This window comes from Grimontia sedimenti, from assembly GCF_011045095.1.
Lineage (GTDB): Bacteria > Pseudomonadota > Gammaproteobacteria > Enterobacterales > Vibrionaceae > Enterovibrio > Enterovibrio sedimenti.
This window is the reverse complement of record NZ_JAALDL010000004.1, coordinates 1-115,343: the sequence shown is the minus strand read 5'-3', so window position 1 is coordinate 115,343 and position 115,343 is coordinate 1. Positions and strand designations below refer to the sequence as shown.

At 49.6% G+C, this 115,343-nt stretch carries 94 protein-coding genes and 3 pseudogenes (1 of these 97 running past the window's edge); 49 read left to right on the top strand and 48 right to left on the bottom strand.

The genetic code is table 11. The features are described 5' to 3' along the window. From G5S52_RS07535 to G5S52_RS07515, 5 genes are all read left to right on the top strand, one after another. Window positions 1-898, top strand: partial view of a D-alanine--D-alanine ligase gene (locus G5S52_RS07535; RefSeq protein WP_205743830.1) — the 3' portion only. 179 nt of this gene lie to the left of the window's left edge; 898 of the gene's 1,077 nt are visible here — the last part of the coding sequence; its start codon lies off the left edge, out of view; the stop codon is at window positions 896-898. Between the two features lie 42 nt (window positions 899-940). Further along, complete coding sequence (locus G5S52_RS07530) at window positions 941-1,480, top strand: DinB family protein (protein ID WP_165012506.1); 540 nt, start codon at window positions 941-943, stop codon at window positions 1,478-1,480. Next, window positions 1,481-2,236, top strand: a complete 756-nt coding sequence (locus G5S52_RS07525; protein WP_165012505.1) for an NRDE family protein — start codon at window positions 1,481-1,483, stop codon at window positions 2,234-2,236. A 66-nt stretch (window positions 2,237-2,302) separates the two neighbouring features. Beyond that, on the top strand, window positions 2,303-2,728 hold the full coding sequence (locus tag G5S52_RS07520) for a YHS domain-containing (seleno)protein (protein ID WP_165012504.1): 426 nt from the start codon (window positions 2,303-2,305) through the stop codon (window positions 2,726-2,728). A 34-nt stretch (window positions 2,729-2,762) separates the two neighbouring features. Next, a complete protein-coding gene (locus G5S52_RS07515; protein WP_165012503.1) occupies window positions 2,763-4,505 on the top strand; it encodes a bifunctional lysophospholipid acyltransferase family protein/GNAT family N-acetyltransferase in 1,743 nt (580 codons plus the stop codon). A 72-nt stretch (window positions 4,506-4,577) separates the two neighbouring features. Here the strand turns inward: G5S52_RS07515 and G5S52_RS07510 are convergent, their stop codons facing one another. Then, window positions 4,578-5,093 carry an outer membrane beta-barrel protein gene (locus G5S52_RS07510; protein WP_165012502.1) on the bottom strand — a complete coding sequence of 172 codons (516 nt, stop codon included), beginning with the start codon at window positions 5,091-5,093 and terminating at the stop codon, window positions 4,578-4,580. A 214-nt stretch (window positions 5,094-5,307) separates the two neighbouring features. After that, the gene (locus tag G5S52_RS07505; RefSeq protein ID WP_165012501.1) at window positions 5,308-6,015 is read right to left on the bottom strand and encodes a DUF445 domain-containing protein; all 708 of its coding nucleotides are present in this window, start codon (window positions 6,013-6,015) and stop codon (window positions 5,308-5,310) included. A gap of 182 nt (window positions 6,016-6,197) precedes the next feature. Between G5S52_RS07505 and G5S52_RS07500 the strand changes: the two genes are divergently transcribed. Continuing rightward, window positions 6,198-6,887, top strand: a complete 690-nt coding sequence (locus G5S52_RS07500; RefSeq protein WP_165012500.1) for a hypothetical protein — start codon at window positions 6,198-6,200, stop codon at window positions 6,885-6,887. 909 nt (window positions 6,888-7,796) lie between these two features. On the opposite strand, the gene G5S52_RS07495 is transcribed toward G5S52_RS07500, so the two are convergent. The 7 genes from G5S52_RS07495 to G5S52_RS07465 form a co-directional block, all read right to left on the bottom strand. Next, the gene (locus tag G5S52_RS07495; protein ID WP_165012499.1) at window positions 7,797-9,422 is read right to left on the bottom strand and encodes a PAS domain-containing protein; all 1,626 of its coding nucleotides are present in this window, start codon (window positions 9,420-9,422) and stop codon (window positions 7,797-7,799) included. Further along, complete coding sequence (locus tag G5S52_RS07490; protein ID WP_306418256.1) at window positions 9,415-9,741, bottom strand: DUF6614 family protein; 327 nt, start codon at window positions 9,739-9,741, stop codon at window positions 9,415-9,417. Before G5S52_RS07490 ends, G5S52_RS07495 begins: the two co-directional genes overlap by 8 nt. A 22-nt stretch (window positions 9,742-9,763) precedes the next feature. Next, a complete protein-coding gene (locus tag G5S52_RS07485) occupies window positions 9,764-10,939 on the bottom strand; it encodes an EAL domain-containing response regulator (protein ID WP_165012497.1) in 1,176 nt (391 codons plus the stop codon). Window positions 10,940-11,403: 464 nt separating this feature from the next. Next, the gene (locus tag G5S52_RS07480) at window positions 11,404-11,856 is read right to left on the bottom strand and encodes a DUF1353 domain-containing protein (RefSeq protein WP_165012496.1); all 453 of its coding nucleotides are present in this window, start codon (window positions 11,854-11,856) and stop codon (window positions 11,404-11,406) included. A gap of 310 nt (window positions 11,857-12,166) precedes the next feature. After that, window positions 12,167-12,619, bottom strand: coding sequence for a hypothetical protein (locus G5S52_RS07475; protein ID WP_165012495.1), 453 nt, complete (start codon window positions 12,617-12,619; stop codon window positions 12,167-12,169). 455 nt (window positions 12,620-13,074) lie between these two features. Next, window positions 13,075-15,141, bottom strand: coding sequence for a putative bifunctional diguanylate cyclase/phosphodiesterase (locus tag G5S52_RS07470; RefSeq protein WP_165012494.1), 2,067 nt, complete (start codon window positions 15,139-15,141; stop codon window positions 13,075-13,077). Then, window positions 15,138-15,980 carry a substrate-binding periplasmic protein gene (locus tag G5S52_RS07465; RefSeq protein ID WP_165012493.1) on the bottom strand — a complete coding sequence of 281 codons (843 nt, stop codon included), beginning with the start codon at window positions 15,978-15,980 and terminating at the stop codon, window positions 15,138-15,140. The genes G5S52_RS07470 and G5S52_RS07465 overlap by 4 nt, the downstream gene beginning before the upstream one ends. 291 nt (window positions 15,981-16,271) lie before the next feature. Here G5S52_RS07465 and G5S52_RS07460 point away from each other — a divergent pair, with 291 nt between their 5' ends. From G5S52_RS07460 to G5S52_RS07445, 4 genes are all read left to right on the top strand, one after another. After that, window positions 16,272-16,913 carry a DUF3047 domain-containing protein gene (locus tag G5S52_RS07460; RefSeq protein WP_165012492.1) on the top strand — a complete coding sequence of 214 codons (642 nt, stop codon included), beginning with the start codon at window positions 16,272-16,274 and terminating at the stop codon, window positions 16,911-16,913. Between the two features lie 205 nt (window positions 16,914-17,118). Continuing rightward, window positions 17,119-18,048 (top strand): TonB-dependent receptor, encoded by a 930-nt coding sequence (locus G5S52_RS07455; protein ID WP_165012491.1) that lies wholly within the window; start codon window positions 17,119-17,121, stop codon window positions 18,046-18,048. 8 nt (window positions 18,049-18,056) lie between these two features. Continuing rightward, complete coding sequence (locus G5S52_RS07450; RefSeq protein WP_165012490.1) at window positions 18,057-19,181, top strand: BamA/TamA family outer membrane protein; 1,125 nt, start codon at window positions 18,057-18,059, stop codon at window positions 19,179-19,181. A gap of 24 nt (window positions 19,182-19,205) precedes the next feature. Next, the gene (locus G5S52_RS07445; RefSeq protein ID WP_165012489.1) at window positions 19,206-20,267 is read left to right on the top strand and encodes a DUF4056 domain-containing protein; all 1,062 of its coding nucleotides are present in this window, start codon (window positions 19,206-19,208) and stop codon (window positions 20,265-20,267) included. A gap of 88 nt (window positions 20,268-20,355) precedes the next feature. On the opposite strand, the gene G5S52_RS07440 is transcribed toward G5S52_RS07445, so the two are convergent. Continuing rightward, window positions 20,356-20,715 carry a diacylglycerol kinase gene (locus G5S52_RS07440; RefSeq protein WP_165012488.1) on the bottom strand — a complete coding sequence of 120 codons (360 nt, stop codon included), beginning with the start codon at window positions 20,713-20,715 and terminating at the stop codon, window positions 20,356-20,358. Window positions 20,716-20,951: 236 nt separating this feature from the next. Here G5S52_RS07440 and G5S52_RS07435 point away from each other — a divergent pair, with 236 nt between their 5' ends. Next, window positions 20,952-21,812, top strand: a complete 861-nt coding sequence (locus G5S52_RS07435) for a DUF2059 domain-containing protein (RefSeq protein ID WP_165012487.1) — start codon at window positions 20,952-20,954, stop codon at window positions 21,810-21,812. Between the two features lie 232 nt (window positions 21,813-22,044). Here the strand turns inward: G5S52_RS07435 and G5S52_RS07430 are convergent, their stop codons facing one another. The 6 genes from G5S52_RS07430 to G5S52_RS07405 all read right to left on the bottom strand — a co-directional run bounded on the left by G5S52_RS07430 (window position 22,045) and on the right by G5S52_RS07405 (window position 30,688). Beyond that, a complete protein-coding gene (locus G5S52_RS07430; RefSeq protein ID WP_165012486.1) occupies window positions 22,045-22,308 on the bottom strand; it encodes a glutathione S-transferase N-terminal domain-containing protein in 264 nt (87 codons plus the stop codon). Between the two features lie 89 nt (window positions 22,309-22,397). After that, window positions 22,398-23,099 carry an SDR family oxidoreductase gene (locus tag G5S52_RS07425; RefSeq protein ID WP_205743819.1) on the bottom strand — a complete coding sequence of 234 codons (702 nt, stop codon included), beginning with the start codon at window positions 23,097-23,099 and terminating at the stop codon, window positions 22,398-22,400. 71 nt (window positions 23,100-23,170) lie between these two features. After that, window positions 23,171-26,263: a beta-galactosidase gene (locus G5S52_RS07420; RefSeq protein ID WP_165012484.1), complete on the bottom strand. Its 3,093-nt coding sequence runs from the start codon at window positions 26,261-26,263 to the stop codon at window positions 23,171-23,173. A gap of 46 nt (window positions 26,264-26,309) precedes the next feature. Continuing rightward, on the bottom strand, window positions 26,310-28,457 hold the full coding sequence (locus tag G5S52_RS07415; protein ID WP_165012483.1) for an alpha-galactosidase: 2,148 nt from the start codon (window positions 28,455-28,457) through the stop codon (window positions 26,310-26,312). Window positions 28,458-28,501: 44 nt separating this feature from the next. Further along, window positions 28,502-29,512 (bottom strand): substrate-binding domain-containing protein, encoded by a 1,011-nt coding sequence (locus G5S52_RS07410; RefSeq protein ID WP_165012482.1) that lies wholly within the window; start codon window positions 29,510-29,512, stop codon window positions 28,502-28,504. A 42-nt stretch (window positions 29,513-29,554) separates the two neighbouring features. Beyond that, a complete protein-coding gene (locus G5S52_RS07405; protein WP_165012481.1) occupies window positions 29,555-30,688 on the bottom strand; it encodes an ABC transporter ATP-binding protein in 1,134 nt (377 codons plus the stop codon). A gap of 285 nt (window positions 30,689-30,973) precedes the next feature. Here G5S52_RS07405 and G5S52_RS07400 point away from each other — a divergent pair, with 285 nt between their 5' ends. The 4 genes from G5S52_RS07400 to G5S52_RS07385 all read left to right on the top strand — a co-directional run bounded on the left by G5S52_RS07400 (window position 30,974) and on the right by G5S52_RS07385 (window position 34,471). Beyond that, on the top strand, window positions 30,974-31,816 hold the full coding sequence (locus tag G5S52_RS07400) for a carbohydrate ABC transporter permease (protein WP_369700095.1): 843 nt from the start codon (window positions 30,974-30,976) through the stop codon (window positions 31,814-31,816). 1 nt (window position 31,817) lies between these two features. Then, on the top strand, window positions 31,818-32,669 hold the full coding sequence (locus G5S52_RS07395) for a carbohydrate ABC transporter permease (RefSeq protein ID WP_165012480.1): 852 nt from the start codon (window positions 31,818-31,820) through the stop codon (window positions 32,667-32,669). 55 nt (window positions 32,670-32,724) lie between these two features. Further along, window positions 32,725-33,936, top strand: a complete 1,212-nt coding sequence (locus G5S52_RS07390; RefSeq protein ID WP_438590714.1) for an ABC transporter substrate-binding protein — start codon at window positions 32,725-32,727, stop codon at window positions 33,934-33,936. 172 nt (window positions 33,937-34,108) lie between these two features. Further along, window positions 34,109-34,471 (top strand): hypothetical protein, encoded by a 363-nt coding sequence (locus G5S52_RS07385; protein ID WP_062707266.1) that lies wholly within the window; start codon window positions 34,109-34,111, stop codon window positions 34,469-34,471. Window positions 34,472-34,641: 170 nt separating this feature from the next. Here G5S52_RS07385 and G5S52_RS07380 read toward each other — a convergent pair whose 3' ends face one another. The 3 genes from G5S52_RS07380 to G5S52_RS07370 form a co-directional block, all read right to left on the bottom strand. Further along, window positions 34,642-35,256, bottom strand: a complete 615-nt coding sequence (locus tag G5S52_RS07380) for a carbon-nitrogen hydrolase family protein (protein WP_165012478.1) — start codon at window positions 35,254-35,256, stop codon at window positions 34,642-34,644. A gap of 187 nt (window positions 35,257-35,443) precedes the next feature. Next, complete coding sequence (locus G5S52_RS07375; protein ID WP_165012477.1) at window positions 35,444-35,809, bottom strand: cupin domain-containing protein; 366 nt, start codon at window positions 35,807-35,809, stop codon at window positions 35,444-35,446. Window positions 35,810-36,061: 252 nt separating this feature from the next. Beyond that, window positions 36,062-36,961 (bottom strand): DMT family transporter, encoded by a 900-nt coding sequence (locus tag G5S52_RS07370; protein ID WP_165012476.1) that lies wholly within the window; start codon window positions 36,959-36,961, stop codon window positions 36,062-36,064. A gap of 180 nt (window positions 36,962-37,141) precedes the next feature. Here G5S52_RS07370 and G5S52_RS07365 point away from each other — a divergent pair, with 180 nt between their 5' ends. From G5S52_RS07365 to hppD, 3 genes are all read left to right on the top strand, one after another. Further along, window positions 37,142-38,041 carry an AraC family transcriptional regulator gene (locus G5S52_RS07365; RefSeq protein WP_165012475.1) on the top strand — a complete coding sequence of 300 codons (900 nt, stop codon included), beginning with the start codon at window positions 37,142-37,144 and terminating at the stop codon, window positions 38,039-38,041. 135 nt (window positions 38,042-38,176) lie between these two features. Further along, on the top strand, window positions 38,177-38,524 hold the full coding sequence (locus G5S52_RS07360; protein ID WP_165012474.1) for a DUF2750 domain-containing protein: 348 nt from the start codon (window positions 38,177-38,179) through the stop codon (window positions 38,522-38,524). Between the two features lie 189 nt (window positions 38,525-38,713). After that, the gene (gene hppD, locus G5S52_RS07355; RefSeq protein ID WP_165012473.1) at window positions 38,714-39,787 is read left to right on the top strand and encodes a 4-hydroxyphenylpyruvate dioxygenase; all 1,074 of its coding nucleotides are present in this window, start codon (window positions 38,714-38,716) and stop codon (window positions 39,785-39,787) included. A 43-nt stretch (window positions 39,788-39,830) separates the two neighbouring features. Here the strand turns inward: hppD and G5S52_RS07350 are convergent, their stop codons facing one another. Next, on the bottom strand, window positions 39,831-40,511 hold the full coding sequence (locus G5S52_RS07350; RefSeq protein ID WP_165012472.1) for a flagellar brake protein: 681 nt from the start codon (window positions 40,509-40,511) through the stop codon (window positions 39,831-39,833). A 24-nt stretch (window positions 40,512-40,535) separates the two neighbouring features. Next, window positions 40,536-41,318 carry a substrate-binding periplasmic protein gene (locus G5S52_RS07345; RefSeq protein WP_165012471.1) on the bottom strand — a complete coding sequence of 261 codons (783 nt, stop codon included), beginning with the start codon at window positions 41,316-41,318 and terminating at the stop codon, window positions 40,536-40,538. An 82-nt stretch (window positions 41,319-41,400) separates the two neighbouring features. On the opposite strand from G5S52_RS07345, the gene G5S52_RS07340 reads away from it, so the two are divergent. After that, window positions 41,401-43,722, top strand: coding sequence for a response regulator (locus G5S52_RS07340; protein ID WP_165012470.1), 2,322 nt, complete (start codon window positions 41,401-41,403; stop codon window positions 43,720-43,722). Between the two features lie 114 nt (window positions 43,723-43,836). Here G5S52_RS07340 and G5S52_RS07335 read toward each other — a convergent pair whose 3' ends face one another. The 6 genes and pseudogenes from G5S52_RS07335 to G5S52_RS07310 form a co-directional block, all read right to left on the bottom strand. Beyond that, window positions 43,837-45,570, bottom strand: coding sequence for an ABC transporter substrate-binding protein (locus tag G5S52_RS07335; RefSeq protein WP_046303822.1), 1,734 nt, complete (start codon window positions 45,568-45,570; stop codon window positions 43,837-43,839). Window positions 45,571-45,595: 25 nt separating this feature from the next. After that, the gene (locus tag G5S52_RS07330) at window positions 45,596-45,868 is read right to left on the bottom strand and encodes a DUF2160 domain-containing protein (RefSeq protein ID WP_002536746.1); all 273 of its coding nucleotides are present in this window, start codon (window positions 45,866-45,868) and stop codon (window positions 45,596-45,598) included. A gap of 11 nt (window positions 45,869-45,879) precedes the next feature. After that, window positions 45,880-46,677, bottom strand: a complete 798-nt coding sequence (locus G5S52_RS07325) for a carbohydrate ABC transporter permease (RefSeq protein WP_002536748.1) — start codon at window positions 46,675-46,677, stop codon at window positions 45,880-45,882. 3 nt (window positions 46,678-46,680) lie between these two features. Further along, a complete protein-coding gene (locus tag G5S52_RS07320; RefSeq protein WP_165012469.1) occupies window positions 46,681-47,550 on the bottom strand; it encodes a carbohydrate ABC transporter permease in 870 nt (289 codons plus the stop codon). Continuing rightward, window positions 47,540-48,676 carry an ABC transporter ATP-binding protein gene (locus tag G5S52_RS07315; RefSeq protein WP_165012468.1) on the bottom strand — a complete coding sequence of 379 codons (1,137 nt, stop codon included), beginning with the start codon at window positions 48,674-48,676 and terminating at the stop codon, window positions 47,540-47,542. The genes G5S52_RS07320 and G5S52_RS07315 overlap by 11 nt, the downstream gene beginning before the upstream one ends. Before the next feature lie 4 nt (window positions 48,677-48,680). Continuing rightward, a pseudogene (locus G5S52_RS07310) lies at window positions 48,681-49,783 on the bottom strand (ABC transporter ATP-binding protein). Between the two features lie 266 nt (window positions 49,784-50,049). Here G5S52_RS07310 and G5S52_RS07305 point away from each other — a divergent pair. From G5S52_RS07305 to G5S52_RS07280, 6 genes are all read left to right on the top strand, one after another. Beyond that, the gene (locus G5S52_RS07305) at window positions 50,050-51,933 is read left to right on the top strand and encodes a sigma-54-dependent Fis family transcriptional regulator (protein WP_165012467.1); all 1,884 of its coding nucleotides are present in this window, start codon (window positions 50,050-50,052) and stop codon (window positions 51,931-51,933) included. A gap of 478 nt (window positions 51,934-52,411) precedes the next feature. Then, window positions 52,412-53,476 carry a porin gene (locus tag G5S52_RS07300; RefSeq protein WP_165012466.1) on the top strand — a complete coding sequence of 355 codons (1,065 nt, stop codon included), beginning with the start codon at window positions 52,412-52,414 and terminating at the stop codon, window positions 53,474-53,476. A gap of 186 nt (window positions 53,477-53,662) precedes the next feature. Continuing rightward, entirely contained in the window at window positions 53,663-54,553 is an 891-nt protein-coding gene (locus tag G5S52_RS07295; RefSeq protein ID WP_165012465.1) for a LysR family transcriptional regulator, read from the top strand. A gap of 289 nt (window positions 54,554-54,842) precedes the next feature. Next, window positions 54,843-56,048 carry an acetyl-CoA C-acetyltransferase gene (locus tag G5S52_RS07290; protein WP_165012464.1) on the top strand — a complete coding sequence of 402 codons (1,206 nt, stop codon included), beginning with the start codon at window positions 54,843-54,845 and terminating at the stop codon, window positions 56,046-56,048. A gap of 13 nt (window positions 56,049-56,061) precedes the next feature. Further along, complete coding sequence (locus G5S52_RS07285) at window positions 56,062-56,748, top strand: CoA transferase subunit A (RefSeq protein WP_165012463.1); 687 nt, start codon at window positions 56,062-56,064, stop codon at window positions 56,746-56,748. Then, window positions 56,745-57,425, top strand: coding sequence for a 3-oxoacid CoA-transferase subunit B (locus tag G5S52_RS07280; protein WP_165012462.1), 681 nt, complete (start codon window positions 56,745-56,747; stop codon window positions 57,423-57,425). Before G5S52_RS07285 ends, G5S52_RS07280 begins: the two co-directional genes overlap by 4 nt. A 66-nt stretch (window positions 57,426-57,491) precedes the next feature. Here G5S52_RS07280 and G5S52_RS07275 read toward each other — a convergent pair whose 3' ends face one another. Beyond that, the gene (locus G5S52_RS07275) at window positions 57,492-58,247 is read right to left on the bottom strand and encodes an IclR family transcriptional regulator (RefSeq protein ID WP_165012461.1); all 756 of its coding nucleotides are present in this window, start codon (window positions 58,245-58,247) and stop codon (window positions 57,492-57,494) included. 141 nt (window positions 58,248-58,388) lie between these two features. Here G5S52_RS07275 and purU point away from each other — a divergent pair, with 141 nt between their 5' ends. The 7 genes from purU to G5S52_RS07240 all read left to right on the top strand — a co-directional run bounded on the left by purU (window position 58,389) and on the right by G5S52_RS07240 (window position 66,418). Then, entirely contained in the window at window positions 58,389-59,249 is an 861-nt protein-coding gene (gene purU / locus G5S52_RS07270) for a formyltetrahydrofolate deformylase (protein WP_165012460.1), read from the top strand. Window positions 59,250-59,264: 15 nt separating this feature from the next. Next, complete coding sequence (gene folD / locus G5S52_RS07265; protein ID WP_165012459.1) at window positions 59,265-60,152, top strand: bifunctional methylenetetrahydrofolate dehydrogenase/methenyltetrahydrofolate cyclohydrolase FolD; 888 nt, start codon at window positions 59,265-59,267, stop codon at window positions 60,150-60,152. Window positions 60,153-60,166: 14 nt separating this feature from the next. Next, the gene (locus G5S52_RS07260) at window positions 60,167-61,414 is read left to right on the top strand and encodes an FAD-dependent oxidoreductase (protein WP_165012458.1); all 1,248 of its coding nucleotides are present in this window, start codon (window positions 60,167-60,169) and stop codon (window positions 61,412-61,414) included. A gap of 25 nt (window positions 61,415-61,439) precedes the next feature. Next, entirely contained in the window at window positions 61,440-61,751 is a 312-nt protein-coding gene (locus G5S52_RS07255) for a sarcosine oxidase subunit delta (protein WP_165012457.1), read from the top strand. Then, on the top strand, window positions 61,748-64,672 hold the full coding sequence (locus tag G5S52_RS07250; RefSeq protein WP_165012456.1) for an FAD-dependent oxidoreductase: 2,925 nt from the start codon (window positions 61,748-61,750) through the stop codon (window positions 64,670-64,672). Before G5S52_RS07255 ends, G5S52_RS07250 begins: the two co-directional genes overlap by 4 nt. A gap of 1 nt (window position 64,673) precedes the next feature. Further along, entirely contained in the window at window positions 64,674-65,282 is a 609-nt protein-coding gene (locus G5S52_RS07245; RefSeq protein ID WP_165012455.1) for an aminomethyltransferase family protein, read from the top strand. 149 nt (window positions 65,283-65,431) lie between these two features. Beyond that, window positions 65,432-66,418, top strand: a complete 987-nt coding sequence (locus G5S52_RS07240; RefSeq protein WP_165012454.1) for an Ldh family oxidoreductase — start codon at window positions 65,432-65,434, stop codon at window positions 66,416-66,418. 160 nt (window positions 66,419-66,578) lie between these two features. Here G5S52_RS07240 and G5S52_RS07235 read toward each other — a convergent pair whose 3' ends face one another. Continuing rightward, window positions 66,579-66,887, bottom strand: coding sequence for a DUF496 family protein (locus G5S52_RS07235; protein ID WP_002536784.1), 309 nt, complete (start codon window positions 66,885-66,887; stop codon window positions 66,579-66,581). 257 nt (window positions 66,888-67,144) lie between these two features. After that, window positions 67,145-68,068: a chemotaxis protein gene (locus G5S52_RS07230; protein WP_165012453.1), complete on the bottom strand. Its 924-nt coding sequence runs from the start codon at window positions 68,066-68,068 to the stop codon at window positions 67,145-67,147. Between the two features lie 395 nt (window positions 68,069-68,463). Here G5S52_RS07230 and G5S52_RS07225 point away from each other — a divergent pair, with 395 nt between their 5' ends. From G5S52_RS07225 to G5S52_RS07215, 3 genes and pseudogenes are all read left to right on the top strand, one after another. Beyond that, window positions 68,464-69,405 (top strand): chemotaxis protein CheV, encoded by a 942-nt coding sequence (locus G5S52_RS07225; protein ID WP_165012452.1) that lies wholly within the window; start codon window positions 68,464-68,466, stop codon window positions 69,403-69,405. Window positions 69,406-69,411: 6 nt separating this feature from the next. Next, on the top strand, window positions 69,412-69,903 hold the full coding sequence (locus G5S52_RS07220) for a SixA phosphatase family protein (RefSeq protein WP_165012451.1): 492 nt from the start codon (window positions 69,412-69,414) through the stop codon (window positions 69,901-69,903). Window positions 69,904-70,197: 294 nt separating this feature from the next. Beyond that, window positions 70,198-71,555: pseudogene (locus tag G5S52_RS07215) on the top strand (hypothetical protein). 15 nt (window positions 71,556-71,570) lie between these two features. Here G5S52_RS07215 and G5S52_RS07210 read toward each other — a convergent pair. From G5S52_RS07210 to imuA, 3 genes and pseudogenes are all read right to left on the bottom strand, one after another. After that, a pseudogene (locus G5S52_RS07210) lies at window positions 71,571-74,682 on the bottom strand (error-prone DNA polymerase). Window positions 74,683-74,705: 23 nt separating this feature from the next. Continuing rightward, window positions 74,706-76,112, bottom strand: coding sequence for a Y-family DNA polymerase (locus G5S52_RS07205; RefSeq protein ID WP_165012450.1), 1,407 nt, complete (start codon window positions 76,110-76,112; stop codon window positions 74,706-74,708). Further along, on the bottom strand, window positions 76,109-76,816 hold the full coding sequence (imuA, locus tag G5S52_RS07200; RefSeq protein WP_165012449.1) for a translesion DNA synthesis-associated protein ImuA: 708 nt from the start codon (window positions 76,814-76,816) through the stop codon (window positions 76,109-76,111). Before imuA ends, G5S52_RS07205 begins: the two co-directional genes overlap by 4 nt. A gap of 170 nt (window positions 76,817-76,986) precedes the next feature. On the opposite strand from imuA, the gene G5S52_RS07195 reads away from it, so the two are divergent. Continuing rightward, window positions 76,987-77,310, top strand: a complete 324-nt coding sequence (locus tag G5S52_RS07195) for a DUF4156 domain-containing protein (RefSeq protein WP_165012448.1) — start codon at window positions 76,987-76,989, stop codon at window positions 77,308-77,310. Here the strand turns inward: G5S52_RS07195 and G5S52_RS23885 are convergent. The 10 genes from G5S52_RS23885 to cspE form a co-directional block, all read right to left on the bottom strand. Then, window positions 77,301-78,173 (bottom strand): glycosyltransferase, encoded by an 873-nt coding sequence (locus G5S52_RS23885; RefSeq protein WP_235956139.1) that lies wholly within the window; start codon window positions 78,171-78,173, stop codon window positions 77,301-77,303. The genes G5S52_RS07195 and G5S52_RS23885 overlap by 10 nt on opposite strands. After that, window positions 78,173-78,808, bottom strand: a complete 636-nt coding sequence (locus G5S52_RS23880) for a hypothetical protein (protein WP_235956138.1) — start codon at window positions 78,806-78,808, stop codon at window positions 78,173-78,175. The genes G5S52_RS23885 and G5S52_RS23880 overlap by 1 nt, the downstream gene beginning before the upstream one ends. Further along, window positions 78,805-80,391, bottom strand: coding sequence for an HlyD family efflux transporter periplasmic adaptor subunit (locus G5S52_RS07185; RefSeq protein ID WP_165012447.1), 1,587 nt, complete (start codon window positions 80,389-80,391; stop codon window positions 78,805-78,807). Before G5S52_RS07185 ends, G5S52_RS23880 begins: the two co-directional genes overlap by 4 nt. Before the next feature lie 374 nt (window positions 80,392-80,765). Further along, window positions 80,766-81,107: a hypothetical protein gene (locus tag G5S52_RS07180; RefSeq protein ID WP_165012446.1), complete on the bottom strand. Its 342-nt coding sequence runs from the start codon at window positions 81,105-81,107 to the stop codon at window positions 80,766-80,768. Between the two features lie 223 nt (window positions 81,108-81,330). Further along, window positions 81,331-85,236, bottom strand: a complete 3,906-nt coding sequence (locus G5S52_RS07175) for a hybrid sensor histidine kinase/response regulator (RefSeq protein ID WP_165012445.1) — start codon at window positions 85,234-85,236, stop codon at window positions 81,331-81,333. Window positions 85,237-85,246: 10 nt separating this feature from the next. Then, window positions 85,247-86,248, bottom strand: a complete 1,002-nt coding sequence (locus tag G5S52_RS07170) for a response regulator (protein WP_046306672.1) — start codon at window positions 86,246-86,248, stop codon at window positions 85,247-85,249. 117 nt (window positions 86,249-86,365) lie between these two features. Continuing rightward, the gene (locus G5S52_RS07165; RefSeq protein WP_165012444.1) at window positions 86,366-86,671 is read right to left on the bottom strand and encodes an AzlD domain-containing protein; all 306 of its coding nucleotides are present in this window, start codon (window positions 86,669-86,671) and stop codon (window positions 86,366-86,368) included. After that, a complete protein-coding gene (locus tag G5S52_RS07160; RefSeq protein WP_235956137.1) occupies window positions 86,668-87,408 on the bottom strand; it encodes an AzlC family ABC transporter permease in 741 nt (246 codons plus the stop codon). Before G5S52_RS07160 ends, G5S52_RS07165 begins: the two co-directional genes overlap by 4 nt. Continuing rightward, complete coding sequence (locus G5S52_RS07155; RefSeq protein WP_165012443.1) at window positions 87,371-88,291, bottom strand: AraC family transcriptional regulator; 921 nt, start codon at window positions 88,289-88,291, stop codon at window positions 87,371-87,373. The genes G5S52_RS07160 and G5S52_RS07155 overlap by 38 nt, the downstream gene beginning before the upstream one ends. Before the next feature lie 193 nt (window positions 88,292-88,484). Beyond that, the gene (gene cspE, locus G5S52_RS07150) at window positions 88,485-88,691 is read right to left on the bottom strand and encodes a transcription antiterminator/RNA stability regulator CspE (RefSeq protein WP_002536803.1); all 207 of its coding nucleotides are present in this window, start codon (window positions 88,689-88,691) and stop codon (window positions 88,485-88,487) included. Window positions 88,692-89,245: 554 nt separating this feature from the next. Here cspE and mak point away from each other — a divergent pair. From mak to cscK, 12 genes are all read left to right on the top strand, one after another. Next, the gene (gene mak / locus G5S52_RS07145) at window positions 89,246-90,145 is read left to right on the top strand and encodes a fructokinase (RefSeq protein WP_165012442.1); all 900 of its coding nucleotides are present in this window, start codon (window positions 89,246-89,248) and stop codon (window positions 90,143-90,145) included. 142 nt (window positions 90,146-90,287) lie between these two features. Next, complete coding sequence (locus tag G5S52_RS07140; protein WP_165012441.1) at window positions 90,288-90,842, top strand: response regulator transcription factor; 555 nt, start codon at window positions 90,288-90,290, stop codon at window positions 90,840-90,842. A 256-nt stretch (window positions 90,843-91,098) separates the two neighbouring features. After that, entirely contained in the window at window positions 91,099-91,680 is a 582-nt protein-coding gene (locus tag G5S52_RS07135; RefSeq protein ID WP_235956136.1) for a chemotaxis protein CheW, read from the top strand. A gap of 15 nt (window positions 91,681-91,695) precedes the next feature. Further along, entirely contained in the window at window positions 91,696-93,570 is a 1,875-nt protein-coding gene (locus G5S52_RS07130; protein ID WP_235956135.1) for a CHASE3 domain-containing protein, read from the top strand. Then, window positions 93,567-93,794 carry a hypothetical protein gene (locus G5S52_RS23875; RefSeq protein ID WP_235956134.1) on the top strand — a complete coding sequence of 76 codons (228 nt, stop codon included), beginning with the start codon at window positions 93,567-93,569 and terminating at the stop codon, window positions 93,792-93,794. Before G5S52_RS07130 ends, G5S52_RS23875 begins: the two co-directional genes overlap by 4 nt. A gap of 15 nt (window positions 93,795-93,809) precedes the next feature. Then, the gene (locus tag G5S52_RS07125; RefSeq protein WP_165012440.1) at window positions 93,810-94,721 is read left to right on the top strand and encodes a CheR family methyltransferase; all 912 of its coding nucleotides are present in this window, start codon (window positions 93,810-93,812) and stop codon (window positions 94,719-94,721) included. After that, window positions 94,714-96,270 carry a chemotaxis protein CheB gene (locus G5S52_RS07120; RefSeq protein WP_165012439.1) on the top strand — a complete coding sequence of 519 codons (1,557 nt, stop codon included), beginning with the start codon at window positions 94,714-94,716 and terminating at the stop codon, window positions 96,268-96,270. The genes G5S52_RS07125 and G5S52_RS07120 overlap by 8 nt, the downstream gene beginning before the upstream one ends. Further along, complete coding sequence (locus G5S52_RS07115) at window positions 96,267-98,030, top strand: chemotaxis protein CheA (RefSeq protein WP_165012438.1); 1,764 nt, start codon at window positions 96,267-96,269, stop codon at window positions 98,028-98,030. Before G5S52_RS07120 ends, G5S52_RS07115 begins: the two co-directional genes overlap by 4 nt. A gap of 78 nt (window positions 98,031-98,108) precedes the next feature. Then, window positions 98,109-99,062 (top strand): hypothetical protein, encoded by a 954-nt coding sequence (locus tag G5S52_RS07110; protein WP_165012437.1) that lies wholly within the window; start codon window positions 98,109-98,111, stop codon window positions 99,060-99,062. 108 nt (window positions 99,063-99,170) lie between these two features. After that, window positions 99,171-100,115 carry an SPFH domain-containing protein gene (locus tag G5S52_RS07105; RefSeq protein ID WP_062663446.1) on the top strand — a complete coding sequence of 315 codons (945 nt, stop codon included), beginning with the start codon at window positions 99,171-99,173 and terminating at the stop codon, window positions 100,113-100,115. A 3-nt stretch (window positions 100,116-100,118) separates the two neighbouring features. Then, window positions 100,119-100,619: an NfeD family protein gene (locus tag G5S52_RS07100; protein WP_165012436.1), complete on the top strand. Its 501-nt coding sequence runs from the start codon at window positions 100,119-100,121 to the stop codon at window positions 100,617-100,619. Window positions 100,620-100,843: 224 nt separating this feature from the next. Continuing rightward, window positions 100,844-101,773 (top strand): fructokinase, encoded by a 930-nt coding sequence (gene cscK / locus G5S52_RS07095; protein ID WP_165012435.1) that lies wholly within the window; start codon window positions 100,844-100,846, stop codon window positions 101,771-101,773. On the opposite strand, the gene G5S52_RS07090 is transcribed toward cscK, so the two are convergent. Both G5S52_RS07090 and G5S52_RS07085 read right to left on the bottom strand, forming a co-directional pair. Then, window positions 101,774-104,404 (bottom strand): hybrid sensor histidine kinase/response regulator, encoded by a 2,631-nt coding sequence (locus G5S52_RS07090; RefSeq protein ID WP_165012434.1) that lies wholly within the window; start codon window positions 104,402-104,404, stop codon window positions 101,774-101,776. A gap of 21 nt (window positions 104,405-104,425) precedes the next feature. Beyond that, window positions 104,426-105,301, bottom strand: coding sequence for a phosphate/phosphite/phosphonate ABC transporter substrate-binding protein (locus G5S52_RS07085; RefSeq protein WP_165012433.1), 876 nt, complete (start codon window positions 105,299-105,301; stop codon window positions 104,426-104,428). 248 nt (window positions 105,302-105,549) lie between these two features. Here G5S52_RS07085 and metC point away from each other — a divergent pair, with 248 nt between their 5' ends. Then, on the top strand, window positions 105,550-106,737 hold the full coding sequence (gene metC, locus G5S52_RS07080; protein ID WP_165012432.1) for a cystathionine beta-lyase: 1,188 nt from the start codon (window positions 105,550-105,552) through the stop codon (window positions 106,735-106,737). A 32-nt stretch (window positions 106,738-106,769) separates the two neighbouring features. On the opposite strand, the gene G5S52_RS07075 is transcribed toward metC, so the two are convergent. The 3 genes from G5S52_RS07075 to G5S52_RS07065 all read right to left on the bottom strand — a co-directional run. Then, on the bottom strand, window positions 106,770-107,084 hold the full coding sequence (locus G5S52_RS07075) for an antibiotic biosynthesis monooxygenase family protein (protein ID WP_165012431.1): 315 nt from the start codon (window positions 107,082-107,084) through the stop codon (window positions 106,770-106,772). 28 nt (window positions 107,085-107,112) lie between these two features. Then, window positions 107,113-107,730 carry a thioredoxin domain-containing protein gene (locus tag G5S52_RS07070; protein ID WP_165012430.1) on the bottom strand — a complete coding sequence of 206 codons (618 nt, stop codon included), beginning with the start codon at window positions 107,728-107,730 and terminating at the stop codon, window positions 107,113-107,115. A 146-nt stretch (window positions 107,731-107,876) separates the two neighbouring features. Beyond that, on the bottom strand, window positions 107,877-115,343 hold a 7,467-nt coding region (locus tag G5S52_RS07065), incomplete at its 5' end, for a beta strand repeat-containing protein (RefSeq protein ID WP_165012429.1).

Sequence of the window (115,343 nt, the reverse complement as noted above, 5' to 3'; positions counted from 1 at the left end):
GGACGCTATTTTGTCGTTGGCAGGTGAAACCGCCAAACCATGGATCCTGCCTTACATCATGTGGGAGAAGACGGCAATGCCGCCTGAAACACAAGCGCACCAAGCCTTGACGGCATTGCACCAGGCTGGGTTGGGTTTTCCTGTTGTTGCCAAGCCGGACTTGGGATGTCGTGGTGCGGGTGTGCGTTTGGTGGAAAACAAAGGTGAGCTGGAAGAATACCTTCGCTTGTTTCCTGACGGTGCCCGTTTAATGCTGCAGGAAAAAGCCCCTTATAACGCCGAAGCTGGCGTGTTTTACGTCCGCTATCCAGGTCAGGATAAAGGACAGATTTTCTCCATGACCCTCAAATACAACCCGTTTGTGGTCGGTGACGGCGAAAGTAACCTCGCACAGTTGATTGACGAAGATTCACGCGCCGGAAAGCTCTCCCACCTTTATCGCTCGCGCCATGAAGACAAGCTGGATTTGGTGCTCGCCAAAGGGGAAACCTTCCGCCTTGCGTTTGCCGGTAGTCATTCTCGCGGAGCGATTTTCCGAGATGGACGTGACTATATCAGTGAAGCGTTAGTCGAGCGCTTGGATGAAATTTTTGATGATTTCCCCGGTTATTACTACGGGCGGATTGATTTGAAGTTCCGTGACATCGCGAGCCTGATGCGCGGCGAGGATTTTGTGCTTTTAGAAGTTAATGGTGCCAGCAGTGAAGCTGCCCATATCTGGGATCGTGGCGCGACCATCAAAAGTGCTTTCAGTACCTTGCTGGCACAGTACCGCATGTTGTTTGAGATAGGCAACCTGCAACGAAAAGCGGGGCATAAAGTGCCTTCGTTGATGGACTTGTATCGAGCATGGCGCAAGGAAAAAGCGCTGGTGCGTGATTATCCGTCGACTGATTAAAACAAGAAACAATCGAATGAAGCATCGATTTGAGGGGATTCCATGTTAGCAAGAGACTCCAAACCATCACTGAATGCACCTTATGCCGTCGAGTTAGAAGGGGGGCTGGATGTGGCGGCACAGGCGCTTGAGCTTCTTCACCAACTGTCTGATGACCAATACCAGTTTGTTGCTACACCCTATTTGCAAAGCTCTATTGGTCAGCATATGCGCCACATTCTGGATGTCTTTCACGCGGCTTCTGCACAGGACATCGACTACGACGTTCGCCGCCGTGCACATCCTGTCGAAACGGATCGGAAAATAGCGATGTCGGAATGGCGACAGCTTTGCGAGTGGCTCGAAAGTCTTTCAGAAGCTGATATGGACTCAGCCATCAATGTGCGACATGAAGTGAGCCTGAACCGTCAGGCAGCGGCCACATCAGCGTCGACGCTGGGTCGCGAGCTGGCGTTTGTTTCCAGTCATGCGGTGCATCATTTTGCGCTTATCCGCGTGAGTTTGAGCGCGCAGAAGATCAGTGTGGCAGAAACCTTTGGTCTTGCGCCTGCCACTCTCAGTCATTTTCGTGGAGAACAGTAGATGTGTACTGTCAGTTGGCTGCTGCACGATAACGGTTACGACGTTTTCTTCAACCGAGATGAGCAAAAGGGTCGTGCCATTGCGCGACCACCGGAGCGATTTCGTGAACAAGGCACCGAATTTCTCATGCCTGTAGACCCGGATGGTGGCGGTACCTGGATCGCCACTAACCAACATGGTCTCTCACTTTGTCTGCTGAATTACTATCAGGGTGATATTCCCGAATTGCCGCTCATCAGTCGTGGCTTGCTGGTGAAAATGCTGGCGCCTTCGTCGTCAGTGGCAGATGTTGTCAGCACACTCAATAACCTTCACATGGGCTCTTATGCGCCCTTCACCCTGCTGGTTTTCGCACCGGATTTGAATGCGCACCACGGTCACGTGATTGCTTTCCAGTGGGATGGTCATGTTCTCACGCAGCGACCCAGCGTTGAGCCGATGATTTCCTCTTCCGTGGCATTTCAGCAAGTGATGATTGCAAGGCGAGAAGCTTTTAAAAGCATCATGACTGAACCGCAAACCGTCGAGAAAGCTTGGGCATTTCACCGCAGCCATGTGCCGGAAGCAGGCTACAAATCTGTGTGTATGCACCGGGACGATGCCAACACAGTGAGCTTTACGCACCTCAGCGCCACACCGGGGGCAATGGAAATGGTGTATGTCGATGGATCACCGTGTGAAAACGTTCCAACGGCGACAGAAACCTTGATTCGAAAAGTACCAAACATGCGCTTGGTTGCCAGCGAAAAAAGGTGAAATTTTTACTTCGATAGCAGGTTCTTATTTAGCAAGCGAATCTGAAAATCTAGAAAGGAGTGAAAGATGTCTCGCGTACTGTTACTGCTAACTTTGTTGTTCTCACCTCTGACTTTCGCCGCCGATGTTTACACTGGCTTTTTCAGCAGCAAAGCGGTGAGCGGTTATGACACTGTGTCTTTCTTTGACGGCACACCAGTCAAAGGCAAATCAGATTTCAAAACCGAATATCAGGGTGCTGACTGGTTATTCTCCAGTCAGGAAAACCTCGACAAATTCCTCGCCGACCCAGAGAAATATGCGCCGCAATACGGTGGCTACTGTGCATGGGCAATCGCCGAGAAAGATGACCTGGCGCCAGGTGACCCAGAGTTCTGGACCATCGTCGATAACAAGTTGTACCTGAACTATGACGATTCTGTTCAGAAGGCATGGGAAAAAGACATCCCGGGCTTTATCGACCTTGGTGACAAGAATTGGTCTAAGCGTTAAGCCAATCTGTTTAACTGGAAATGGAGAGTCATGAATGATCAGTCCCTTTCAGATCCCTAGAAAAACGCCGTTTGGTGTGATTGAAAAAGCGTTGGAGTCCGTGACAGGTCTCCGGGCTTTGGATAAGCACTACCGCCGTCGTCCAGAAGGGATAGATACCGATCATTTTCTCTCCTATACCCTGGATGTGCTCGGCATTGACTACACCGTCTCTGCCGAGGACATGAAGAATATCCCTGCCACTGGCAGTACTGTGGTGGTGGCCAATCACCCGCTAGGCGGCGTGGAAGGCGTGATCCTCGCCAAACTACTACGTCAGGTGCGCCCTGATGTGAAAGTGCTGGCAAACTATTACCTCAAACGTATTCCCGAACTCAGTGACATCTTTATCGGCGTCGATGTGTTTGAAGGGGAGAGTGCGCGTAAGGCGAATTTGAGAGCGTTACGCGAAGCACACCAACATGTCAGCAATGGTGGTTTGTTGCTGATTTTCCCAGCCGGTGAAGTTTCGACCTTCGACGAAGATGGACAGCTCAAAGACAAGGCGTGGAGTCGTTCAGTCGCTGCCTTGGTGAAAAAGCACAAAGCGACGGCGTTACCGATTTACATTGGCGGTCAGAACAGCAACAAATTCTATCGGGCTGGGCGTATCCATCCGCTGCTCCGCACCGCAATGCTGGCGCGTGAATTGCTCAATAAACGCGGTGATTCCATCCCACTTTCCATTGGTGAACCTATCGCGTGGAAAGAGTGTCGTGCATTTGAAAATGACGATGCTCTCGTGAATTACCTGAGGCTCAATACTTACCTGCTTAACCGCGAGCAAGCGGTGACGGCCGTTGAGTTGGAACAGACAGGCGAACCCATCATTGCGTCGCAGCCTGTCGATGCGATAGAACAGGAACTGACAACATTACCAGCGGAAGCAAAACTTCTGTCGTCCAATGAGTTTGATGTTTATTGCACGGAAAGTACGCATATTCCGGTGATCCTTCAGGAAATCGGCAGAATGCGAGAAGTGAACTTTCGTGCTGTCGGTGAAGGCACCGGCATGGCTTGTGATATCGACGAATACGACGATTACTACCTGCATCTGTTTATCTGGGATCGGGATGCGCGGCAAATGGTCGGCGCATATCGCTTGGGTAAAGTGCAGGAAATTGTGGCTGAGAAAGGGCTGAATGGACTCTATTCCCGCAGCTTGTTCCAATACGACGACCGCTTTGTTGAAAGCATGGGCAACTCGCTGGAAATGGGCCGTTCGGTGATTGATGAAAAATATCAGCGAAGCTTGTCAGCATTACTGCTGCTTTGGAAAGGGATTGCAGCTTACGTGAGCAAACATCCTGATATTACCACCCTGTTTGGCCCGGTCAGCATCAGTAATGATTATCCGCTGACTGCACGTCGTTTGCTGGCAGAGAGCCTGAGCGTGCACCACTACGACGAGGACATTGCGCAGCTGGTGGCACCGACCACACCGCTGGAAACTTCTGCACCTGTGCCTTGGCATACCTCCATGCTGGCTGGGCTTGGCGATTTGCAATTGTTGTCGCGAGTGATCAGTCGTATGAGTCAGGGTTTGGGCGTGCCAGTATTGCTCAGGCAGTACCTCGGTCTGAATGGCAAGCTGGTGTGCTTTAACGTGGATCCAGCATTCAACAATGCGTTGGATGGCCTGATTATGGTGGATTTACGCAATGTGCCTGTGAAAACGCTCGGCAGATATATGGGCAAAGAGCAGGCGCAAATTTATCTCGACTATCATCAGCAATAAAATTGACTTCAAGCCAACAAAAAAGCGCCGGTCTCTGGCGCTTTTTTACTTTCTGTAAAGGTCACACAGGGCTTAGAAGCTAAGGCTGGCGCCCACACCAATCGAACTGGTTTCTGCGCTGCCTGCGTCACGGTAAGTCAATTCTACCGCTAAGCCTGGACCAATGCCCGGAGACAGGTTGATACCCACTCCGCCCAGTAGACCCCATCCGTCTTCTTTCTCTAGGGCATAGGTATTTTCGTAGTAGTTACCGCCACCACGCACATACACGTCACCCAATACAATAGGAATGTTGACCTGCAGTGCCAGAGGAATCGATGTAGAGGTGAAGTCCTGATCGACGCCATTTTCATCAGGAATATCGGCAGTGGTTTCGCCGTAACCCGTATAAATACTGGTGAAATCATTCAGGTGCAGTTTACCGTTGATCGCCCAGAAGTAGCCGGTGGCGCTGCGGCCTTTGTATTTCACATCAGTGATCCCAGCGTCTGCCCCCACCGAGAGTGGGAGAACCAGCGCGGAGGCTGAAGTGGCAAAAAGCGCTGAGCTCAATGCGGCCAGCGTTATCAGTTTCTTAGATTTAGCCATGTGGTAACCCCGTTTAGAAAAGCGCTCACCAGTAGCAAGCTTGCGACAATACATATGGAATTCAGTTTAGGAGTGAATCGGCGGGATAGCGGGGGAACTGAACAGCTTTTGGCAACAAGATCAGATATTTGTGAGCTGTACCCAAACAATCTGCTGTTAAAGTGACAAAAACGGCACCCGAAGGTGCCGTAAACATGCGTCAGTGGAGGCTTTATCAGGCCGCAACGAGCGCTGAAATCACGCCAATGACGCCACCGAACACACCACCCCAGACGACCAGCCAGCCAAGGTGCTCGCGGATCATCTTCTGAACGATTTCTTTGACCATTTCCGGTGTCAATTCATCCAGACGCTGTTCAATGACGGACTCGATGTTAGCCGTGATGTCGCCCATCATTTCCGGTTGTTCAATTTGGCCTTTCAGCGCTTCACGGAAGTTATCCTGCTGAGTAATGTCGACCACTGAGGTTTTCATTTTCTCTACGAATGGCTGACGCAGTGGTGCCAGTACTTCCGAACCGCCCATCATGGCAAGCATGCCACCAAATGGACTGTTGTTAATCACTTCCACCAAGCCATCAAACGTTGGATTGAAGTCGATTTGTTCAATCACAGGTTCAAGGTTCAAAGCTGCACCGCCAGACATTTCTTTATTTAGGAAACGATCAATATTTTCCTGGGTGAAGAACTGATCCATCATCAATGATTTGATGCCAAGCTTGAATGCCTCAAAACGCGCCTGAATAACACCAGAACCGTAAAGCCCCGGTACCTTTTCAAACAGCATGTGTACAGCCAACAAGTTGGTCAGCGAACCTGACAGCGCAAATAAACCACCATAAAGTGCCAGTGGCTCTTCAAAGTAGTAACCCGCAGCGAATACGGCTGCTGCGATAAGATTGGTCAAAAAGCTTTTGTTCATTGTTTTTGCTCAATTTGTGTGCTTGGAAATGGCGATGATTTTAGTCAAAGCGAGAGTAGTGAACAATAGGTAACTTTCACTGCACAGTTAGAGACATGGCTCAGAGTTGAAGCACGAACATTTACCGGATGGAGAGGCCGCATCTACACTCATTGCGTTGACTGAATAGATAAAGAACCGACATGCTGCTTCGAACAGGGATTGCCTTTTTACTGGCGCTCGCGTTGACGGCCTGCAGTGCGGGTAACCGTCCCTTTGAATTTAAAAATCTTGCCAAATCAGACATGGATTTGATTACGGATATTCACATACTGGAAATTCGCGATGCGATACGTGAGCTCACCGTAAAACTCTACAAACGTAACCCGAGAGAACTGGCTAAAGTGCCAGAGATGACAGTTTCTGCGCGTCTGGATTCTTTTATGACGGTTCAACGACCGGAAGGCGGCTATGCAGAGCTGGGTGGATTGGATGGGGTAGATGCGCTTTATCTGGCCTTTTCCGATGAGTATGAAGGTGATCGGGTATTTGCTTTGATGGTTGGCATCACCGGCATGATCAGCGCCAGTTACAACAATCAGTTGGAGTTTTATCTCCTCGACGATATCGATCAGCAAAAGCTCTATAACAGCGCCCGTAATCTGGAAACGGTGGCTTGGTTGCTCAATACACGAAAAGATATCAATGGTGATTTGATGCTACTGAGCAACGGTATCGCGTTGGATGGCACCCCAAACTACAGCTACGAGCGCGTGTTGGCGAAAATGATCGTGATTCAGGACATGATGGCCAAAATGGTCGCTGACAGTACCAACCGTCATATTAATCAGGTTGTCCACGGTGTGGCATCAATGACATTCTTCCCTATCTGAATTGCCTTCTTTTTGATACAAATATCCTGCAAGAAAATGATTGGTCTCACTCGTTTATAACTGTGAACTGACAGTCAGCTTTAACCTTCCCAAACATAAATTGCCCAAAAAGAACCAGTAAAGGTGTAGGCCTTTTACTGCCTCTTTTTAGTGAACGTTTAATATTCTCAATGGTGGCAGCTTGTGATTGGGAGGATGCGCTGCCAGGAAATGGTCGTATTGTTTTTCAGTAGAGGCGTTTCTCTGCCCTTATGTTTTCATTTATCCCCCTTGTTCGTTTACTTCTGGTTCAGGATTGTTCAGTAATCTAACTGCTTATAACCAATTGAATAAGGGAAGAGTAATGATCAATTCATTGAGTGCAGTTGCAGCAGGAGCAGTGTTATTTGCGGGGGGAGCGAGTGAGTGGGTTCACTCCGAAAGTACATCCTCGCTTTCATCTGTAGTGTCATATCAGGCGGTGTCACCGAGCGTTTATCCTTCCAGTCAGGTCAACTTTCAACGAGATATCGAAAGCTGGGTGGGGGTGACTTGTAGGGGTAATGATCCTCGTGTTTTTTTGGTCTAACCAAAATGCCCACTCTCGTGATGCATGATGATCCTTTAATTGCCAAAGTGAGATTTGACGATGAAGTTAGACAAATTGTTGTCAGGCAACCAACAAGTGCCCATTACCTGAATCCAGTTGCGAGTGAGCAGGATTACCTTGTTACCAAAATGGCCACGGCCAAGAATGTGTCTTTGGAACTTCAATGGTCAAATGTAGGAAGTGTGGAATATAACTACGTCATGGAAGGCGCTGAGACTTCTATATCAAAGACGATGTCGAACTGTATGGCATGAAGCCACACTACTTAAAAGGACTGGAATGAAGACAAATAGCCCCTAAGGCCTGTTACTCACGCAGTTTCATTTCCCTCTGGCACTCAATATAGAGCGAATGTGTACGATCAGTTCATTAACCCGCAAAGGTTTTAACAAAAAGCCCTGAAGCTGTTGGCTTTCACCAATCTGGTCGGCAAAGTCGTTCAATCCGGTGTAAAGCACCACGGGCAGTTCAGGGCTGTGCTTGCGCGCTTCATTGATAAGCTGTAACCCGGTGAGTTGTGGCATGGCCTGGTCGGTGACCAGAATCTGGTATTTATCAGGCGTTTTCCCTATTTCCCATAGCGCTTCGCTTGGGTCGCTGAAGGTATCAACCTGCAGGCCGAAAATCGGCAGCGTGGCTTTCACCACTTCAAGCATGATTTCTTCATCATCGACGAAGATGACCTTGGGCTGTTGAAGATCAGCATCCAGCGGAATGCCAGACGAAACCAGATTGTCGGTGTGTATAGCGTGGTTTTCTGGGCGTTTGCTGTAGAGCGGCAGGTAGACGGTGAACTCTGTACCTTCGTTCAACTTGGTTTTAACGCTAATTCCACCTTGATATCGGCTGATAATGCCATGAACAATGGCCAAGCCCATGCCTGTACCTTCACCGTGCGCCCGGGTGGTGAAAAACGGCTCGTAGATATGTTCCAGCACTTTATCGACGATTCCTACCCCGTTATCAGTGATAGTGATTTTGGCAAACATGCCCGGTTGTGCCAGCCATTCAGATTCAATGTTTTCTTGAGTCAGTTCAACGGCAGAAACATCAAAGAGAATTTTGCCTTCACGACCTTGGCAGGCGTGATTTGCGTTGATAAGAAGATTGGTGAGTAACTGATGAATATGGGTGCTGTCGGCATGGATGATCAAGATATCATCCGGCAAGGTGAGCGCGAGATTTGAGGAGAAAGTTTTGCTCATTTCCAGCGCGTAGGTGACATCCTGACAAAGTCGGTTCAGGTCGAGTTCAGTGCGGTCTTCATCCTGTTTTCGACTGAATGTGAGGATCTGTTTTACCAGCAGGCGCCCACGATCCAACACATCTTCCAGCTTCTCTAAATGCTCGCCAACACGCTCGTAAGTCGGTGTGCTTTCCAGTTTAAGGGTGATTAAATCCGCCAGTCCGAAAGCAATCCCCAGCAGGTTATTAAACTCATGGGCAATCCCCCCCGCAAACGCGCCCAGTGCCTCCATTTTTTTGGCTTGCATTAACTGAGCGGCGAGCTGGTGGTTAAGCTCATCACTCTGCTTTTGTCGTGTGATGTCTTTATCAATCCCCACCATGCGCAGTGCCACGCCGTTTTCATCCCTCTCAACCACTTTGCCGCGATCGAGATTCCAGCGGTATTGGCCGTTTTTCATCCGCAGCCTGTTTTCATGCTCGTGAAGGTCGACTTCGCCGTTGATGTGCGCGCGCAGGGCTTTCCATGTCGGCTCAATATCGTCCGGGTGCAGCATGGATTGCCACTGCTCTATGGTGGGGGAGACTTCCTGATTATCGTAGCCGAGAGACTCATACCAACTGCCTGTCAGATACAGCTTGTTCTCTGTAATTTGCCAATCATAGATACCATCAGATGCTATATCGATGGCGTGTTTGAGTCGTTCGTTCTCGGCTTCAAGTTGAGCGATACGTTTTCGCAGCTCATCGTTTTCAGACATTGTGCGTGTTCACATCACTATAGAAAAAGCTGATGTTGGTGACCTTTTGGTTAACGCCCTGGTGAAGGGATGCAATGGGCTCGTCGTCGGTTGCTACCACATCCCAGCAACGGTTAGCCTGCTCGTCGTCTTCAAAGTACATGGCAACCAATCCGTGTTGCTCAGGAGGCATAAGGTTGTAGCCTGGGTGCGGACGGCGTGAAAAGGACTGCCAGCCAATGTTGAGTCCCATCTCGTTGAGTTGTTTGGCATAAGCAGTGAACGCCTGTTCAAATTCGCTCTGATCCTGATCGGGTTTGAGCTCATACAATCCGTGCATTGAGATCAAAATAATGTCCTTATTAGTTGTAAATGTGGTGATTGAAATTTGCATTCCAGCTCATCAGGGTTTTCAACGGCATAGGCTTAGCAATGTAGTAGCCCTGTGCCGAATCACACCATTCGTGCTGCAAATGTTCATAGATATCGTGGGATTCCACGCCTTCAGCAATGACTTTGAGTTCCATGCGTTTAGCCAAATCAATGCAGGAGCGGACGATGTTAAGAGACTGAGCGTTACTCAGCATGGTTTTGGTGAAGGACTTGTCGACCTTCAACTCGGAAAATGGCAGCGTGTGGAATAGAGACAGGGAGGAATACCCCGTACCGAAATCGTCGAGAGACAGCCCCACGCCTTTAATTCTGAGATTGACCAAAATATCCAGTACATCCTGACGGCCTTCAAGAAACTCACGCTCAATCAGTTCCAGCGTGATTTGGTGGGGTTTTAACTGGGTGCCGGCGATCAGTGAGTTAAACCGGAACTGATATTCCGGCGTCACCAACGACGAGGCACTCACATTGATGGAAATAGATTTGAAATGCGGCAACTCGACCAGTGCTTCTGCATCAGAAGCAACGCGGTTGAGTACCCACAGCGACAGTTTCAGCTTGATTCTGTCCGGCAAATCCGTGTGCAGAAACTGGTCTGCACTTAACAGTCCAAGCTCTGGATGATGCCAGCGCAGCAAGCATTCGTAAGAGGTAACTACGCCATCCCTCAGGTTGATCTGCGGCTGATAGAAAACGTCCAACTGGTCATCATCCATGGCTTCTTCAACATCAACCGGATTGACCTTGGCCACTTCCATTTTCTTTTTGTCGGCTTTGCCCTGTTTGGCAAACTCCAGCATGTTCAGCAGCACTCGACGGGTGAAGGGCTTGGAAAGTGAACCGATCACGTTGAAGTCAAGCGATTGGGCAAAGGTAGACGCCGAATTCAGAATGGACTTGTCGTACCCGCTCAGCAGGATCACGCAGGGTTTGATGCTGAAACTGCTGAGCTCTTTGAGCAAGGCGATGCCGTTTTTATCCGGCATGTGTACATCGAGCAACAGCACATCATTGGAGGATGGCGCGGCGAAACGCAGCAAATCCATGCCCCGGTTATAACCTTTAGTGGGATAGCCTGTCTCACACAGCATTTGTGTGATGACATCGGTAAACTCGGTATTATCGTCGACTACATAAACGTTCAAAATCCCATTCCTTGACCCGGGTGTATGGTATCCATCAGTCCAGCAAGCGCTTTCTGTCTGCCTACTGAAAACATAACTTTGGATTTATACCCAAACAACCTGAAGATGCAGGATTCAGCGAGTTTGACTGGCGTTGTGATCGCGGCGTTTCTTTGCAGGTGTAGCCATCTCCATCAAAAAGGAACAACAAAGAGCACGGCGTCAGTCAACTCGCCCGGAGGGAGGCCCTCAATGCGCCCACTTCTTTGTTAAATACCACGGAAATAGAATGACTATTCCTCGTGGTATTTGCCTCGAATTGAACGCATTGATGGCCTCTGAATGCGAGCATCTTCAGGTTGTTTGGGTATCGCACCAAATATAGAAAAAATCGGCGGTGCAAACTGGAAAAGATGGGCTGGAATGCAATGAAATTGAATGCATTCCACCAATAAATACACAGTCTTCGATGTGAGTCGGTGATCTTAGGCAGTGTTTACAATTTCCCGAGGGAACTGGTACCTATTGATATTTGGTCTGTTTTTGACAAGACGATAGAGCTTCCTGAGGAATTCTTTGTCTTCCTCATCGTTGTCCCAGAAGAAGTGCCCACCAGCTCTTACCGCCCCCCAAATCATGTTGGCGCGCAGGTTATCCACCCCATTTTGGCGCAGCAGTTGGTAGAGGAAATCATCCGCCTGCTCGCGATCCACCTGATGATTGTAGAACAGCCAGTCATGCACCAATGCCGGCATCATGATATCCGGGTGGAAGGGTGTAAACGTGATCTGCCAAGCGACAGCAGGAATGCTGGCACCGTCGTAACGGAAGTACTTTGGAACAACAATATCGACACCGTCTACCTGAATGTCAAAATCCCAGGTTAGCTCGTATTTGTTCGTCAAAGCGCTGGGTTGCAGTTTGGGTTGTTTTAGCATGAGAGGCCTCCAAATCGCTTCTGGAGGGAATAGGCTAACTAATACACTATTGTGATGACGTTTAAAGATTAGGAAAAACAGAAAAGAAAAAGGACAGGCAATATGGAGTCAGCTCAAATGAGCATTGCCTGTCCAAAATGCAAATATTTGCATTAAAATAATTTACACCAACTACAAGGAACTTCCATGTCATTTTACTGAGTTACCATCAACGCTGCCTGATGATGTCAGTAAAGTTGAGGCGGTAATGTATTGGGTGTATCAATGTATTACCAACCAAAGGGCTCGCTACCATAGCCAAAAACGAAATTTAAAACTGTTCAATCATTTCACTGTCGTCATGAATAAATCTCTTTGATATTCCGTTTTCCCTAACGAGTAATCCGGATCTATTTACATGATATTTGTGATCAACTTTTTTCCCATTGATCAGTGCGCCGATGACTAAAAAGCAAAAGTGTGCACCAACCTGACAATCTATTTGATAATTCCCTTTACCTCTATGTTTCAACGCTTTGGTGACAGTGCCATCTCTGTTACTGACCACCGTGACCCTTGATACTGAGGCAATCCTCGCCTCTGTGTCTTCAAAGGTGACTTTTTCGCGTGTCCGTTCTCTTTCTATTCCAAAGTGGGAGTAATAATATCCACCTTGTCGTAATGACGAATTTAAATCCGTCTCTCGAAGATCATTACTATTAACGATACAGGCTGTTAATAATAAACTCGAAAAAGTTACCGCTAAGCATTTTACTTTTTTCATGGGAAGTCTCCCATTTTGTTAGTGAGTGTAAACACCCTGCTTAATCACGTTTTATTATTTTTTGGCTCTATAAAAGGAGCCATTCCCCTGATGTTTAATAACCTGCTTGTTGTGCTTATTACAGGTGCAAGTTCAATCTCAGTATTCGTCGAAGACGTGTTTTTGTTTTTCTGATTTAAGCTTTATTCAAGATGCAAAATTTTAAAAGTAAAAATTCACGGAAGGTTGAATGGATGTTAAATAAGTGAAACATGACTGTCGGATTGTTTAATAACTTTTGGTCGGGATTCAGTGTTGTCACGCTTTCAGTACGGCGGCCGCCTGAGTTTAACCTTATGAATAATAAGATTAAATGTTGTTTTTTGGGTTGTCAGGCATTATGCAAGTGGCTAAGAAGGAAAATCGAAGAAAAACGGATTTTTTTGCCCAGTATTTTCTTTGTGAAGGCAGTGTTTTTAGACAGAAGAGCTGTACTTGGCCTGACGACAAGCGACAAACTGGATGAAATCATCAATGACGAGTGGCTTAGCGTAGAAATAGCCTTGCGCATATTCAAACCCCTGATTGAGCAAATAGGTCTCCTGATCCAGCGTTTCAACGCCTTCAGCGATGACATCCATGTTCAGCTTATCTGCAAGGTATTTGACCACATTGAAGATGGCTTTGGCATCGTCATCCCCAGGCAACACCTGGGTAAACTGACGGTCAATCTTGATTTGGTCGAAGCCATAGGTGAGCAGGTATTCAAGCGAGGCAAAACCAGTGCCGAAATCGTCCAGTGAAACCGTCACCCCGGCATTTTTCAGCCAGTTTCGTACCTTGTTGGTAGAATCGGTATTGATCATCTGGGAAGACTCAGTGATTTCGATATCCAGGCTTTGCAGGGGCACATCATTGTCTTCTGAGCAGGAAAGCAGCTCAGCAATAAACCCGTCAGAGGTTAGTTGCTGGGGGGAAACATTGACGCTGAAGCGGAAGTTATCCGGCAGGTGATCAAGGATCTGGCTGATATCGTAGAAGGCACGTCGCATGATCTCCCGTCCCAGCGCCACGATCAGACCAGTGCGCTCGGCTTCTTCCACAATATCGACATGGGCGACGTTTTGTTGTCTCTCGTTGTGATTCAAACGCAGCAACGCCTCGCAACCAATGACCAATCCCGTTTTCATGCTCACTTTGGGTTGGTAATGCAGCGTGAATTCTTTGGTTTCGATAATGCGCTGCAGCGCTTTACGCACGGCTTCACGGTTAGTTCGGGCTATATCGGCATCTTTATCGTAAAAACGCACACAGCGTCGTCCCGCTTCTTTAGCAATATAAAGGGCGATGTCGGTAGCATGCAGAAGCTGCCTCGGCGTGTGGCCATTTTCAGGGAAAAAGGCGACACCGATAGACGAGGAAATCCACTGGGTGCTGGTGATGTCTTCACGCACAGGTGTATTGAGTAGCGGTGTCAGCAAATCTTCCACGCTCTGCTGGTGACTCTGGGAGGGGATGATACAAACAAATTCATCTCCACCGGTGCGGCTGATGGACGCGTGCGGCAGTTGTTCTCTCAGCGCACGGGCAAATCTTACCAGCAACACATCCCCTTCCTGGTGCCCGTTGGCATCGTTATATCCGCCAAAGTCATCAAGGTCGAACGACACCAATGCAAAAGGATGCTCGTGGTTACACAGAGTGTTGAGTTCTGAAAGCAGAGCCCGGCGGTTGGAAACATTCGTGAGTGGGTCGATTTCAGAAAGGGCTTTGAGTTCGGCTTTGGCACTTTCCAGCTCTCGCATGTAGCTGACTGCCTGCTGCACGGAATTGTTGTAGGCGTGAACCAGTAAGCCAAACTCATCGTTTTCATGGCCGTCTATTTTCAACAGTCTGGCGTTTTTTTGTCGCTCAAGCTTGGCATTCTTATCAATAGAATCAATGATTTTGGAGAGTGGTCGGCCAATCTGATTGTGGAAGAGAATAGTCAGGATGATGGCAATTAATAACACTTCAGCCATGGTAGAAAGGCAAATGGTCCACACCAAATCGTAAAACTCGGCCTCGGAAGTGTGGAAGTGCACTGTGCCGACCAGATTCCCTACATGTTGGTCGATGAATTGACTATCGCGATAGATTTTGAACGTGAGCGGATACGAGAGAACAACCGTTTCATCAACAGGGATGACCACGCTCAACCACTCAGGAATCAAATCCAGTTGATGAGGTTGCTCGATGGATGCCACAGCGTCGTCATAGTTGTCGAAAATGGTGACCGCCTGAAACAATTGGTCGCCTTCGAAGCCTTTTAGAAGCGATAGCCCTTGGGCAGAGTCGAGGTTAAATGCCGCGTAGGCGGCGCTGTCGAGAATGTTTTCCAACTGCAGTCTGGCAGCTTGCTCTTTTTCAGTGTTGAGATGATTGAGCTGAACCGACGCGATAACAACACTGATCACCACACCGCCAATCATGCTCAATAGCATCACTGAAGCGACAAATCGCCTTAGCAGGGGCGCTTTGGTGCCGAACAGCTTTGAGGTCATAAATCCCCGTTATTCTCCGGCGGCTCGACAGCAGCACAAGACAGTGTGAAGGTATGTTCAGGGTCGTCCTTGGAGCAGATTTTATAGAGAGTGCCATCGTTAAGAAGCGTATGGTAAGCCTTATTGATTCGGTCAATCACGGCCTGATCTGATCCTAAGCTGAGTGCGAGGTTTAAAATCAGTGGCTTATCTGGGTCCCCAAGGTAGAAATACGCTTTCAAATCATCATTATTGTTTTCGCTGTAGGCATAAACAGACCAAAGCCCTGTGGCGTAATCGCATTTACGGTTTTGCAGCAAAGAAAGGTGCTTGGCTGGGCGGGCAATGCCGCCGTTGTCGGTTGGGATGGCCGACAGCGTACCGCGTAAGGTGAACAGGTTTTCGTCGGGCTTAAAGCCCTTATTCACCAGATATTGATAGGAATATGTTTCCAGCTCTGAGCAAACACGGAAATTTTTGGCATGCTCCAATGAATCCCCTTGCAGTTCGGGGCGGCTTTTTAAGCCGATCAACGAAGAGCGTTCAAGTGCGTATAAACCGCCAACCCAGTGGAAGAGATCTTTGCGCTTTTCAGAAAAAGCCATGGAGAAGATGGCGACGTTTTTTTCTTTTTGCGCGGTTTTGTAAGCTCGTGCCCATGGCATGACATCAATGGGAGAGCCAAACCCAGCCTCGTCCAAAATAGCTTGAACCATGTCTACCGCACGACCGCCAAATTGCCCTTCTTCATCAATAACCTGAAAAGGCGGCAGTGTTTCTGAAACTACCCGAAGTGGCTGTTCCGTAAAGGCTACGGCTGCCTGACTGAACAAGCCAAGGGAAACGTAAATTCGTCGCATAATATCCTGTAAATCAATCCATTGGCCGCGAACTAAAATCGCCCCTAACGACCTTTTCAATTTGTATCAGTGCATCTGGCACACTCGTCTTTACGTGTATATTAAGTAACCTCAAGATGGCTGAGTGTCTTATTTTTAGTACTCGCCGGGACTTTTTTTACGACTCGTTTTAAGTGCGTGTTGCATATGCCTTGTACGCAAGCCATCCCATGCTGAAATCTGGGAAAGAAATGAAATCTATACTGGGGATACCCGTTCTTATTTAGACAACCTTTGATAGGAAGAAATTGATTGGATAAGTGGACTTATCAATTGCTTTTCTGCTGTTTGGTTTTCCAGCCTTCTGTCCTGGCAGATGAGACCATCGGCTTTTCCGATCTGTCCGAATGGCAGGTGAAAGCGTTTAAGAGCGAAACCCGATACCGTTTGATTGACGATGTATCGGTTGGTGGCGCTGTGCTACATGGGGAAAGTCAGGATGCTGCTTCAGGCTTAATCATGGAAAAGGAAATCGACCTGATGGCAACGCCTTGGATGAGTTGGCAATGGAAAGTGGATACCTTTCCCACCACGGATAATGAGAAATTGAAAACGCAGGATGACTTCGCCTGGCGGATTTCGGTGACTGTGGTGCCGGGCATGACGATGATGAGCAGCAGAACCATTGTTTATGTCTGGACACCAAACCAACCGGAAAACAGTTTCTGGCCGAACCCATTTGCGCCAAAACGGTTCAAAATGTTGGCAGCGACCTCGGGTGACAGGAAAAACGAATGGGTCGCGGTTAGCCGGAATGTGCGGGAAGACTTCCAGCGCCTTTTCGGGAAAGACTATCAAACCCTCTCAGTGGTCGCTGTCACATCTGATAGTGACAATTCTCAATCTGAAACCTCCGCCTATATTACGCCGCTGACTTTCTCTGAAGTCCCTTAACAAACAGCGTATTACAAGTGCTGCTTGGCACTCGGGAAATCTCTACTTTTACATGTACACTTTCTAGTTTACTTTTTAAGTTTGCTGAGTATGATATGCGCCTCTTTAGGCTGCTGCGAAAGTCTTCCGCGCTCTTCTTCGCCCCTTCCGCAATTGCGCCTCCCATTTTTATCGCTCCTATCCGGGAGCGTCTGGAAGCAGAAGTATGTTCTCGTTAAAACGTGTGCTTGCTGGCAGTTTGCTGTTGTGTTCAACCGCGAGCTGGGCTGACTCATTTTCTCTCCCTGTCTGGAAAGAAGAGGCCGAAGCATTAGGTTATGTCTTACCGAAGCCGTTCGGGTTTAACGTGAGCTATATGAGCCTGGAACAGGGCATAGCGGTGGATTCAATTGGGTTTGAAGGGTTGGTGGCGAAGGTGCCGGAAATGACTATTCCAACACTGCCTTTTCTTCCTGACATCGTGATTCCGGGTTTTGATGTCCCCATCCCACGCGACATGATCGATATTCAGGCTGCACCGGGAAGACAAAAAAGCGAAGTGCTCTCTGTTCGTGGTGACGTCTGGCTTTTCCCTTTCTTAAATGTATATGGTCTGGTGGGTAAGCTCGAAGGTTATTCAGAAACCAGCGTGACCGTTGGCGTGAAAGGTTTTGATAAACGCAGCGATCCCATCGCATTCAGACTCGATTTGGATGGTGATTTGTATGGCGGCGGCATTGTGCTGGCCGGTGGTTATGGGAACTGGTTTGGTCTTGTCGATGCAAGCTACACCAAAACCAACTTGACCGTGATTGATGGTGCTATTGATGCCTATGTGGTGTCACCGCGCGTTGGCTACGACTTCCACTCAAAAGGCGTTCCTATGCGTCTTTGGGCTGGAGCCATGTATCAGGACGTTGAGCAGTCACTGTCAGGCAATCTTTCAAGCCTTGACTTGCCTTCAGGCCTTTCCGGTTTGTTAGGAGCAGTAAATCAAGATGACGAAGGGCGTTTCCATGTCGAACAGCGATTGACGACCCCCTGGAATCCGATCATCGGTATGCAATACCAAATCTCACCTCACCTGTATCTTCTGGGTGAAGCGGGACTTGGCGATCGCACCAGTGTGTTCTTCTCGATTGATATGCGTTATTGAGGGGAAACATGAAAGCGATGACATCTCTGGCGCTGCTGACGCTGGCATTGCCAACCTTGGCACTGGCTTCCGAGGCTGACCAACAGGATTGGATAGATAAGCTTCTGACAGAGCTGGGCTCAAGCGAGAGCATCAATGTCGAAGAGGGCATTGATTGGGGTGTGCTGCCAGGGCCATTTGTGAACCCAGAGCAAGGCTTTGGTTTCGGTGTGGCCGCTGTGGGTCTGTATGCGCCTTCAGACTGGGTTGAGACTACGCCTTATTCCACTGTGGCGGTAAAATCTTATGTCTCGACCTCAGGCTCCTATGGTCTCGGCGTGGAAAACCGTACTTATTTGAAAGGCGATACCCTTCGTTTGTTGGCAGATGGATGGATCAGTCATGCACCAGGCTATTACTGGGGTATTGGCCGCGATGCGGCGGAAAACAGTGATAACAAAACCGAGCAGCAGGCGCAGATCCTGAAACTGTCTCCGAAGGTGTCTTATCAATTCCTGCCAGAGTCTTACGTCACCGTCGGCTGGGACTTTCAGCGCCTGACTCATCAGGAGTCTGATGGGCCGATTTTGTCAGGCTCAGCGCTGGATGACGCCATCAGCAGTGGTGCCGTGATGGCACTGGAGTACGACAGCCGGGATTTCGAACCCAACCCAGAGCGTGGTCGATTGGTCAGCGCCGAGTGGGTGTCTTACCGAGATGCGTTTGGCTCTGATTTCAACTACGACAGATTCACGCTGAACTACCGCGAGTACCAGCGCATGTCGAAAGACAGCATTCTGGCGTGGGATGTATATAGCCAGGGCGTGACAGGTGATGTGCCTTGGTATGCCTATTCCGAGCTTGGCAGCGACAAACGTATGCGCGGCTATTACATCGGTCAGTACCGCGACCGCTATCAGCTTTCCGCGCAGATGGAGTGGCGACACCAATTCAATGCCCGACACGGCATGGTGACTTGGGTGGGTGCGGGCAACATCGCGCCGGACGCAGATGCATTGTTTGATAACAGTTGGTTACCAACAGTCGGTATTGGCTACCGCTTTGCTTTTAAACCGCGGATTAACGTGCGTTTCGATTTTGGCATCGGTAAAGACAGCAGTGGGTTCTATTTCCATATTAACGAAGCGTTCTAAACAACAATCATGATGGTGAGCTGAGTGAAACCTTTTGGTCGCCGCCTGTTAATTGGTGGTCTTTTTCTGAGTGTCAGCAGTGTGGCATTGGCCAACGCACCGGTGGGTGTTCGCCCTTGCTGCGCCTTTGGTAAAGATTTAAAAGCACAGGTTGGCGGTGTGCCCGTTCCCTTTTTTTCGGTGGGCAACGTGCTGGAGGCAAAAGGTGTCGGCAACCACCAATACAATGATGGTTCGCAACGGGTTTCCAGTAGTCTGCTGGGGATTGGCGAAGAGCATAATGGGCTTATCTTCACCCAAAAAGGCGGTTTTATTGATACTGCCCATGTGCGTGACACGGCAGATTTTACCTATTACCTGTTCAATGAAATCCGCTATCGCGTAGGGACAGACGCAGAGATTTTGCTACCCGCAGAACTTCGTGACCGCGTCATTGTGTTGAAGCGCAACACCACCCCGCTAAAGACGCAGGAAAAGCATGAAATCGCGGTGGATGTTGCTGGTGTCATGGCATTCCGCCTCGCCCAGTGGCATGAGATTGCGCAGTGGTTCGGCTTGGTTTCAGTGGCGGGTTTCAAAGAGCTCGCATCGGCTTACTCGCCAGAAGATCTGTACTCCAATATGCTGGGCGCCAAGCTTGCAATGTCCATCTTGCGAGAAACACCCGATTTGACGCTGGTGGAATTTGGCAAAGCCATGGATGTCGCTTTTGCAGAAAAGCTGTCTGCGTTGGAAGCTGCGCCAGAACATGAAACTTCTATGCGTATTGAAGCGCTGGACGGGAAATGGTGGGACAGTACTAAGCGGTTGCCAGACAAATGGGTGCTGCTGCATCGTGACTATCATCTTGCCTTGTCTTTAACACCCAATGGTGTGGAAAACGGAGAGTTGCAATCACTGCCTGTTGAGTTGGTGAATGGTGAGTTGCTTTCAAACTGGGCGCAATTTGAAGCAAGGGCGGCGAGAAAAGAAAAAGCATTTAGTGTGTTGCGGGATAGCCTGAAATCAAAAACAGTGTGGACAGAATCTGATTTTCAATCGTTGGCGAATTTCGCAAAAGCGGTGGATGAAACAACCCGTCCCTAAGGTCAACTAAACCTAGTAATTTCAGGTTCTCTAAAAATACAAAAAGGCGACATTATGTCGCCTTTTTGCTTTTCTGCTGCTGAAACTATCAAAACAGCAGAAATGATCCCCAGGTGATCACGACCAAAAGCAGCGCGATAAACACCGCAGCAGACCCAATATCTTTGGCTCTCCCGCTCAGCTCATGATGCTCTGGGCCGATGCGATCAACGACCGCTTCGATGGCAGAGTTGATCAGCTCTACAATCACCACGATAAATAGCGATGCCACCATCAAAAGTTGTTCAACCTGAGTCACAGGCAGAAAGAACGAAAGGGTGGTCATCAGGATCAACAGAACCAATTCCTGCCGAAATGCCGCTTCATTGTTCCATGCAGCGCGAAGTCCCTGAAAGGAGTACCCGGTGGCATGCAAGATGCGCTTCAGGCCAGTCACATGGGGTTTCATCTATGGAAATCTCGGGTTCACGAACAAAGCGTTATTTTGCGCGTGAATAAGAGAAATATCCATGCTTTTAGCTGATTAACTTTGTGCTGCTTTTTACCGAAATAAGTACCAAATCAACGCGAACTGAACTGCTGCAGTGTGTTTTTTGTCCACTATCACTGATGATTAAGTCTGGCTTCGAAGAAGCCAGTGAAAAGGACAATTTCTCTAAGCACCCACAGGTCAATGGAGCCTGAATGTCGGGTGCTGCATTAAAAACCTCACTTAAGGACAAAACCATGTTCCAACAAGCAGTAAAATGGACGCTCTATTTCTTCATGATCTGTGTGGTTGGCTTTGCACAGGCCGCCTCAGACAAATCTCTCAATGCCTTACTTAACGCCGCTGGTGTGGATGAGATGGTGAACCAGTTCCCGGCAACGGTGAAACTGGGCATTCTTGAAGCCCAGCAACAACAGGGTGCGTTATCAGAAAAAGAAGTCAACGCCATGTTGCAGGCTGCAGATGAAACCATCGTGCCGGCTAACATCCTTTCCGGCATTCACCAGTCCCTTTCTGGTGCTCTGGATGATGAACAAATCGCGACGCTGATGCGCTGGTATGAATCCCCGCTGGGTAAGGCGTTTACAGAGGCTGAGGCCAAAAGCGGAACGGAAGAGGCGTTCGCCGCTATGTCTGCTGAAGCGCCGGCTTTAATGAAAAACAAGCAGCTTATAGCTCAGGTGCAGAAAATCGATCAACTGCTCAATGCGACCAATATTACCGTTAACTTTTATGAGCAAGTTCAGTTGGCGATTTTTGCGGGTTTGATGTCAGCACTTCAACCTGATGTCCCCTTGGATATGGACAACATGAAACAAGAGCTGAGTGCGATTCGTCAGCAATCCACTGCTAACGTGCAGCAGATGGTTACGGTTTCTCTGGCTTATGCTTACAAAGACTTCACGGCGGAGGAGTTGGATCAATATATCGCGTTTCTTTCTACGCCTGATGCAAACCGTTTCAACCAAATTGCAGTGAAAAGCATGATCAATGAGCTGGAAGCGAGCTTTATGGCCTGGGCGAAAAGAGTGGGCGCAATAACGAAGGAAAAATAATACCAATCACAGTAGATAGGTGATCAGAAATAGCGCAGGAAAAACGCTCGAGAACAAGGCGAAAAATTTCGATAAGTATTTATTCTACAATCAAATTTTTCAACGCAGTTATCGAGCATTTTAACAAGCTAGGATGAGCAGATATTTACTACGATTGGTATAACCGGTCAACAGATCCTAAAAACAAAAAACGCCGCGATGAGCGGCGTTTTCTTTTGGTTGAAATCAGCGGTTACTTAGCGAAGTTCTCTTCGAAGTACTCGATGATGTCGTCTGACTCATACATCCACTCGACCGTGCCATTGTCATGCTCGATGCGAAGGCAAGGTACCATTCCGCGGCCACCTTCAGTGACCAACTCCTGGTAAGCTTCTCTGTCCGCACCTACATCAACCAGTGCCACATCAAGATTCATCATCTTCAATGCCGCACGGACTTTGAGGCAGAAAGGGCAGTAGTTTTTGTGGTAAAGGTTGTGAGCATTTAAATCAGGCATACTTCTTCCTTTTTTATTGTGAATGGTCTTGCTCGGCATAAGACCCGTGTTTTTGAATATTTTATTCATTGCTAAAGTAATAAGTTTCATCACCACGGAATCTCTTCACCTTGGTAATTTAAGAACCGTCCACTGTCTTTGATTTCAAGACTTTCCAACACCGAATAAAGCCCATTTGCTGATTCTTCTGCTGAAATGAGCGCATTTGGCCCGCCCATCTCGGTTTGCACCCAGCCAGGATGCAAGGCAATGGCGATAATGCCCTGTGGTGATAAATCGTTTGATAAGCTTTTTACCACGGAATTGAGCGCCGCTTTGGACGACCGATAGATATAGCCACCCCCTGAGGTGTTTTCTGCCATGCTACCCACTTTGGAAGAAATTGCAGCGAAGGTACCTTTGGCTGCTAAAAGGTGGTGATAAAAGGCTTCTGCAATTTTGAGTGGCGAAATCGTGTTGATTTCCAGCACCTTACGCCATTCATCCATGTCGGTATGGCCAAACCCATAGCCTTTGGGACCATAGTATCCGGCATTGTTGAGGATAAGGTTGTACTGCTTATCCGAGAGCGACTGGGCCAGCGCGTCAACCGCGGCGTGGTCTGTGACATCCAGCGCGTGGATACTCAGCGAATCATATTTCGTTGCGAGTGAGTTGAGCTCTGTGGCTTCGAATGGCTGACGGCAGCAGGCATCGACGTGCCAGCCAGCGTCGAGATAACGTTGAGTGAGTGCGAGCCCAATACCGCGGTTGGCACCCGTGATGAGCATGTGTTTGGAAACATTGGCCATCGTCATTCCCTAAGCTTGGGTATCAAAGTGATGGCCATGGTAGCAAATTCTCAGCAAAACAGACTTTGCTATCAGTCCCTTTTCATCGACAGCGTCAGCGCGTAGCGGTAATGCGCGGCATCGAGCAAGAACTCCGGATGCACACTTGGACTCCAGGAGTCATCGCCCCCAACACCCATGTGATAGCCATCAATGCGCAGATAGATATGATCGTCTGGCACCAACGCTTCCTGATGTTTGGCCTCAGTCAGACTTTCCTGACTGTAGCGGCTGACCGAGAAATGGAACATGCCTTCAATCCGAAGATTGTCGATATCCAACTGGCGAACATCACAACGCAGCCCGTTTTCTGAAGGAAAAATGTAAGGCGTGTGCATGTCGTCGATGCTGGCGAGATAACGGCTCACCATGGCACCGGCTTTACGGTCTGGGTAGTTCTCGAAAGGCCCGCGACCAAACCAAGCCACAGAGTTAGTGAGCGGTAAAGCAAGCTCCAGACCGACACGAGGCAGTGATGGCATATCCTGCGCCACGTTGACATCAACGGTCAGCGCGATAGTGCCGGAAAGGTCGACTTCGTAGCGCCAGAGCGTGCTGATCACCATGGCCCCACCGATGAAATAACCATGGTGGGAGCGGATTTGCACCGTATCAGACAGCACATCGACGGTGTTGAACAGATTCTCATGGCGCAAATCAAACAGGCCGGATTGCTGCCACTTTCCAAGCCAGGCATTAGGGTCAGGGCGGTCTGCTTCGCTAGCGCCGATATCATTGTCGATAGGCGGGCGGATGAAGTTGTCTTTTGGCGCATCAAGAAGCTGTTCTTCACCTTCAATCAACCAGCGCACCAAATGGCCGCTTTGCTTGTCGAAGTCGAGTTCGAAGTGATCGCCTTTGACCGTCCAGTGGTCTGGCTCATCAATCACGTCAGGCAATCTGTCCGGTGCCAACTCAGGCGATTGCAACGCGCGGTAAACCGGCAGCACCAATTGCCCCCAACCGATAACGGTACCTTGCGGCGCCCAAGGCTCATCCGCCGAAAGAACAACCTCCAGATTCAGGAAGTATTCCTGATTGTGTTTAGGGTACGGCAGGGATTTAGCCAGTTCCACTTGTGCCGCTTTTCCTGCCAGCAAATGCAGAGCTTGCTCGCCACTGGTGATTTGCTTTCCATTGCCTTGAATAGACCAGCGCAGTGTCAGATTCTCCGGCGCATGGAATTGGTATTCATTGGCAAGCGAGACTACCAGAGGATACGTCCCTTCCAGCTTGTAACTGAAACGCTGCTGGTGGAATTTGGCTTCGAAAGCGGTGGGGTGTGGTGTTCTGTCAGGGAACATTAAGCCGTTGATGCAGAACTGGCGATCGTTCGGCGTGTCACCAAAATCACCGCCATAGCACCATTGACTACCTTGATCATCTTTCCGTACCAGTCCCTGATCGACCCAATCCCAGATAAAGCCACCCTGAAGGCGGGGATAGCGCCGGAAAGCCTCCCAGTACTTATCGAAACTGCCAAGACTGTTGCCCATGGCGTGGGCATATTCGCAAAGGATCAGCGGGCGGTTTTCATTCGGTAGGCCAATCCACTTGGACAGCGCCCATTTAGGTAGGCCAAGGTCGGTCTGATCTTGCTCCACGCGTGCATACATGGGGCAAATGATATCAGTGGCTGCGGTGTCAGCGCCGCCGGCTTCGTACTGCACTGGGCGGCTTGGATCGCGCTGCTTCACCCACTGGTACATGGCGTGGTGGTTATTCCCAATGCCGGATTCATTACCGAGAGACCAAATGATGATGCAAGGATGGTTTTTATCGCGCTCCACCATACGGGTGACACGTTCAGTGTACGCACTCAGCCATTCCGCGTTGTCAGAGAGCTGGCACATCGGCACCATGCCGTGGGTTTCGATATTGGCTTCATCAACCACATACAGCCCAAGTTTGTCGCATAGGTTGTAGAACGCAGGATGATTAGGGTAGTGCGAGGTGCGCACGGCATTGAAGTTGAATTGTTTGATGAGCTTGAGATCTTCTTCAATGTCTTCGACGGTTTGCACATACCCCTTTTCGGGGTGGAATTCATGGCGGTTCACGCCGCGGATCAGGGCAGGAAGATCGTTGATTTGCAGCAGGCCGTCGCTGATACCCACTTGCCTGAATCCCACATTGCAGGCTTCGATATCAACAGGTTCATCGTTCTCGTCCAGCAGCATGACTACCAAACGGTAGAGGTGCGGGTCTTCATCGCTCCAAAGCCTTGGGCACGAAACGATGAGTGAATGTTCGCAGCGATCTCCCCATGCGCCACGTTCGTCAATGACGCGTTGACCGGATTCAGCAATGACGAGTCCACTGAGGTCCGTGCCTTCATCAAAAAGCTGAATAGCCACTTTGTTGTACTTGCCTTCAAGCTTGGTGGTGACATTCAATGTGCCGACATGGTGGGTCGGGTCAAGCACGGTGTGTACTGTAAAATCGGCGATGTGATGTTTGGGCTTTTTACGCAGAGTGACATCACGGAAGATCCCGCTTAGCCACCACATATCCTGATCTTCTAAGTAGCTGCCATCACACCAGCGTAACACCACTGCAGTGATCTGATTCTCGCCCAGTGAGACGAAAGGGCTGAGGTCGAATTCGGCAGGCAGTCGACTGTCCTGACTGTAGCCGACAAAGTGGCCATTGCAGAACAGGTAAAACGCCGAGCTGACCCCTTCAAAACAAATCAGGGTTTGCGCATCCAGCCAACCATCATGCAACTGGAAGGTGGTGCGGTAAACGCCGGTTGGATTTTGGTCTGGCACCTTGGGAGGATCGACCTCAAAGGGATACTGCACATTGGTGTAGATCGGAATGTCGGAGGTGTCCTCCAATTGCCAGTTTGAAGGCACGGGAATTGTACGCCAACTTGCGTCATCAAACTCTCGGTTTGTGACCTCTGAAGGGACAAGTTCTGGCGAATCAAAAAGAGAAAATTGCCAGTCACCGTTCAGGGAAATGCGATGTCGGGAGACGGGAATTGCGTTGTATTGATCATCCAGCGCTGCTTCCACGCTCGGATAAGACGCCATGGGGCAATGTGCCGGAAGGCGGTTAAGCTGCGTGACAGCGGGATTTTCCCATTGGCGACGACGGATCAATTCTGCAAATCGGGTCATGTTGTGGTTCTCAAACTCGTCAATTCAATGCGGGGCCATGAAACGATTACGGTTCAACGGTAAAGGACAACAACATGGCACTTTCTGGGTCCATTACTGGCAAGCTTAGTCCAATTTGGCTTAGCTGATCGCCGTTAACGACCAGCATTTTTTCAATCCAGACAGGAAGATGCTTCATCGTCTTGCTAAAAGCTGCGGGGGCATCGACCACCTCGACACGGTAGCGTTTTTCCTTGCAAAGAACGGGTAATCGCAGTCGTTGTCCAAGCGCATGCTCCGGCATGGAGAGTTGCACGATGGCCAACAGCACCACGCTGTCATCCATCACACCGTAGATATGTGTACCGGGGTCAACCGATGGCAGCACAAAACTGGTGCCGTTGTGCAGTAGTGGACGATATTGCTTGTGGAGTGCGATGTATTTGGAAAATGCCCGGAGCTCGCAATCCTCGAGCCCATGGGGATCAAGCTCTGCGCCCATGTGGCCAAACAGGGCGGTAATACCCCGAAGTGACATGTCATGGCTGCGTCTGGTGGTGTGGCTGAGTTTGGGCCCAATGTGGCTGCCCATCACTTCCGGTGGGAAAAACAGCTGCATGCCGCGTTGGATAGTTTGGCGTTCTAACGCATCGTTGCAGTCGGAAGTCCAGAACCTATGGGTACGTTTCAGCACTTCATAATCCACACGCCCACCGCCGGATGCGCAGGATTCAATCTCTACATAAGGGTGTTTATCACGAAGTGTATCAATCAGACGGTAATACGCCAGCGTCTGGCCGTGATACGCCGCGCAGCCATTATGTGCGGCTTGTACAAGCTCGCGGTTCATGTCCCACTTGAGGTAGCCGATATGATGCTCGGTGAGCAGGCTGTCGAGTGATGACAACAGATAACCAAAAGCGTCGGGGTTCTGTAAATCGAGCACAAACTGATAACGTCCAGCCGGTTGTTGGTAACCGAGCTCATCCATACCCAGCATCCAGTCTGGATGGGCGTGGAAAAGCATAGAGTTTTTGCTGACCATTTCAGGTTCCACCCAAAGGCCAAACTCCATCCCTAGTTGGTTAATGTGTTCGATAACCGGCTTCAACCCTTCAGGGTACTTGCGCTTGTCTACCTGCCAGTCACCCAAGGCACGGGTATCGTCATCTCGGTTGGTGAACCATCCATCATCGAGAATAAAGCGCTCAACACCGAGCCTGGCGACTGCCGTGGCCATTTCCATGATGCGTTGTGGCTCGTGGTCGAAGTAGATCCCTTCCCAGGTATTGAAGTGCACAGGGCGCAGTTTTGATTGTGGAAAGCTCAGGATTTGATGGCGTACAAATTGGTGGAAGCGCTGCATCATGCCATTAAGACCTTCTGCGCTGAAGACGGCATACAAGTCGGGGGTGGCGAAGCTTTCTCCGGGGGCAAGGCTGATTTCACCCGCTGCCAATAATGCCTCGGCTTGCAGGTAGCGCCTGCCATCACTTTTTACCTGTGCCTGAATTCGGTGGTTACCGCTCCAGCCCAAGTGCATGCCAATGAGATTGCCACTCAGTTCGTGGGTCTCTTTTTGCAAAGCGACTAATCCCGGGAAAGACTCATGGGAGGTGCGGCCTCGGCGGTTTTCCTGAACAAAGCCTCCGTGTTTGAACGAGAGACGTTGCTGCTGGAACTCGTGAGACCAACGGCCATGGAAACTGATCAGATCGAGAAAATCGTCATCGACTGGCAATGTCAACGCGAGCCGTTGAAGGGCGTAATTCGTCGTTCCTGTATTCGTCAGTGTGTGGCTGAGTGTCAGCACGTCGCTGTCTTCATCCAAAACAAGCTTGGTGCATACCTTAAGCCCAGCTCTGGGATCGCTTAGGTGAAGCTGTGCGCTGCCCGGAGAGGCGGTAACAGACATCAATTCAAAGACCGGTGCCCAGTGTTTTCCATCACGGTGCCCTTCAATACCCGGGCTGCCAAAATCACCGCGGCCTTGCTCTGGGAGTAAGGCTAGTGGCATGGCTTCATCGAGCCTTGCCTGTCCAACTGGAAGGTCAAAAAGCGAATCATTGAGTGACGCATCGGCATCGATTTTCTTGCCCCAATAAGCCATGGAGGGGGCAGGCTTCAACATCAGAATCAGGCTGGTATGTGCTGATTGCAAATGGATGAAGTGTTCAGGCGACGCTTCGCTTCCTTTCGTGGACATATTGGCCATGAATCCATTCCCTTTTTTGGCGTCTTCGCGCCTGATAAACGGCACTATTCGCTATGCTTGGCGACAGAGTTTCTTGTAATCAGTATGGGTGTGTAGCTGCCTTTTTCTTCTGGAACCGGTTGTTGGATAGACAATGCGATAGCCTGCTCTGCAGCGAGGGCGGCCATTTGTTCAATCGGATAGCGCACCGATGTGAGTTTCGGGTGGAGGTAACGTGCGATGAGGCTGTCATCAAAACCCACGACCGAAACATCCTCCGGTACACGATAACCGCGGTCGGTCAGTGCGGTGATGGCACCGGCTGCCATGACATCGTTGTAGCAAAATACCGCGCTGAGGTGTTCGTTTTCCGTCATCAGCTTTGCCATGGCGCGCTCGCCACCGGTTTCTTCCGGCGTGTCAAAGGCCATCATGACGGGATGAGTTTCATCGGTGACGCGATAGGTATTCAGTGCATCTTCATAGCCTTTCTGGCGCTGCGCCGTATCTTCGATGGGGTGACTGGAACCGATGTACGCCACATAGCGGTGACCCTTTTCGATGAGATGTTCGGTGGCCAGATAGGCACCGCGATAGTTGTCGAGGTAGATGCAACGATCTTCCAAACCCGAGATCAAGCGGTTGATAAAGACGATTGAACCATGCTCTTCCGAAAAGGCGCGGAGCGTGTCGTCGTCCAGCGCTTTGCTGTGCACGATGAGTGAGGCGACCTGATTCTGAATCAGTGATTCAATGGCCTGCTTTTCCCTTGCGGCGTCATGGTAGCCGTTGCCAATCAAAAGGTGATGGCCTTGCCTATGGGCAATGGTATCAACATGTTTGACCAAGGAGCCAAAGAAAGGGTCAGACACGTCCGCCACAACGACACCAATCGCCCGGCTTCGCTTGCTGACCAAGGTGCGTGCTGCGGCATTCGGACGGTAGCCCAGCTCGCGCATGGTGCGTTTTACCAAATCGGCGGTATCGGATTTGGTGAGCGGCGAGCCGTTGATCACACGGGAGACCGTGGCAACTGACACGCCTGCCTTGCGCGCGACGTCTTTAATGGTTGCCATGAAGAAGATCTCCTATCAAATAGCCTGAAAGCGGCATTGTCATTACTCCTGCGCGTTGGCAGTGAGTGGTGCAGGGTCTTCCTCGCCTTCCGGACGATGGGTTATTGCCTGCTCGTTGCTGTCGAACAGGTGAATGTCGTCCGGAGAACAGTGCAGGGAGACAGTCTGAAAGGCTTTCACGGCGTTGTCGCCGGGAATGTGCACCTTGAATCCGTCTTCACCGCAATATTGGCCGAACAGGTAAGTACTGTTGCCAAGGCGTTCCACCACTTCACTATGAAACTGGAAATTAAAGCCCGGGCCTTCGCCAATCTGAATGTGTTCAGGTCGGATGCCGACGGTCACAGCCTCGCCTTCGCTGACCTCTCGGGCAACGCTGACAGTCACGGTTTGGCCGTCAGGCATAGCGACAGCGACCTCATTGCCGTTGATGGCAGAAATGCGGCCGGGGACAAAATTCATTTTCGGTGAACCGATGAAACCTGCCACGAACAGATTGGCGGGATTGTGATATAGCGCCAAAGGTGAGCCAACTTGCTCTACATTTCCGGCTCGCAGCACCACGATTTTGTCGGCAAGCGTCATGGCTTCGACCTGATCGTGGGTCACGTAAATCATGGTGTTACCCAGTTCCTGATGAAGCTTGGCAATCTGCAGACGCATTTCAACGCGAAGCTCAGCATCCAGATTAGACAGCGGTTCATCGAACAGGAAGACTTTTGGATCCCGCACAATAGCGCGACCAATCGCCACACGCTGGCGTTGACCACCAGACAATGCTTTGGGTTTTCTGTCCAGCAGTGCTTCAAGTTGCAGGGTTTTCGCTGCCCGGTCGACGTGCTTGTCGATCTCTGCTTTGTCCACCCCATTCATTTTCAGACCAAATCCCATGTTTTCCCTGACCGTCATGTGCGGGTATAGCGCATAGGATTGGAACACCATGGCGACCCCACGGTCTGCTGGGTCAACGTCGTTCACCTCTGTGCCGTCGATGGAGATGGTGCCATCAGAAATGGTTTCAAGACCCGCAATCAGGCGCAGCAACGTAGACTTGCCACAACCGGAAGGGCCAACAAACACCACGAACTCTCCCCCGCTGATATCCAGGTCGATACCGTGAATCGTTTCGATTTTACCGAAGCGCTTAATAACTTTTCTCAATGTGATGTCGGCCATACCGCGGTCCCTATGCAATCAGTTTCTTTTTGGTGATTCGAATTTCGTCGTTTCGGTCACCCTTTTCTAAAAATAGGCGGTTTTTCGACGAATGGAAACGTTTACATTGCCGATTTTGTGAACTAGTTTTAAACAATGAACTCGCGTTGGTTACATTTCAGTAACAAAAAAGCGTCGGATATCGTGCGTTGTTGGTTCATCAACGTTAGAAAAACAGGACGTAATATGACTGTGCATTCCTCATCAGCATCCAAGCCTTCCGCTGTTCAGCGAAGTCAGTTGGCAATGGCGCCTTGGTTCTTCCTTGCCCCCGCTATTGTCGTTTTCGCGATATATGTGCTTTATCCCATTGGTCAAAGTGTCTGGCTCAGCTTCTTTGAGTGGGACGGTCTGGGAGAAAAAACCTGGGTTGGCTGGGAAAACTACATTGAGCTTTTCGATTCAGACGCGTTTTACACCTCTTTGGTGAACAACTTCCTCTGGATGATCCTTTTCATGCTTGCCCCCCCGATTGGCCTTCTGATTGCACTCTTTCTCAATCAACAAGTGGCAGGTATCCGTCTTATTAAGGCGCTGTTCTTCTTCCCCTTCGTGATCTCGCAAGTGGTAGTGGGCTTGGTCTTTGCCTGGTTCTATGACCCGTCATTTGGTCTGCTGACGCAATTTATCGTCGCGCTGGGATTTGATCCTATTTCGATTCTGGCTGATGAAGATCTGGTGACATACGGCATCATCGCGGCCGGGCTTTGGCCTCAGGTGGCCTATTGCATGATTCTCTACCTGACGGGTCTCAACAACCTCGACCCCGAACAGCTTGAAGCGGCGCGTCTTGATGGCGCAAAAGGCTGGCGAATGATGTGGTACGTGGTGGTACCGCAGCTCAAACCCGCCACTTTCATCGCTGTAGTTGTGACGGTGATTGGTGCGCTGAGGTCATTTGACTTAGTGGCGACCATGACGGCAGGTGGTCCGTGGGGCAGCTCAACGGTATTGGCGTACCTGATGTATGAAGAGTCTATTTTCAATTACCGCATGGGTTATGGTGCGGCGGTCGCCGTGGTGCTCTTCCTGATTATGGATATTTATATCGCCTGGTTCCTGTGGCGAATGCTGAAAGGAGAGCGTTGATATGTTTCCAAGACCGATTGAACAACGCGGCAAAGTTGCCAACGCTACTTATCGCATCTCGCTGTACATTGCTGTGTGTCTTTGGCTGATCCCTCTCGCGGCTGTATTGATGACATCCGTGCGTTCCATCGCTGATATCAATGCCGGTAATTACTGGGGCATGCCCGATGAACTGCAGTTTGTTGAAAACTATACCCAGGTGTTCACCGCAACCCCGATGGCGCGCTACCTGCTCAACAGCTTGCTGATTTGTATTCCAGCGGTGGCGGGGGCGGTGGTGCTTTCGACCCTTGCAGGGTATGCACTGGCCAAATATAAGTTCCGCGCCAATATCTGGCTGTTTGCTCTGTTTATCGGCGGTAATTTTGTTCCGTTTCAGATTTTGATGATCCCGGTTCGCGACCTCACCATCAGCTTCGGTCTATATGACACCCACTGGGCGCTGATTTTCTTCCATGTCGCCTTCCAGGCCGGTTTCTGCACCTTATTTATGCGTAACTTTATGGTCGGTATTCCCGATGCTCTGATTGAAGCAGCGCGTGTGGAAGGGGTCAGTGAGTGGCGCATTTTCTGGTATGTGGTTCTCCCTTTAGTGAGGCCCGCACTGGCAGCATTGTCTGTTTTGGTCTTTACCTTTATTTGGAATGACTTTTTCTGGGCACTGGTGCTGGTTCAAAGCGATGAAGTTCGTCCTGTCACGGCAGGCCTGAACGCATTGCAAGGTCAATGGCTTGCATCCTGGCAGTACATGTCGGCAGGCGCGGTAATCGCTGCACTTCCGCCTGTGGCACTGTTTTTCACGATGCAACGCCACTTTATTGCTGGATTAACCTTGGGTGCAACCAAAGGCTGATCCCGGTTTAACGAAAGTAAGGATGAAGGATATGAGAACGCTTGCTAAGAAAAGCATGGGCATGATCAGCGCTCTGATGCTGGCGCTCAGTGGTTCAGTAACCGCAGGGACGCTGGTGATTAACTCTGATGCCTCAGACCCAGCACCAAAGAAAGCCTGGGCAGAGGTGATTGAAAAGTTTGAACAGGCGAACCCGGATATCACGGTAAAATACAACCTGTATGACCACGAAGCTTACAAGACCACGATTCGTAACTGGCTGGTGACTTCTCCGCCGGATGTGGTGTTCTGGTATGCGGGTAACCGAATGAAAACCTTCGTCGACCGTGGTTTGTTTGAAGACGTGAGCGATGTGTGGCAAGCCAATGGTATGGACAAAGATTTTGCCAGTGCTATGCCTGCGATGAGCGTCAACGGCAAGCAATACGGGGTGCCTTATACCTATTACCAATGGGGTATCTACTACCGCAAAGACCTGTTCGATAAATACGGCATTGCGGTGCCTAAAACGTGGGATGACTTGGTTGCTGCCTCTAAAACACTCAAAGACAACGGCGTGACGCCATTTACGATCGGTACTAAGTATCTTTGGACGGCAGCGGGTTGGTTCGATTATCTGAACATGCGTGTTAATGGTCTCGATTTCCACATCGATCTGATGGATGGCAAAGTGCCTTACACCGATCCACGCGTGAAAGCCGTATTCGAAAAATGGAATGATCTGGTTGAGCCGGGCTACTATCTCGACAACCACGCTTCTTACTCTTGGCAGGAAGCCCAGCCTTTCCTTTACAACGGCGAAGCAGCGATGTATCTGATGGGGAATTTCCTCGCGGCAAACTTTACCGAAGAAGTGCGTCCAAACATGGGCTTTTTCCAGTTCCCCGTGATTGATGCCAGTGTGCCAATGGCAGAAGATGCGCCAATGGATACCCTGCATATTCCTTCCAAAGCGAAGAACAAAGAAGATGCGCGTAAATTCCTGGCGTTTGTGGCGCAGCCTGAAATCCAGACCATGATTAACGAAGCGTTGCTGCAAATTCCAACCAACAATAAAGCGACACCGAAGGATGATGAGTTCCTGAATGCAGGTGTTGTGATGCTGGGTGAAGCGGCGGGTACTGCGCAGTTCTACGACCGTGATACCGATCCTGCGATGGCGAAAGAAGGCATGAAGGGCTTCCAACAATATATGGTCCACCCAGACCGAATCGACAAAATTCTTGAGAAGCTGGAAAAAACGCGCAAGCGTACTTTCAAGCAATAACCGATATATCAAACCTTTAGAATCAGAAGCAAGCGTTATTGGCATAACGCTTGCTTCTTTTTTGTACAGGTGGTTTAGGCATGTAAAAGAGGAAAATATATGCCGTACTCTAACACCCTGTACTAAATTTAAGATCCCGATGTGTAAAATGAATTGCTGACAGGAAAGGGCAATGCCAAATCTGATCAACGCCAGTTACTCGAACAACATGTACCTCAGCGCGCGTCAGCGTGAGAAAGATGAGGCGCAGTATGGCGCGCGTAATGAAGGCGTGAAAACTGATCAGTCGTTGACTCCCGCAGAACGAGCGGAAATGCTCCGAAAAGAGCGCGAAGAGAAAATGCAGGCGGATAAAGCACAGGAAGATTCGCCACAGCGTGGAGATTACCGTGGCTTGATAGACCGCGTGGCGGAGCAGGAAGCCAAAATGGCAAAATTCTCCGCTTACACCCAAGGTCAGCAGCAACTCTTAAAACAGGTCGAAAAAACCATCACGCCTAACGAAGGCGAGACGAGTTACAACTTCAAGGTTTAGTTTCCGCAACTCTTTCATTGACTGGCGATACCAATCAAATATCTATCACTTCCAAGTCGTGCCTTAGCGTGTCATATATCCCAACACAAGCTTTGTTGCTGGTAGGTAAAGAGGCTCGTAACCAGGTTTGATTATCTGACTACCACCCAAAGGTTTACCATCAGTAAAATTCAATGCATGTGGCCAATTGCATTGGATGAGTGTTGCGTTTGTTGCTTCCGATAACGCCTTAGGTGCTTTTGCATCCGCGGCTTGATCGTACTCGCTGTTGGAGAGCGAGGTGTTGCCTCCATGTACCCCGGCCACACGATGATATCTGGCATATTGGGAGAGATTTCAGTCAGAAACCAGTTGAGGTCATCAATTTCTCTGCAAATCACCACCCCAATGTCTAAGCCGTTGAGAGAGTAATTATTTCGACCTGACCCCTCTGAGAATATGCGTCTTTCACTTTGTGTTAAGCCGACTTTGTGCCACTGAGACTTCAAAGTTCCACAGCGGCCAAGTAAAAGGTAGCTATTGTAAATCGCACCATCGAAGTAGGTAGGCGTCCCGACCATGATGTTTACCCTTGCTTGGTATGCCGAACTAGCAAGAAAATCAATAGCTCGTCGCGTGGTCTCTTCATTAGAATGACTGAGCACTTCTCGATGGAAACCGGTTGTAGCAAGCTCGGGAAAAATAAGCAGATCTAGGCGATTGAAGCGGGCGCATAGCCGTGATATTTCGGCGACGTTTTCATCTAAGCTCCACGCCATAGGCATTTGGATAATCCCGACGTTCAAAATACCTCCTCTGATGTTCCCCAATGCTTGGTAGCAATCTCTTTGTGGGAAGCTAATCTGCCACAAAGTAGTATTGGAAAAATCAGTGGTAAAGACATACGTGAGGTATGTCGTGAGAATCACTGAAATGCATGTTCAAGAAGATAAGCGAAATCGAAACTCTAGAGCACTGGGGTCGTGATGAAGTCTAAATCCACTCCTGCGCATCTGCTGACACTGTGACATCAGTTTCCAGCGCGCCTGTGTGCTGGGTGGACGCTGGTTCAATCATCATGAAGTGGGTATCTTCCTTTGCCATCGGACAATGTTCCACACCTTTTGGCACCACAAACAATTCCCCCGGATTGAGCACAATGTCTCTGTCGCGAAGCTTTAAGGTCAGCTGACCCTTCAGCACCAGAAACAGTTCATCCTCATTCTCATGGCTATGCCAAACCAACTCGCCGCTGCCTTTGGCGATCTTCACTAATTGTCCGTTAGATTCCGCGATGATTTTGGGCGTCCAAATTTCATCAAACAGAGAAAATTTGTCGGTCAGGGTAATTTTGTCCATCTCAGTATTCCTAGGTAGCGTGAACGTTACTGCCATATTTTGGTCACTATTGTTCGTCATAATGCCATTTCTTAACGCCTGTATTGCCCGCTTTGTTCGCTTTAATCACCAAATCAAACAAAAGAGGGCAAGACGATGAAAAAGCAACCAAACAAACACTCATTTACGCTCGGCATCCCATCCTGGCTTTGGCCGGTTTTGATCAGCATGGTTTGGGTTATTCAGCTGGCGGCAGAATAAAAAATAGAGTGTTTAGCGGTGGGCGTGGTACCAGCGTTTTACAGGCTCTGGTAAGCCAAACACTCTCAGGTTTCCACCAACCACCAGCATCACGCCGAGCACCGATTGCCATGTCCATTCATAGCCTTCAAAAATGGTCGACAAAGACAAGGCAACCAGCGGGAAGAGGACGGTGCAGTAAGCCGCTTTCGCCGCGCCAATGCGTCCAACCAACGCAAGGTAAGTATTGAAACCGACCACAGAGCCGATGATGGCGAGATAGACCAACGCGGATACATACAGCGGCGTGGTGGTGAAGGCGAGTGAATGACCCATGAACAAGGCGATGGCGAACAGGTACAGCGCGCCATAACCCATGGCCCAGCCTGTGGTTGGCAACAGTGGCATACCTTTTTGTTGTGCGCGGGCAGAAACCAGATTACCCATGGAAAAGAAGTAAGTGCCGACAAAGGTGACCCCAAGGCCGAGCAAAATGGTGAGATCCATGGCGGAGTGAATGAACTGGGCGCCAAACAGCATCAAGATGCCAGAAAAACCCATGAGTGCCCCTTGGATGAAAGACGCGTCGGGACGTTTTTTCTCAAGCCACCAGAGGTTGAGCGCATTCAGGATCGGGGCGAGGGAAAAGACGACCGCGTTGAGCCCACTTGGAATGTACTGGGTGGCGAAATAGAAACAGAGAAAGTTATTGGAGAACAGGCAAAGCGCCAGCAGCACTGCCATTTTGTGGTTTTCTTTGGAAAGCCGGGGCAGCTTGCCGCGAAGGGCAAGCCATGCCAGAAGCGCAGCGGATGCAATAGCAAACCGCCATCCCACAGAGACAACAACCGGGGTGTCTCCAATCTGGAAGGCAATCGCCAACCAGGTGGTTCCCCAGATTAATACCGTGATGACATACAGCGTTGCGTTCATAACTTCCCTTATCCTTACATCAGCCAACTATCGTTGTTTTGTCGCCAATCTATCTCTGAGACATTTTTTAGGCTTTCAGCATCCTGCGGTTTTTATAGATTCTTGCGCTTTTTTCCTTCGAAGCATGTTCAACCAGCGGAAGTACCGATATATTGAAAAAGAGAAAGGAGCGGTATATCAATGGACAAGGATTCGTCTCAAACCCTCAAAAGGCAGCGAGTTTACAACGTGTTGAAGGACAACACGGCGCGGCTGCACAATGAAATCTGGCAGGACAATGGCCTGGGATCAGCAGTATGGAGTAACAGTCACGGCAGCGCCAGCTATGAAAAGCCGGGTCACCATACGTTGAGTTTTTATCTTAGCGGCGGACAGAATACCAAACGCTGCTTGTCCGGTGGTGACATGTTTGGTGGTGAAGACAAGCTGTGTCTGATGCCAACCGATCATCGCTCGCAATGGTCTTTTGCCGATCCCTTCAGCTTCTTCCATTTCTACTTCGAACAGAAGCATCTACAGAACTTTGCTGAACAGGTGTTCGACAAAGAGGGCCAGCATATTGAGCTTAAAGAGTGCACCTTTGTTGATGATCCTTTCGTCAATCAATTGGTGCGCCAGACCATGCTGCAACTGGATTGGGAAAGCGATACGGATAAGCTGATGATGTCTCATGCCCAGCAAATGCTGTTGCTTCACTTGGTGCGCCGTTATTGTCAGTTGCCATTGCAATTGCCGCAATCACAAGGTGGATTGTCGCCTCAAAACCAGCGGCTGGTGATAGATTTCATTGAAAGCCACCTGATGCAGTCTTTTTCCTTAAGCGATTTGGCAATACTGACTCAGCTCAGTGAGTTCCACTTTGCGCGTATGTTTAAAGTCAGCTTCGACTGCACGCCACACCAGTATGTGTTGTCACGGCGCATTGCCCGTGCCAAAGATCTGCTTCAAGAAAATATTCTGCCGCTTGCGGAGATTGCCGACGCCTGTGGCTTCTCTTCTCAACAACACCTTTCCCAGCAGTTCAAGCAACGTGTCGGCATGACACCCGCTGCTTTTCGTAAGGCACAAAACCGACGTTAAAGCCAGTTTGAAAGCGCTTCTGCATGATCCTCACTTTTAATACACGCCTTTGCTCTCATGGCGCATAGATTGAGAAGTTGGGAAAACTGATTTCCCGCTAACTGGTCAATTATTGCGATGCATAGGAGAGCCTGCATGACGACCTTGAACACCACGCCTTTAGAGCATTTCGTGCACGCTTCCCGAGAAACGGGCGCGATATGGGGTTTACACTGTAAAGATGGTTGGGTGATTTGTGATTCAGCTATCTACGAAGATACGGATGTGATGCCGTTTTGGTCATCCCGTGAAGCGGCGGAAATTCACTGTATTGATGAGTGGGCTGACTTTGCACCTGTTGCTATTTCTGTTGAGGAGTTCGTGGAGGAATGGCTGGTGGATCTCGCTAATGATGCGGTGATGCTGGGGCCAGATTGGGGCCATGATCTGTGTGGTGAAGAAGTAGAACCTGTCGAACTTGCACAAAAATTCCTTATTCAATAAGGGGTTGTGATTCACTGTCAATCTCCATGTACAAAATCCTCTTTACACCGTGCTCACCTGTAGCACGTGTGCTTGCGTTGCCTTCTTCCGTTACCGACTGCTATTCCTATTTAGGTGAATTAACAAGGTCGTAACAACTTTTCAGTGTTGCGACCCATTGCAAGGGATCGCTTGGTAGGAGGATTAACGATGGCAACGACAACAATCAACCCAATGGGGACTGACGGCTTCGAATTTGTGGAATATACCGCGCCGAATGCCAAAGGCATTGCTGATCTGAAAAACCTGTTTTCACTGATGGGGTTTGCGGAAATCGCCAAGCACAAGCACAAAGACGTGTGGCTATACCGCCAGGGGGATATCAATTTCATTGTTAACGGTGAAATTGACTCTCAGGCAGAGGGTTTCGCCAAAGCGCATGGTGCCAGTGTGAACGCCATGGCGTTCAGAGTGAAAGATGCACGACGTGCTGTCGATTACGCTGTGAAGCAAGGCGCAACGGCGTGCGATGCACGTGTGGGGCCAATGGAACTGAATATTCCTGCTATCCATGGCATTGGCGATTCTTACCTCTACCTTGTTGACCGTTATGGTGACAAGGAAATCTATGACATCGATTTTGACTACTACCCAGACTGGCGTGAACGTCTTGCAGCTTCTGACGCGGGATTACAGGTGATTGATCATCTGACCCACAACGTTGAGAAAGGCAACATGGATGTGTGGGCCGATTTCTATGACCGTATTGCGAACTTCAAGGAAATCCGTTTCTTTGATATTGAAGGCAAGCTGACGGGGTTAAAATCCCGCGCCCTTACTGCACCTTGTGGCAAAATCCGCATCCCAATTAACGAGTCCAGCGATGATAAATCCCAAATCGCGGAATACCTCAAAGAGTACAACGGCGAAGGTATTCAACATATTGCCCTCAGCACTGAGGACATCTACAAAACTGTCGAGTCGCTGAGAAGCCGGGGCATGCGCTTTATGGACACGCCAGACACTTACTATGAGAAAGTGAATGACCGTGTGGAAGGCCATGAAGAGAGTGTTGATCAGCTAAGAGAGCTGCGAGTGCTGATTGATGGCAATGTGGAAACAGGCATTCTGCTGCAGATTTTTACCGACACTGTGATTGGACCCGTTTTCTTTGAAATCATCCAGCGTAAAGGTAATCAAGGCTTCGGTGAAGGTAACTTTCAGGCGCTGTTTGAGTCGATTGAACTCGACCAAATCCGCCGAGGTGTGTTGGACGCAGGTTAAACCGCCCTTAAAACTTGGAACAGGCCAATCGGCCTGTTCTTCGTTAAACATCAAGGGATCGGTCGTTCGCCCGCATGTCGAATAGCAACTGGTAGAAAAACTCTTTGCGCAGCGTAGAACTGCTCTTATCAAAACGAATACCCGCGGTTGGCGGTTCTTTGTCATTGTTCACGGTAACGACTTTTCCGGTGATGACACCTTTAAGATCGCTGCCGTACTCAATGTGGATTTTCAGGGTTTCATCTTCGAAGAAAAGATGTTCATCCCCCGATGCTGAAAGGCAGCAGCCTGATACAGAGTAATCGACAAGTCGGCCTTTGAATGGGCCTTCGTCTGTTTCAGCGCGCAGGGTAAGGCTGGTATCAATACGGGGTTCCTGCCGGATTTGTCGGTGTGCAATACTTTCCGGCAACGACACAATCAACAGGCGGATGGGCTTTTGAATCACGCCCATCACTAAGGAGCGGAAAGCAATGACGTCGCGGAATTCACTGTCAGTGATGGCGCGGATAATCAGCTCGTTGTTAGGAATAAAAAAACGTTCGATGATGGGATCCTGACCGTTTGGGCAGTCAATCAGCAAAAACTGATCTTTGCGATAGCCAACAATGCGGGAGGTGACCTGCGTTTTTTTGGGATCGTCAGAAAGCTCGATATTAAGCCGAGCCCCCACAGACAAGAGTCGGTAAAAACTATCCGTCGAATCTTTCTTCACTGCTTGCATAACGATTGATTCCCCCGACGACGGTTACAAATAGTTGCTGATGATGCTTGCCAGCTGACCGTTATTGCGCATTTCCTGCAAACGTTTGTCCATAAACTGTTGTAGCTTTGGGTCTATACCCGGTGAATAGGCTAAATGGATGTTGTATTTCGGGATCAGGTTGTTGACCTCAAAAAGGGTGTAGTCGTTTTGGGTGTAGCCGAGACGTTTGAGGTGGTATTTGAGCCTCAGATCCATTTCAACAAAACCGCCGACATTTTTGAGGCGATCAACCACACGGAAAGCTGAGTCGTAGTTTTTGACCCGAACTTCACTGACCGCCCCTTTTTCTATTTGCTCTTCAAGGCCGGGGTAGTCGAAGCCGAACAGGAGTACGGTGATCTTTCCATTTAAATCATCCGGGGTTTGGTAAACAAAATCTGAATCTGACCGGCTAAGAATGCTGTGCTCGACCTCTAAAACCGGGTACTCGGAAAGGTTAACGGCTTGCATATCGCCCCAAGCCGGGCTGCCATAGGTGACCCAGTTTTTGTCTTTGTGTTTATTGAGTTCAGCAAGGTAGCGGTTAAATGGGTAGGTGTGGATGACCAATTGGTGCTCAGTGCCGTCAAAAGCCTGTTTTAAAACATCGGTGACAATGCCACGATGGTTCTCACCTTTGGTTTGTATCTGCAGTGGCTCGGCCTGATCTTGTATCACAAAGTATTCCAACACTGTTGCTGAAGCGGTGGCAGAGAGCAGAGCAAATATCACCGGCACGCCGATGACACGATAAAGGACGCTGGGAATGGGTTTCTTTTCGGACATAGTTTTGACCATCCAAGTTTACAAATCGTGGCTATTCTTAGAGGTAGGTGCTTTAAATTTAAGACATTAATAAGCCTAGACTATGTTGAATCAAAAAGAGAATCTTCCTCCGCCTTCCAGCATGGCAGCACGTTTAGTGGGCCGTGTTCTTCTCGTTTGTAGTCTTCTTGCATTCTTGGTAGCGGCGTTTGCCTTGTATTTGGATTATCAGGCACGCACTGAACAGATGCGTCAAAATGCGTTGCTGATTCAAAAGACCGATCTGGCCAGTATTACTAACAGTGTCTGGCAGGAAGACTCCACCCAGTTGCAAGTCACCGCGCAAGGGATTTTCCGCGATCCTGATATTAGCTATATCCGTGTTTTTGATGATGAACGGACACTGGCGGAATTCGGAGAAATGCCGCTTGAACCCAAGTTTTCTTACCAGTGGCCATTGGTTCATCAGCAATTTGGCAAGACCTATCAACTGGGCTATCTGCAAGTTGAAGTGGGCCTTGAAGGTATTTACAACGCGCTGATCGAACGTTTTGTCATGTTGCTGCTTTTCCTGGGCGGCGCAACGCTGGTGCTTGGTGGTCTGGTGTTCTTTATCGTTTATGTTGATGTCGTAAGGCCACTGGTCTGGATATCTCATGGTGTAACCAAGTTTGGGGCTGATAACTTGCCGCAGCCTATTGAGCGTCCGAACAAAAAAATGGGCGAAGAACTGGTGACGCTGTACACCCAGTACAATGACACGATCGAGAAAATGCGCGAATACAGCTCAGAGCTGAAAAATGCCAAGATACAGGCGGAAATGGCCAACCAGAAAAAGAGTGAATTTCTGGCCAACATGAGCCATGAAATTCGCACGCCAATGAACGGCATCATTGGAATGGCATCATTGCTGAAAGGCACCCGTTTGGATGACGAACAGCGCGAGTTTATCGAAATGCTGGAAACGTCATCATTGTCGCTGCTTGATATCATCAACGATATTCTCGACTTCTCCAAAATCGAAGCGGGTAAGTTGGAACTGGACTTTGTTGAGCTCAACCTGTTTGAGCTTTGCAAAGACATCGAGCATTTGTTCCGGCTTCGCACCAAGGAAAAGGGGCTGGAGTTCGAATGTCGCCTCGATCAGGATCTGTCACCACTACTGATGGGTGATGCGCCGCGGCTTCGACAGGTAATGATTAATCTGGTCGGGAACGCCGTGAAGTTCACCCAAAGTGGTAGCGTGCGTGTTGATATCCAGCAGGTTGATGAGGCAGGGGATCACATCACAGTGCGCTTTGATGTTAAGGATTCGGGGATTGGTATCCCCGCCGACAAACTCGACACCATTTTTGAAAAGTTTGAACAGGCCGATGGCAGCATGAGCCGAAACTTTGGCGGAACGGGATTGGGCCTTGCGATTTCGAGTCAGATCGTCGAACTCATGGGCGGTCACATTGAAGTGGAAAGTCAGGAGGGAGAAGGAAGCCGTTTCTTTTTCACGGTAACTTTCGAGCGCGCCCAAATGCCGGAAGCAACCCCGGTTGATGCCTTGCTTTTCTCTGACGCTGCCATGCTACTGGTGGACGACAGCCGTTTGAACATGAGGATCACCAGTGCACAATTGGGTAACTTGGGCTGTCAGGTGACATGTTGTGTCCACCCTGAAGATGCGGAAGAGATGATCGCAGAGCGTATCGACACGGCTAAGCCGTTCAAGATCGTGATTCTGGATAAGTTGATGCCGAATTCAGATGGCTTTTCGATCGCTTCTAAATTACGCAAGCGTTTTGGCAAGCGCTGTCCGAGCCTGATGATGATCACCGCCGCGCCGGAAGTGCATGACAATGTGAAGCTGGAGAGCTTCAACATCGAAGGGTACCTTTCCAGACCGTATAAGTTTAACGATCTTCGCAATCACCTGACGCGCATCCTGCGTGGACAACAGGCGAAACTCGGCGTGATTTCCATGTCGGCTCACAAAGAAGAGCAAGCGTTGAAAGAGACTGGTTTGGCTGAACCTTCGACTTACTCAGGCCGTGTGTTAGTAGTGGAAGACACGCTGGTGAACCAGCGGGTGACACAGGCCATGCTTGGGAAACTCGGGGTGGAAGTAGTGGTCGCCGAAAACGGACAGGTGGCGATCGATTATTGTAAAGAAGGCATGTTCGATCTGATCTTTATGGATTGCCAAATGCCCATCATGGATGGATATCAGGCTTCCCGACTCCTTCGTGAGCATGAATATGCGCCTCATACACCGATTGTTGCCTTGACAGCTAATGCGACGGCACAGGACAGGGATGAATGCCTGAAATGCGGCATGGATGATTACATCGCCAAGCCGGTTAGCAAAGCGGAACTGGAGCGGATGATCAAAACGCATATGCCGGGTTCTGAGCAGGGAAAGGCTAAATCGATCTGAGGGGCGGGGTGACAAACCTTCGCAAATAAAAACGCCTGCTTTCGCAGGCGTTTGGCTTACTTGGACTCGTTACATCTTCAACAAGACAAAACCTCTCGTCGTCGTTGCTCTCTTTTACATTGCTGACTTCCATTGCTGGAGCAGTTCATCGTAGTTGATGGTCTGGCCTTGCGGTTTCTCGTTGCTCAGCTTGGCTTTCGGTGCGCCCGGCAGATTCAGCCAGTACTCTGCATCACGTGGCTTGTTCAGCTTAGGACCACAGTCGCCTTGTACTTTTGCACGCTCAAGACGCTGAAGTACGCGGTCTTGCGCTTTCGCCAAACCGTCCAGTGCTTCCTGAGGGGTTTTCTCGCCGTTTGCTGCTTCCGCAATAAATTGCCACCACAGCTGTGCCAGTTTTGGATAGTCAGGCACATTGGTACCGGTTGGTGTCCATTGCACACGCGCAGGGCTGCGGTAGAATTCCACCAAGCCACCCAGTTTCGGTGCCACGTCTGTCATTGCCTGAGAGTTGATATCAGACTCACGGATAGGCGTCAGACCCACCAGGGTTTTCTTAAGAGACACGGATTTCGCCACAGTAAACTGCGCGTAAAGCCATGCCGCCATGCGGCGTTTTGGATCGGTCGATTTCATCAGAGTCCATGAACCGGCATCCTGATAACCGAGTTTCATGCCATCTTCCCAGTAAGGACCGCGAGGTGAAGGTGCCATGCGCCATTTTGGCGTGCCATCTTCATTCACTACAGCCAGACCCGGTTTGGTCATGTCAGCGGTAAAGGCGGTGTACCAGAAGATTTGCTGTGCAATCGAACCCTGAGCAGGAACTGGGCCTGCCTCAGAGAAGGTCATGCCCTGTGCTTCCGGTGGCGCGTAATCACTCAACCAGTCAACGTATTTGGTGGTGGCATACACAGCCGCAGGGCCGTTAGTGGCACCGCCACGCTCAACGCTGGAGCCTACGGGTGAACAGCCTTCAACACGGATACCCCATTCATCAACTGGCGTACCGTTTGGAATACCTTTGTCACCGGCACCTGCCATTGAGAACCAGGCGTCAGTGAAGCGCCAACCCAGAGAAGGGTCTTTCTTCCCGTAATCCATGTGGCCGTAAACGCGTTCGCCATCGATCTCTTTCACGTGAACAGAGAAGAATTCGGCGATGTCTTCATAGGCAGACCAGTTAACCGGTACACCGAGTTCATAGCCGTAAATGTCTTTGAACTTGGCTTTCAGGTCATCACGGGCAAACCAGTCGGCGCGGAACCAATAGAGGTTAGCGAACTGCTGATCAGGCAGTTGGTAGATTTTGCCGTCCGGGCCGGTGGTGAAACTGATGCCAATGAAATCGTCCAAATCCAGAGTAGGCAGGGTCACGTCTTTCCCTTCGCCCACCATGTAATCACTGATTGGGAACACTTTGCCGTAGCGGAAGTGGGTACCAATCAAATCAGAGTCATTGATATAGGCATCGTAGATACTGCGGTTAGACTGCATCTCCGTTTGCAGTTTTTCCACCACGTCGCCTTCCTGAATCAGGTCATGAGTGACCTTGATGCCGGTAATTTCCTCGAAGGCTTTCGCCAGCACTTTGGACTCATACTCATGGGTGGTAATGGTTTCTGAGACAACCTTGATTTCCATGCCACGGAAAGGTTTGGCAGCGTCTGTAAACCAGGCCATTTCCTTGAGCTGTTCCTCTTGGCTTAGCGTGGAAGGGGTAAACTCATCGCCAACCCACTTCTTTGCTGCGTCGCTGTACTGATCGGCGAGGGCCGCCGGCGCCAGTAGCAAGCTGATCATGAACCCAAGCGGTGTCCATTTGTTTACAGCAGGCAATTGCTTCATAGTTTCGCTCCTTTGTCGTTTTGTCCTAACCCCAACGTAAAACCGAGATAAGCCACACGATGGCGATCCCGAAGGGATACCAGATAGGCAGATCCGTCATTCCGATGAAGAAAAGGTGGATATAGGCACTGCCGAGCAGTCCTATAAAGAGTCGATCACCCCGGGTTGTGCGGATAGGCAAAAATCCTTTCCTTTCCACACAAGGACGGAGTACTTCGAATACGGTCATTGCCACCAACATGCAGGCAATGGTGATAAAAAACAGGGCGCTCGGGAGTGTCCAGGCCATCCAATTCATGTCATTTCTCCTTATACACGTCCGAGTGCAAAGCCTTTGGCTACGTGGTTACGCACAAACCAAATCACCAACAGGCCGGGAACAATGGTCAACACACCCGCTGCGGCGAGCACACCCCAGTCGATGCCAGAGGCACTGACGGTTCGGGTCATGGTCGCCACAATAGGTTTTGCGTTAACAGAGGTGAGTGTTCGCGCCAGCAGTAGCTCAACCCAGCTGAACATAAAGCAGAAGAACGCGGTGACACCGATCCCTGAGCGGATCATCGGAATAAAGATCCGCCCAAAGAAGCGCGGGAAGCTGTATCCGTCGATGTAGGCGGTTTCATCAATCTCCTTTGGCACGCCGCTCATAAAGCCTTCCAGAATCCATACCGCGAGCGGTACGTTGAAAAGGCAGTGGGCGAGTGCCACAGCGATATGGGTATCGAACAAACCCACGGAGCTGTAGAGCTGGAAGAAGGGCAATAGGAATACTGCTGGTGGTGCCATTCTGTTGGTCAGCAGCCAGAAAAAGAGGTGCTTGTCGCCGATAAACTTATAGCGCGAGAACGCATAAGCGGCAGGCAACGCAACCGCCAGTGATAGCAGGGTGTTGATACTCACGTAGGTGAGTGAGTTCAGATACCCCGAATACCAACTTGGGTCGGAGAAGATGACCGCATAGTTCTCCAACGTGAAGCTCTGTGGCCAGAAGGTGAGGCCACCTAAAATCTCTTCGTTGGTTTTAAATGACATCATCAGCAGCCAGTAAATCGGCGTCATCAGAAACACAATGTAGGCGAGCAGGCCAAAGGTTTTTCTGTTCATGGCTTAGCTCCTTTTGTCCATGTTGGTCATTGCGGTATAGAACACCCAGGACACCAGTAAGATGATGAGGAAGTAGATGATCGAGAAGGCGGCGGCAGGGCCGATATCAAACTGACCTACGGCCATCTTGGTTAATGCCTGTGAAAGGAAAGTGGTTGCGTTACCCGGACCACCGCCTGTCAGTACGAAGGGCTCGGTATAGATCATGAAGCTGTCCATAAACCGCAGCAGGACACCGAGGAGCAGCACACTCTTCAGTTTGGGTAGCTGGATGTAGCGGAACACAGCCCAGTTCGATGCGCGGTCGATTTTCGCGGCTTGATAGTAAACATCCGGAATAGCTCGAAGGCCGGAGTAACAAAGCAAGGCAACCAGAGATGTCCAGTGCCAGACATCCATCACCAGCACGGTAATCCACGCATCGACCGGATCGGAGGCATAGTTGTACTCCACCCCAATGCTATTGAGGAACCAGCCGAGTAAGCCGATATCTGCTCGCCCGAATATCTGCCAGATGGTACCGACAACGTTCCAGGGGATAAGAAGGGGAATGGCGAGAACGATCAACACCAGCGAGGCTTTGAAACCGCGAGCAGGCATGCACAGCGCCACCGCGATACCCAGCGGAATTTCAATCGCCAGTACGCAGAAAGAGTAGATAAACTGGCGAACCAGAGAGTCGTGTAAACGTGGGTCGTTCAGGATTTCCTTGTACCATTCTGTACCCACGAAGTAGCGGGTGTTCTGATCGAAAATATCCTGAATCGAGTAGTTCACCACCGTCATCAAAGGGATGATGGCGGAGAAGGCGACCAGCAGGAATACTGGGAGTACCAGCAGCCAGGCGCGGTTATTTTCCGTCTTAGTTTGCATCCTGACCTCCTGTCGCGCTTGTGCTTTCTTCCGGCTCTCCGGCCAGATATTCGTCGATGTAGAGCTTTAGCCACTGAGCTGGAAAGCTGATATGGGCGCACCCTTGAGGAATCGGCGCTTCTTCAGCGATGCGTAGTTTGATGGGTTGGGTACCGAACATCGCCGTGACGATTTTGTAGGTGCCCAAATCCTCTACGTGCTGAATGGGCACTTCCCAAGAATCCTCCCGTTTTTCCTGCCACACATGCACGAATTCAGGACGAATGCCGACCTTAATATTCTTGCTGCTGGTGTTTTCCAGCATCTGGCGCTGGGCGTCCGTTAGGGTGATGGGCATGTCTTCAAAAGAGACATTGCCATCACCGGAACGTTGAACAGGCAAGAGGTTCATGCCTGGGCTGCCAATGAAGAAGCCAACGAAGGTGTGGTTGGGCCGCTCGAACAGTTCACGTGGAGAGCCAAACTGCACGATCGCACCGTCAAACATCACGGCGATCTCTTCTGCGAAGGTGGCGGCTTCGAGCTGATCGTGGGTCACGTAAATCATGGTGATGTTGAATTGTTCATGGATCTGGCGAAGCTTGCGGCGCAGTTTCCATTTCAGGTGAGGGTCGATAACGGTGAGTGGTTCATCAAACAGAATGGCGGAGACATCTTCACGCACCAGACCGCGTCCCATAGAGACTTTCTGCTTTTCATCCGCGTTAAGGTTGCTGGCGCGTTTATCCAGCACGCTGTTGAGTTCCAAGAGCTCAGCCACTTCACTGACACGCGAACGTACCTTGGCTTCTGGTGTTTTCATGTTGCGAAGTGGGAAGGCGAGGTTGTCGTATACCGTCATGGTGTCGTACACCACAGGAAACTGGAAAACCTGCGCGATGTTGCGCTCTTGTGGCGCAAGTTGGCTGACATCCTGGTTATCGAACATGACTTCCCCTTCTGACGGTGTCAGCAGGCCGGAGATAATGTTCAGCATGGTGCTTTTGCCGCAACCGGAAGGCCCCAACAAGGCGTAGGCACCGCCATTGCGCCAGGTGTGGGTCATTTTCCGGATGGCATAATCCTCGCGGCTTTGAGGTGAAGCCTTGTAGGAATGCGCCAGAGAATTAAGAATGATTTCTGCCATATTGTTACCCCCCTATGCCCGGCGTTGACTGGACTCGACGCGCAGACTGAATGAGCTTCTGTGACTCATCGAAGACATAAAGTTTGTGGGTAGGCACATAAATACTGATCTTCTGATCAACGTCGTAGTCGTGAACCCCCGGTAAGTGGAGCACCATATTGATGTCGCGGTTTCTTACGTGCAGGAAAGTTTCACTGCCGCTGATCTCCGCCAACTCGACATCAACGGTCAGCTCTAAATCGTCATCATTGTTCGGCACCAAACTGAGGTGATTAGGGCGGATGCCAAACTGATATTCCCCGTCGGTTAATTCACCAAGATCAGTGTTGAGCGGAAAGTGAATGTGTTCGTCGAAGAAACGTTGCCGCCACCGACACGGCCACGGATCAAATTAATGGGAGGCTCACCAAACAGTTCAGCACTGGTGACTGAAGAAGGGTGGTGGTAAACCTCTGCGGTTGGCCCGGATTGAATCACCTTACCTTCGTGCATCAGAACCACATTACCGCCAAGAGCAAGCGCTTCGTTAGGCTCTGTGGTGGCGTAAACCGCGATGGTGTTGCGCTCGGCAAACAGCTCGCGCATTTCCTGACGAAGCTCCTCACGCAGTTTGTAGTCGAGATTAACCAAAGGCTCATCAAACAGAATTAAGTCAGCGTTTTTCACCAGTGCTCTTGCCATGGCTGTGCGTTGTTGTTGACCGCCTGATAATTCGAGAGGCAGTCGATCGAGAAACTGTTCAATGTGAAGCATCTCCGCTGTTTCCTGCACTTTCTGCTTGATGAGTGCTTCAGGCTGTTTTTCCAATCGCAGCGGTGAGGCGATGTTTTCGAAGACGGTCAGGTTTGGGTAATTGATAAATTGTTGATAGACCATGGAGACATTGCGTTCCCGCACGGGTACGCCAGTGACATCCTGTCCATTGAAGAGCACGCGGCCGCTGGTGGGTTTATCCAACCCTGCCATCAGGCGCATTAAACTCGTTTTCCCCGCCAGTGTTCTGCCGAGCAAGACGTTAAAAGAACCGGGTTCTATCCTCAGGTTAATATCGTCCAACCACGTTTCATGGTTGCTGATCCTTGTGACGTTCTCCAATTCGAGTGACATGTAAACTCCCTGTGTAAATAACGACGTGCTGTACTGGCGACATCGTCAATTGCGCGAACGCGCATTAATTTTCGAATCCGAATGTCATACGCTAGATTCGTGCCAGAAGTTAAATTAATGTTAATTCACTGAATTTAAAGGGATAAGAATAAGTGTGAACAGCGTCACTGTGTAAGAAGTGTGAACATATTTGTTGACTGTTAACAAAATGTGAACAATGCTTGACAGTCTTGTTGTTGTTCGAACGCGCACGGATTGGTGGTCAAATGAGCGATCTAGCTCACTCTCACGATGAGGTTATACAGGCGTCTTGGAAACGGTGCCGCTCATTTGGGCTTAACCCAAAGAGCGCGCCAGCAATCATTCGTTTGAACAAAGGGGATTGGGAGGATGCACAAGGCAAATCCAAAGACCTGATAGTGACAACACAAGAACAGGTGCTGCCTTACTATGAAAATATTCTGGTAAACAGCAACAGCTTAGTTTTACTCGCTGACAGCAGCGGAAACTTGCTTAGCCGGTGGGGGCGTCCTGGCTTTATTGACCAAATGGAAGGGCACCTATTCGAGCAGGGGACGAGTTGGCTTGAGCGGTTTAATGGCACCAACGCTGTAGGCACAGCATTACAGACTGGCGAATCCGTTGTCGTCGGTCGGGATGAGCACTATCTGATCGCTAATCGTTATATGACCGCTTCTGCTGCACCCATCTTTAACAGTGAGCGTGAGCTTGTCGGGGTATTGAACATCTCCTCTGATGCTTATCTACCTACTTCTCATGTGAATGGCATGGTGAAAGTGATGACGCAGTCGGTTGAGAACCAACTCATCATGGCGACATATCGTCAGCACTATTACACCTTGGTGTTCAATAACAGCGAGGATAACCACACCAGCCAGTGGGCGGGATTACTGGTTTTCAATGACGCAGGCGAGATTGTCGCCGCCAACCGACGGGCAGATTTGTTAGTCGGGCATGTGCTGAAAGGGCTGAACATCGAAATGGTGACTGGGATCACCACGCTAAAATTATCAGCGCATCCAGAAAATCAAACGCTCTCCTTCCTCGGTATTTCAAACTATCGCTTGTTTGGTACGCTCAAACGCCCGCTCACCAATATGATCCGCACACCGCCATCGCCACTGCCTGCCGTTCAAATAAAGGGTGAGCCTAAGCCCGTTGCAAACGTATCTGGTGAGCGTCGACTTTCAGACTTGGATCTTGGCGATCTGAAAATGCAGAAGGCGATCAAGCAGGCTGCCAGTGTGGTCAACAGCGATATTCCATTAGTCATTCAGGGAGAAACAGGCGCTGGCAAGGAAGTCTTTGCCAAAGCGGTGCATGCATCTTCCGACCGGGCGGATAAGAAGTTTGTGGCGGTAAATTGTGCCGCGATTCCCACCGAGCTGGTGGAATCGGAGCTTTTTGGTTATGTGAAAGGGGCGTTTACCGGTGCCAATAACAAAGGCAGCATGGGTTATATCAGGCAAGCTGATGGCGGCACTTTGCTGCTCGATGAAATTGGGGACATGCCGCTTCATGTGCAGGCAAGACTGTTGCGTGTGCTGCAGGAAAAAGTGGTGACGCCATTAGGAAGCACGGACAGCTACCCTGTTGATTTTCGTGTGATCAGTGCGACCCACCAGCCCTTGCGTGAAGCCGTATCCAAGAAACAGTTTCGCGATGATTTGTATTACCGGATAAATGGGCTGACGTTGTTTCTCCCTTCTCTGGCCGAAAGGAATGATGTCAAAGCCTTGGTCGAACGCTTGTTGAATGAGCTGACAGAGGACAATCAACCCCCCGTTAGCAATGAGGTACTAGACCTATTCGAACAGCACCCTTGGCCGGGTAACATTCGGCAGTTGTTTAACACCCTGCGTGTCGCACTGGCTTTGTCCGACGGTAATATGATCCATACCCACCATCTTCCCGATGACTTTTTCTTCGACCTGAAAGCCCAGCCGACTTCGCTGGAAGCGCCCAATACGCGCCAAAATGAAGCGCCTCTTCCCCAAACGCTTGGCTGGAAAGACACCCTACCAGAACTTTATTCCGCAACAGATGGGAACATTACCCGCATCGCTGAACTTTCCGGCGTGAGCCGAAACACTATCTATAAACGTCTTCGTGCATTAGGGCTTAAATAGCCTTTATCACCAACAAAGCATTCAAGTTATCAATTGATCGGGCTTGTGGTATTCGCCGTGTCAACAACTACGGCGGCGTGTTACACGCAATTTTCGCCATGGCGCGAAGAAATAGGATGAAACGACTAATGATAATTTGCTCATATCGAGAAGTGTGTCGCAAATCACATTTCTGCTCTCAGGGTGAATATTGGTTAATTATTGAGCGGTTAATGGATTGTTATCACTGAGGTTTTGTTGATTCAAAGGTGAATGATTAACCTCACTAAATGTGGTTTTGTTTCACTTTTGTGACTGTGTATTCAAATAAGAAGGAATTTTATGAAGAATAGATAACTGAGTAATTTATGGTCAATGTAACTGTCAATAGCTTATTTTGTTAATTTTTATAGCGTTGAACTCTGTGTTTTCAGAATGTTAATTTTCATCTCGCAGCATTTTGCAAATGGAATTTATAAGAAATACAGGAACGTATTCTATGAAAAAGACACTTTTAGCAGTAGCAATCCCGGCAGTACTTTTAGCAGGCAATGTAAACGCATTTGAAGCATACAGCGGCGACGCTGGTTCGGTAGAGGTTTACGGTCAACTTCGCGCTACTCTGGCTAAATCTCCAGATGAAGATTTGACGCTGAACGACGGCAGTTCACGTGCCGGTGTCAACGCTCTTTACACTGTGACTGAAGACGTTGATGTGTTCGCAAGACTTGAATACAGCATCAGCTATGACAAAGATGCAATGGCTAACCGCTTGGGCTACTTCGGCTTTACCGGTGACTTCGGCAAAGTGATTCTGGGTAAACAATACCTGACTGCTGATGACCTGTGGGGTGTTGACAACTCATACTGGTTCGGTGGTTCTCACATTGTAGAAGGTACTGTTTCTGGTGGTAAGCACGACAGCGCAATTCGCTATATCCTGGAAACTGATTTTGCGACATTTGATGCAAGCTACGGCCTGCCAGAAGACGGCGCATCGGCAGAAGTTGCAGAGCTGTTTGTTAGCAAAGATATCGCGGGCTTCTCATTCACCGCAGGTGTTTCTTCTGCTGAGCAAGAGCACGGTGCTTTTGACTACAAAGTCAACGACAGCACCACACTGAAAGTTAGCTCAGGCAGTGTAGATGACCTTTACTACACCCTTTGGGCAGAGCGTTCATTCGGTGACCTGACAGTGGGCGTTCAGTACGCAAACAGCAGCATCGAGAGTAGTGCACTTGCAGTAGACCTGGATCGTGAAGGTTACACACTGGCACTAAACTACGGCCTGTCTGACAAGTCTGCAGTGTATGGTGGTTACGAATATTCAGAAGTTGAACTGAGTGCAGATGATGTTCAGGCTTCAGCAAAAGATGACTACACCAACGTATATGTAGGTGCAGTGCACAAGTTTAACTCTTACTTCCGCCTGTGGGCTGAGATGGGTTACTCAGACGGTGTGACTGCTGGTTATAAAAACAACAAAAACGACGGTTTCAGCGTAGCGCCTAGCGCAACTGATAGCGAAACTAAGTACGCAATCGGTGCACGCGTATACTGGTAATCAATCAGTAAAACACGCTTAAACTTCGCACTGTCTTTAAAGCCCAGCAGGATGCTGGGCTTTGTTGTATCTGCTTGTTGAGTTCGGAACAAATCCAAAAACTGCCCGTGACGCACGTGCAAAAGTTAACCGAATATTTTACAAAGAGATTTAGCACATGTTCTGACTCAGCTTCGGAGAGATTCCATGCTCGATAAAATGGCGTTCTTTATCTATGTGATCCGCACTGGGTCTATTTCCTCTGCAGCGCGCCAGTTTAACGTTTCAGTGTCGGCAGGCAGTCGCTGGCTACAGGAGCTAGAGCAGCATTTCGGCACGACACTTTGCCATCGTTCCAACCGCCTTTTAGAAGCCACCCCAGCTGGCCAGACGCTTTATGAAGAGTTCTCGCCCATTGTCGACCGAGCCGAACGCATCAGCCGTAAGCTGGAAGGCTTTCAGGACCATGAGAAAGGCCACATCAATATCGCCTGCACGCCGGTTTATGCCAACCATTACCTGATGGATAAAATCACCGAGTATTCCAGACTCAACCCGAAAGTGACGTTCAATATCAATGTCACGCCCTGGGCGCTCGACCATGCCAGTACCAGCGATTTGATGATCAGTGCTAACGCGCGGTTTCAGGGTTATAGAGAAAAGGATCTTATGCTGGTTAAGCGGGAACTGTTGGCTTCCCCCTTTATGGTCGTCGCTTCTCCCAACTACACAGAAAAGCAGGGCTTACCGACGCAGCCGGAAGATTTGCAGGATCATGCCTGTCTGGTGGCGACCACACTCACGGGCAGTAACGAATGGATTTTCCAAAAAGGCGTGGAAACCATCGTCATGAAAGTGCCGAAAACCATTGAAGTGAACGACAGCGACCTGTTGCTTCGTGGCGTGACTCAAGGGGCTGGTGTGGCTTATCTGCCAAAATTTGTGACTGAACCTGCGATTAAAAATGGCGCGCTTGTCCCGCTGATGCAAGACTTTGAAACCAGTACTTGGAGTCTTAATCTCTATTATCACCCTTCTGGGGTTGCCTCTCCCGTTGCCAGCAAGTTCAAGGACTTTCTGCTGGAAAACCCCTGCTGATATTATACCCAAACGACCTGAAGCTGCGCGCATTGATGGCCTCCCTTCGGGCGAGTTGACTGACGCCGTGCTCTTTGTTGTTCCTTTTTGATGGAGATGACTACACCGGCAAAGGAACGCCGCGATCACAACGCCAGTCAATCTCGCTGAATCCTGCATCTTCAGGTTGTTTGGGTATATTCTTTTGCTTTGCATTTTCGCAAAGCCGCTTTGAATTTCTGCCTATATCGCCACTTTCGCCTCTTCCATACACTGAAAACCAAACAGTGGATATGGGAGTATGGGCGGTATGGAACGCATCTTTATTGTGGCGGCAAAGCGCACGCCAATCGGCAGCTTTAACGGCTCTCTGGCGTCACTATCAGGCGTTGACCTCGGCGCGCACGCGATGAAAGCGGTGGTTGAGCAAGCGGGTGTTGAACCTGAGCACATCGACGAAGTGATCGTTGGTAACGTGCTGACAGGTGGCGTTGGCATGGGGCCGGGTCGACAAGCTGCTATCAAGGCGGGCGTGCCAGATACGGTTCCTGCATACACCCTTAACATGATTTGCGGCAGCGGCATGAAAGCGATTATGGACGGTGCCAGTCATATCCGCGCCGGTGACGCTAACCTTGTGCTGACCTGCGGCATGGAAAGCATGTCCAATGCCGCATACGTAACGTCAGGGCAAATCCGCCGTGGCGTTCGTATGGGTCATCAAATGCAGGAAGATAGCATCATCAAAGACGGTTTGACCGATGCCTTCCATCACTACCACATGGGCGTGACGGCTGAAAACGTCGCGACCCAATGCAATATCAGCCGTGAAGCGCAGGATGAATTCGCACTAAATAGCCAACAGAAAGCGGTTAACGCGATCGAAAAAGGCCACTTTGCGGCAGAAATTGCTTCAATTACCGTTGTAGAGCGCAAACGCCAGTTTGAAGTGAAAGACGACGAATACCCAAAGGCCAATGCCACCTTAGAAGGCTTGCAGGCACTTCGTCCCGCGTTCGATAAACAAGGCAGCGTCACTGCTGGTAACGCCTCCGGTATCAACGATGGCGCTTCGGCTATTCTGCTGGCATCAGAAAGTGCGGTGAAGCAACACAATCTCAAGCCTCTGGCAGAGCTGGTGGAATACGGCCAAGGTGCGCTTGCCCCCGAAATCATGGGACTCGGCCCAGTTTCTGCAGTCGCTAATACCTTGAAGAAAGCCAAAATGACCATCGAGGACATTGACGTATTCGAGCTTAACGAAGCCTTTGCTGCGCAAGCTTTGGGCGTGATTCAGGGGCTGGCAGAAGCACACCATGTCGATGAAAACTGGTTGGTTGAGCGCAGCAACCTCAGCGGCGGGGCGATAGCCCTTGGTCATCCTATTGGCGCGTCTGGCAATCGGATCGTGACGACGCTGGTTTACCAACTGCAACGCACCGAAAAGGACCATGGTCTTGCCTCCTTGTGTATCGGTGGCGGTATGGGCACCGCGTTAATCCTGAAACGTTGCTGAGGGCGTGAACACCATGAAAAAAGCCGCGACCGCTCAACAGATAGAAAGCATTTTGCACGATGGCATGACCATTATGATTGGAGGCTTTATGGCAACAGGCGCTCCAGAACGCCTGATTGATCTTCTGATCAAAAAAGACATTAAAGACATCACCTTGATCACCACAGATACCGGCTCTCCCGGTCGAGGTTCAAGCCGCCTTATTGCAGAGAAGCGGGTGAAGAAGCTGTATGCCTCTCATATCGGCACCAACCCTGAAACGGGCAAGCAAATGAACGATGGCACGCTTGAAGTCGAGCTGGTTCCCCAAGGTACGCTGGCAGAACGTATTCGAAGCGGTGGTGCAGGTTTGGGTGGCGTGCTTACGCCTACTGGGCTTGGCACCATTGTGGCGGAGAACAAGCGGGTGATTGAAGTCGATGGTAAAGCCTACCTGTTGGAAACGCCGCTGAAAGCGCATTTGGCGCTGATCCGGGGTTCGAAAGTCGATCGTCGTGGGAACGTCTTTTACAGCAAAACGACCCAGAACTTTAACCCGTTAATGGCGACTGCAGCAGAGACGGTGATTGTGGAGCCAGAGCAGCTTGTTGAGCTAGGCGATATTGAGCCAGAGGCGGTTCACACGCCAAGTATCTTTGTTGATCACATCCTTGTTGATCACAGCTACGTCGGTCAGTGCTTAGTGGAGGACAACCAATGACAGCGCAACTGGATAAAGAGACCGTCCGCCACCGCATTGCATGGCGTGTTGCCCGTGAGATGAAAGATGGCGATATCGTGAACCTTGGTATTGGCCTGCCAACGCTGGTGGCGAACCATGTCGACAAAGAAGTCGAGTTGCTGCTTCAAGCTGAGAACGGACTGCTCGGTATCGATCAACTGGCTTGTGAAGCCACCAAAGATGCTGATTTGGTCAATGCAGGAGGCCAGCATATTACCGCTGTCGACGGTGCCTGTTGCTTCAACAGTGCGGACTCATTCGCCATTATCCGTGGTGGTCATGTCGATGCGACGGTGCTGGGGGCGCTGCAAGTGGACGAGCGCGGGAATCTCGCCAACTGGATTATCCCAGGGAAAATGGTGCCCGGCATGGGCGGCGCGATGGATTTGGTTGTCGGCGCGAAGAAGGTGATTGTCGCCATGGAGCACACGGTGAAAGGTCAGCCGAAATTGTTGAAACAGTGCTCTTTGCCTCTGACTGCTGCCAATCAGGTGAATCTGATTGTGACGGAAATGGGCGTGTTTGAAATAAACGAAAACGGCATGGTTTTAACTGAGCTTGCGCCAGAATTTTCCATTGACGAGGTCCAGGCTGCCACGGAAGCGACTTTGTTGGTATCACCGAATTTGCGCCCGATGCAATTACCTACAAGCTAATTTATTTTGGGATGACTAAAAACAAAAAGACCACCGAGAGGGTGGTCTTGTTATTCTTGCTGAACACTAAGCAGGTGCTTCGCAGGAAATGGCTTTGGCGGTGTTAAGAAGACTCTCTTTGGCCGCTTCAAATTGGTGCCGCTTATCCATAATTTGCTCAGCGCCTGAAATGTTGATGGCTGCGATAATGTTACCCAGATAATCAGTGATGGGCGCAGCAATCGCAGTTGCGTTATCGGAGCGATTCAGGGCAAAGCCCTGTTTCTTTTCTGTCGCTAGCAGGTGTTTAAGTTCAGGAAAGGTCTGGGGGTGGGGCTTAGGGTACATATCCAGATGAATGGATTGATACACCGCGCTGAGCTCTATGTTGCTCAGTTGTTGAAGCAAAATTCGGCCCATTGCATTGGTATGGCAAGGTAGTCGGGTTCCCAAAGGAATATTGACTGACAGCCTTTGTGAAGCCTGTGCCCGGTATACATATAGCGTTTCCAGACCGTCCCTTACTGCCAAATGACAGGAGATACTGGTGTCATCTCTCAGCTTCTTTAGGTGAGGGGCTGCAATGTCGACTAAATCCAGCCCAGCCAAAAAAGAAAACCCGCGCGAAACCACCTGAGGACCCAAGGTATAGGCGTTTCTGGCGACTTTTCGCAGGTAGTTTTTATCCAGCAAAGTTTGGACGATCCGGTAGATAGACGACTGGCTGACACCCAAACGCTCAGCAAAGTCATTGGTGCTGAGAATTCGGTGCTCCGCATCGAACAGTTCTATGATTTCCAACCCCTTTGCCAAGGACTGAACCTGATAGTCCGCTTTGCTCATTTTTTCCTCATATGTAAATGAAAAGTTCAAATATGAATAAAATATGTGTTCATTTTGCGTTCATGTCCATTCGTACTGTCAATTTAATGACAAATCACATATCAAAACGAAAAGTACGTAAAGCAACCAACAGGATGGAACATGCAAGAGTCAAAGGAGTTTATTCTCAAGGCAACGTGTGATGCATCGAGTGGGATTCTTGCGGCAGTCACTTCCTATTTGGCGGGTCTTAGCTGCTATATCTCCGAGCTGCATCAGTTTGATGATGAGGAAAATGGCAATTTCTTTATGCGTGCTGTGTGTAGGATTGAATCACCGGATATTGATCTGGAGATGATCCGAGAAGGATTTGAAGAACAGGTCAGTCGATTCCATATGGACTGGGAATTCTTTGATGTCGAAAAGCCTATGCGCGTGCTCATCATGGTGAGTAAGTTCGACCATTGTTTGAAGGATTTGCTCTACAGACACGAAAATGGCGAGTTGCCAATGGAAGTGACTGCGGTTGTTTCCAACCATAAAGACCTGCGACCGATTGTGGAGCGAGCCGGTATCCGTTTTATCTGGCTACCTATCAATTCTGAAAACAAGCCGAGACAAGAAGCTGCACTTTTGGATGTCATTCAAGAGACAGACACTGAGCTTGTTATCCTTGCCCGTTACATGCAGATCCTCTCAGACGAACTCTGTAAAAAACTGCACGGTAAGGCCATCAATATCCATCATTCATTCTTGCCAAGTTTTAAAGGTGCCAAGCCTTATCATCAGGCGCATGCCCGCGGTGTGAAGCTGATTGGCGCCACGGCACACTACGTCACCTCTGATCTTGATGAAGGCCCAATCATTCAGCAGAGCGTTCAGCCTGTCGGCCACACTTATTCTTCAGACAGATTAGTGGCGGTTGGTCGGGATACCGAAACCATCGCACTCGCGCAGGCTGTCAGACTTCATCTCGAACATCGCGTGTTCATGTACGGTAACAAAACCGTCGTCTTCCAATAGTCAGCAGAGGTGACTGTGTCTGTGAATGTCATTGATGGCCGTCAGCTAGCCGAGCGTTTGGTTGAAGAGATGGCTGAAGAAGTGAAAGCAAGGACTGGACAGGGATATCAGCAACCTGGGCTGGCAGTGGTGCTGGTGGGAGAAGATCCTGCTAGTGCCATTTATGTTCGTAACAAAATCCGGACCGCTGAAAAAGCAGGGCTGCATTCGGTGGTTACTCATTTGGACGCATCTTGCTCTCAGCAAGCGCTTGATAAGGTAGTGAGCGAGCTGAATGAGCGTGATGATATCGATGGCATTCTGGTTCAACTCCCTTTGCCTGCGCATCTCTCAGAAGAACGCATTATCAACCTGATCACACCTGAAAAAGATGTAGACGGTTTTCACCCCATGAACGTCGGGCAATTGGCAACAGGACAAGCGCATCTTATCCCTTGTACGCCTCTAGGCTGCCTTGAAATTCTGAAAAGGGAAGTCGGCGACTTGTCTGGGAAACATGCTGTTGTCGTAGGCCGTTCCAATATCGTAGGCAAACCCATGGCGAGCCTGCTGCTTCAGGCTAACTGCACTGTCACCGTGGTGCATTCAAAAACGATGGATGCTGCCAATCTCTGCAAACAAGCCGATATTCTCGTAGCTGCTGTGGGTGTGCCCGAGTTGGTGGATAGGGCATGGGTCAAACCCGGCGCAGTAGTTTTAGATGTCGGTATCAACGCCATTGAAAAAGACGGCAAACGCAAGCTGGTGGGAGACGTTAACTTTGCGGATGTTGCTGATATCTGCAAGGCAATAACACCTGTACCGGGAGGTATTGGTCCAATGACCATCGCCTGCCTTATCAAAAATACACTGGTCGCAGCGAAACAACGGGGCGTCAAACAGCCTGTTGTCAAAGCACGTTAAGAAAGGAGTCTGCTGTGCCTTTTTCACTTTTAAAATATGGTCTGAAGAATGACTATCCCTTTGAGAAGGATGCGGATTTACCAGTTCCCAGCGACCTAAAGCGTCATTATGACGTGGTGATTATTGGTGGTGGTGGACACGGCGTTGCTACCGCCTATTACCTTGCCAAATATCACGGTATTACGAATGTTGCGATTCTCGAAAAGGGCTATTTGGGTGGTGGGAACACGGCAAGGAACACCGCCGTCATCCGCTCTAACTACTTAACGTCGGAAGGCGTTAAGTTCTATAGCGAGTCCGTCAAATTATTCCAGAACCTCTCCAACGAGTTTGACTTCAACATCATGTACTCCTCCCGCGGACAACTGACACTGGCTCACACTGATGCCACCGTTCGCTCGTTCCGGCAGCGTACGGAAGTGAATAAACATTTTGGCGGAAGGACAGAGCTTATTGACCCGCAGCAAATACGCGAATTAGTGCCGACCTTGAACATGAACCCGGCGGACATGCCGATTCTGGCAGGGCTTTGGCATATTGATGGCGCGACTGCAAGGCATGATGCCGTGGCTTGGGGATACGCAAAAGGTGCAACCCAACGTGGCGTAGAGTTGCACCAGTTAACGGAAGTGACAAGTGTTAATACTTCGAACGGGAAGGTCGTCTCTGTTGAAACCAACCGGGGCAACGTGGGGTGTGGCTGTGTGGTGCAGGCCGTTGCCGGGCATAGCTCGATTGTTGCCGGGATGGCTGGGTTTCGCATGCCCCTTACCAGTTACCCACTTCAAGCCATGGTCACCACCCCCGTTAAACCGTTCCTTAATCCTCTCGTCAGCTCTTCCGCCCTGCATTGCTACGTTCAACAAACCGGCCGTGGGGAAATTGTCTTTGGTGGTGGGTCTGATCCTTATCCGCTTTACAACACCCGATCGACGCTGGATCTCAAAGAGAGCCTCATAGCCAGCGCGATTGAAATGTTCCCTTTCATGGCGAATTTCAAGTTGCTTCGACAGTGGGCAGGCACGACAGACATGACCAGCGATTACAGCCCGATCATGGGGTTGAGCCCGGTCGACAACTACTATCTGGACGCTGGGTGGGGAACGTGGGGATTTAAGTCGACACCGATTTGCGGAAAAACCATGGCCGAATTGGTGGCCTCAGGTGGCAAAGTACCGGAGCTGATTGCGCCATTCTCGATGGATCGGTTTGACGTGTTCCGACAGGTAAACGAGATGGGGGCTACGGCCGCAAGTCACTAGGCCAACAGACCCTAGGAGAGTATTCATGAAGATAATGCCATGCCCCTTGAACGGTCCAAGAAACATCAATGAGTTTGTCTACGGTGGGGAAGTGAAAGCCATGCCAAACCATCACGAGTGTTCTGACAAAGAGTGGGCCGAATACGTTTTTTATGCTGACAACAAAATCAAAGTCGTTCAGGAATGGTGGTTCCACAGTGCGTCCGGCTACTGGTTTATTGCTGAAAGACACACAGCCTCTGACGAAATTATCCGCACCTACGATCCAAACGAAATTTTCACAAAAAGGGTCTCTTTTGATGCCGCCCCTAACCAAGGACAAGGAGGGAAGCAATGACTGATGCAAATCGACTAGCGCCTCCAATGGGGTCTTTGATTTCACGCGATCGGCGTGTGCGGTTTGAGTTTGAAGGTGCCAGCTATATCGGGTTTGATGGCGATACGGTTGCAAGTGCCTTGGTTGCTCACGATCATTGGCTACTGTCCCGATCGTTCAAATATCACCGGCCGCGCGGACCACTCTCAATGGCTGGTCAGGATGCAAATACTCTGGTTCAACTGCCACAAGAAGCCAATGTGTTGGCAGACCGGATAGGTATTGCAGAATCACCTGTGGTAATGGGGCAAAACTACAACGGGTCACTGGAAAAAGACGCCGATGCAATATTAGAAAAAGTGGGTCGGTTTATGCCCGTCGGCTTTTACTATCGCGCCTTCTATAAACCTAAAGGCATTTGGGACAAATGGGAGCCGATCATCCGGAAAAAAGCAGGCTTGGGCGTTGCTGATTTGGACTTTGAGCCAACTTACCACGACAAGGCCTATTTGTTCTGTGATGTGATGGTGGTAGGGGCGGGTCCAGCGGGCCTGAATGCAGCCATTACTGCTGCAGAAAATGGAGCAGAAGTCGTCCTTGTTGATGAAAACAAACAGCTTGGCGGTGCACTGACTTACCACCGATTTGATATTGATGGTGAGATGACAGAAGAAATGCTGAACGCGTTTCGTTCGATCGTGACTCATCATCCGAAAATCCGTGTGATGACAGATGCTGTCTGCAATGCCTGGTTTGCAGATAACTATTTGCCAGTCCAGACGGGTAACCGTATGTACAAAATCAGGGCCAAACAGTGCATTGTCGCTTCGGGTGAATTTGAGCAGCACGTGGTGTTCAGAAACAATGATCTCCCAGGCGTGGTGCTGTGTAGCGCGGCCATGAGATTGATGAAGCACTACGCCGTCAGACCAGGCAAAAAATCAGTTGTGTTAACCGGAAATGATGATGGGTATCTAACGGCTATTGAGTTGGCAGAGCAGGGTGTCGATGTGGTTTCCATCGTCGATATGCGCCAATCCCAGCCGCGAAAAGATCTGGTTGATAGCGTGAAAATTTTGGGTATCCCGGTCATCCTTGGCGCAACGGTTTATGAAGCGACAGCAAAAAATAACCGTCTGTCAGCGGTAGACGTATATTCGATCAACGAGGATTACGATGTCGAACAAAAAGTCTCAACCATTCCTTGTGATCTGCTCTGTATGTCTGCGGGGTACATGCCGACTTACCAACTGCTGTGTCAGGCAGGTGCCCAGCTAAGCTACGACGATAAATCAGCTCGGTTCACCTTGAAGAATCTCCCTGAAAATCTGCACATTGCGGGCTCAGTGAATGGCATTCATGAACTGGATAAGGTCATAGCAGACGGACAACGTGCAGCTTACCAATGCTTGCAAAAACTTGGTTTGCAAAAGCTGGGTCTTTCAGAGGTTGCTGCCATCAAGGTTCAATGTGACGTCGCAACTAACTTTCCGTGGCCAATATTTCCGCACCCTAAAGGAAAAGACTTCGTTGATTTTGATGAAGACTTGCAATCTAAAGACATCATCAATGCCACGCGTTTGGGCTATCGGGATATTCAGCTGGTTAAGCGATTTTCTACCGTCGGTATGGGCCCTTCACAGGGGCGTCACTCCGCATTGCCCAGCGCTCGTTTGGTGGCCATGGCCACAGACAGAACCGTGAGTGAAACGGGCGTGACGACCGCCAGGCCACCGTTTATCCCCGAGAAACTGGCTTATTTGGCAGGTAGGATTTTCAATCCCGTACGTAAAACCCCAATGCATGAAAGACACGAAAGCCTCGGGGCGCAATTTATGCCTGCTGGCGCATGGCGACGTCCCGCTTATTACGGGGAGGCGTCGCAACGCAATGCGCTGATTCAGGATGAAGCTTCTGCAGTGAGACAGAATGTCGGGATCATTGACGTCAGCACACTGGGCGGTATTGAGGTTTACGGGCCTGATGCGCCGGAATTCCTGAACCGCATGTACACCTTTGCCTTTGTGAAACAACCTGTTGGCAGAACCCGCTATGCTGTGTTGACCAACGAACAGGGAGTGGTGATTGACGATGGAGTCGCATGCCGGATTGCAGAGGACCACTACTATGTCACGGCAACAACCAGCGGTGTCGATGCGGTTTATCGTGAAATGAAAAAGTGGAATGCGCAATGGCGGCTGGATGTCGATATTGCCAACGTGACCTCGGCGTTTTCAGCAGTCAATGTAGCGGGCCCTAACGCGCGAAAAGTGCTTGAGAAAGTCTGTCATGATGTGGATTTTTCCCCCGAAGTTTTTCCTTATCTTGAATATCGGGAAGGGCACATCGAAGAGATGCCAGTGCGACTGATGCGTGTCGGATTTGTAGGAGAGTTGGGCTATGAAATTCATATGCCGACCCTGTTTGCGCTCAACATCTGGGACATTCTGATGGAAGCCGGTGAGGCGTTCAACATGCGGCCGTTTGGGGTGGAAGCGCAGCGTCTGCTGAGGCTGGAAAAAGGCCATATCATCGTAGGACAGGACACGGATGGCATGTCTCACCCCGGCGAACTTTCATTGGGATGGGCGATCGCAAAAGCCAAGCCGTTTTATGTCGGTTCACGCTCGGTAGATATCGTGATGCGCCGCGAGCAAACCCGTAAGCTGGTTGGCTTTAAGCTCGACAAGTCGTCACCCAAGCCAGAGGAAGGACATCTGGTGTTGGATAAAGCAGGAGCGGATTCAAGCATCACAGGGAATGTCACCTCCTGTGAATATTCGACCACCTTGGATGCCTATATCGGACTGGCGTTCGTGGGCATTGACCAGCAAGAAAAGGGAACCTTAATCCCGATCCGCGTGGACGGAAAAGAAGTGTGGCCGGAAGTCGTCCCATTGCCATTTTACGATCCAGAAGGTGAACGACAGGAGGTCAATTAACATGAGTTCGTTTTCAGTCAGTGCTCAGCCAGAACGCAGACAGAGTTGCATCGGTCAGGAGCATCACCTGTCGTCTATTTCTTTCTATGATGCCACGACGTCCAACCGCATCGGTTTTAGGGGAGTGCAGGTCGCTGCATTTCTGGAAGCTCATGGAATACGGATACCGGAGCAGCCCAATCGCGCGCTTAAGATGCCTAATGGCTTATGGATTCTGCGTCTCGGCCACACTGAATTTTGGCTAGTCGATAAGAAAGACCAAAACACCGACGCTATGATAGAACTGGAAAAAGAGGCAGATCAGAGCGAACAGGTAACCCGCTTGTATTGTCAGCACAGTCATGCGCTGTTTGTTCTAACTGGTGACGATTGTCCGGAAATGTTCGCCAAAGTATGTGCAGTCGATCTTAGCGGTGACGCCTTTAAGCGGGGGAGCATTGCTCAAACATCCGTGGCGCGAGTTTCTTCTGTCGTAGTGAACGTATCAAAGAGCGAATTTGAGCAAACACGTTTTCTCATCCTGAGCGATATTTCAAGTGCAGACTATTTGTGGAAAGCGCTTGATGATGCCGCCGAGGAGTTTCAACAATCCACCATCACAATCAGCTAAGAGAAGAGAGGCAAATCCGAGGGTAAGTTAACAATATAGATAAACACTCAAACCAGACGTGTTTATTCCTGTCGTTTGTCGGGATTATCGGCTTGGGGCGTGAATAAAGGAAAGCCCTGATTTGAGTGCTAAATACGAAAGGAGCATTTATGCCAGTGATTACAATTTCTGAGATTCATCAGGTTTGTAAAACAGCGTTAGAAAAACATGGAGCGTTACCTTGGATTGCAGAATCTGTTGCCCATGCCGTTGCTAAGAATGAATCACGGAACAACCGGATCTGTGGGCTGTATTATTTGCAAAGTTATTGCGAGCAACTCGTCTCGGGCAGGGTATCAAAAGATGTAGAACCGGAAGTCACTTTGCCAAAGCCGGGTTTTGTGAAAGTCGATGCCAAATATGGCTTTGCTCAACCTGCTTTTCAGCGCGGATTACCTGCTGCGATTTCAGCAGCCCGCGAAAACGGCACGGCATCATTGGCCATTGGTCATAGCCATACCTGCACCTCGTTAGGTTTTTTCACCGAGCAGTTGGCGCGGCATGGTTTTATCGCGATTGGCTTTACCAACTCTTCTCCCATTGTTGCACCTCCTGGCGGGAAGATTCGCACCATAGGCACTAACCCTGTGGCTTTTTCCGTACCTGATGGAGAAGGCGGAATCGCCATGCAGTTTGACCAGTCCACTACAGTGGTCGCCCTGGGGAAAATCACTATGGCAAAAGAAGCAGGAGAGTCGATTCCTGAAGGCTGGGCGTTAGATGAACATGGCCAACCTACCACTGACCCCCATAAGGCTTTAGCGGGTTCTTTGGTTTCAGCAGGAGGGTATAAAGGTTGGGGATTTGGCCTGATGGCGGAGTTGCTGACAGCCGGTATGACCGGCGGAATCGCTTCTCAGTTTGTTAAGCCGCTTAAAGCGCCACAAGGTGAACCACACGATTTGGGGCAGTTTTTCCTCATCATAGACCCGGCAAACTCTGATTACTTTTTTGAAAGATGTCAGCAGGTGGCTGATCTTGTCTCTCAAGATGAAGGAACCCGTCTGCCGGGCCAGTTTATGAATGAAATGAAAGAAGTAGAGGTGCCTGAATCCCTTTGGGAATTGGCGACCCGCTTATCTAAAGGCCCCCAGTAACGGGTTATGTCTGCGAAATAAGAGTCCGCAATAGACTTGATTTACATCGAAAGGGTTGCTGTGATCTCCTCAATCTGAGGAGAGGGCTGCCTCCGAGACATTCCTGAGAACAAACGAAAAAGGAGGCTAGACGCCTCCTTTTGAGATTCTGAAAGAAAGCTTATTTTTTGCCTTCTTTATCCAGACGGGTCAGCTCTTTGATTTGACGGGAAATTTCGCGGCGTTCCTTAGAAATCTCTGCACTCTTGATGATGTGGTCATCAACACGATCTTCGTAGTCAGCTTTCATGTTCTTAACAATCTCTACGATTTCATCGTGAGTCATTTCTGGCTGAATGTAATCAAGCAGGTTCTCAAGCAAAGTGACGCGCTTCTGGTTGTCGCGGATTTTCTTCTCGTTATCCTGAATTTCCCGCTTCAGTTTATTCTTGCGACGAGAGAACTTAACGATCTCGAATACATTGTTCATAGGTCTATAACCTTCTTTGTGTGATCCTGATGAAATTAAACCACAAGGTGACCGTCGGAAACAGTCTTTTGATCAAGGAAAGCTCAGTATTTTACGAGAACTTTTAGTGACAGCTTGAGCGGGAAAATGTGTGTTAGAACCTCGTAAGCGCAGAATATTCGGGGCACACGAATCGTATGCAAATTAACCATATAGCATGTTGATAGAAAAGAAAAAGGCACGCGTGGAAGCGTGCCTTTCACGAAAGTGAAAGTAAATTACTCAACTGCCCCTTCAAGGCGGACGTGCTCGCCTTCTAACTTGAGCTTGGCACCACGAAGCATGGCGTTGACCAGCTCTGTTGCATCAAACTTGGTTAACGCTTCATGAGCGCCGACTTGATGGGCGCGGTCTACGCTGATTTCGCTGGAAAGTGAGGTATGAAGAATCAAGTACGCCTCCGACAGCGGCTCGTTGCTTCTAATTTCGAATGCCAACTCATATCCATCAATGCCCGGCATTTCGATATCACTCACGACAATATCAAACGGTCGACCTTCTCTGGCTGAGTTCTTCAGCTTCTCAAGGGCATCAATCCCGTTGGTGCTGACCTCATAAGGAATATTGATGCTGTCGAGTGCTTCTGAAAGCTGACGCCTTGCCAGACTGCTGTCATCAACCAAGAGGATGTGCATAGGTTTGAGTTTCTCGCGATCCACATCGGCAAGGATAGGATGAAGCTTGTCTTCCGGCATTGGGAAGATTTTCGACATCACCAACTCAACATCCAGTAATTGCACCAGCTTTTCATCAACATTCATCACGCCAGTGAGGAAGGCCCGTGTGCCCAATGTCTCTGGTGGCGGCGTGATATTTCGCCAGTCACATTCACTGATTTTTTCGATACCACGTACCAAAAAGCCCACCACACGACGTTGGCAGTCGGTGATGATAATAAAGCAGTTTTTGTACTCTTCCTTATCGACAGGTTGATAACCAATCGCTTTCGCCATATCGATAACTGGCGTAGTGATACCACGGATATTCGCGGTACCAATCACGGTTGGATGAGAACCGGGAAGTGCAGTGAGCGGGCAGAAAGGTACAATCTCTCTGACCTTCAAAGTGCCAAGGGCAAAAGTCTGTGTGGCAGAGAGTCGGAATAACAACATACCCTGCGATTCATTGGCTTTGCTTTTCATATAGCGCCTGTTTTTAGCCAGAATGAGTAAACAAGAAAAATGATGCATTGCTTCCAGCAACGCCACAATATCTCTCTTGATTGTAGCTTTTCCTCTTCCTTGTCACACCTATGATGGGCCGATTTATGACACTTATCCAGTAACTTTTCGTGAATTTCCAGCATGATCAGAATCTTGCTAACTCTCTGTGAGAGAAGGCATTTGCAGCTCAATGATAAAAATGTAAGTAGAGGCGGGGTAATTTCGCTTTATCCAAGGAGTTTTTCTATTATTAAGAAGTAACGCGCTAAATAGTAAAACCGAAGTGAGTACCTTCTCATTATGTGTTTTACTGGCCGTTAGAGATAAGACAATGAGAAATCACAGTGATGTGATCTGAGAGCGGTTAATAACCCATGACAAGTATTTTAGATTCGGTAGATTCCCGTACTAACCTGGTTGGTGAGAACCGCTTGGAGCTTCTGATGTTCCAGTTGGGAACGCGCCAGGTTTTCGCTATTAACGTGTTCAAAGTCAGGGAAGTGTTGAAAGTCCCACACCTCAATCAAATGCCTGGCTCTCATCCCAAAATTTGCGGTGTCGCGACCATTCGTGGACATTCTATTCCCGTTATTGACATGCGCCAGTCTATTGGGCTTCGTCCCCTCGATAAAGATCAGGAAACCAACCTTATTGTCACGGAATACAACCGCTCTATTCAGGCCTTCTTGGTCGGAAAAGTGGTTTATATTAAGAACATGGGTTGGGATGAAATCATGGAGCCGCCGAACACCGGGCGGGCAAATTACCTCACTGCGATCACCAAACTCGAACACGAAAACGAACATAAGCTTGTCGAAATCATCGATGTAGAGAAAGTGCTGGCGGAAATCATATCTTATGACATCGGTATTTCTGATGGCGTTCTGGATGAAGATTTGTCTAACCATCTTGTCGGTCAGAAAGTATTGGTGGTGGATGATTCCTCGACCGCCCGCAAACAGGTCACGGAAACATTGGGCCAGCTTGGTATCGAGTGCATTGAGAAGAAGAATGGCCAGCAGGCGCTGAATCTTCTTAAATCTTGGTGTGATGAAGGGAAAGACCCGCGCAACGAGATCCTGTTGATGATCACTGATGCGGAAATGCCGGAAATGGACGGCTACAAGCTGACGTCAGAAGTGCGCGCAGACAGTCGCATGCACGATCTCTATATTGCGCTTAACACTTCACTCAGTGGCAGCTTCAACGAAGCCATGGTGGAGAAAGTGGGGTGTAACCGCTTCGTGTCCAAGTTCCAACCCGATCTTCTTGTGGATGTGGTGCAAACCCGCATGCGTGAGGCGTTGGGCAAGTAGGTACGGGTGAAGCTACTTTTTCTCACCCGCCATGCAAAATCCAGTTGGGATGACCCTTCCCTTGATGATCACGACAGGCCGCTAAATCCTCGTGGCCTGCATAACGCACCTATGATGGGAGCCAGATTGGCGGCATGGTTAAAGCAGCCCCAGTTGATTGTTTCCAGCAGCGCACTTCGCGCGAAAACGACGGCACAACTGATGGCAGAACAGTTTTTTCATTCGCCACCTGTTGTCATTAAAAACACGGTTTACACAGAAGATTGGCAAACGCTGGTAAAGGTTGTAGAGCGGTTTGACGACGATAATGAAAGCGTCATGTTGGTTGGCCATAATCCGGCTTTCAATGAATTTCTCGCTCATATTCCCTTTGAAATAGATAACCTCCCAACGTGTGGTGTAGCGGTGATTGCCCTTTACAGCCAAAGTTGGTCAAACTGGTCGACGGCAGATAAACAGGTTCTGTTTCTCGATTATCCTAAACGACTGAAACCGTAGTCAGTTTAACGCGATGTCAGGATCCGACTACTGAGACTTATTCACTTTTTCTGTGGATAACCCAGTTAACTCTCGGGGTCTTATCCGCTCGCAAGCCCGAGTTATCGAAGTAACGAAATGATCTTTGCGTACTGGTTAAAAAATGCACAGCTAATCGGTGTTGGTCTTTTTACATCCACCCAGTGAAATAAAGCCTATCGGAGGCATGCACACACGGAATGTTTCGGTATAAACTATGTGTCCTTCCTAGCTCGCGGAAAGACCCGTAAAAAGAGAATGTTTTGGAGTACATAATTGATCTCTGTAGAAAAAGATGAGGGGTTAACCGCACGGATTGCGCTGATAAACGAAGAGATAAAAAGACAGGACGTCGAATTTTACCTATTTGTTCCTGGGGAGCTGAATTTCTCCAAGAGCGTGCTCAGCGAAGATGAATTTTATTACAAGGTACTGTCTAATACCCGTACCTATTTTACTTCGCAACACCATTTACCGCTTGTACATTCCCGACTCGCCAGCCGGGACAAATTGCCTTCCGACAAATACCGCGTGAGTTTGAGCTTGTACGCGTATCAATACGCGCTTTCGCTGGAGAAAACCACGCACCGGTTCTTCGATACGGTTAAAGATGTTGAAGAGGAAGAAGCCGTTGAGCAGCTGGAAGTGATCACCGACATGGCGGTGGAGATCCTCCGTCGTCTGCGTCGTTATGTGCCGAAAGATGAAAGCCTCATCAAGTATTACAACAACGTCGATAACTACCTTTCCTGGCTGACCGAGCAGCGTTTTCTTTCGTTGATTGCGCATATGCCAAGAAGTGCGGCGTTTAAGCCGATCAAAGAGCAGCTTCTGGCGTTTTGTGAGTCTGAGGCAGCATACCGCATCGAGCAAAACTACAACTCTTCAAAAGCTCAAACCGATGCGACGCGTATGGTGAACAAGATGCGCCTGGCGCGCCGTCTGATTGAATATCCGGTCACCATTCGCCAAAAAGATGTGGTTCTGGGGCAAAACCTCAACAAGCTTGCCAAAGGTGCAGCAGCGGGCTTGGTGATGATCTTCGTGACGGTTGCGATTATCCGGATGCGCAGCTTTCTTGGTGAAATTACCCTGTCGTTTGCTTTGGCGATGGCGGGCTTATATGCCATGCGCGAAATCTTTAAAGATGACCTGCGAGATGTGCTCTGGCGCTTTATTCGTAAAGGACGTCCAAAATGGCGAAAACTGTTTACTGATCCGACGTCGGTCAACGCATCGGCAGTCAGTTGGAATGGCTGGACTACATTCCGTTCGACAAAATCCCTGATGACGTGCGCAAGATGCGCAAAGGCAAACTGCGTCAACGGGAAGAATCGGTGGTGAAGATAAAAATGGTGACGCAGATGTCGACCACCAAGTTCCTTAGCGGCTACGATATGACGCGGGAAGTGTGGCGACTCGATTTCCGTCCATTTTCCCGCCTGATGGCACGTGGCAAGCAGCGTTATTACGCGCTGAGTGATGGCCAGGTGACGCGTGAGTCTATCGACAAGCGCCACCAGTTTAATCTGGTTTCTAAGCAGAAAAATCAGGATGGAAGTTTTACTATCCAGCGCTGGAAAATTACAGTTAACCGTTCAAAAGTAATTGATGTTGAAGAGGTTTTTTCGTAATTTCGCACTCAATGATCAGTGAAAGTCCCGTGAATGGACAAGTAGCTGGTCGAGGGTGTGAGTCATATCAATCAATCGTCCAGCCACCACATGCACCACATCGCCTTCGCGCTCTAATATTCCTTTTACTTTTAATATCTTTGCCGACACAAACGGTGTGTTCTGTGCCCGTGCAGTGGCGAGCCACACCACCACATTGATGTTGCCAGTATGGTCTTCCAAGGTCACAAAGGTTACGCCACTGGCTGTCCCTGGGCGTTGTCTGCCAGTGACTATACCAGCAACAGTGACTGCTGAACCTGAACGGATAGTATTGAGCTCACTGGCTAACCGATGTTTGCCCAGTTTGCCGCTCTCATCCAGCAGGGCGATAGGGTGTTTGCCGAGCGTTAGGCCTGTCGCTGCGTAATCTTCAATCAAGTCTTCCACCGCTGAAGGTGCGGCAATCGCGTTAGCATCAGAGCAGTCTGGCTGTGCGCTGGAAAATAGTGGTAGAACATGACTGTCATCCATCATCTGCCAGCGGGCAGAAAAGCGGTTATCTGCAAGTATTTTGGTAGCATTCGCACTGGCGAGGGCTTCCAAATCGCCCCGGCTCAATCCGCATTTTCTGATGTCGTTGAGATGTTGGAATCCATTGTAGGGACGACATCGCAGCAGCTTCTCCGCGCCAAGATCGGATAAGCCTTTCACAATCCGCAAGCCAAGTTGCAGCGCAGGCTGACCTTGGACAATCACTTGTTGGTGATCCCACTGGCTGCGGTTGACGCAGACAGGAAGGATTTGCACCTGATGACGGGATGCGTCCTGCAACAGCTGCGAAGGGCTATAGAACCCCATCGGCTGACTATTGAGCAGCGAGCAGTAAAAGGCGACCGGGTAATAGTGTTTTAACCAGGAGGAGGTGTAAGCCAATACCGCAAACGAAGCGCTGTGTGATTCCGGAAAACCGTATTCACCGAAGCCTTGGATCTGTCGGAAGATCTGTTCGGCAAACTCAATGTTATAACCGCGCGCCTGCATACCGTTAATCAGCTTTCGCGAAAGGAGCGAGCTTACCGCTGCGCTTCCATACTGCCATGGCGCGACGAAGTTGGTCGGCTTCACCACCACTGAATCCGGCGGCGACCATCGCGAGTTGGATCACCTGTTCCTGAAAAATCGGCACGCCCATGGTGCGGGATAAAACGGATTCGACCTCTTTTGATGGGTAGGTAATTTCCTCTTCACCCCAACGCCGTTTTAGATAAGGGTGTACCATGTCGCCCTGTATCGGACCGGGGCGCACAATCGCAATCTGAATCACCAGATCGTAATAGCAGTTAGGGCGCAACCTCGGCAACATGCTCATCTGGGCACGGGATTCGACCTGAAACACGCCGACAGAATCGGCTTTCTGGAGTTGTTGATAGACAATAGGGTCGTCACCCATGGCAATGATGTCAGCAATCGACAAACTGCGTTGGTGCTGCTTGCCGATAATGGCAAACGCCTTGCGGATCGCGCTCAACATGCCGAGTGCGAGGATGTCCACTTTCAACAGTCCAAGGGATTCCAAATCATCTTTATCCCACTGGATGACGCTGCGTTCGGCCATGGCGGCATTTTCGACTGGCACCAGTTCATACAGCGGACCTGCGGAAATAATAAAACCGCCGACATGTTGACTGAGGTGACGCGGAAAGCCGCGGATTTCTTCAACCAATTCCAGCAACCAGCGTCCAAGGTGTGATTGGGTGTCCAGACCCAGTGCTTCAAGCTGTTCGCCTTTATCCAGCCCTTTGTCGCGGTGGTTGAGGTTTTTGATGTAGTAATCCAGCTGAGTTTCATTGAGCCCCAGCGCTTTGCCCACATCGCGGAACGCGCTTTTAAAGCGATAGGTAATTACTGTTGCAGCAATGGCAGCACGCTGACGGCCGTACTTCTGGTAGATGTAGCGGAAGATCTCTTCGCGGCGTTCGTGCTCGAAGTCGACATCAATGTCTGGTGGCTCGTTACGTTCTTTCGAGATAAAGCGCTCGAACAAGACATTGATTTTCTCTGGGTTAACCGCGGTGATTTCTAGGCAATAGCACACCACAGAGTTCGCGGCTGAGCCACGGCCTTGATACAGAATACCCTGTGATTTTGCGTACTGCACAATGTCGTAAATGGTGAGGAAGAAATACTCGTACTGCTGTTCGGCAATCAGCCCCAGCTCTTTATCAATGGTTGCGCTGATCTCTGGCTTAATCCCGTTCGGGAAGCGTTTACCAATGCCTTCTTCCACCAAGTGTCGCAAGTAACTGCTGGCGGTGAAGCCATCAGGTACCAGCTCTGCGGGATATTCATAGCGAAGCTCACTGAGGCAGAAGGTGCATTTCGACGCAATGCGCTGGGTTTCTTTGCGCCAGCGTTCGGGATAGAGCTTTTCCAGTTTCTCGACAGGTTTGAGCGCCTGCTCGCCATTTCTTGGCAAATCGAAGCCGCATTGTTGTAAAGGTTTGCCGAGCCGAATCGCCGTGATGACATCGAGTAAAGGCTGACGGCGGGGGTGATGCATCAGTACATCATTGGTGCAGACAATTGGCAGGTCGTGCGCTTTTGCCAGCGATTCGACCATGGCCAGATACGTGGATTCATTGGGTAGTAGCAGGCGCTCTACGCCGATCCACAGTCTTTCTTCAAACGTGTTCTTCAACCAGTGCTGAAAATCCTCGGGTTTGTTTTTTTCTTCATGTTTGAGTGTCGGTAGCCAGATGCAGAGACACTGGGTGATGTGGCTGAAATCATCACTGAATACCTGATAATGCCCCTTTTCACTGCGCATTCTGGCTTGCGTAATAAGGCGGGCCAGCTCGCCATAGGCTTGTCGGCTGGGGCAAAGCAGCACCAGTTTTTCATCCTGAAAGGTGATTTCTGAACCAATGATCAGCTTGAGCCCGAGGTTCTGGTCGCGATTTGCAGTGTGAGCACGTACTACGCCAGCAAGCGAGCACTCATCAGTAATAGCGAGTGCGTTGTATCCCAAAGTAGCAGCGCGAACAACCAGCTCTTCCGGGTGGGAAGCGCCGGTCAGGAAGCTGTAATTGGTTTTACAGTGCAGTTCTGAAAAAGGCTGTGGGCGAATATTTGGAGGTGTTGTCATAGGCAGCGATCTCAAACAGCGGATCAACAAAAAAGGCCATGCTCGAACCACTCACCTTGTGCAGTTCGAAATACCCAGCAAAGTTGTCCCCGTTTATTACGTGCGACAAAGTAATCGCGCTGGATTGGCGATTTATCCCACCAACCACCACTGACGCGTTCTGGGCCTGTGAGTGTGTCAGGGCGAGACAGCAGAGGGCGGGGCGACACATGAAGCAGTGCAGGGCGTGTCGGCAGGAAGGGAGGCAAGATCTGCGTACTTTTCTGCAACGGCAATTGGCGTTTGAAGGCACGCTCTGGGCGGTGGTCATTCTCCAGTGACAGGCTGTAAACCCCATGTTTCCCCGCTTTCGCCTGCATCAGGCTGATCAGTTCTCCCGGCGTGAGTTGTCCACGTTTACCTGCGAACAAATCCTGAGTGGGGGATTGCCTTGGCAGCAGAGTATTGGCTTCCAGTCGAAGGTAGGTGACAGGGGCATCCAGCTTAAGCTTTTCCAGATGAAGTTGGAGCAGCGGCATCCAGCGGCTGGTGGTAGATTCCGGCGTTGCTGCAGTGATCTCCAAGACTTTGTCATCTTGCTCTCGCTGTGTCAGCACGATGGTAATGGCGGGCGTGACCGCCTCCCTAACGTGCAGGAACTTCTCCATTTCTTTGAGCATGCGCTGAAGTGGAAAGCAAAGCGTCTGGCTATTGGAAATGTCATGCAAAAGCTCCAGTGACTGGTAGAAGTGCTCGGGCGGTGTGAAGCTCGCAGGCAAGGCCAGGCTTTTCTGGGTCAGGGAGCGCAGGTGGGCTGTCAGCGGTTTACCAAAACGTTGACCGAGTGAATCCACCGGTAACGCCAGCAATTGCTTGGCGTGTCGGATTCCCATGCGTTCCAGCTGAACAACATGCTTCTCCGTGAATCCCAGTTCTCGCACAGCAAGCGCAGCGAGTGCCTGTTCTGTCATTTCCGGTGTCAGGTAACCACAGTCTGCCTTTGCGCGTGCAAGCCAGCGTGCCGCTTCTGGATAAGGGCTAAGCGCGAAGTGATATTGCACCTGCTCGCCACTGAGGACAGGCAGCAGTGATTGCCAGTAGTTGTCCAGCGAACCGTAAAGCTTGAGCATCGGAGTGACTTTCATCAAAAGCCCGTCCGGTGCATAAGGGATGATGTCAGCGTTGACCTGATACAACAGGGAAGCCAGTTGCAATAGACGGTCGGTTTCGGCCTGTTCATCATAGTCAGCGACGTCTAAGCCATGACACAACGCGCTGGCGGTGCCAAGATCGTTACCCGTTAGAATGCCATATTCCCGTGCCTGTGCGTTGGCCTGATAAACATGACCTGTCGTGCGGGAAAGCACAATCAGTGGTGTTTCCACCCTGTTATCGCGGATAAGGGTGTCGAGCAGCAAGGTGGGGAAATGCAGATACAACCAGAGGATCATCGGAACAATGGCACCACGTTAGAGGTGTCTGCCAACTGGAGAGATGACAGTGTGATGGTTTCATGCGGTTCTGCTTGTTCGGCCAGTGAGAAGGTATGAAAAACAGGCGCTAATGGCACATGAAAAGGTTGAACGGGAAGGCCTCGGCGCTTAATCACAGTCAGGTTCAATCCTTCTTCATCAGGAATGGCAGACAGGCGGCAGCTTACTGGCAAACCCTGAACACTTTTTTGGTGGGTCATCATAAACAGCAGGCAGTCATTTTCGGTCGCAGCGAGTTGAAGGCGTCTGGCCTGAGTCACGGAAAGTGCTTCCCCCCAGAGTACGGCAGAGCGACAGCAGCCACTTTTCAAAGCTTGTTCAACGCACCATAAGCTTGATGAAACAGACGCATCCAGAATGATCACCTTTTCTAAATCCAATCCTGCCTGACACAGGGCAATGGGGTTGAGTTCTCCGGGTGGCGCGGCGAACACGGTCAGTTCACTGTCTTTCAAAGCCGTCACGACTGCTGGCAGGATCAGACGTAATTCACCAATGCCGAAACAGGGCAATTGCAGTTCAACCACGCCGGATTCCGGCCAGCCGCCATCCAGCTTTTCATCAAGCACAGTATGGCCGCTGGGGCGGCAGTGCGCTTTGGGTTGATAGAGACGGTTAGCCGTCCAGATCCCTGAATGCAGGGCGAGAATGTTATCAAGCATAATTAGCAATACTGTGCATATGTACAGTATTATTCTAGGGCGAGATTGCGATGAGAACAAGTGTGTTTTGATGCATATGAAGCGACATTGAAGAGGAGGAAGTGGCTCGTTAAGCGCTCAGATTGCCGATATACTCATATACCCAAACAACCCAACTCTATGAAGATAAAATGAATAAGTGGGCAACATTATTAGGGGCGATGCTGTTGACGGGGTGTGTGGCCACACCGGATCCGGGTAGCGAAAAAATTACCGTCTTGTGGGGCGATGCATTAGAAATGCTGCATTGTGAAGACAAAGGCGTCGTTGTCGGTTCTCAGGGGCATTGGTATGACTATTGGTTGATTGAAGATGGGGTACTGACTCAGGGCGCGGTCAATGAATTGCGTAACAAAGCGATGCTGCTGGAAGCGGATACTGTTCTACTGTATGCGCCAAAACCTTTCTCTACATCGGTCACTTTTCTGGCTAAAGCGTATCGCTGTCATCCGTAAAGCAGCATCACGAAAATCAGTAGTGCGCTAAATGCTGCGGTGGTTTCCAAATGTGGAAGCCACTTTTTGATCTCTTGAGACATCGAGTGGTCTTCCACTTTCCCGGCAATGCCTTGTCGTGTCCAGCGTTGTACGTTTGGGTGAAAGAACAGGTACACCTTCACCAGAGAACCTACCATTTGCTCATACCATAGTAACACCACAAAGATGGGGTGAAATTGCCCTGACTGCACCGAAATCAGCATCACATTTAAACTTCGCGTAGCAGCCACCCAGAACAGATAGGCAATGACAACCTTGGGCCCAATGAGTGCTGCAACAAATATCGCCAGTGATGGGCCAATCAGGGTCGTCCACATGCTGATCCGTTGGTCTAACAGACAGAGCCACAAAAACAGGCCAGCTTTGCGTGGACCGAGTTGGATAGCACGGATATTACTGCGGAGCATATTGCCGTACCAACGGGTCATCAGTGAGATACTGGTGCCCAAGAAACTGCCTGAAGGAGCATCTTCCAGGCAAGTTACCGCCATGTCTGGAATGTAGAGCATTTTCCAGCGCTCCTTGAGCACATAAAACCAGGTGCTTTTATCGTCCCCGGTTAACATACGGATTTTGCCGTAACGCCAGTGTTTAACGTGGTCATAGCGCAAGCTTTCGATAAAGTCGGGAGACAGCGCCATGGAGGCGCGAAATGCTGAAAAGCGGCCTGTTAGTACCAAAACACGATAGGTCAGGCTGAGTGAGCTCATATAGAAATGGCGTTGTGCCATGCGCTGACGATACCATTGTCGGGTGAGGGAACTGCCTTTCACGATGGGTTTATTATGCGTCGTCACCGCGCCAAGATCGTGATAGCGCATCAAAAACCTGAGACTTTTGCCAACATACCTTCAGGGACCACAGTATCCCCATCCATCAGGATCAACACGCTGTCTTTGGAAACGGGGCGGTCTTCCGCCAGCAGAGTCAGTGCATCTGCCATGGTGTTACGCTTGCCAGTGCCGTCCTGATCGATAATGAACAGAGTGACAGGAACCCGTTGTTTGAGTTTGTCGAATTGGGATTCAATGATACCGATATCGGCTTCGTCGGTGACACAAGCAACCGCGCGGCATGCAACGCCAAAGTTTCCAATCTCATCAATCAAGGCTTTGAATACGGGGGCGCTGATCTCCGGCGTTGTACGGTAGCAGGGGATCACCACCAATATCTCGCTCGGTTTATGTGTCATCTCCGCCAAGCTGGAAATCACCGGATAACGAACATATTGGTAATAGAGCCCACGGAGTAGGTGAATGGATTTCCAGCCATAGCGCCACAATCCGATAAAGCCAAGCGTGTAAACTACCTCTTCCTGAACGGGGACATCAGGCAGGATGATATACAACCCCCAAAGCCCCAGAAGCAGGGTCGCAAAGAACAGCCACCAAAGGATAGTGATATGCCGAGGATCCTGGCGGTGGAAGTTCTTGATGAAAAGGCGATCGATATTCATAGGTTGAACCAGTGTTTGAAGACATCTTTCCAACTCACTGTTGCAATCACAGTGGCGGGCTCATTCACTATGGTCGTCTCGGCACCTTGCTGTGGCACAACTTTGATCAGCGTATATTGATTAAGCCTTGGTAACGTTTTTGGCAGGCCGCTCAATGATTCGCCTTCTTCGTTATAGATATCCGCATTGGCGGCGCTGTAGAACTGCACATGCTCTATTGTGCCGATTTGCTTTGTGTCGTTACTGGCAAGCTTGTACTCCACTTCCATACCGATTTTGAGCAGTTCTGCTTTTTCGAGTGGCATCAATGCCAGAATCGAGCGTTGACCTCGGTCTGGGCTGGGTGATGGCGACAGCTCAAAGACAGAGGTACCCGTTTGTACGATTTGGCCGTCACGGGCGTTAATGGCAACGATGTAACAGTCGCAGGGGGCATAGGCCAACCCGCGGGTTTTCAGTCGTTCGATTTCCTCAAGAAGCTTGTCTTTTTCAGCGATCAATATGTCGAGCTGACTTTGCGCTTCAAACGGGGATTTACCACTGATTTGCGCTTCTTTGGGTGGAACACCAAGCAAAATTTGATCTAATTGGCTTTCGATAGCTTCGATTTCAGCGTCGAGTGAAAGAAGATCCCTTTTGATTTCGAAAGTTTCAACACGCTCCAACTCGCGCGTGACGGAATCAACACTGCCTTTTCGGAAGCCAGTATCATACAGCCTTAAGATTTTCTCACGGGTTTGGAGCTCTTCTGTCAATAAATCCTTTTTCTCAGAGAGAAGCTGAAGCTCTTTGAAAAGTTGGGAGTTGTAACGAGCCACCGACTCCTTACTCTGACGAAGCACGGTTTGTAAGTAGTTAATCTTACTGTTGACCTTGTCCAGCTCTTGTTTGTCTTTGGCGAGCAAGTCCGTGCCTTCCTCGGTAAAAACGGAGAACAACAGGTCACCTTCTTTGACTTGTTGGCCTGGTTTGAAATCTGAGAGGTTTAATACACCGTTGTTATAGCTTCGTTGGGAGAGCACAGGTTGGCTCACAGCAGCATGCTGTGAGGTGATGTTGAGAATACGGGACTGTACCATCAAGGCGGCAACGGTAATGATCGCGACTGAAATTAAGGCAACGAGTGCGAAACGCCACCAGTTTTGCTGCATGCGCTTCACTTCTTCTTCGTGCAGCTGTGCTTTAACGCCGTAAGAGGTGACACTTTCCAGTGAAATCGTTTCACCAGTGAGGTAGGTATCTACGATAGACTGCAGCGTTTTCTGGTGACCGGAGTTAAGCGAGTAGAACTGGCAACCCATGGCATAACCGCTTTCGCTGGCACGCATGACTTCGAATTGAACAGGCGTGGAAAATCGCCCTACTGGTAGCTCGAAGCAAAGGTGTCCGTGGTGTTTGTCACCTTTTTTCCCAGGATATTTTTCGTCGGCAATAGAGAAACCACCCACACTCCATTCCTTAGTGGGGTATAGAACACCATCGATTTCGATTTGTGCCGGAAACTCGATGCGTGGAAACTTTCGCGCACCGGATCGGGACTGAAACGTATGAATCGACCCTGTGTTAATAGCCGCTACTCCCATGTTGCCTCCTGGTTGGGCTATGCCATAACCGTGAGATTGCAAATGTCGCGCCAACAAGACGATATGGTGAGATTGTTATAATTGACTTAAAAAGAAGACTTACTGATAAGTATATAAGTAATATCTGTTTTTGGGAGGAAGATGCGATATTTAACGGCGTAGAGGCACATCGAAAAGAGGACGCTTTTTGCTGATATGGCAGAAAAATCTGCAGTTTGTGTTCTTAGTGCGTCAAAAAGCAGTGTTGCAAATTGAGAATCGAAAATCCTAATTTTCGCAATATGAGGAATAGTTGGACAGGCGTTGTAGATAAATCTGGCACAACAAGAAAGCGACTGAATAGCCGCTTCTGGTCTATGTAGGTAGCCACCAGTTTAAACTTGGGTGGCGCGCTCGAGATGGAATAGATGAATTTCGTGCAGGATTCGCTCAGAGATAATCTCTGAAATGATGCCATCAAAGCGGCTTTGCAGATCCTGAATAGACGGGATCATCTGCATGACGCCAGCTTCATTTTCTTCCGTGATTTCCATGTCCAGACTCAGGTCACAATCAAGCGTGGCGATGAAAGGCTTCATGCGCTCCATGATGCAATTGACCATGTATTCATTAGAACTGAGTTGATTCAATTCCTCGCGAATCATCTCGGTCATGGGGCTGTTTTGAGGTTCACAGCGCGAACCCCCCTCTACAGGGAAAGGAATGACTGTCGGCATAGCGTAATCTCTTTAAAATATATAATAATTATAGGTTTCCGCCTTTTAGGCGGTTTTTCTTATTTGTTGAATAGTTTAATAAAACCAGCCATGTTGACCAGTAGCCGCTTAAGATAGTGGAGCTCGGTTTGCAATCTTAATAAAAAGAATGCAAATAGCGACCATTTTACACTTGCACAATCGCAAATGTTCTACTACGACAGCAACAAGAGATCAACCGCCGCTAAGGCTTACTGGCAGACATCCGCTCACAGAGCAACACAGACCCTCTCTGGATTTTTTCATACAACTCGTCGGGTCGTGGGTTGCCGTCAAAATTGTATTGCTCCAGTGCTTTACAATCGGAAGAAAAATCGACAGCACCCACCATCAAGGCTGCCCCTTTCATCTTGTGAGCGATTTTCTTCACATCGACAAAGCGATCGCTGTCCCAAGCTTCGGTTAACGCATTCATATCGCTTTGCTGTGTGGAAAGGTAGCGATCCACCAACATGCCAATGAGCTCTGGGTCATCCCCCGTACTCTCTTTGAGTGTCGAGAAATCGAAAGGATCGAGTGTTTCGTTTTCGACTTCTGTTTGTTGTGGTTGCCGCTCCGTAGCGGTTGAAGCTGGTGATTGTGATGGCTGAGAAGGTTCTGCGATGGCAGCAACGGCGATGTTTTCCGAATCGGGTTCAGGTTCAGGGAGGAAGCTGTTCATCAGCACAATTAAGTCGTGTTGTTTAAAGGGCTTGGCAATGTACTCGGTCATGCCTGCATCAAGACACTTCTCGCGATCGCCACTCATGGCGTTAGCCGTCATAGCGATAATTGGCACTTCCGGTAACTGGTTTTCAGACTCCAATTGGCGAATTTTTCTCGTGGCTTCGAAGCCGTCCATCACCGGCATTTGGCAATCCATAAAAATCATGTCATAGCGGTTGGACATAAAGCGTTCAAAAGCAATGGAGCCGTTATCAGCAAGCGTGGTTTTACAGCCAAGCTTGGTCAGAACGGTATTAATAAGTTCCTGATTGACTGGATGATCTTCCGCGATGAGCACAGACAACCCTTGTACATAGAGACTGGTGCCGGCATTGCGCTCAGTTTTCTCCTGTTGAGTCATCTTGCGGAATATTTGTTCACGCGTCAGACCTTGGGCATCCAGAGAGATAACCGTTGTCAGGGTGTGATGAATGGTTTCGATGTTAAACGGCGAAGTGAGAGCTGCTGAGATAGCTTCTGTATTCTTCGTCAGTACACCGCGTATGTCTGCCAGATAGATAACGGTATGAGAGTGGCTCTGTGACGTCAGAATCGTTTTCAGTTTTTCAAGGGAGACGGTGTGGTCAAGCAAGGTGACGCTGAAACCGCCTGATTGTAATGCTGCAGATGCGGCATTTTCATCCCTGGCGACGGTGACGGCCAACCCCAGTATGTTGAAGTATTTCTGGAGATTGGTGATTTGGCTGACACTTCGGGAAATCAGTAGCGTGTTCACACCTTTCAATGAGATTGCGTCTGAAGAGAGCTGTTCACGGGGTTCGTCAGGAATGTTGACAGTAAAACGTGCGCAGAAAGTAGAGCCTTGCCCAATGTCACTCTTGGCCTGAATATCACCGCCGAGAAGATCCGCAAATTTACGGCAAATGGGTAGCCCAAGTCCCGTTCCCTGATAACGACGTTTGCTGGAGCTATCTATCTGGGAGAAGTTTTCAAAAACTTTATCGAGCTGGCTTTGCTCAATACCGATGCCGGTGTCTGTTACCTTGAGCTCAATGTCGCAAGCCTTACCATGGCGACGGATTTGAGTAATGGATACATCCACGTAGCCACTGTCGGTGAACTTTGCTGCATTACCCGCCAAATTAACCAAAATCTGCCTGAGTTTCGAAAAATCAGACGTGATAAACTGAGGGAGTGTAGGGTCCGTGTAAGTGGTAAAACTCACATTGTCTTTCACCCTTGGCGCAACGATATTCGTAACGTTCCCAATCAGCTCGTGGACGCAGAAGGTTTCCTCCCGCAAAGACATTTTACCCGCTTCAATCTTAGAAAGGTCCAGTACGTCATTGATGATATCCAGCAATGCGTTTGCCGAGACCGTAATCGTTTCGTTGTAATGCCGTTGTTCATAGGAAAGTTGGGTGTGAGAAAGCACTTCAGACATCCCGATGATGCCGTTTATCGGTGTGCGGATCTCATGGCTCATCATGGCAAGGAAGTTTGATTTGGCTTCATTGGCTTGCTCTGCATCGTCTTTGGCTTTGACCAGTGCTTCATTCACTTCTTTGTTAAGCTGGGTCTGGCGGTTGGAATACAACATGCTGCAGATGCTTTTTACAACAGGCGCAATCCAGTTGATGAGTTCTTCCGTGTAGGGCTCTTCACGGCCTGCCAGTACGATAACGCCGACCTCTTCACCCATGGTTACCAGTGGCAGTAACGCATAGTGTTCAAAGAACTCGTTGTTCTCACTCACTACCTCTTTATGAAGAGATGAAAATTCTGTTCGCTTGAGCTGAATGGAGGATTCGGCATAAGGCAGCAGTTGGATTGGCAGCCCTGTGAATTCATTATGGAGATTGGTGGTCTGGTGCTTGAAAAGCACCTCTTGCTTGCCCTGTTTGACCGACAACATTGCCGCGAGTTTGCTGTCGGTAAAGGTCGCTAATACCACGAGCGCTTTTTTAAATGAGCGCTCGGAGTTACCCGTGGTCATGTACATATCCTGAACGGAATTGAACACGGAATAGAGTGCGTTACTGCGGCTGAGCTTTGCTTCCATACGCGTACGTTGGGTAATGTCCCGCACGTTCATCACGACGTAGTCCTGATCGCCGATGCGCTGTTTATTTCCGATAAGTTGGAGAAACAACGCATCTTCGCTTCCCCCCTGGAATATTTTGCTGGCCTCTTCGTTTTCCAGTGCGTTTTGATATACCTGTTTAATAGCGGCCAACAGCTGCGCATTGATATCTGTATAGAGGGTGTTTAAAGGAGCACCGCTTTCCGGGACGTTAGGCAAGTCAACCAGCGTAGATGCGCGATGGTTGACGGTCATCACGTTGCTGCGGCTATCAAACACGATCACACCATCAGCATAATTTTTTAAGATGGACTCCAGATATCGCTTGGTAAACCCAATCCCCAGCAAAGAGTTGGCGTGCTTAATAAGAAAAAGGACAAATGCCGCTGTGACCACCAGAAAAGCGACGGAAAGGTAATTACGGGTATAGGACACCGCGCTGAGTGCGTTACTGGCATCAAACTCTATCACCAACCCTATCGGTAGCTTGTCGTGCCACATCCAGGCGCCGATCGACGGGTTAGGTAGCTGACCTTGATAACCTTCTGCATTGACCCGGATAACTTTGTCCGAACGGTAAAGCAAGTCAGACGGTGTCTTCCGCTGTCTGTTAGCCGTCTCTATCGATGTTGGTAACAAAGACAAATTTTTTGCTGGCGCTATCACCTCGCCAATATTGTTAACGGCAAAAGCAATACGGGACGGAATGATTTCCTTGCTGAAGAACAGTTTGTCAAAGTCAGTGCTTTCCCTTGATGCGAATAGGATAACTGGCGCTCTGTCTTTAGTGCCATTAGAAAAAGCAACGGCCATAAAAACTTCAGTGTTGGATTTTATGTCGTTGGATATGTGAGGCGGCGTTACAAACAAATCACGGTGCCTGACCATACGGGCAATGTCAGGGTAAGCGTTCTTCGCGGTGTCGGAAAACTCATAAGCCAGCTCGAGAAGGATTTCTCCACTGGGTGAAAACAAGGTGACTTCATCAAGAGAGAAAGAATCCCGGTATAGCTCAAGGATTTTCTGGACTTCCCCCGCATTGGTGAGTGCGTCTTCACTGAATACTCCGCCTATATCCAGTGCTTGGAGCAACTGTTTGTCAGTAGCAATGATTTCCAGCTCGCGTTCGCGGTGATGGTACCAGTCATCCACAGAGGCGCTGAGGTTACTGATTTCAGTGCTCAGGAAGTAGGAAAGTTTTTCCTGTGTATCTTGATAGATCGAGCGGTAAAACCACACAAAAGTCAGTAACAGGATGATGATAACGATACCCCCGCTCAGGAAAAGCTGAGCTAGCGTATAGCGTGATTCCTGACTGGCCAGGCGGAGGTTGTTAGCCATTTAATCCTCATCAAGTCTGCATTTCAAAGATGGACTTGTATTTGGTGTCTTCTTGAACGACGTGTTTTACCCACCAAAAGCGCAGAAGTCGGAAAAAATCGGTTTTGTAGAAACTAGGATCTGCCTGGCATTTAAGCACCACAAACTCAGCCTGTTTGATGAGGCGTGCATGCATGTCTTTGTGCATTTTCAGCCTCGGGTAGTCAGCCTCTATGAGCAGGGCTTCTTCTTGCTCGATGTGGTGTTTGATGTAATGTTGAAAGCGCCTAGCAATGTCTTCGTACTCGTTACCTTCATGGTGATTCACCACAAGGTCGTAGGTATCGTTAATAATGGCGAGCAGTTCCTTATTACTTTCATCCAACTCGTGATGACCGACGGTAAATCGGTCTTGCCATTTGATGAATTTCTTGCGGTTATCTGGTTCAGGCTGCCCCTCCGCCGCGGGTGGGATAATCGGCTCCTGTGACAAAAACTCTGGCGAGATTGGAGCCTTGTGCTCATGAATAACCTCATCGACCTCTTTGAGTATCTCATCGGTAAAAGCGACGGTGCCATTCATCTGGAATGCCGTGGATTTTGCGGGGTCTTGCTCATACATCGAAAAGTAATGCTCAACAGTTTTCTTGGGTTTGGCTTGTAATGAAAGCTGGTTGATGCGTTCCTGAAGCGATTGTCTGTTGACGGGTTTAACCAGAAAAGCGTCAACATCGAAAGCGATACACTGGGCAATCACACTCTCGGATGCATTGGCGGTCAGAATGATGATAGGAATATCATGAGGCAGTCCATAGCGCCCACTACGGATCAGCCGCAGCATTTCAAGGCCATCAATAGGTTCCATCTGTAAATCCGTGATGATGAACGATGGACGTTCATGGTAGAGCTTGGAGATTGCATCAGCGCCATCAATAGCCATGATGCAATCATTAAAGCCGAGAGACTTCGCCATAATCGCGATGGTCTCCCGGATCATTTCATGGTCATCAACAACTAAGCACTTTTCCAGCATTTACAACCCCGTCAAACATATACTCTCCCTTATTAAGGAATAGTCTAGAGGGCTGATTTTTCAATGAAAGAGAGGTCGGTTTTAAAAATGAGATTATTAATTCTGATACAGATCTCGTTAGCGGATTAACCAGAAGAAAATCATTGAAATTACGACCGTTTTCAGAGTGCCGAGACGCATCAGGCTGAGTGCACATACGAATACTCCCGCCAACAGGAAAGGATTGTCGAGTGATATGTCGATGTTTCCCTGAGGGAAAAGAACAATGGGCACGACTAATGCGGTGAGAACGGCCGGTGCTGAATATTTCAAAATTCGTTGCATCACTGGTGTGACCCGGAAGGGAATGCTCTGAGCGAGAAAGAAGTAACGAACTGAAAAGGTAATACAGGCCATGCCAATGATCAGAAGCCAGGTATTCATTTGCTTTTCTCCCCATCTTTTTTGGTGCGAGTGGGCATAACGCTTTCACAAACAAACCCTGCCATCATGCCTGTTAGGGCAGCAGCGATGAGTGAATTGCCAAAACCTGCCAGTGTAAATATCGTCATGGCTGCAAACGAGACCAACACACAAACCAAGACAGGAATATCTTTGATGGTTGGGATCACCAAAGCGAGGAAAGTCGCGGCAATGGCAAACTCCAACCCTAGTTCTTCGATGTTCTCAAACTGGGTTCCACCGAGCACACCCAACAAGGTGGCAAGATTCCAGCATAAATAGAAAAAGGCGCCACTGAACAAGGCGTAGTGTTTATCAAATTGACCTGTCTTCTCTATTTGAGCCGCACACAGTGCATACATCTCGTCGGTCAACAGAAAGCCGAGAGCAACCCGCCATCTAAAGGGTAACTGACGGATGTACTGACGGAAATTCACCGAGTAGAGCAGGTGGCGGGCACTGATGACAAAGGTGGTACCAAACAACGTACTCCCTGGCATCCCCGCGCCCATCATGGTAACTCCAGAAAGCTGCGCAGCACCGGCAAAAACAAACAATGACATGGCTTGTGCCTGCAAGGGAGTTAATCCCATTTGGACGCCCAGTGAGCCACACAGCACACCCCATGGGATCACCGCCACGCTGAGCGGAAACATGTCAGCGCAGGCACTGAGCCAAACTCTATTCTTCATGGTTAATGCGGGATTGTCCTTGTTCATGCGAATCCTTCGATTTATCCGAATGCGGGAGAATGCTTTCAGTTTTATCAGCCACCCGAATCGAAGAATTGCACAAAATTGCTTTCTGGTATTGCTTGGGCGTGACGCCAATTGCGCGGCGAAAATGACGGTGGAAATGGCTTTGATCGTGGAAGCCGCATGAAATGGCGCAGTCGGCAAGACTGAAACCGTTTTTCATCATGTGTTGCGCCCGGCGGACACGTTGCTGGATCTGGTAGGCGTGAGGCGGTAATCCATATCGAGCTTTGAATTGTCTGACCAAGTGATAAGGGCTGACGCCAGAAAGCTCACTCAATGCTTCCAGACTGACGGCTTCTGTGGCGTTTTGATGCAGATATTCGCGCACCAAATCCAGTTTGGGACCGATCTTGACGATGTCTTCTGGCAACTGTGGGCGCTTGTTAAACCGGCATGTCAATGAAAGCAACACATGATGGGTGAAGGTTTCAGTGAGCAGTGGGTCTTCATTGCTTCGCAAAAGGGAGAAGAGCATTAAAAGTTGGTTTGATAACTTGGGGTCTTCTTCAACGGCGAAAGGAAAATACGGCACTTTGGATGCCAAACCAAGATCTTTGGAAACCGACTCGAATTGCGCCTCTGTCGGGTACATGGCTTCGTACGTCCAGCCACCTTCGGTCGCAGAGTGACCATCATGAACTTGGTCCGCATTAACAAGAATAATGCTACTGGCTGGCGCGACGTGATAACCACCGGTTCGCCAAAAACGCTGCGCGCCCTTGCGAATGACACCGACGGTATAACCCTCATGCGTATGGCGGGAAAAAGCTTGTTTCTCGTAGGTAGCTTCCAACACCTCCAAGCCGCCTAAAAGAGGGGACGATTCGAATTTCGCGCGTTCCATTGCACTCCTTGCTTCACCTAAAGAAGGATCGATCACCAGAATCTTAGGAGTATACCGAAAGCAGCCGTTAAAAATTTGTACAAAATTGCGATAGCGGCAGCGGGCGAAATGAAAAAAGAGGAATGTTTGGTATTCAGATAAAGAAAAAGGACGCCGCGAGGGCGTCCTTTCAAATTCTCTGCGAGAAGAAAAATTATGCTTTTTCTACGTTTGCAGCTTGTGGGCCTTTTTGGCCTTGTTCGATTTCGAATACTACTTTTTGGCCTTCAGCCAGAGTTTTGAAACCTTCGCCAGTGATAGCGCGGAAGTGAACGAAAACGTCTGGGCCATTTTCTTGCTGAATGAAACCAAAACCTTTTTCTTCGTTAAACCACTTCACGGTACCGGTAGATTTAGACATGTTGTCTCCTGAATATATTTCCATTTGTAACATTGCGCGAACGCATTAAGACCTTTTATTAATGAATCACTTATGGTGGCAAATGTAGCGAATATCTTCAGGACAACTTACTTTTGCGAAGGTAGGGTGTAACGAAGTTTTCAATTGCAGCATAAAGAGCTCTATTAACCAGGCCGAACGATAGTACCACAGAGGTGCCAATTGTATAGCTAATTTATGACTCTTCTGCGTCACCTTGTGCTTTAGGTCCGCTCTTTCTTCGCAAAACGCACTGAAAGTTGGCGAAAATAAAGACAAGTTAAAAATAGTCTGATTTCGTGGAAAAGAAAGTGAGACATCTCTCGATTTTCGAAAGGAAAAGTGTATTTGTTCTAAGAATCATAATGTTAGGCGTCTCTTTAAGGCGAAATTGTCACAGAGTTGTCAAATATCCAGTCAAAAACGACCTACCCTATTGAGACAGCCAGTTCTGATGTTTCGAACCCGTCACTGTTTGAGTAAATGGAAAAAAATAAAATCATCAATAAAGAATCGAAAGTTCGGGAGGACTTTAAGTGAAAATTGGGATTGATCTGGGCGGCACAAAAATCGAAGCCGTTGTTTTAAACAATAGCGGTGAACAGGTTTTTGTAGAGCGTGTTCCTACGCCACAGCATGACTATCAGGGAACGTTGGACGCCATAAAAGGGCTGGTCGATCGGGCAGAAGCTGCGGTTGGTGAACAGTGCTCCGTCGGTATGGGGATCCCAGGCACACTTTCTCCGGTGACCGGGAGAGTAAAGAATGCCAATTCAGTCTGGCTCAACGGCCAGCCACTCGATAAAGATTTGGGTGCTCTCCTTGGCCGGGAAGTTCGTATCGCGAACGACGCAAACTGTCTGGCGGTCTCTGAAGCCGTTGATGGCTCAGGTGCTGGTAAACACATGGTGTTTGGCGTGATCATCGGTACAGGTTGTGGGGGCGGTATTTCGATTGATGGCAAAGTCCATGCTGGTGGTAACGGTGTGGCAGGGGAGTGGGGACATAACCCATTGCCTTGGCAGAACGACCAAGACAGACATCATGCGGAGCATATTCACTGCTATTGTGGACGCCCAAGTTGCCTGGAAGTGTTTATCTCCGGCACCGGGTTTTGGAAAGATTTCGAGTTAATGCATGACGAAACCCTGCGTGGACCAGAGATCATGGCACGTGTTGCGGAAGGTGATGAAGCGGCAGAAGCCTGTATTCAGCGTTATGAAGATCGTCTAGCCCGGGCACTGGCTTCTGTGGTGAATGTGTTGGACCCGGATGTGATTGTGCTGGGTGGTGGTATGTCTAACGTTGAACGCTTGTACACCAATGTGCCAAAGCTTATGAAAAAGTGGGTGATGGGTGGCGAGTGTGATACACCCATCGTGAAAGCCAAATACGGCGACTCCAGCGGCGTACGTGGCGCAGCCTGGCTCTGGTAAAGATTCATAGTGGCATGGCGTCCTCCGCAATGCTCTCTTCCTCAATTTTCTCTCTTACGCCAACCTCAGCGAATGTCTCTATAGTTACAAGGTAATTCTCATTTCTAATACTTCAGTATTTGATGGCATTTTAAGGGGACGTATGAAGATCATTTTTGCGGACGATATGGCAGACATGCGCGAGGGTATCATTGAGTCTTTGGATGCAATAGAAAAAGACTTTGGGCCTTTTGAAATTCTGGGGCAGGCGAAAGATGGCAGGGAGCTTATCTCTATGGTTGAACGCAATCCCTCCGTCGATTTGGTCTTAACAGACTTGCGGATGCCAAACATGGATGGCCTATCTGCGCTGGTGTACTTGAGAGCGAACTGCAACATCAAAAATATCGTCGTCATCTCCAGCGAGAGTCTGGTTTCTATCTCACAGGCAGAGAAGATAAAGGTGGACGCCGATACAGAGGAAAAGCTGGCGTTGCTCGATAAAATTGCCCACCGCGTCATTGATGACGAGGTCGTGGAAGGCAAAATCAGTTCCATTCTGATTGGCTGTGAGAAGCTCAGACTGGATCCTATTCAGGTGGTCGAGTATTACGGCGCCACTGGCTATATGCGTAAGCCCATCACAAAAAGAAAAATGCGTGGTTTGTTTGAAGAACTGAACAAAACAGACTCCTTCATTAATATCGGTATTGTTTGAAGCCGTTAACTGGTTATCTGTTCGCTTCAGCAGATAACCGCCCTTCCTCCACGCTTTTCCCCTCTCTTTCATGCTGTTATTGATGCTGTATGCGTGCGTTTAGTGCCTATTGATAGCTTTGACATTGAGACGTGCTGGCCTACTGTTAAATCAATACCTCAACATTTTCTCAAAAATAAAACATGAGGGTGTCGTCGTCATCGGGTGTTCCCAACCCGTTGTTTTTGTTTTAAGCCTGATGCTTGAAGGGCAAGTCATGGACAGTGTAGCTGAGTGTTATCCGGACAAAGGGTTCGACCTGAGTACTGGATCCAAAGAAGCCGATCATCACAGCGGAACGAGGTTAAAACAGAAAAACCTCATCTTCTCGCTGGATGAAGAGCAATACGGAATCCCGCTTTCTTCTGTGAAAGAAGTGATTGGCATGGTGAAAGTCACGCCCATTCCTCATATGCCTTGCTTCTTCAAAGGTCTTATCAATCTTCGCGGGAAAATCATTTCTGTTATTGACCTCAGGCTAAAGCTCGGGCTTGAAGAGAAAGCCTATGAGCCCAAGAAAACCGCCATCATCATCAGTGATGTTAATTCCCTGACTGTAGGAACCATAGTGGATGATGTGAATGAGGTTGTGGGTTTCACGGATGAACAGATTGAAACCAAGCTTGAGATATCCAGCAGCATCAAGCGCGAATATATCCATGGTGTGGCAAAGGCGGATGATAACAGCCTGGTGTTGTTGCTCGATATTCTCAACGTACTCGAGCCGGAAGAACTGGATCTGATTAGCAAGCAAGTATCTGCGCCGCCAACGTCAGGCAGTGTGGATTTTGATATTTAGCAGAGGACACAAGTCATGCTGGAAAAGCTTTCCTTAAGGGCAAAGATTGTTTTGGGCAATGCAGTAGTGCTTCTGTTCCTTATCACGCTTGGGCTCTTGAGCCTCAAAAGCATTAAAAATCTTAGCGCCACAGAAAAGTGGGTGGAGCATACCCATGAGGTTATCAATAAAGCGCAAAACCTGATTGCCGCCGCCATCAACATGGAAACGGGTATGCGGGGCTATTTATTGGCAGGGGAAGAGCAGTTTCTTGAGCCCTACAATGAGGGACAAAGGGAATTCGAAAATATCGCCAAAGAGCTCAAAGAGAAGGTCAACGATAACCCCCAACAGGTTTCTTTGCTGGAAGATATGGAAGCTATTATTGCTGACTGGCAACGTAATGTGACTGAAGATGCGATATTACTGAGACGCTCCATTGGTAGTGCTAAAACGATGAACGACATGAGCATGACCGTGGGTGAGGCGAAAGGGAAAGCTTATATCGACAGACTGAGAGAACTGATCGATAGCTTCATTGCCCAACAGCGAGTGATATCAAATCAAAATTTCTCTTCTTCCCAGCTTGATGGTGACGTCGTTGCCAGTGCTCTGCTGATTAAGGTGGCGGCGCTGGATATGGAAACGGGGATGCGAGGATTTTTGCTCTCAGGACAAGAGGCTTTTCTTGAACCCTACGTACATGGAAATAGCCAGCTAAACCGCTTGTTGATGAGCCTCAAATTGGAAGTGAGGGACAACCCGATTCAGCTTTCCGTGCTGGAAAACATCGAAGAAGTGGTTGCTGACTGGCGAAGTAATGTGGCTGAAAGCTATATCGCATTAAGACGCGAGATTGGCGATGCCAAAACCATGGACGACATTTCTGATTTGGTGGCACAGGAGCGTGGGAAGCAGTATTTCGACAAGTTCAGAAGCTTAATGGACACTTTCATTGAGCGGGAAGAAACCCTCATGGCTGCGCGAACGCAAGCTGCGCATGAAAGTGTCACCAATACTTACATCACTATCATCGCAGGTATGGTATGTGCAGTGATTGCCTCCATTATCGTTGCTTACTTTTTGAGTGCGGCGATCATGCGTCCGTTTAGAGACATCTTCAAAGGCCTGACAGTGTTCAGTTCTAAGGAACTGGAAGAATTAAGTGAATCTTTCAATGACGTAGTAAAACGCATGAATACTGGGGCATCGAACGTCGCGATGATTGCTGGAAACATTGAAGATGTCTCCCAGAACCTTTCTCAAATCACCAACAGACAGGCCAGCTCAGTAGAGGAAACATCAGCCAGTGCTGAGGAAATTTCCAGCATGGTGCAGAACAATGTTCAATCGGCCGAACATTCACGGGATCTGTCACAAGAGGTTGGGGAAAGGATGACAGATCTCGACGAGGCCATGTGTCAGATTTCCGAATCCAACCACAAGATTTCAGAGTTGGTGAAGATTATCGCTGAGATTGGGGCGAAGACAGAAATCATTGATGAAATCGTCTTCCAGACCAAATTACTCTCGTTCAATGCCTCGGTCGAAGCTGAAAGGGCGGGTGAGCATGGCAGAGGATTTGCTGTCGTCGCTCAGGAAGTGGGAAATCTGGCTCAAATGAGTGGGAAAGCCGCGACAGATATTTCTGCCATCGTGAAACAAAGCATCAATGAAGCCGAAACGATCGCCAAAGAAAATACCAGCCGAGTGGAAATGGTGGCGCGATTGTTTCTGAAACGCGCCAACAGGCCCAATCGATGGTGGAAGGCGCGACCAATATTTTTGAAGCGTCCAACGAGCAAGCCAGAGGCATTCAGGAAATCAGTAATGCGGTTGAGTCGATTAACAAAGCCACACAACATGCAGCGTCCATTGCTGACCAGGCTTCGAACTCAAGTTCTGACTTGACCAGACAAGCTGCAGACCTCAACAATCTGGTCTCGCACCTGAGCAACTTCCTGTGTGGGCACGACGTGGAAACCAAGGAAGAGAGCCAGCAACAAACACCTAAGAACTGGCAGGAAAACCTTGAGCCGGATTACAGCCGCCCCAGCAGTGTTCGCCCAGCTAAGGTCATCAGTGATGATGTATCCATGGAAGGGGATAACGACAGCGCCTGGAACCGATTGTAAGTAACGCGGTGGCCTATGGTGCAGAAAGTCGACCCTCTTAACGTCAAAGCGCTTGATAACGTGACTGAAAATGTCAGCCGCTTTGATGTTTCCCGGGCGAAGCTGTCCTCAAGCGAATTCCGGCACTTTGCAGATTTGATATACCACCACGCGGGGATCCGAATCTCTCCCGACAAACGCACCATGTTGGAAAGCCGTCTTAACAAACGTCTCTTCGCACTCAAAATCCACTCATTCAAACAATATGCCGACTACCTGAAAGCCGACATGAGTGGACGGGAATTAACGGAATTCACCAACGCCATCACCACCAACAAAACCGAATTCTTTCGGGAGGCCTACCACTTTGAGGTGTTGAAAAAGGATATAGTCGCCCGTCATCACTCAGACTCCGTGTTTATCTGGTCAGCGGCCTGCGCCAGCGGGGAGGAGCCTTATTCCATTGCCATGACATGCGATGAACTCCAACAGGAACTCCCCGGTTTTGAAGGCAAAGTCCTAGCGACTGACATTGATACTCAAAGGCTCGCGATGTGTGAGAGCGGCCGTTACGAAAAAGAAAGGGCGAGCGAGATCCCCATTCAGTTCAGGCACCAATACGTTACCTTCTCTGACAATCCGAATGACGACACATTTGAGATGGCTGATGTGCTCCGGCGTCAAATCAAATTCCGCCAACATAACCTGATTCATTTCTCTGACAAGTTTGGCATTCAGTTTCATTACATTTTCCTCCGCAATGTCCTGTTTTACTTTCCTTCTGCGACGGGGGAAAAAGTCGTCCGTTCTTTGTTGAGTCAGCTACAGCCAGGGGGGCTGATTTTTGTTGGTTTGACAGAAACATTGAACAATATGGAGCTTGGGATAGAGCAGGTAGGCACCTCTGTTTATAGGAAGGTGGCAACGAAAGGGTGTGGCGATGGCTGATACCCAAGTCAGCTCTGGTGAGCTGTGTTTCTTCTTTCGCAAAAATGCCTGGATGCAGACGTTGGTAGGCACTTGCGTCACGGTTTGCGTTTGGGACAAGGAAAACCGAAGTGGCGGTATGTGTCACTACCGATTGCCGAGTGCGCCGGATAACTTTTCGCAAAACAGCGATGCCAATGACTTTGGTTGTTTTGCCATTCCCAACTTACTACGTCGGTTCAAGCACACCTCTTCGCGGCTCGAAAATCTAACGGCTTGGGTGCTTGGCGGTGCCCAACTCAACGGTGGTGACTTCTTACAGTCACAGCAAATTGGCGTCAGAAACATCTCAGTCGCACTCGAACTGTTGGCACGCTATGGCGTGCCTGTGCTCGGGGTGTCAATTGGAAGCTCAGAAGGAAGACAAGTCCGTTTCAACCCCTTCTCCGGTGAAGTAGATTTTCGCTTTGTCGCTGACCAATACCTTCCGAGCAGAAATTTTCACTCAAGGAAAACCAAGTTGCACAGGGTATTTACGACGCTGACTGCGCTAAACCAAGATGCTAATGCTGAAGTGCTGGAAGACAGAGATGACCTGAGCATCGAGGGTTTTCCTGATGTCGAAACCTTGTTTGAGGAAGCCTCAAAATTGGCGCCGGATGCGATTGTGATCGATACCCATCAGCTTTCAGGAATTCAAAGGTTAGGTGGAGTAAAGAGCGGGGAGAGTGTTCCCACCATTGTGATTTCTCCAAACGTAAGAGCTCTCACAGGCGCTGAATTCCGCAGAATCAATCAGGCGGTGGGCAGGTACCAATTTGTGGCGACACCGACCACCTTTAATCAGGTTTTGACCTCTGCGCTTGCGACAAAAGCCTGGCTGTATGAAATGGGGAAGTGGGCAGACATGCTCGAACCACGCCAACCCCCAGTTCCTGTCGATACTGTGGTGCTCCTTGGCGCGTCAACCGGGGGAATAGATGCTCTGGATTGCGTGGTAAAGAATCTCCCAAGTCCCTTTCCGCCCGTTTGTATTGTTCAGCACATTCCGTCCGACTATTCCCACTCGTTGGCGGAGAAGCTCAATAAATCGTCCCGGCTCCGTGTGCGTGAAGCAGAAGATGGCGTCCTGCTTGAAAGTTCTCATGTGTATGTGGCTCCGGGAGGAAAGCATCTCAGGCTTATGCAGCTACCGGATGAGCGAGTGGTAGTGAGGATTACCGACGAGCCGTTAGTCAATGGCTTTCGACCGTCAGTGGATTACCTGTTTCAGTCTGCGCTCAGGATCAAAAAACTCAAGAAAGTGGCTGCCTTGATGACTGGGATGGGAAGGGACGGCGCCAAGGGACTGCTGAGCCTAAAACGTGATGGCGCATTCACCATCGCGCAGGATAAAGAGAGCTGCGCCGTTTATGGCATGCCAAGAGCGGCGAAAGAGCTGGGAGCAGTATGCCGAACCGTTCCTTTGATTGGCATCGCAGGTGCGATTGAAGCGGCGGTGAAATCATTTCAAACGCCGGGTTCAGAAAACCTATCCAAAACGGCGGCAATGAATGGGGATGAAGGATGAGAAGAAAAGCATCGCAAACGACCCATTTAAAAGCACTGGCAGAGAAAGCTCAGCATATTGAAGCACTGATAGATGACACAGCGTCACTTGCCAAAGTGAATGAAGAAATCGAACAGTTCATGACTTTCCATGAGGGTTACCAAGCCAATGACATGACGCCTTATCGCGGTGTCGATGATTTGCTGCTGAATATTCAATCGCTGACAGATTATCTGGCAGCAGAAAACAGCGAGCTGGATGAGACGCTCAGCGAGCTGTTAGCTCGTGCCATTCATTCGGTGGCTGAGGACTTCCGCTCGTTTATCGACGGTAAGCCGAATGAGGAATACAGCGAGATCAAAGAAGCCTTACTGGCCGAGATGGCGACCTGTTTTCTGAATAAGGAAACGTTCGATATCCGTTTCTGTGAAGATACCTTTGCGTTTGAAGGTGATGTGGCGGATGAGTTGGCTTATCTCTGTTCTTTGGTTGAACCGGAAGGCCAGGAAAATACATCGAAGACAGTGTCAGGACGTAAGTTTCTGTCAAAAACCAAGGCGCCAACGAACTCCCCTCTCCAGTCGAATTTCGAGCAGACTACACGTGTGAAATCCCAGCTGCTCGAAAAGCTGATGAGTCATACCGAAGAACTGGTTCAGATACGCAATATGATGGTCGATTTGGCCGATCAGGAAGACAACCAGCGCTTGACAGAGCTTTCTAACAAGTTGATGACCATCTCTGACAACATGCTGGGGGATCTGCTGAAAACCCGGATGCGCCCCATCGGCAATTTATTGAGTAAATATCGGAGAATGGTGCGTGATCTCTCCAATGAGCTGGGGAAGAAAGTCGACGTTGAGATCATCGGTGAGAACATCGAGCTCGATAGCAATGTATTGGATGCCATTAATGAGCCGATGACCCACCTGGTGAGAAATGCGGTTGACCACGGTTTTGAAGTGCCTGATGAACGCATTGACGCAGGGAAACCAATGATTGGCCGACTGCTCATTCACGCCTACAACGAATCGGGCAAGGTCGTCATTAACATTCAGGATGATGGCAAAGGTATCGATACCCAGAGAGTGCTGAATAAGGCCATCAGCACGGGGGTGATTTCACAAGAGCAAGCGGCCCGGATGTCAGACAAAGAAACCATGGAACTGATTTTCCACTCTGGGCTTTCCACATCAGAGCAAGTGAGTTCTGTATCGGGTCGCGGCGTGGGAATGGACGCAGTGAAACGCAAAGTGGAGGAGATAAAGGGCACTGTTGATATCTACTCCGAGTTTGGTATCGGTACTGAAGTTTCACTGATGTTCCCACTAACAATGGCAACGCTGAAAGTGGCTTTGCTTCAAATCGGTGGTTTGAATTACGCCATCCCGTCTTCTGAAATCTCTGGGATTGTTGGTGTCAGCCGTGATGACGATGAAATTTCCATCCGGTTTGATAACGGTGCTGCCACCATGCTGAGGAAAGGCACCGTCACGCCGTTGATTGAAGCGAAGGATTATCTTGGGGCGTTGGCGAATGAGGAAAGCTTTCAGTCTTTGTATGAACAAGGGAAGTCAGTCAGTGTGGTGACCTTTAAGGATAGGGGGCAGCACTGGGGGTTGGTTGTTGATGATGTGCGCGCGTTTTTGGATATCGTGATCAAACCATTAGATAAAAGTATGAATCAGGAGAAGATTTTCTCCGGTGCCACCGTGTTAGGGAATGGTGATTTGGCACTGGTTATCAACCTGAAGAAAGTGCTGCGTTTTGCGCGCTACTGATAATCAGCGCCCTTCATCCGGGTTGCTGATTTTGTTCTTATACTTAAGACAGATACGATTTCTAGATTGGGGTGACAGATGAAAGTTCTCGGAAGCTTTTTGCTGGAAGCGGGATTGATTTCAGCCTCCGATCTTGCCGACGCCATGGTTGAGCAGGTGCGAAAAACACCACACAGCGTAGAGATTCTCTATGAGAAAGGCCTGATTTCTCCTGAGCAGCTTCTTGCGATTGTTACGCTTCAAAATGATGAAAACTTGGATTTTAGAACCGCTTGCCTGCAGCTTAATATCTGGAAAAGTGAGTTTATCGACATCATCAATAAAGAAGTCGAAAAACGCCGGGGAACCTTGGGTCAACTGCTTGTAGAAAGGGAGCTTATCGACCCACCTGTTTTGCTGTCAGTGATTAAGCAATATCATGCCTACCGTTCTGAAAATAATAACGACTTTGCGCTTTTCTCCGAAAATGCCATTTTGGATTTGGCTGAGGAATCTGGCAGTGACGGTGCGCCCGCGATTAACTATGAGCCGGATTTCTCGCAAGCGTCTGAGGGCAACACTTCCGAATATCTGGATCTGTTCTCAGAAGAAAAAGAGATCGCTCTCGAGTTGATGATACTGGCGATTGAAAAACTGGGAAGCGACAAAAGCGAAGATTCTCCAGAAGAGCTGTTGGATAAGTTCTTCACTGAATATCACTCACTGAAAGGAACGGCGAGAGGGATTGGGGCTGTATTGACGGAAAACCTAATCCACGAATCAGAGGATGTTCTTGCGTTCTATAAGCGCTTCCTGCACAAGCTTGAGAGTTCGGATTTCTCTGCCTTGGCAGCAGTGAACCTTAATGTGTTAGATGTGCTGAGCCAGCTGAGGAATGAACTGGTCGTCGCGGAATCCGAGCAGAGCTTCTGGGGTAAAGAGGATAAGAAAGCGAAATACCTCAAAGTGCTGGAGGATATCCATAAGCTCAATCATGAACTTCAAGGTCGTGGTTACAAAGTGGACATTGAAGAAGTCAAAGACATGTTCTGATTTGGTGCATTAATTTTCTCCCCCCGTCTCAATTTCCATATATTGATGCACAGTGGAGGTACCCCATTCGATATGATGGGTGAAATTTCAATCAGTTGGGGTGTAACAATGGATTTTCTGGAAATCTTACCTTCACTCATCAATACCTGGGTCATTCTTGCGGTTTTGGTGGTTATTGCACTGCGTTCAGCAGTCAAATTTGTTCCTCAGAATACGGCTTATGTGATCGAGCGTTTCGGTAAATACAACAAAACCATGGAAGCGGGCCTGAATGTGCTGGTGCCGTTTATTGACCGCGTGGCTTATGTGAGAACCTTAAAAGAGCAAGCGTTCGATGTACCTTCACAGTCGGCAATTACCCGTGACAACATCTCGCTGGTTGTGGACGGCGTGCTGTACATTAAGGTGCTGGACCCTGTGAAAGCGTGTTATGGCGTTGATGATTACATCTTCTCCGTGACTCAACTGGCGCAAACCTCTATGCGTTCTGAGATCGGCCGTATGGAGCTGGACAAAACCTTCGAAGAGCGCGAAAGCCTGAACACGGCTATCGTATCTGCTATCAACGAGGCGGCGCAGCCTTGGGGTGTGCAGGTGCTGCGTTACGAGATTAAAGATATCGATCCGCCTCGCTCAGTATTGGATGCGATGGAGCGTCAAATGAAAGCAGAGCGTGAGAAACGTGCTGCGATTTTGGAATCAGAAGGTGCACGTCAGGCAGATATCAACGTCGCTGAAGGTCAGAAGCAAGCGCGGGTATTGGCAGCGGAAGCAGAAAAGTCCGAGCAAATCCTGAAAGCAGAAGGTGAAGCTCAGGCGATTCTTGCAGTTGCACAAGCGCAGGCGGAAGCACTGGAAGTGGTAGGCCGCACAGCAGCAACAGAAGAAGGCCAAAAAGCGATTCAGCTTGACCTTGCTGACAAAGCGATTGAAGCGAAAAAAGCGATTGCGAAAGAATCTTCGGTGGTCTTGTTGCCTGATAGCCAATCGAGCGCAGCATCTCTGGTGGCGGAATCAATGAGCATTATCAATAAGCTGAATGCTGGGAAGTAAGCGATGGATTTAATGTCATACCTGCAAACCAATCTGGCGGAATCGACCATTATTATCGGTCTGATTCTTCTGATCATCGAAGTCTGGCTATTGGGGCTTTCAACCATTGTCCTGCTGGCACTCGGTGTGTCTGCGATTGTCACGGGTGGATTGGTATGGGCAGGCGTTTTCCCAGAGACCCTAACCGCAGTCATCGCTGGTTCAGGTATTGGCGCAGGTGTGCTAACAGCAATCTTATGGGGACCGCTCAAACGTTCGCAAAAAGGCCCTCGCCGCGAGTACAACATTCACAGCGACTTTATCGGTCTGGTGTTTGATCTTGAAGAGCAGTTAGATGCGGATCATCCCGTCACGGTGAAATACTCAGGTGTTAGCTGGAAACTTGTACTTGGCCCAAAACACCGAACCAACGTTGTACCTGTCGGTGGTTCGGTGAAAGTGATAGCTGTTGATGTTGGCAAGTTTATGGTTGAGCCTGTAGACGTTCAGAGTAGCGAATCCTGAAATCGCTTTAATTTGTCGAAAAATGAAAAGGAAGCTGATTAGCTTCCTTTTTCTTTGGGAGCAAAAAAATCTAATAAACAAAGCACCTTGCACTGTGTCACTTGGGTATAGTCGATATCGCAGCCTATGCTATACCCAAACACCCGAAGATGATGCAGGATTCAGCGCGTATCTTCAGGTTGTTTGGGTATAAACCTTAGTGAATTCAGACAGGGTGAGAGTTGATGAGCAAAGTGTGGTTAACGGGAGATGCGGTCGTTGATTTGATCCCCGATACGGAAATGACTTATCTGAAATGCCCCGGCGGTGCGCCTGCCAATGTGGCGGTTGCTGTGGCAAGGCTAGATGGGAACGTGGGATTCTTTGGCCGTGTTGGAAACGATCCTTTTGGTCGTTTTCTGGCGCAAACGCTGGAAAATGAAAAGGTAGACGTTGGCCACCTCGTTTTGGATGAAGACAAGCGCACTTCAACCGTAGTGGTTGATTTAGATGACAGCGGCGAGCGCAGTTTCACCTTTATGGTGAAGCCGAGTGCTGACCAATTCATGCAGCCAGAAGATATCCCTTCCTTTGGCACGGGAGACTGGTTACATACCTGTTCTATCGCCCTTGCGAATGAGCCGACACGCGGCAGCACTTTCGAGGCAATGACACGTATTAAAACGGCTGGCGGCTTCGTCAGCTTCGACCCTAACCTGCGCGATGAGGTTTGGCAGAACCAAGCTGAGATAATTCCCGTTGTCATGCGTGCTGTTGCTATGGCGGATGTGGTGAAATTCTCGGATGATGAATTGTTGTTCCTGACCCAGAAAAGTGAGCTGGAAGAAGCTTTGGCCGATGTGAAAGCGCTCGGCGTTCCGATGATTCTTATCACTCAGGGTAAAGAGGGGGCTTGGTTGGTGATGGATGATGTTCAATCGCTTGTCACCGGAAAAGTCGTGAGCCCGGTTGATACCACAGGAGCGGGGGATGCGTTTGTGGGTGGCTTGCTGGGGTATCTTTCCCGTCTTTCCGGTGATAGCTGGAAACACGCAGAAATGGCAAAAGAGGCGGTGATCTGGGCAAATGCCTGTGGTGCATTAGCGACCACACAAAAAGGTGCGATGACCGCACTGCCAGACTTAGCGAGCCTTCAGGCTTTTATCGACGATTAATCATGTTTTTTCCGCTTCGGCTCTGGAAGCAGCGGCTTGGTTCAAAGCTTCAATCAGATCAGCGCGGCTTAGGGGCTTGGTGAGGTAATTATCCATGCCCGCATTGATTGCCCGTTCAAAATCTTCTTTTCCGGCATGGGCGGATAGCCCAATGATGTGTAGGTGGGGGATATCATGTTCCTGCCCGAATTGACGCAAACGTGCGGTCAGCTCATAGCCATCGATAGTTGGCATCGAAATGTCAGTGATAAGGATGTTGAACGGGTTCTTTTTGTAGTAGGCAATCGCCTCCTTACCGTTCTCAAAATAAACAACGTTGTCTGTTACCCCGGCAAGAAATATTTTGGTGACTTCCCGGTTGTATTCGATGTCATCGACCACCGCAATGGACAATGATTGCAACGCTGAATGGTCATTTTGTGTTTTGACCGGTTGGGAGGTCATCGCGGAAGGTTCCATCATCAAACTGAGTTGCAATTCTTGCAGTAGCTGACCCATGCGAAGAGGCTTGACGATAAATCTTTGCTCAATGCCATCCGGATTTCGCTCAAAATCAGCTAAATTTGGGATCACGCCAACCCAAGGACAGTAAGGCTCAGGAAGAAGATCCGCTGCATCGGAGGCGAGAATGACAGCGGCATCAAATGTTGTCTTCGATGCTTCCAGCACGTCCGGTGTTGTCAGGTAAGTCAGTTTTGCCTGCCAATGGGTAAAATAGCGATCAATGATTGGGCGATGTAAAGGGTCTGCATTGATCACGGCGATGTGTTGGTTTATCAGCGCGCCTTGGGTGCTTTCTAAATCCTCAAAGGTGGGTAAGGTGAGGGAGAAAGAAAATATACTTCCCTTACCGAATTCAGACTGTACTTCCAGCTCAGTACCAAACAGTTCAAGCAGGTTTTTCGTGATGGAAAGCCCCAGCCCTGTTCCTTCATAGCGACGGGTCGTGGAGCTATCAACTTGCTCAAATGCCTTGGTCACTTCTTCAATTTTGTCTTCCCGAATACCAATGCCAGTGTCTTCGATTGAAAAGGTGAACGTGGTGTTGCGGCTCTGAGGGTCATACTCGCCGCGCAACTGGAAACGGATGTAACCATGCTCGGTAAACTTGACGGCGTTACTCAGTAGATTGTTAAACACCTGACGTAACCGTAGCTCGTCGGTTTGCACCTCGGTATTCAGACTGGGGGGAATATCGATAACCACCAGCAAATCTTTGCGCGCTGCGGCAAGGGCAGCAAGAGAAGCGGCTTCTTCGATGGTATCGGCCAGACAGAATCTTTCTGAGTCCAGCTTTAACTTCTTTGCCTCCAGTTTGGAGAAGTCGAGAATATCATTGATAAGCTGCAACAGGTCTTTGGCTGAGGAATTGATAATGCCGGCAAACCCGGCTTGCTCCTTGGTTAAGGAGGACTCCTTCAGCATTTCAGACATGCCGATGATGCCGTTCATTGGGGTGCGGATCTCATGGCTCATATTGGCAAGGAATTGTGATTTGGCTTCGGTGGCATGACGGGCGGCAGAAGCGGCTTCTTTGAGCATTTCTTCGAATTCGTGGCGCTCGCTGGCATCACGGACAATCAACACATACCGGTCAGTAACTCCCGCGGCATTGATGATAGGGAAGGCGGTAATTTCAGTCTGCAATGCCTCACCAGTGCAGGTAAAGCATTCTGCCCTGACGGTCACTCTCTCGCCCTTATTGATAGCCTCCTGCAGTTGGTAGGCACCAACTTCAGTCGTATGTTCACCGAACAGGAGTACCTGAAAATCTTTGTCACAGGTTTCCCGTTCTTGGTACCCGAGCAACTCATTGAGTGCGTCATTTGATAGCGCCACATAGCCACCCAGATCGGTAATCAAATAGGCTTCATGGGATTGTTCAACGATTTCTGCCAGCATTTTGTTTTGTGCAGCAAGTTGCTTGAATCGGTTCTTTTCTCGCGAAAGCTCTTCATAGGTATGGGAAAGGGCGACTGACATATCATTAAAGGCATTGGCGACCTGTGCCACTTCATCTCTGCCTTCTACGGGCACGGTTTCGCCAGGGCCATTTTTCTGGATTTTCAGAGCGCCTTCCCGAAGCGTCAACAATTGTTTGGTCAGTAATGAGCCGAAGGCCAGAGAGAACAGCGCTACCAACACCATTTCAAGTGCTGCGATGGAAACAGCGTATTTCTGAGCATCATCGATAAGCTGACTGAATGCGCTAACATCTAATCCTACTTCAATCTGGCCGACGACATAGTCATCGATAGCGACCGGGTGGCGGATATCATAAATCCCATCAATTGCATCAGAGGGCGACTGCGCATAATCCGGTGCAACAGCGTCATTACCAAGGGTATTGGATTCTGCCAACACCTGCCCTTCGTCGTTCATGATTCGGATGTAGGCAATATCACCGTCACGAATCGCTTCACGGGTAAAGGCGCGGAGGTTGGCAAGGTCAGTAGAAATAATGGCGTCACGCACGGCGATGGCAAAGGTATTCGAAAGCCTGTTACCGTCATTAATGATCTGCTGCTCGTTGGAATCCCTTAGCCAGCCGATCCCCGAGACAATCAGTATCGCGAGCAAGATAAGCTCGATAAGTGCAATACCTAAAATTGTCTTTAGGCGAAACGTCATCGCTTTAAAGTCCTGTCAGTGTTATTTGGCTTCAATCACGGAAATATTGAGGGCACGGACATCATCCCAGTCATTGTCGATCGCACTTTGGAAGCCTTTGATATTCAATTTCTCCAATGCTTTTATGCCATCTGGTGTACTCGACAGCGTCAAAAATGCTTCCTGTAACCGCCGGTGCTGCTCATCTGAAAGGGACGGGTGTGAGGCAATAGCATGAGGCGTAAAGCCATCAGTGGTGTAGAGCACTTTTAGGTTGTCTTTGGCATTAGGTGGCGCCCCACCCAGTGTGCGGACAATGCCGCCTCCTGCGTCGAACAGGCCATCAGCCACGCCGAGATAGGAAGAGTCGTGGGAACCGACATAGTGAGGCTCGAACACGATACCTTTGTTTTTGAGTGTGGCTTGAGTCAGCAAGGTGGCAGCAAATGCGGCAGGTGCAGGAAAGGCCAGCCTTTTTCCATCCAAATCTTCAAGCGATGTTACGCCCGATGTTTTCCGCACTACCAGAATGCCTTTAATTCGCTTGTCTTTGGCATGGGCAATGGCTTTATAACCGGGTGATTGATTGAAAACGGTAAAGTGATAGGGGTTCATGTAAGCAATGTCATACTTCCCTTCCGCCAAACGTTTTTCAAACTCTGGGATGTTAGGTGCCGTGGCAAAGCGGATTTTTAGGCCGGAAAGTTCACTGATCTCCTTCATCACCGGGCTCCAGCTTCGGATCAGTTTGGCTGACGATTGCTGAGGGACAATACCAAAAACCAGTGGTTGGGATTCATCATCGTGGGCGCCAGCATGCGCCACGGCTTTGGTTGCAGTTATTAGAAAGGCACTGCTGAGTGCGATACCCAAGGCAAGAATAGCCTTGCTTAATCTGCGGTTACCTATTGATCTCATTGCGAATATTTCCCTATCCACTGACGTTGACTTAACTATAGTACAGTGTCTTATATTTGCGTCAGTTGCGGAGCCGAGAGGGTGTCAAGCGCACACTTTATGGCCTAAGGTGGCGAAGGGTGCTGGGCAAATTCAAGCGGGTGAGCGCTGCATTTCGGCAGTAACTAAGGTAATCTTTGCCAATACGAATTTTGAAGGTATCCAGGCTCTTGTTTCTGGGTATTGTTGGGGTTGAATAGGGAGAGTTCATGTCATCGGGAAAACTGAATACCACGCTGGTGTCTGCGGGGAGAAAATCTGAGTACTGCAAAGGCAGTGTTAACAGTGTGATTCAGCGCGCGTCATCGATTGTTTTTGATTCTGTGGCGCAGAAAAAAGTGGCGACAAAACATCGTGGGGAGCGTGAGTTATTCTACGGACGCCGTGGCACATTGACGCACTTTGCCTTTCAAGATGCCATGACTGAACTGGAAGGTGGCGCAGGTTGTGTGCTTTATCCTTGTGGCGCAGCAGCCATTGCCAACAGCATGCTCTCTTTTGTCAAAACCGGTGATCACGTTTTGATGACGGGTGGCGCTTATGAGCCAACCCAGGCCTTCTGTGACACCATTCTTGCCGATATGGGTATTGCTACGACTTATTACGACCCGATGAAAGGTGCTGATATTGGCGCTTTGGTGAAACCGGAAACCTCAGTGGTCTTTCTTGAATCACCAAGCTCTATCACCATGGAAGTGCCCGACATTCCTGCCATTGTAAAAGCAGTGCGTGCGGTGAACCCTGAAGTGGTGATCATGATTGATAATACCTGGGCAGCGGGAATTCTGTTTAAAGCGCTTGAGCATGATATTGATATCTCTATTCAAGCAGGCACCAAATACATTGTTGGGCACTCTGACGCCATGATCGGCACAGCGGTCGCTAATGCACGCACTTGGGAGCGTCTGCGCGAGCGCTCTTACCTGATGGGGCAAATGGTGGATGCGGATACCGCGTACATGGCATCCCGTGGCTTGCGAACTTTGGGTGTTCGTCTTAAGCAGCATCAGGAAAACAGCATCGCGGTAGCTCAATGGTTGAGCGCTCGCCCTGAAGTGGCGCGAGTGAACCATCCAGCATTGCCTGAAAGTGCGGGTCACGAAAACTACCAGCGTGATTTCAGTGGTAGTTGTGGCCTGTTCTCTTTCGTGCTGAAAGAGAAGCTTACCGACGAGCAGGTTGCGAATTATCTGGATAACTTCACTCACTTCAGCATGGCGTATTCGTGGGGTGGCTACGAGTCTCTGGTGCTGGCGAACCAGCCTGAAGAACTGAATGCCATTCGTCCAGTTGGCCCGGTTGATTTCAGCGGCACCCTGGTTCGTCTGCACATCGGTCTGGAAGATGTGGAGGATCTGATTGCGGATTTGGAAGCTGGCTTTGAACGCTTGAAGTAATCGGGCTTCGGTGAGAAATAAAAAACGGCGCATCAAGCGCCGTTTGTGTTTGTAAGGTTTGGCACAGACTCGTAGTGCTCAACCGTGGGGAAGGGATCGTAGAAGTGATGCAGTAAGGCTTTCCACTCTAGATACCCTTCGGATTGCCTAAATCCCTCTGTGTGGTCTTCCAAGGTTTCCCAGTTAACCAACAGTATGTAGCGGTTTGCCTTTTCCATGCATCGACGGACTTCATGGCTGATGTAACCTTTCTGCGCCGAAATAATCGCCTGTGCTTTCGCAAAGGCGTTCTCAAACGCCGCTTCCTGCCCAGGAACCACGCTCAATATGGCGACTTCCAGAATCATCTTCACTCCTTGAATGCTAAGCTCGTGATTACTGATTATTCGCCATCAGCATTTTTAGGGTGTCGGCCAGTTCCTCGGCACTTTGATGTGCACTGGTATTCACCACATACTTGCCATTAACCAGAAACGTCGGTACCGATCTGATTTCAGATTCTACTGTGATCTGATCAGCACGCTCCATATCTGCAAACAGTGCTTCTTGTTGTGCTTCGGTCATGTCAAAAGGGCTGACCAGATTGTATTGCGCAAACAGTGAACTCAGGATGGCCTTGTTCTTTTCCGCGTCATCAGACTGGTCTTCCTGCACAAACTTGAACAGGGCTTCGGTCAAACCTTCTGGTGGTGCGCCGTCAATCTGACTCATGGCGGAATAGTAAATCATTGCCGCAAAGGTGGCGTTTTCATTGAAGGTGACATGCGCTTTGCCAATTTTCACATCAGCGGCAGCTTCAATCGCAGGAATGGCCGCTTCCATTGAACGGCAATGACCGCATGACAGGCTGAAGACTTCGGTGACCGCTGGCAGACTTTCCACAGTTACAGGTGTTGCGAGCGTAGTGTATTTGTCGTTTTGGGGCGCTTCATCGCTGCAGGCGGTGATTGTGAGTGCTGCAAACAATGGAAGAAGGAAACGCTTGAGTTTCATAAAACTTAATCACTATTTTTAGCGAATTCATTTTCGCGGTGGATTTTAGAAGAACGAGTATACCGTACTCCACGAAACTCAAGACAAAAAAATGCCAGCCGGAGGGCGGCTGGCAAGGAGCGCTAGGCTCTTGGGCTTCTTGTTATTTAGTCAACAATCATCTTGCTCTGCATAATCATCGCATCAATAACCGAAGAGCTGATTTGCTCGGAGGTCATGCCGGTAATGTCGACGCTGTAAGCATCTGCCATATCTTCGACACTCATGTTGTCGAATACTACCTGCTGATCCACATTGCCGTCGCCTTGAGAAGAAATGTTGAGCATGGCATTCCCTTCTCCGTCGTCACTGAACGATAAATACTCGCCGAGTGAGTCGTTTGTTTCGTTGTTCAAGAGGTCGGAGAGATTGATAGCATCTTGCATGGCATCAAAGTCAGCAATGTGATCAACGGCCGGTGCGTTGGCTGTGCCTTGATCTCCGTTGAGGAAAGCAAAGGTGTCTGAGCCTGAACCACCCGCCATCAGGTCATTGCCTTGACCACCAAAGAGCAGGTCATCACCAAGACCGCCATCGATGATGTCATTCCCCGCATTTCCGTATATGACATCATCACCACCGTTGCCGAGTAACACGTCCACTTCACTACTACCTGCTATGCGATCATTACCATCACTACCAGAGAAGGTAACGTCATCAAGGGCAATAACATCATCCAGCGCATCACTCACGCCGTTCAGCGACGCATTGTTGACTGCTGACTCTGAGCCACCGATGGTGACATTGACCTGCGTTTGCATGCCATTTGTGGCGGTGAGACTGATTACCTCAGTAACAGTATCATGTTCTCCTAATGCTGGTGTTGAGTGAGGGTCGAGTGTGTAAGTCCAAGCACCGTCGGTTAATACCAGTGAGCCATATTGGCCGTTTACTGTGGTGTCAGCAAATTCAGGCTGTGAATCATTCGCATCCAAATCAACGATAGAAAGCACACCTGTTGCTTCGAGCGTCGCACCAGAAAAATCAGTGAAGTCAGAATATGACATCGACCTTGGCTGATTTGGCGTATCACGCAGGTAATCCATGGTGAGTCCTGGAGTGATTTGTGGACCGTCTATCTGCACAATCACGCGGCCTTGTTCATTGGAGTCATATCTGAAGCTACCATCACCATCAAGGTCGACATCAAAGACAGCGAAGGAGTAAACATTTCCCGCTGAATCTTGATAATCGAGTTGATAGTCGTAGGTGGCTGAGTACTGCACCCCGTTGATTTCGACTTTTTGGCTCGAATCCTGAACATACTCATTTCTGTAGTTGTCACCGTCCACCGTAGTGTCGTTGTCATAGAAACGTATCGTCGAACCGGAGTCATTGAACTGGAATGTCGGCTCGTTACCGTAGTACTGCATGTCGCCGCCAGAGAACGTATAACCCTCATTGAGGACGAATGCGTTGCCAATGTCTACATACTCACTGGTCACGGAGTCTGGCGCCACGATAGCGGCTGTATTGGTGCCGACGACAAATGGGTCATCGTTGGTTCCTGTGATGGAAACATTAATGTTTTGCACCGTGCCATCCGTCGCCGTCAGCGTGATGGTGTCGGTGACATAGTCGGAGCTGGACAGGACTTCCGCTTTTACATCATCCAGTTCGTAAGTCCAGACACCGTCAGTTAACGTGAGCGTGCCATAGTCCCCCTGAATCGTGGTGTTCAGGAACTCTGGCGTATCATCAGCATCTGGGTCACTAATGGCAATATTTCCACTAACAGTGACTTTGTCGCCGTAATCGCCTTCGGTCACTGCACCACTGAATACGCCAGTGACAATTGGTGCATCATCTGTACCCTGGATAGCAATGACAATCTCATGTTGTCCGCCTTCAGAGTCAGTAATGACGATGGTTTCCAGAGTCTCTTCATCGATTTGCTGTGCTTTGCTTTCATCGAAGGTGTAGGTCCAGTTGCCATTGGTCAGCACAAGCGTACCGAACTCACCTTGAACTGTGGTGTTCGGTAGAGTTGGTGTGTCGCCGCTATCAACGTCTGATACGCCGATTGAGCCGCTGGCTGAGATAGGCTGGTCTTGTTGCTGCGTGGCGGTGACATAGAAAGCGACATCGTTGTAGTCGCGGTCTCCACCGCCAACCAGATCCTCCCAGGCTGAATAAGTGCCGGAATTGGACTCGTAATCGAAGCTGCTGCCGTTTTTCGATGATTCCGAGACGAACGTCGTGCCTGATGCACTGCCTTGATATGCCGTGACCCCACCGCTGCCGAAGCTGAGACTGACACTTCCCACATTGAACCCTTGGCTGTCACCGTCAGGAATCATGAACAGGCCAACTTTCTCCCCGCCAGCTGTGTTGATGTTAACGCTCGAGTTGTTTACTGAGTGAGCATTATCGAAGATGATCGCCGAACGGATGACATTGCCGCTACCATCCATCACGTAGTAACCCACACTGTTGCTGTACTGCGCATCCGAAGTGATATTGCTGAGGTTGAGGTATAAGTTGTCACCATCCCCCACATCCCAGGTACCATCGGAGCCACGGTTAATAGTGACGTTTTCCGACGTTGAAGAAGTATCGGAGATGGTTGCTGTAGTGTCTCCCGTCAGGGTGGCAGCATCATCGCTACCGGTGATGTTCACCACAATCTCTTGTGTGGAGCCGTCCGAAGCCGTCACAGTGAAGGTATCTGTCACGTTCTGGCCTTCGTTGAGGCTATCCGCCTTGCTGTTGTCGAGCGTATATGTCCATTCGCCGTCAACAAGCGAGAGTGAGCCATAGGTGCCCGATTGATTGCTATCCGGAATTGTGACGTTGTCACTATCGGTATCGCTAACTGAAAGCTTGCCGCTGGTTGTTATCACATCACCCGCATCACCTTCGGTCACGCTGCCGGAAGTCGTGCCTGAGATGAACGACGCGTCATCAGCGCCTGTCACTGTGATTACGATGTCTTGAGTGGTGCCATCAGTCGCTGTCAGCGTTATGACATCCTCAACTTGCTGACCTTCACTGAGCGATTGTGCCGCATCACTCAAAGTGTAAGTCCACTCACCATCAATCAAGGATAGTGCGCCGTACTGGCCTGCTACTGTCGTACTAGCAAAGCTTGGTGTGTCGTTGGTATCCACATCGGTAATCGATAGGGTGCCGCTGACGGTTTGCGATAGCGAGTCTTCAGAGATTTGCGCGGTGACATCGCCAGAGACTTCCGGTTTGTCATCGGTACCCGTCACCGTAATGGTGATGGTTTGCTCTGTTCCATCCGTCGCCGTCAGGGTGATGACATCCTGCGCAGTTTGATCTTCACCCAGACTTTGGGACTTGCCTTCATCCAGCGTGTAAGTCCAGTTGCCATCGACCAGTTCGAGCGTGCCGTAGGTGCCTTCCACCGTCGCGTTCTCAAACACAGTGGTGTCTCCACCATCTACGTCGACAACATCTAATGAGCCCGATGTTGTGATGAGCGATTCGGTACCGATATTGAGTTCAACCGAGGTGGTGTTGCCATCCGCGTCAACCAGGAAGTAACTGCCATCCGCGGTCTGCACAATCACAGGTGGAGTGTTGTCGTTTTCAATGGATGCTACGTTGCCCTGATGAACGAGTTTGCCGTCATCACCGATAGTGAACAGATCAACACCGCCGTCTGGATTAGGTGCAACGAATACCGGCTCGCCATCAATGTAGCCAGCGGTCGACATGTAGGCACCCGCATTCGAGATGGTGTCAGTTTGAGTCAGTGCGCCATTCTCGCCAATTTCGAACACCGTGGTGACATCTGCGCCGCTGCTTGAAGCAATAGCGTAAGTCTTGCCATCTGGTGTTTCGTAAATGGTGACAGAGTTACCGTCGCCCTCTGCGACAGACTTGGTATCGATGAGGGTCAGGTTACCTGTCGCGCTGTCGACTGAGTAGATGTTGACGCTGCCTTCGCTGGCTGAGGTGACATAGGTATTGTCACCCACGGTGACAATATCAATTCCCGACACCACATCGCCGGAAGCAAACGAGTTTCCTGTTTCGCGAATGTCGCCGGTTTCTGGGTCGTACGTCAGTACATCAATGGTGTCGCCTTGAGGACGGGTTGCGAAAATGAGGGTTTGCCCGTCATCCGTTTCGAAGGTGACATTTTCACGCACGATGCCGGTTTGCGAATTGCCAAAGGTCAGGCCGCCATTTGGGGTCAGTTGGCCATTGTCGGAGATCTGCCAGGCAGAAATGGAACCACTATTCTGCGAGGTCAAGAACAGGGTAGGTTGTCCGTCAATGCTTGAAACATTGGACTGGGTGAGACCGTTACCCAATGCGCCGACAGAGAAGCCTGCATTTTCAACCGTGGAGGTGATATCACCTGTCACAGAAGAAGTCACCACACCAGTGGTGCTGTCGTAGGTGATGCGGTCAGTCTCAGTGAGTGAGCCGTCGTTTTCAACCCTTGAAATGATGGTGGTGCCGTCGTAACCAAACGAAGTGGAAATGACATAAGGCACGCCGTCAATTGTCGTGGTCGTGGTTGTCCACGCGCTATTGCTGTCGCCAGTGGTGATATTGCCGCTGGAAATAGATTCGCCGACTTCAATGTTAAGCTGGAAGCCTGCCGCATCGACACTGCCAGTGGTGGTGCCTGAGACAACACCAGCCTGATCCGTGCCAGTCACCGTCATCACGATATCATGGGTAGAACCGTCGGAGGCCGTTAGCGTGAAGGTATCTTGAGCGGTTTCGCCGTCAGTCAACGGCTGAGCTTTCGCTGGGTCGACGGTGTAAGTCCATTCTCCATCGGTCAGGGTAAAGGTGCCATATTCCCCGGCGATAGTTGTGTTGCTGATACTCGCACTTTCGCCGCTGTCTGGGTCCGTCACTGTGATGGTGCCAGATGTCGAGGCGTCGGCGTCGGTCACATTACCCGTTGTATCACCCGTTACCACAGCGGCATCGTTCGTACCGGTCAAGGTAATACTGATGACCTGTTGGTTGCCATCGCTTGCAGTGACTGTGATGTTGTCAGTAACAACTTGGTCTTGCGCCAGCGATTGAACAGCGTCGGTGTTAACGGTGTAAGTCCATTCGCCGTCAACCAGCTCAAGCGTGCCGTAGGTACCATCCAATGTCGCATCTGGAATAGTAGGTGTCTGGCCGCTATCTGGGTCAGTGATAGTAATGGTGCCGGAGACGGATTGCGCACCGACATCCTCGGTGATGCTGCCCGTCACATCACCCGCAATGATGGAGCCATCATCGGTACCGGAGATGTTGATGGTGATGTTCTGTGTCGTGCCGTCAGTGGCGGTCAGCGTGATCACGTCCTGAGCATTGTCGTCAGAACCCAGTGATTCCACTTTGTCGCGATCTACGGTGTACGTCCATTCACCATCTACCAAAGTGAGTGAACCATACTGTCCCTCGACTGTAGTATTTGCGAAAGATGGACTGTCGTTGTTATCGACATCAGAGATTTCAATGGTGCCGCTTACAGTAACGGGTGCTGCAATATCGTCGTAATCGAGACTGTCGATATTGTTGTACGAGCCCGGTACTAATGTGAGTGTGGTATCTGGGGTGATCTCTGGGCCATCGAGCTGGATCAGCACCTTACCGTTGTCCGGAATTGCGTTGTAGTTGTTGCCATCGGCATTGGTGTCCACATCGACAATTGCCATGGTATACACGTTACCCTGTGCGTCCGTGTACTGAAGCGTGTAGTCGAGGTTTGCAGGGTAAGTAACGCCGTTTAGCTCGATAGTTTGTGAGCTGTCATTGGAGTATTCGTTGTGTGTGTTGTCGCCATCCAGACGCGCGTCGTTATCAGTGAATTCGACGCTGACACCACCGCTGCTGAAATTGATGGATGGTGGGAAATTGAAGGTATGGAACTCGCCTGACTCAACGCTGAAATTCTCATCCATGATGAAGGCATTGCCCACGAGCGCGCTGGAGAGATCAGCAGTCGAAATTGTGCCTGTTGTCGTACCAGTGACGACTGCTGCCTGATCGGTTCCCACTACATCGACGGTGATTTGGTGAGTCGAACCGTCAGATGCTGTGAGGGTGAAGGTTTCAGTCTCAGTATCACCCTGAGAGATTGCCTCTGCTTTATCCGGATCGACGGTATAGGTCCACTCACCATCTACCAGTGAGAAGGTGCCGTATTCACCATCAATATCAGTGTTGCTGATGCTTGCCGTTTCGCCGCTGTCTGGATCCGTCACTGTGATAGAGCCAGATACGGAAGTGTCAGTGTCAGAAAGACTGGCGGTGGTATCACCGGTCACCACTGCAGCTTGATCAGTGCCTTCAACGGTAACAGTGATCTCGTGTTGTGAATTGTCAGATGCCGTAAGGGTAAAGGTTTCGGTGGCTTCCTGGCCCTCTGGAAGTGTTTGGGCTTTGTCTGGGTCTACCGTGTAGGTCCAGTTGCCATCGACCAATTCGAAGGTACCATAGTTGCCCTCTATGGTGGTGTTATCGATAGACGCGGTTTCGCCGGAATCCGGGTCAGTAACCGTGATAGAGCCCGTCGTGGAAGTATCTACATCACTGATCGAGGCGGTGGTATCGCCAGTCACAACCGCAGACTGGTTGGTGCCGGTGACCGTCACCACAATCTCGTGCGCCGAGTTATCAGACGCAGTCAGAGTAAAGGTTTCGGTCGCCTCTTCCCCGTCCGGCAGGGCTTGCGCTTTATCCGGGTCTACCGTGTAAGTCCAGTTGCCGTCGACCAGTTCGAAGGTCCCGTAATTGCCTTCAATCGTGGTATTGCCGATGGTGGCCGTTTCGCCGGAATCTGGGTCGGTAACCGTGATAGAGCCTGTTGCTGAGGTATCGACGTCAGTGATCGAGGCGGAGGTATCACCGGTGACAACCGCAGACTGGTTGGTGCCTTCAACCGTGACCACAATCTCATGGGTAGAGTTATCAGACGCCGTGAGGGTAAAGGTTTCGGTCGCCTCTTCCCCGTCCGGCAGGGCTTGCGCTTTGTCTGGGTCTACCGTGTAGGTCCAATTACCGTCCACCAATTCGAAGGTGCCGTAGTTACCTTCAATGGTGGTATTACCAATGGTGGCCGTTTCGCCGGTATCTGGATCGGTAACTGTGATAGAGCCTGTTGCTGACGTTTCGACGTCAGTGAGAGAGGCAGTAGTATCACCGGTGACAACCGCAGACTGGTTGGTGCCGGTGACCGTCACCACAATCTCGTGCGTTGAGTTGTCGGATGCGGTGAGTGTGAAGGTCTCGGTCGCCTCTTCACCTTCTGGCAGAGACTGGGCTTTATCTGGGTCAACCGTGTAAGTCCAGTTGCCATCCACTAATTCAAAGGTCCCGTAGTTACCCTCAATCGTGGTGTTGCCGATGGTGGCCGTTTCGCCGGAATCCGGATCGGTCACCGTGATAGAGCCCGTTGCTGAGGTATCAACGTCAGTGATAGAGGCAGTAGTATCACCGGTGACAACCGCAGACTGGTTGGTGCCTTCGACCGTGACCACAATCTCGTGCGTTGAATTATCAGACGCAGTAAGGGTAAAGGTTTCGGTTGCTTCTTCCCCGTCCGGTAGAGCTTGCGCTTTGTCTGGGTCTACCGTGTAGGTCCAGTT

Bases quoted from the DNA above. Each gene is read 5' to 3' on its own strand.
- G5S52_RS07110 (WP_165012437.1), top strand. From the start codon at position 98,109: ATGAAAGTTCTCGGAAGCTTTTTGCTGGAAGCGGGATTGATTTCAGCC.
- G5S52_RS07100 (WP_165012436.1), top strand. From the start codon at position 100,119: ATGGATTTAATGTCATACCTGCAAACCAATCTGGCGGAATCGACCATT.
- G5S52_RS07135 (WP_235956136.1), top strand. From the start codon at position 91,099: ATGGACAGTGTAGCTGAGTGTTATCCGGACAAAGGGTTCGACCTGAGT.
- G5S52_RS07350 (WP_165012472.1), bottom strand. From the start codon at position 40,511: ATGCAAGCAGTGAAGAAAGATTCGACGGATAGTTTTTACCGACTCTTG.
- G5S52_RS07160 (WP_235956137.1), bottom strand. From the start codon at position 87,408: ATGAACAAGGACAATCCCGCATTAACCATGAAGAATAGAGTTTGGCTC.
- G5S52_RS07165 (WP_165012444.1), bottom strand. From the start codon at position 86,671: ATGAATACCTGGCTTCTGATCATTGGCATGGCCTGTATTACCTTTTCA.
- G5S52_RS07410 (WP_165012482.1), bottom strand. From the start codon at position 29,512: ATGGCAACCATTAAAGACGTCGCGCGCAAGGCAGGCGTGTCAGTTGCC.
- G5S52_RS07325 (WP_002536748.1), bottom strand. From the start codon at position 46,677: ATGAACAGAAAAACCTTTGGCCTGCTCGCCTACATTGTGTTTCTGATG.
- G5S52_RS07255 (WP_165012457.1), top strand. From the start codon at position 61,440: ATGAAGATAATGCCATGCCCCTTGAACGGTCCAAGAAACATCAATGAG.
- G5S52_RS07170 (WP_046306672.1), bottom strand. From the start codon at position 86,248: ATGCTGGAAAAGTGCTTAGTTGTTGATGACCATGAAATGATCCGGGAG.
- G5S52_RS07425 (WP_205743819.1), bottom strand. From the start codon at position 23,099: ATGGCCAATGTTTCCAAACACATGCTCATCACGGGTGCCAACCGCGGT.
- G5S52_RS07365 (WP_165012475.1), top strand. From the start codon at position 37,142: ATGGACAAGGATTCGTCTCAAACCCTCAAAAGGCAGCGAGTTTACAAC.
- G5S52_RS07085 (WP_165012433.1), bottom strand. From the start codon at position 105,301: ATGAGATCAATAGGTAACCGCAGATTAAGCAAGGCTATTCTTGCCTTG.
- G5S52_RS07175 (WP_165012445.1), bottom strand. From the start codon at position 85,236: ATGGCTAACAACCTCCGCCTGGCCAGTCAGGAATCACGCTATACGCTA.
- cspE (WP_002536803.1), bottom strand. From the start codon at position 88,691: ATGTCTAAATCTACCGGTACCGTGAAGTGGTTTAACGAAGAAAAAGGT.
- G5S52_RS07415 (WP_165012483.1), bottom strand. From the start codon at position 28,457: ATGGCCAATATGTCCACGAAAGGAAGCGAAGCGTCGCCTGAACACTTC.
- G5S52_RS07180 (WP_165012446.1), bottom strand. From the start codon at position 81,107: ATGCCGACAGTCATTCCTTTCCCTGTAGAGGGGGGTTCGCGCTGTGAA.
- G5S52_RS07440 (WP_165012488.1), bottom strand. From the start codon at position 20,715: ATGAAACCCCATGTGACTGGCCTGAAGCGCATCTTGCATGCCACCGGG.
- G5S52_RS07250 (WP_165012456.1), top strand. From the start codon at position 61,748: ATGACTGATGCAAATCGACTAGCGCCTCCAATGGGGTCTTTGATTTCA.
- G5S52_RS07450 (WP_165012490.1), top strand. From the start codon at position 18,057: ATGAAAGCGATGACATCTCTGGCGCTGCTGACGCTGGCATTGCCAACC.
- G5S52_RS07360 (WP_165012474.1), top strand. From the start codon at position 38,177: ATGACGACCTTGAACACCACGCCTTTAGAGCATTTCGTGCACGCTTCC.
- G5S52_RS07240 (WP_165012454.1), top strand. From the start codon at position 65,432: ATGCCAGTGATTACAATTTCTGAGATTCATCAGGTTTGTAAAACAGCG.
- G5S52_RS07305 (WP_165012467.1), top strand. From the start codon at position 50,050: ATGAGCGATCTAGCTCACTCTCACGATGAGGTTATACAGGCGTCTTGG.
- G5S52_RS07395 (WP_165012480.1), top strand. From the start codon at position 31,818: ATGTTTCCAAGACCGATTGAACAACGCGGCAAAGTTGCCAACGCTACT.
- G5S52_RS07155 (WP_165012443.1), bottom strand. From the start codon at position 88,291: ATGGAACGCGCGAAATTCGAATCGTCCCCTCTTTTAGGCGGCTTGGAG.
- G5S52_RS07140 (WP_165012441.1), top strand. From the start codon at position 90,288: ATGAAGATCATTTTTGCGGACGATATGGCAGACATGCGCGAGGGTATC.
- G5S52_RS07375 (WP_165012477.1), bottom strand. From the start codon at position 35,809: ATGGACAAAATTACCCTGACCGACAAATTTTCTCTGTTTGATGAAATT.
- G5S52_RS07125 (WP_165012440.1), top strand. From the start codon at position 93,810: ATGGTGCAGAAAGTCGACCCTCTTAACGTCAAAGCGCTTGATAACGTG.
- G5S52_RS07405 (WP_165012481.1), bottom strand. From the start codon at position 30,688: ATGGCCGACATCACATTGAGAAAAGTTATTAAGCGCTTCGGTAAAATC.
- G5S52_RS07465 (WP_165012493.1), bottom strand. From the start codon at position 15,980: ATGCGACGAATTTACGTTTCCCTTGGCTTGTTCAGTCAGGCAGCCGTA.
- G5S52_RS07185 (WP_165012447.1), bottom strand. From the start codon at position 80,391: ATGGGAGTAGCGGCTATTAACACAGGGTCGATTCATACGTTTCAGTCC.
- G5S52_RS07420 (WP_165012484.1), bottom strand. From the start codon at position 26,263: ATGACCCGATTTGCAGAATTGATCCGTCGTCGCCAATGGGAAAATCCC.
- G5S52_RS23885 (WP_235956139.1), bottom strand. From the start codon at position 78,173: ATGCGCTATCACGATCTTGGCGCGGTGACGACGCATAATAAACCCATC.
- G5S52_RS07480 (WP_165012496.1), bottom strand. From the start codon at position 11,856: ATGCTAAAACAACCCAAACTGCAACCCAGCGCTTTGACGAACAAATAC.
- G5S52_RS07490 (WP_306418256.1), bottom strand. From the start codon at position 9,741: ATGCACGGATTGTATGAGCTCAAACCCGATCAGGATCAGAGCGAATTT.
- G5S52_RS07070 (WP_165012430.1), bottom strand. From the start codon at position 107,730: ATGAAACTCAAGCGTTTCCTTCTTCCATTGTTTGCAGCACTCACAATC.
- G5S52_RS07530 (WP_165012506.1), top strand. From the start codon at position 941: ATGTTAGCAAGAGACTCCAAACCATCACTGAATGCACCTTATGCCGTC.
- G5S52_RS07515 (WP_165012503.1), top strand. From the start codon at position 2,763: ATGATCAGTCCCTTTCAGATCCCTAGAAAAACGCCGTTTGGTGTGATT.
- G5S52_RS07230 (WP_165012453.1), bottom strand. From the start codon at position 68,068: ATGAAAAGCAAAGCCAATGAATCGCAGGGTATGTTGTTATTCCGACTC.
- G5S52_RS07435 (WP_165012487.1), top strand. From the start codon at position 20,952: ATGTCGGGTGCTGCATTAAAAACCTCACTTAAGGACAAAACCATGTTC.
- G5S52_RS07430 (WP_165012486.1), bottom strand. From the start codon at position 22,308: ATGCCTGATTTAAATGCTCACAACCTTTACCACAAAAACTACTGCCCT.
- G5S52_RS07195 (WP_165012448.1), top strand. From the start codon at position 76,987: ATGAATAAGTGGGCAACATTATTAGGGGCGATGCTGTTGACGGGGTGT.
- G5S52_RS07345 (WP_165012471.1), bottom strand. From the start codon at position 41,318: ATGTCCGAAAAGAAACCCATTCCCAGCGTCCTTTATCGTGTCATCGGC.
- G5S52_RS07205 (WP_165012450.1), bottom strand. From the start codon at position 76,112: ATGATCCTCTGGTTGTATCTGCATTTCCCCACCTTGCTGCTCGACACC.
- G5S52_RS07115 (WP_165012438.1), top strand. From the start codon at position 96,267: ATGAGAAGAAAAGCATCGCAAACGACCCATTTAAAAGCACTGGCAGAG.
- G5S52_RS07400 (WP_369700095.1), top strand. From the start codon at position 30,974: ATGGCGCCTTGGTTCTTCCTTGCCCCCGCTATTGTCGTTTTCGCGATA.
- G5S52_RS07470 (WP_165012494.1), bottom strand. From the start codon at position 15,141: ATGACCTCAAAGCTGTTCGGCACCAAAGCGCCCCTGCTAAGGCGATTT.
- G5S52_RS07370 (WP_165012476.1), bottom strand. From the start codon at position 36,961: ATGAACGCAACGCTGTATGTCATCACGGTATTAATCTGGGGAACCACC.
- G5S52_RS07280 (WP_165012462.1), top strand. From the start codon at position 56,745: ATGACAGCGCAACTGGATAAAGAGACCGTCCGCCACCGCATTGCATGG.
- G5S52_RS07340 (WP_165012470.1), top strand. From the start codon at position 41,401: ATGTTGAATCAAAAAGAGAATCTTCCTCCGCCTTCCAGCATGGCAGCA.
- G5S52_RS07520 (WP_165012504.1), top strand. From the start codon at position 2,303: ATGTCTCGCGTACTGTTACTGCTAACTTTGTTGTTCTCACCTCTGACT.
- G5S52_RS07075 (WP_165012431.1), bottom strand. From the start codon at position 107,084: ATGATTCTGGAAGTCGCCATATTGAGCGTGGTTCCTGGGCAGGAAGCG.
- G5S52_RS07295 (WP_165012465.1), top strand. From the start codon at position 53,663: ATGCTCGATAAAATGGCGTTCTTTATCTATGTGATCCGCACTGGGTCT.
- G5S52_RS07335 (WP_046303822.1), bottom strand. From the start codon at position 45,570: ATGAAGCAATTGCCTGCTGTAAACAAATGGACACCGCTTGGGTTCATG.
- G5S52_RS07320 (WP_165012469.1), bottom strand. From the start codon at position 47,550: ATGCAAACTAAGACGGAAAATAACCGCGCCTGGCTGCTGGTACTCCCA.
- purU (WP_165012460.1), top strand. From the start codon at position 58,389: ATGCAAGAGTCAAAGGAGTTTATTCTCAAGGCAACGTGTGATGCATCG.
- hppD (WP_165012473.1), top strand. From the start codon at position 38,714: ATGGCAACGACAACAATCAACCCAATGGGGACTGACGGCTTCGAATTT.
- metC (WP_165012432.1), top strand. From the start codon at position 105,550: ATGTCATCGGGAAAACTGAATACCACGCTGGTGTCTGCGGGGAGAAAA.
- G5S52_RS07090 (WP_165012434.1), bottom strand. From the start codon at position 104,404: ATGACGTTTCGCCTAAAGACAATTTTAGGTATTGCACTTATCGAGCTT.
- G5S52_RS07475 (WP_165012495.1), bottom strand. From the start codon at position 12,619: ATGAAAAAAGTAAAATGCTTAGCGGTAACTTTTTCGAGTTTATTATTA.
- G5S52_RS07275 (WP_165012461.1), bottom strand. From the start codon at position 58,247: ATGAGCAAAGCGGACTATCAGGTTCAGTCCTTGGCAAAGGGGTTGGAA.
- G5S52_RS07120 (WP_165012439.1), top strand. From the start codon at position 94,714: ATGGCTGATACCCAAGTCAGCTCTGGTGAGCTGTGTTTCTTCTTTCGC.
- G5S52_RS07315 (WP_165012468.1), bottom strand. From the start codon at position 48,676: ATGGCAGAAATCATTCTTAATTCTCTGGCGCATTCCTACAAGGCTTCA.
- G5S52_RS07245 (WP_165012455.1), top strand. From the start codon at position 64,674: ATGAGTTCGTTTTCAGTCAGTGCTCAGCCAGAACGCAGACAGAGTTGC.
- G5S52_RS07105 (WP_062663446.1), top strand. From the start codon at position 99,171: ATGGATTTTCTGGAAATCTTACCTTCACTCATCAATACCTGGGTCATT.
- G5S52_RS07130 (WP_235956135.1), top strand. From the start codon at position 91,696: ATGCTGGAAAAGCTTTCCTTAAGGGCAAAGATTGTTTTGGGCAATGCA.
- G5S52_RS07285 (WP_165012463.1), top strand. From the start codon at position 56,062: ATGAAAAAAGCCGCGACCGCTCAACAGATAGAAAGCATTTTGCACGAT.
- G5S52_RS07525 (WP_165012505.1), top strand. From the start codon at position 1,481: ATGTGTACTGTCAGTTGGCTGCTGCACGATAACGGTTACGACGTTTTC.
- G5S52_RS07225 (WP_165012452.1), top strand. From the start codon at position 68,464: ATGACAAGTATTTTAGATTCGGTAGATTCCCGTACTAACCTGGTTGGT.
- G5S52_RS07390 (WP_438590714.1), top strand. From the start codon at position 32,725: ATGGGCATGATCAGCGCTCTGATGCTGGCGCTCAGTGGTTCAGTAACC.
- cscK (WP_165012435.1), top strand. From the start codon at position 100,844: ATGAGCAAAGTGTGGTTAACGGGAGATGCGGTCGTTGATTTGATCCCC.
- G5S52_RS07330 (WP_002536746.1), bottom strand. From the start codon at position 45,868: ATGAATTGGATGGCCTGGACACTCCCGAGCGCCCTGTTTTTTATCACC.
- G5S52_RS07455 (WP_165012491.1), top strand. From the start codon at position 17,119: ATGTTCTCGTTAAAACGTGTGCTTGCTGGCAGTTTGCTGTTGTGTTCA.
- G5S52_RS07290 (WP_165012464.1), top strand. From the start codon at position 54,843: ATGGAACGCATCTTTATTGTGGCGGCAAAGCGCACGCCAATCGGCAGC.
- G5S52_RS07385 (WP_062707266.1), top strand. From the start codon at position 34,109: ATGCCAAATCTGATCAACGCCAGTTACTCGAACAACATGTACCTCAGC.
- G5S52_RS07505 (WP_165012501.1), bottom strand. From the start codon at position 6,015: ATGAACAAAAGCTTTTTGACCAATCTTATCGCAGCAGCCGTATTCGCT.
- G5S52_RS07495 (WP_165012499.1), bottom strand. From the start codon at position 9,422: ATGTCTGAAAACGATGAGCTGCGAAAACGTATCGCTCAACTTGAAGCC.
- G5S52_RS07235 (WP_002536784.1), bottom strand. From the start codon at position 66,887: ATGAACAATGTATTCGAGATCGTTAAGTTCTCTCGTCGCAAGAATAAA.
- G5S52_RS07500 (WP_165012500.1), top strand. From the start codon at position 6,198: ATGCTGCTTCGAACAGGGATTGCCTTTTTACTGGCGCTCGCGTTGACG.
- imuA (WP_165012449.1), bottom strand. From the start codon at position 76,816: ATGCTTGATAACATTCTCGCCCTGCATTCAGGGATCTGGACGGCTAAC.
- G5S52_RS07510 (WP_165012502.1), bottom strand. From the start codon at position 5,093: ATGGCTAAATCTAAGAAACTGATAACGCTGGCCGCATTGAGCTCAGCG.
- G5S52_RS23880 (WP_235956138.1), bottom strand. From the start codon at position 78,808: ATGAATATCGATCGCCTTTTCATCAAGAACTTCCACCGCCAGGATCCT.
- G5S52_RS07300 (WP_165012466.1), top strand. From the start codon at position 52,412: ATGAAAAAGACACTTTTAGCAGTAGCAATCCCGGCAGTACTTTTAGCA.